Below are 109,035 nucleotides of genomic sequence, written 5' to 3' on the forward strand. Positions count from 1 at the left end.
TCACCAGCGGCAAGGGCGCCTTCGTCTGATGCTGGCTTGACCAGCGCCACGCCGGCAGGCAAGGGCGCGGGTCATGACCGCCCGTCCGGCCCAGATTCTGTTCATCACGGCCACCCGGATTGGCGACGTGGTCCTGAGCTCGGGCCTGATCGGTCATATGGCGAAGACTCACCCTGGCGCGCAGTTCACCATCGCGGGGGGGGGCTTACCCATCGGCCTGTTTGCTGACACGCCGGGGCTCGCGGCCCTGCTGCCCATGGTCAAGCAGCCCAATGGGGGGCATTGGCTCACCCTCTGGCGCCAGACCCGACAGACCCGTTGGGACCATGTCATCGACCTGCGCGGCTCGCTGACCGCCTACGGTCTCAGAGCCCGTGCGCGCCACATCCTGACCGGGCAGGGGCGTGACCTGCACCGGGTCATGGCCTATGCCCAGGTGCTGGGCCTTGAGGTGACCCCGCCGCCGCCGAGCTTCTTCGTTGCCAAGGAAACCCGGGCGCAGGCTGACCAGTGGCTGGGCGGGCCCGGAGAAATCCTGGCCATGGCACCGTCCGCCAACTGGATCGGCAAGACCTGGCCCGCGGAGCGTTTCGCCGCCCTGGCGGCTGGGCTGCTTGGCCCTGAGGGGCCCCTTCCCAAGGCGCGGCTCTTGCTGCTGGGGGGAAAAGAGGACATCCCTGCCGCCCAGATGGTGGCGGCTGGCCTGCCGCCAGAGCGGGTGATCTGGGCCATGGGAGAGCCCGACCTGCTCACCACCTATGCGATGCTCGGCCGGGCGCGGCTGTTTGTTGGCAATGACTCCGGCATGATGCACCTGGCGGCGGCAGCTCAGGCCCCGACCCTGGGGCTGTTTGGCCCCACCGATGACCGCCTCTATGCCCCGTGGGGTGACCATTGTGTGGTGGTGCGTGCAGGTGCTTTTGCCGCCTTCAAGGCCATTGATCCCCATCTCAACCGACCAGAGCCGCACATGGCCAGCCTGGACCTGGCAACCGTTCAGGCCGCGGCCCTGTCGCTTCTGGCCAAGACCCAAGGGACCGTCGCATGATGATCAGCATTCCGGTCTCGGCGGGTGAACTCATCGACAAGATCACCATCCTGGAGGTCAAGCAGCGGCGGATGTCCGATCCCGCCAAGCTGGCCAATGTGGGCCGGGAGTTGGCCGCCCTGGAGGCCGTCCGCGCCGAGGCCCTGGGCGAGGCTTCCGAGATCGACGCCCTGACGGCGGACCTGCGGCAGGTCAATGACCGGCTGTGGGACATCGAGGACAGCAAGCGGGCCTGCGAGGCCCGGCAGGAATTTGGCCCCGACTTCGTGGAGCTGGCCCGTCTGGTCTACAAGCTGAATGACCATCGGGCCGATCTGAAACGCCAGATCAACCTGGCCACCGGCTCTCAGATCATCGAGGAAAAGAGCCACCCGACCTATGACCGTGGAACGCCTTAGCCCGATCCCTTAGCCCGCCAAGGCCTGATCGGTCGCCCGGACCAGGGCGTCCACCACCCCAGGCTCGGTGGACGCATGGCCCGCATCCCAGACCATGTCGAGCCGGGCCTCAGGCCAGGCCCGGGTGAGCCGCCAGGCGGCGTCCATGGGGGTAACTACATCAAACCGGCCCTGGACGATCCAGCCCGGAATGCCGCGGATCTTGTCGATGTTTTTCAGGATCCAGCCGTCTTCGGGGAAGAAGCCGCGATTGACGAAGTAGTGGCACTCGATCCGCGCAAAGGCGATGGCGAAGTCCACCTCGTTGAACTTGGAGGGCCTAGCCTCCGGGCCGCGAATGGAGATGGTGTCGCCTTCCCACTGGCTCCAGGCGGTGGCGGCCTCGGCCTGGACTCGGCGGTCGGCATGGGTCAGCCGCTTGTGATAGGCGCCCATCAGGTCGTGCCGTTCGTCTTCCGGGATCGGGGCCAGGAAGCTTTCCCAGGCGTCTGGGAACAGCATGGAGGCCCCGTTCTGGTAGAACCAGGTCAACTCCCGCTCGGTCAGCAGGAACACCCCGCGCAACACCAGGCCCTCGACCCGGTCGGGGTGGGTGATGGCGTAGGCCAGCGCCAGGGTTGACCCCCAGGACCCGCCGAACACGGTCCATTTCTCGACGCCCAACTTGACCCGCAGCCGCTCGATGTCGGCGATCAGGGTCCAGGTAGTGTTGTGCTCGAGCCGCGCATTGGGGTGGGAGCGGCCACAGCCCCGCTGATCGAACAGGGCCATCCGCCACTTCGCCGGATCAAAGAACCGCCGCATGGTCGGATTGATCGCCCCGCCAGGCCCCCCGTGCAGGATGACGCAGGGCTTCCCGTCGGGGTTTCCGCACTCTTCGTAATAGACCTGATGCTCGCTCTCGGTGGGCAGCCAACCGTGGGCAAAGGGCTCGTTCTCGGGGAACAGGCCCCGGCGGTGGGCGGGCGAGGAGACGGTGGCGAAAGGCGAGGGGCGATCCATGGGGGTATTTACCCTGGGAAACGCCGCCGCATCCAGTCGAGGATGTAACGGTTTACGGCCTCTGGCTGTTCCTGCTGCGTCCAGTGGCCAGACTCGGTCACCATCACCTTCTCCAGGTCAGAAATATGCTCGCCCATCCTGTCGGCCATGGACGGGGGCAGTACGGCGTCCTTCTCGGCCATGATCATCAGGCAGGGCAGGTCATCGATGCGGGTGGGCAGGTCAGCGCCCCGCTCCCAGTTCCGGGTGAAGTTGCGATACCAGTTGATCGGCCCGGTGAAGCCGCTGGCCTCGAACAGGGCCACGTAGACCGCCATCTCGTCCTGGCTGAGGAACTGGCTCTGGTCGGTGGCGGGATCATAGGCTGCGAGGCCTGCGGCGAAGGCAAAGCTCGACCCACCGGTTTTCCGCTCGCTGGAGTCGCGCAGGGCGGCGGGCTTGCGCAGGAAAAAGCGCATGGTCTTGGCCACATCGGCCCCCAGGGCCTGGTCGGCCTCTCCCGGGGCCTGGAACCAAACGATATACATGTCCGGCCCATAGACCTCGCGGAACAGGCTGATGGGCTCGGCCCGGTAGCGAGGCTGATAGGGGGTGTTGAGCCCGATGATCCCGGCGCAGCGGGCCCGGTGCATCAGCGGCATCTGCCAGACAACGAACCCGCCCCAGTCGTGACCGACGAACACCGCCTTCTCGATCCCAAGGTGGTCCAGCAGGGCCACGAGGTCCCCGGTGAGATGCTCCATGTCATAGGCGCTTATCTCAGCCGGGCCGGGGGTGAGGCCATAGCCCCGCTGGTCGGGGGCGATGACCCGGTAGCCGGCGGCGGCCAGGACCGGGATCTGATGGCGCCAGGAAAAGGCGGTCTCGGGAAAGCCGTGACAGAGCACGATGGCCGGGCCGTCCTTTGGGCCCGCCTCATAGAAGGCCATCTCGATCCCGTTCACCAGGGCGGTCTGCATGGGCGGCATCATGGCGGTGAGGGCTTCGGGGAGGTGGGCCATGGGGGCTCCTGTCAGGTCAGCTGTCGGTATTGGTAGGAAATGACCATGGGAGGCAAGCGTGCGGGGTTTCCTCGCCGCCATGGCAGGTTAGATAGAGGCATGAGCAGACCCGCCGCCGCCGCTCCGGTCCCCTGGGGCCTTGTGATCCTGCTCGGCGCCCTGACGGCGTTTGCGCCCATGTCTATCGACATGTACCTGCCAAGCCTGCCGGCGATCGGCGAGGCCCTGGGGGCGAGCGCAGCCCAGACCCAGACCACGGTGGCGGCATTCTTTGCCGGTATGGCCATCGGCCAGTTCATCTATGGCCCGGCCTCGGACCGGTTTGGCCGGCGGGGCCCGATTCTGTTCGGGATCGCCGTCTATCTGGCCGCAACGGCGGTCTGCGCCCTGTCGACGACCCCTGAGATGCTGATCGCCGCCCGCTTCGTCCAGGCCCTGGGGGGCTGTGCGGGCGGGGTGGTGGCCCGGGCGATCGTCCGCGACCATTTCGACCACACCGAGACCGCGCGGATGCTCTCCCTGCTGATGCTGGTCATGGGCATCGCCCCCATCGTGGCCCCTCTGGTCGGGGGGCTGATTTTGCAGGTGGCCGGGTGGCGCGCCATCTTCTGGGTGCTCCTGGCGTTTGCCTTCGTGGTCGGCGCCTTCGCCCTGTTCCGCCTGGAGGAGAGCCGGTCGGCGGCCACCGCGATCCAGGCCCGGGGTGAGAACCCCTTTGCGGCCTTTGGTGCCTTGCTGAGGCAGCGCAGACTGGTGGGCTATGCCCTGGCCGGGGCCCTGAACGGCGCGACCCTGTTCACCTATATCGCCGCCTCGCCGGTGCTGCTGATCGAGGTCTATGGCATCTCGCCGTCTAACTTTGGCTGGGTGTTCGGGCTCAACGCCGCAGGGGTGATCGGGGCCAGCCAGGCCAATCGCTATCTGCTTCGGTACATGGGGCCAGACCAGGTGCTGGCCCGGGCCAGCCTGATCGCCGTGGGCTTTGGCCTGATGCTGGCGCTGGCGGCGGTCAGTGGGATTGGCGAGCGCTGGACCGTGCTGCCCCTGCTGTTTTTGATCCTGTCGACCTATGGCTTCATCCAGGGCAACACCATGGCCGGGGCGCTCAGCGTTGACGCCACCCGTTCGGGCTCGGTTTCGGCCCTAATGGGCGGGGCCTCCTTCGGGGTGGGCGCTGTGGCGGCGAGCCTGACGGGGCTGGCCTATGATGGCACCCCAGGGCCCATGGGCGTGGCCATGGCCCTGGCGTTGGCGGGGTCAGCCCTGGCCCTGCGGACCCTGGCCCTGCCCAGGCCTGTGGTACCCTAGGCGACGGGGCGCAGGCGGAAGGCGGCGATGGCCAGCAGCAGCCAGCCGACCAGGAACATCAGGCCGCCTATGGGGGTAACGGCACCCAGGATGCGCGGGGCACCCAGGGCCATGGCCAGCAGGGTGCCGCAGAAGATCACCCCACCGCCCAGGAAGAACATCGGGCAAAGCCGTGCCAGTCTGCCACCCTTGTCGGCCACGAAAGCTGCAGCAAACACAGCCAGGCTGTGAACCATCAGATAGGTGGCACCGGTATCCATCCAGGCCTTGGCCTGAGGGTCGGTGATCCCGTGGGCACCAAAGGCCCCGATCGCCACCGAGGCTAGCCCGCCCAAGGCGGCCAGTCCGAGCCAGAGGGGTGCGACGGCCATGGAGCCTCCTGCCTGACAAACCCCATCCACCAAAGGGGCGGCATGGCGGGTCAAGGCGCTGAGATAGGCCGGCCCGGCCCGCTTGGCCACTCCTGCGGCGGGCCTGCTACCCGAGAGCCCAGACTCGGACTAAACCTTGGTTTCGCCAACCGCCCACAGGCTTCTCCATGCCCTCGCTGCCCCTGCGTCTGGGCCTGTTCTACTCGGCCATCTTCGTGGGCACCGGGGCGAGCGCCCCCTACATCCCCATCTGGTTTGCCCAGCAGGGCCTCTCTGGCGCGGAGATCGGCCTGATCCTCTCGGCGCCGATGATGGCGCGGATGATCACCGCACCGGCGATGGGGGTCTGGGCCGACAGTTTCGCCCTGCGCCGCACGCCCCTGATCCTCATGGGGGCCCTGGCCACGGTGGCCTATGTGCTGATGGCCGCCCCGTTCGGGTTCTGGTGGTGGTTCGCCGTCTGGTTTGTGGCCGCCTCGGCGATCTCCACCATCTCTCCGCTCACCGATGTGATCGTCCTGGCGAGGGCCAGGCGGGACGGCTTCAACTATGGCTGGCCCCGGGGGATCGGCTCAGCAGCCTTCATTATCGCCAATGTGGGGATGGGGGTGCTGCTGGTGCAGGGGCCCGGCGATCTGGTGCTGATCTGGATCATCGTGGCGGCCCTGCTGACGGCGGTGGGCGCGCGGTTCCTGCTGCCGCCTGATCCTGTGCGGGAGGGGGGCGGAAGGGCCACCCTGTCCGACAGCCTGGCTGGCCTGGGTGCCCTGTTGAAGGACGGTGGCTTCATGCTGGCTGTGGTCTCGGTGGGACTGATCCAGTCGGCGCATGCCTTTTATTACGGTTTTTCAGCCCTGGTCTGGAAGGCGCAGGGCATCGCCGAGAGCCTGACCGGCGTCCTTTGGGGGTTCGGGGTGGCCATCGAGATCGCCTTTATGTGGTTCATGGAGCCCTGGCGTCGGGCCATCGGGCCGCGCCGGCTGCTGGTCATCGGCGCGGCGGCGGCCGTGGTGCGCTGGGGGGCGTTGGCCATGTCGCCGCCGCTCTGGGCGCTGTTTCCGATTCAGGCCCTGCACGCCCTGAGCTTTGCGGCCACCTTCATGGCGTCCCTGCAACTGGTGGAGCGGCTGTCGACGCCGGCCAATGCGTCCTCAGCCCAGATCATGAACTCGGTATTTTCCGGTGGGCTCTTGATTGGTCTGGCGACCATCGTCTCTGGGGCGCTGTATGACTCGGTGGGTGCCTACGGCTATTTCGCCATGGCCGCCATGTCGGCCCTGGGGCTGGCCGGCGCCCTGCGGCTCTATGGGGTCAAGCGGCTGGACGGCTGAGCTCGACGCAGAAGGCGGTGGCTGCGGCGCAGACCGCCTGGCGGATCTGGGCCAGATCGAAGGCCGCAGCGTCCGCACACTCCCGGGCCTGGGGCACATGCAGGAAGCCGACCCGGGCCGCCGCGCGGGTGTGGAGCAGTCGGTAGAGGGTGAAGTTGCAGAGATAGTCGCCGGCGTCTTCCGACAGGGTGACCGGAAGGCCCTCTGCCTCCAGCGCCAGGGCCATGGCCTGACAGGGGGCGGTGGCGGCGATTACCTCTTCACCCCCGCTTGCCACCAAGGCCGAACCCCACACCCGCCCCGCCTGATCGGGGCGCTCAGGGCTGGCGCAGTTGCGGCCCAGGGTCTCAACGCGGAAGGCCTCGGCCTCCACCGCCACGCCGACCACCAGAATGCCGTCCACCGGGCGGGCCTGAACCTCGCGCAGGACCGTCTCGGCCGAGCCCTGCCATTGGACGGGGAGGGTCAGATAATCGATGTGGGCGCCAGGCGGGGACCAGCCCTCCCGGGCCAGGGTGGCGATCACGGCGGCGGAGGGATTGAGCGGGGCGGCGGGAAAACTGCCGAAGCCGCCAAGGAGCAGGCGCGGGGTCATGGCGCCTATATAACCCAAGCGCCCTTGAATGCCCCTGGGGCGCCCGATGAAACTGACGAAAACACAAAAGAGGAAACACCATGCGCGCACTGCAAGCCGCCGAGCCCTGGGGCCTGGACAACCTGACCATCATCGAGGCCCCCGATCCGGTCCCTGGTCCAGGTGAAGTGCTGGTGCGGATGAAGGCCGTATCGCTGAACTACCGCGACTTCCTGATGATCAACGGCATCTATGGCCGGGGATCGGCCACCGGTGGCTCAGTGACCCCGTTCTCCGACGGTTGCGGGGTGATCGAGGCGGTGGGGGCCGGCGTCACCCGGGTCAAGGTCGGCGACCGGGTCTCGACCCTGTTCTTCCAGGGCTGGCTGTCGGGGCCGCCCACGGTGGAAAAGGCCATGACGGCCCTGGGCTCTCCCATTCCTGGGGCAGGCCGCGAACTGGCGGTGTTCAGCCAGGAGGGCGTCTCCAAGGTTCCCGACTTCCTCACCGACCATGAGGTGGCCACCCTGGCCTGTGCAGGCCTGACCGCCTGGCGGGCGCTGTTCGAGGACGCCGACCTGGCGCCTGGCGACACGGTGGTGCTGCAAGGCACCGGCGGGGTGTCGATCTTTGGTCTGCAGTTCGCCAAGGCCGCGGGCCTGCGGACCCTGATCACCTCGTCCTCGGACGAGAAGCTGGCCCGGGCCAAGGCGCTGGGCGCCGATCACCTGGTGAACTACCGCGAGGTTCCCGAATGGTCCAAGCCCGTGCGGGCGGCCACCGGCGGGGTCGGCGCGGACTTCATCATGGAGGTGGGCGGCCAGGGCACCATTGATCAGAGCCTGAAGGCCATCCGCATCGGCGGCCACATCGCCATCATCGGGGTGGTGGCCCAGGGTGGCGCGGGCATCAATCCGGCGGTGCTGATTGGCAATGCGGCCAAGATGCAAGGGGTGTTCGTGGGCTCGCGGGACATGTTCGAGGCCATGTGCAAGGCCATCGACCTGCACCAGATCCGCCCGGTGGTGGACAAGGTCTTCCCCTGGACCGAGGCGAAGTCGGCCTTCGCTGCCATGGCCGGCGGCGAGCACTTCGGCAAGATCGTCCTGGAGTTCTAGGGGCACAGGCGGCCGGCCTCGCACTGGCCGCCTGGTCTTCAGAAGATCAGCTTGCGCAGGGTCAGCCGGACCGTGCGGCCGACCGGGTCGAGGAGGTCGGGCTGGTAGGTGACAGGTGTTGCGCCATCGCCGGCGCGCACCTGCTGGCGGCTGTCAAACAGGTTGTCGATGGACAGGGTGGCCCGGGCGCCCCGCAGCCAGGGATAGGCCCGCGCCCACCGCTGGCGGCCGGGGTCGGCGAACAGACGCAGGTCAACCGTGGCGAAGTCGGAGAACTTCAGGTCCCCCTCCGTCCCGCCGCCACCATCGATGCGGGTGGCGCTCTGCCACTTTGCGCCCATGGATATCCCGAGGCCGGACCTGGAATAGTTGGTCTGCAGCTGCACCTGATGGCGCGACGACCCGCCGCCTGAACCCAGGGCCGCGCCGTCCAGCAGGTCGAGCCCGGGCAGGCCAGGGGCGATCTGCACCTCATCGCGGAAGGCCAGGGTGTGATAGAGGCCGACCTGGAACACGCCACTGCGCGGTCCGCCGCCAAACCCGCCGAGCCCGCCGCCAGGTCGCCCCCGCCCGCCGCCAAGGTTCATGGGCAGGGGGCCGCCCGGCATGACGGCCGGCGCGCCTGATCCTGGAGGGGCACCCGCAAGGCCTGCCGCCTCGGCGCGGCGGCGCATCTCGGCGCGTTGGGCTTCGGTCGGGACTGTACCCACGGGGCGGGAATAGGTGAGGCCCCAGCGGACCTCGTCCCGGGCCTGCAGGGCAAAGTTCACGGGCCGGGCGTCCAGTGCCACCAGGGTGCCTGCGGCGTTGCGCGTGAAGCGACCGGGAAAGGCCGCCTCGACCTGAGTGGAGGCCGAAGGAAAGGCGACCACGGCGTCATGGGTGCGGCTGGCGACGTAGTTGGCCTGGAGCCGCAGATTGATCTCATCGAAGGGCTGGTAGCTGACGCCCAGCTTGAAGACGTCACGGGTGGCTGCGGCCAGGTCGGCCTGACCACCGGTGATCCGGGCGACCTCGGCGGTTTCCCCGCGCGCCAGGTCAAAGACCCGCACGCCAGTTGTGACGGTGACCGGATTGCCCAGCTGGCCCATGGTCGGCGCCTGGCCGCTGCGGCTGAAGGACCCCAGGACCCGCAGGTCCGAGGTGGGACGCCAGTTCAGCCCGTAGCCATAGGTCTCCAGGGTGCCGAAGTCGGAGACCTGCTCCATGCCGACATTGAAGTTGGCCGACAGCCGACCGAGGCGCTCGCCGAGGCCTTCGCCGTCCCGGGTGAGGGGAATGTCGAAATTGCCGCGCAGCTCACCTAAGGTCCGCGACAGATAATTGGCCTGGAAGGTCCCTAGGCGGGTGGCCTCGCTCTCAAGCTCCGTGGCCGAGGCCCGGGCCGTCAGTGCGGTGCTGATCTGGCCGGCTGGCAGCTCACCGAAGGACCGGTTCAGCACCAGGTCGGCCTGGGCCGACGTGGTCACCGTGCGGGCGGTGTCCTGGAAGGCCTGTCCGCCGGAGGCCCGGTCGGTGTCGGTGTCGACCCCGGCGCGTTCAAGCTCGCCGGTGGTGGACCATTGCCAGCCGGCCAGGGCGCCGGTGGCTGAGGCCGCCAGGCGCGCGGTCTGGCGTTCGGTGTTGCGCAGCTGCGCCTCAGGCCCGAAAGGCGACAAGCCCTGGCGGGCCTGGCTGTCGCTGGCTTCGAACAGGCTGTTCACCGAGACGGCGACGCCGTTGTCCAGGGGGCGGGCATAGGCGGCGTTCAGGCTGACATCGTCGGACCTAGCCTGGAGGGAGCGGAAGGCGCCTTCGCCTCCGGTGATGTTCCGATCGCTCTCCTCGATGCCGCCGGTCCAGTTGGCCTTGCCGTCCACCGTCAGGCGACGGCCCTGGAGGATGTCGAGCCGGGCGCCGTGCGCGCCGAGTGTTTCGCCGCCGCCGGCCTGGGTCGGCGTCCTGACCGTGCTCTCCACCAGGGTGGCGCGGAACCTCGGCCGCAGCACCATGTTCACCACCTTCTGCGTCGCCGGATAGCCGTACTTCAGGGCCAGCTCCTCGGGCAGGATCTCGACCCGCACGATGGCCTCGGTGGGCAGGTCGCGGATCTCGGCAAACCCTGAAACCCGGCCGCCATTGATCAGGACGACGGGACGCCCGCTCCCCTGGCCGCTACCGATCTGGGGGGATAGCGCCTCCAGAAGTTCGCTGACGCTGGCCGCCCCATAGGCGCGGATTTCCTGGGGCGAGAGGGTCAGTTCCGGGGTGATGTCCCCGATCACCGAGCCTGCGGGCCGTGACCCGCTGACCACCAGTTCCTCGACCTCCACATCGGCAAAGTCATCGGTTGCCTGGGCCAGGGCTGCGGTGGAGAGACTGGCCAGGGCCACGCCGGCGAGCAGGCTCAGGCGCAGGCGTGCGAAACGACGAGGAGGCGGCAGACGCAAAACGCTTAAATCCTGATGCTGACCTGGGCGGCGGGGAGGCGGCCCATGGAGATGTCACGCACGAGCCTCCCCTATCCGTCGCGATCTGGGCGCAAGCGAGGCGGGCTTTCGCCTGGCTCTGCTGACACGGCGTTGACGCTCAAGGCCCTTGCGCCACAATCAAGATCCCAAACCCGCAAGGACGGAGGCAGCCTGATGAGCGTGACCGGTGGATGCCAGTGCGGGGCCGTGCGGTTCTGCCTCGAGGGTGAGCTCGGCGAGGCCTCCATCTGCCATTGCCGCATGTGTCAGAAGGCGACGGGCGGGCTGTTCGGGCCTTACATCGAGGCGCCCTTCGACGCCCTGATCTGGACGCGGGGGCAGCCCAAACGCTTTCAGAGCTCCAACAAGGTGCGCCGGGGCTTTTGTGGTGACTGTGGGACGCCGCTGACCTTCGAGTTTGGCGAGCGGCACGTCAGCCTGGCCATCGGCGCCCTCGACCGACCCGCCGCGGTGCGTCTGAAGGAGCAACTCGGCTCGCCGGCGCAACTGCCCTGTTTCGATGACCTGGCGAGCCTGCCGGTCCACGCAGCGGACGAGCCCCGGGCGGCCGCCCACCTGGCGAGCATCGTCTCCTACCAGCACCCCGACCACGATACGGAGGATTGGAGGGTTTAGGTGTTGGGCTGAATTTTCCGGGTGTCGACGGCGGGCGGAACGGCTTGCCCATGCGCGGCGGCGAGCCTATCTTACCTCCGTCTTACCAAGGGTCGTTTGATGGCGAAACCGTTGACCACCGTGCTGTCCACCAAGGGGCAGGTCATACTGCCGAAGGCCCTGCGAGATCGCCGCAACTGGACGCCGGGGGTCTGCCTGCAGGTCGAGGAGACGGAGGACGGATTGCTGCTCAAGCGGGCACCGCTGTTTGAGTCGACCAACCTGGATGACGTCTTTGCCGTCTTGAAACGGCCCGGCGTAGGGGTCTCGCTCGAGGAGATGGATGAGGCCTTGCTTGCGGAGGCCGCCCGACGTGCTGGCGATTGACACCAATGTCGTCGTGCGTCTGCTCGTTGGCGATCATCCTGACCAGTCGGCCCGGGCGCGGGAGCTGATCGAACGCCACCAGGTCCTTGCGCCGACGACCATCATTCTTGAGAGCGAATTGGTGCTGCGCGGCGCCTACGGTCTGGCGAAGGCCGATGTTCTGGCCGCTCTGCGGGCTTTCGCCGGCTTGCCAAATGTCACCCTCCAGGAGCCCGAACGGGTGGCTGCCGCGCTGAAATGGGCAGACGGTGGGATGGACTTCGCCGACGCCCTGCATCTGGCCGCCGCCGCCGACTGCGAAGCCTTTGTCACCTTCGAGCTGAAGATGGCCAAGGCCACCGAGGGTCTGAACACGCCCCCGGTCCGCGAGCCTTGATCGTGGCCTGAAACAAAAAAGGACCGGGCGCTTTGCAGCGTCCGGCCCCTTCGATGTCGACGCGTCGGTCTTGTCCTAGTTCTTGGCCAGCCAGGTGACGATTTCCTCGGCGGCCTGTTCGGGCGAGAGGGTGGTGGTGTCGACGGTGATTTCGGCGTGCTCCGGCTCCTCATAGGGGGAGTCGATGCCGGTGAAGTTCTTCAGCTGGCCAGCCCGGGCCTTGGCGTAGAGGCCTTTCACGTCGCGCTGCTCGGCCACGGCCAGGGGGGTGGCCACATAGACCTCGACGAACTCGCCGTCCTCCATCAGTTCGCGGGCCATCCGGCGCTCGGCCCGGAAGGGCGAGATGAAGGAGACCAGCACGATCAGGCCGGCATCGACCATCAGCTTGGCCACCTCAGCCACCCGGCGGATGTTCTCCACCCGGTCTTCCTCGGTAAAGCCCAGGTCCTTGTTCAGGCCGTGGCGGACATTGTCGCCGTCCAGCAGGTAGGTGTGGCGGCCATCGGCCTGCATGCGCTTTTCGACCAGGTTGGCGATGGTCGACTTGCCGGCGCCGGAGAGGCCGGTGAGCCAGACAATCCTGCCCTTCTGGCCCTTCTGGGCGGCACGGCTGGCCTTGGACACGTCCAGGGCCTGCCAGTGGATGTTCTGGCTGCGGCGGAGCGCGAAGTGCAGCATGCCAGCCCCCACCGTCCGGTTGGAGATCCGGTCGATGAGGATGAAGCCCCCCAGGGTGTGGTTGTCCTGATAGGCGTCAAAGGCGATGGGGGCGTCGAGGGACAGGTTGCAGACGCCGATCTCGTTCAGCTCCAGCCGCTTGGCGGCCAGGTGTTCGAGGGTGTTCACATTCACCTTGTACTTGGGCTCGGTGATGCTGGCACCGACAATGCGGGTCCCGATCTTCATCAGATAGGGGCGGCCGGGCAACATGGCCTCATCATCCATCCAGACGATGGTGCTCTCGAACTGGTCGGCCACCTCCGGCGGCTGGCTGGCGATGGAGAGTACGTCGCCGCGGCTGACATCGATCTCGTCGGTCAGGGTGAGGGTCACCGACTGGCCCGCCACGGCGCGGGGCAGGTCGCCGGCCATGGTGACGATGCGAGACACGGTGCTTTCGCGGCCAGAGGGCAGGGCCTTGACCCGGTCGCCGGGCTGGATGGCGCCGGTGGCGATCAGGCCGGAGAAGCCTCGGAAGTCCAGGTCCGGGCGGTTCACCCACTGGATTGGCATGCGGAAAGGCTTTTCCCGCAGGTCGTCCTCGACCTCGAGGGACTCCAGATGCGGCAGCAGGGCAGGGCCTGTGTACCAGGGCGCCTTGTCGCTGACCTCAGTGATGTTGTCGCCCTTGAGGGCCGACATGGGGATGGCGGTAAAACCCTTGATCCCGATCTGGGCGGCGAAGTCGTGATACTCGGCCAGGATGGTGTCGAACACCTCCTGGCTCCAACCCACCAGGTCCATCTTGTTGATGGCCAGGACCACATGGCGGATGCCCAGCAGGGAGACGAGGTAGGAGTGGCGCCGAGTCTGGGTCAGCACGCCCTTGCGCGCATCGATCAGGATGATGGCCGCGTCCGCCGTCGAGGCGCCGGTGACCATGTTGCGGGTGTACTGCTCATGGCCAGGGGTGTCGGCGACGATGAACTTGCGGGTCTCGGTGGAGAAGAAGCGGTAGGCCACATCGATGGTGATGCCCTGTTCGCGCTCAGCGGCCAGGCCGTCCACCAGCAGGGCGAAGTCGATATCGCCCCCTTGGGTCCCGACCTTCTTGGAGTCGGCCTCCAGGGCCGCCATCTGGTCTTCGAAGATCATCTTGGAGTCATAGAGCAGCCGGCCGATCAGGGTCGACTTGCCGTCGTCCACCGACCCGCAGGTCAGGAACCGCAGCAGGCTCTTGTGTTCGTGGGCCTTGAGATAGGCCTCAATGTCCTCGGCGATGAGGGCGGACTGGTGCGACATCAGAAATAGCCCTCTTGCTTCTTCTTCTCCATCGAGGCGGCTTGGTCGTGATCGATCACGCGGCCCTGGCGCTCGGACGTGGTGGTCAGCAGCATTTCCTGGATGATTTCGGGAAGGGTGGCCGCCGTGCTCTCCACAGCGCCGGTGAGCGGGTAGCAGCCGAGCGTGCGGAACCGCACCGACTTCATCACCGGGGTTTCGCCCGGACGCAGGGGCATGCGGTCGTCATCGACCATGATCAAGGCACCGTCGCGTTCCACCACCGGGCGCTCAGCCGCGTAGTAAAGCGGCACGATGGGGATGCTCTCCAGGTGGATGTATTGCCAGATGTCCAGCTCGGTCCAGTTGGAGATCGGGAACACCCGCATGCTCTCGCCCTGGGCCTTGCGGGCATTGTAGAGGTTCCAGAGCTCCGGGCGCTGGTTCTTGGGGTCCCAGCGGTGCTGGGCCGAGCGGAAGGAAAAGACCCGCTCCTTGGCGCGGGATTTTTCCTCGTCCCGGCGGGCCCCGCCGAAGGCTGCATCGAAGCCATGGGCGTCGAGGGCCTGCTTGAGGCCCTCGGTCTTCCACATGTCGGTGTGCAGGGCCGAGCCGTGGTCGAAGGGGTTGATGCCCCGGGCCAGGGCCTCGGGATTGCGGTGGACGATCAGATCAAAACCCAGGGTCTGCGCCATCTTCGCGCGCATCTCGTACATCGCCCGGAACTTCCAGGTGGTGTCCACATGCAGCAGCGGGAAGGGCGGCTTGGAGGGGTAGAAGGCCTTGGCCGCCAGGTGCAGCATCACTGCGGAGTCCTTGCCCACGGAATAGAGCATGACCGGGCGCTCGGCCTCCGCCACCACCTCGCGCATGATGTGGATGCTCTCGGCCTCCAGCCGCTGAAGGTGGGTCAGGGTGTCGGCGTCGAGGCCGGCCCGGGGGGGGCGGACGTCCATGACGTTAGAGCCTTGCATCAGGAATTCTGGGTCCAAGCCTATAAATTTTGTCGATCTTGAGCGCGCCACCTGAACTTGCAGATGAGTGCTACGATTAGCTGCAGTTAAGCGACAGCGCTCCAAGAGGCAACAGGCCCTCTAACCGCCGATCGGGAAAACGCTCAGAACTGCTTAAAGAAGTTCTATAGGCTGACTGAGGCCGGCTTATTGGCCTGAACTGTAGTCGACGGGTGTTCGCCAGGCGATGGCCCTGGCGCTGATCAAACGCGGTGTCCGAAAACCGCGAGACAGGACGGGCGGTCGGGACGATCCTTGCGGCCATGGATCTGGATGACGACGCCTGCTACCGCGCCCTGTCGATGCGCGACGCCCGCCTGGACGGAAAGATCTTCGTCGCCGTGCGGACCACGGGGGTCTATTGCCGGCCCATCTGTCCGGCGCGCACGCCGCTTCGGCGCAATGTCACCTTCTATCCATCGGCGGCGGCAGCCCAGAGCGCAGGCTTTCGGCCCTGCCTGCGCTGTCGGCCGGAAACCTCGCCGGACCTGGGGGCCTGGCGGGGCAGTTCCAATACGGTGGCCCGCGCCCTGTCGCTGATCGAGGACGGCGCGCTGGACGCTGGCGATGTGGAGGCCCTCGCCGACCGGGTGGGGGTTGGCGGCCGCCAGTTGCGTCGGCTGTTTCGCCAGCATCTGGGGGCCTCGCCGGTGGCGGTGGCTCAGACCCGGCGGGTGCTGCTGGCCAAGCAGCTGATCTGTGACACGGCCCTGCCCATGGGCGAGGTGGCCCTGGCCGCCGGCTTTGGCAGCATCCGGCGCTTCAATGAAACCTTTCACCAGCTCTATGGACGTCCGCCGGGCGACCTCAGGCGCGGTCGGCGCCCAGAGGTTAGCGCCGGTGACGGTGGGGGTATCGTCCTTCAGCTTTCCTATCGGCCGCCCTATGACTGGCCAGCCATCCTCGACTTTCTGGCGCTGCGGGCCATTCCGGGGGTGGAGGCTGTGGAGGCTGGAACCTATCGGCGGGCGCTGATCATCGAGGGCGTTCCGGGGCTGATCTCGGTCAGGCCCGGCGCTTTGGGGACCTTGGAGGTTACCGCCCGCTTTGCGCGGCTGCAGGTGCTGCCGCAGCTCATCGCGCGGGTGCGCAGGGTGTTCGACCTGGGGGCTGATCCGGCGCTGGTGAACGCCCACCTGGCCAAGGACCCTGATCTGGCCCCCCTGGTGGCCCAGCGGCCTGGGCTTCGGGTCCCCGGCGCCTGGGACGGGTTTGAGCTGGCGGTGCGCGCCGTGCTGGGTCAGCAGATCACCGTGGCCGGGGCCCGTGCCCTGGCCGGGCGGCTGACGGCCGAGCATGGGGCCCCCCTTCCCCCTGAGCTGGCGGGGGAGGGCCTCAGCCGGTTCTTCCCGACCCCTGCCGCCCTGGCGCAGATCGACCCGGCCAGCCTGCCCATGCCGGGTGCCCGGGCCAGGGCCCTGGTGGGTCTGGCGGCGGCAGCAGCGGCCGATCCGCAGCTCTTTGCGCCTCAGGGGTCTCTGGCGGCAGCGGTGTCCCGGCTCAAGGCCTTGCCGGGGATCGGCGACTGGACGGCCCAATACATCGCCCTGCGCCAGATGCGGGAGCCTGACGCCTTTCCCCCCGGCGACATTGGCCTGATGCGCGCCCTGGCTGGCCCGACGGGAACCCGTCCAACCCCAGCTCAGCTGCTGGCCCGGGCCGAGGCCTGGCGTCCCTGGCGGGCCTATGGTGCCCAGCATCTCTGGGCGTCAGAAGGTCTGGCGCCGCCCTGTTCGGCCCTGCCGCTCTCTTCACCCCCGCAGTCGAAGGCGACCCATGACAAACTTCCCGCCTGACCAGCTTTACATGTCGTCCCTGCCGAGCCCCTTGGGGGAGGCCAGGATCGTGTTCGACGGGGAGGGCCAGCTGCGGGCCTTCGACTGGACGACCCATCTGGAGCGAATGCAGCGCCTGTTGCAGCGCCATTATGGTCCTGCGGCGGACCCGGCGCGCTGCCAGGAAACGTCCGCGCCCACGGTCTTTGCTGACCGGTTCGCCGCCTATTTCGCGGGCGAGATCAATGCCCTTTCGACCCTGCCCTGGGCCACCGGCGGCACCGCCTTTCAACAGACGGTGTGGCGGGCTCTGCAGGATATCGCGCCGGGAGAAACCTGGTCCTATGGCCAGCTGGCGGCGCATATCGGCGCGCCCCGCGCCGTGCGGGCGGTGGGACTGGCCAATGGCGCCAATCCGGTGGCGCTGGTGGTTCCCTGTCACCGGGTGATCGGTGCCAATGGGACTCTGACCGGATATGGCGGCGGCCTGGAGCGCAAGCGCTGGCTGCTGGCCCACGAGGGGGCGAAGCCCCTGGCGAGGGTCTGAAAGCGCCACAGGCGACCAGACTTTGAGAACCCGACCGCGCCGTCTAGATTGATCCCTGAGGGACGACAGCGGAGTTATGAGTGATGAAGCGTGCAATCCTGACCGCGGTTCTGGCCATGGCCACCGCGACCGTCGGCCCTGCGGCGGCCCAATCCTTTGGCGGCGGGCGTCAGCCGTCCGCCATCCTGTTTGATCAACCCAATTTCCAGGGTCGCCAGACCACGATCTACGGCACGGCCACGAACCTGCCCCGGGACTGGAATGACAAGACCATGAGCGCCCGGTTCCAGGGTCGCTGGCGGATCTGTCAGGATTCCGACTTCCGCGGTCGCTGTCAGGATGTCAGCGGTGATGTGCCCAATATGAACACGCTTGGCATGGGGGAGGCGATCACGTCGCTGCAGGCCTATGCCGGCGGTGGTGGCGGCAGCGGTGGTGGCTTCCGTCCGCCGGCAGGGGATGGCTGGCGTCCAGGCGGTAGCGGTAGCAGCTGGAGTGGCGGCGGGGGTTGGAGCGGCCCTAGCCAGTTCCGGCCCGCCGAGGGGGTCCGGTCGGTGTTTTTCCCTTATCCGACCTATGACGGCCTCGACATCGCCGCGGGTTCCAGTGCCGCCAATGCATTCTGTCGGTCGCAGGGCCTCGGGTCATCGGCCTATTACGACTCCAGCCAGCGAGCCCAGCAGGCTGTGGATGGGGACGGGCGCTATACTGGCCCCACCAACGTCCTGAGGGATCTGGTCTGCCGTCGCTATTAGTGACTGGAGATCAACTTTAGAGGGTGTCTGGTGCCACATGAACGAAGTTTCATGTGGCGCCGTCTTGCCGCAGGGCGGGGACTAATCGATAAGGCCAAGGTGCACTCGTGTCGGTGACGGGAGAGAACCGATGCTATCCTGGGCTGAAATCGTCCTGGCCGTGGTGATCCACGCCTCGGCCCTGGCCTATGCGCATCTGGGTGTGACTCTCACGCCGCAGATCCCGGAGCCCGCAGCCTCGTCAGAGCGCCGGGTGGCGCGCAGTGACAATGGCGCAGTCCTGGTCAAGGCCTGCTCTGGCATGAGGCTCGGGTCGAGTTGCACGGCGGCCCCCGTTGGCCCCCAGCACGATTGATCTACGCTCATTGAGTGGGAAAAATTCCCACCAGCGCGCAAATCCGCCGCATGGCGCTTTGCCTGCGCAACGTTCAACGATAATCCTTTCAGATCAGGGCGTCCGCCAGACGACGTAACGTCGCGTTCCGGGCGTGTTGGCCGCTTGTAACGGGCCGCAGATGAAGATCAAAAACCGGCGCCAGCCGTTGGATTTCCGTAGTCTCACCGACGAGGAGGCCGCCTCCCGCCAGGAGATGCAGGTGCCTGAGGCGGGGCCCGATCACGACCTTGACCTGACCGACGCCCCCGTTGTGGCGGCCACAGCCGCCGCTGATCTTGAGACCATGCCCGAGGGGTCGGAGGATTTGTCCAGCGAGACCGAACAAGGCGGGACGGCCACCAAACGCAGCCGATCGTCGGACCAGGCTCAGGACGCGGCCTATGGCCTGGCTGATCCGGCTCCCATTGGCGATCTGGCGCGGGCTGCGACCCCGCCGGCCCCGACATCCCGCGCAGCCCTGGCTCCGACGGCAAACCCCTCCACCCCCGAGGGCGACAAGGCCGGGGGATGGCCAATCTATGCTGGTGCAGCAGCCCTGTCGGTCCTCTGCGCCCTGGCACCGATCGCCTATGCCTGGGGCTATCGCGGTGAGGTTGTGCCCTTCCAGGACGATGTCTTCGCCATGGGGGTTTTTGCGCTCTTGGCTGTGGCGCCTGCGGTGCTCGTCTGGGTGGCAGCCTACGCCCTTCGCCAGGGCCAGAAGCTGGCGGCCGAGACCCGCCGCACGCAGCGGCTGGCTGATGAACTCATCTCCCCGGCCCTGGTGGCCGCTGGCCGCGCAGGGGAGGTGGTGGCCCATGTCCGCGAGGAGATCATCCGCGCAGGCGAGGCTGCGCACGACGCCCGCGAAACACTGGCGGCCCTGCGCTCGGCCCTGGCGGCTGAGACGGAACAGCTGGTCAACGCCGCTGCGGCTTCGGCGCGTACGGCCGAGACCCTGACCCGCAGCCTTGCCCATGAGCGGGTCGAGATGACCGCCCTGGCCAGCGTTCTGGACGCCCAGTCCACGGCTGTGGTGGACGCCATCTCCAGCCAGGCGCGGATGGTCGCCGAGGCCTCTGACCTGGCCGAAACCCAATTGCGAGAGGCTGAAGCGTCCCTGGCTGCGCGCGCCGCTGACCTGGCCGCCGCGGCCGGAGAAACCAGCGATATTGCCCGGACGGTCGGAGAAGACCTGACCCGCCACATTGCCCGGCTGGAAAGCGCCGGGGCCGGCGTCGCCGACCAGGTGAGCGCCGCCGAAACGGGGCTTTCTGAGCAGCGCGCCGCCCTGGTGGGGATCGCCCATGGCCTGCGGGCTGACCAGGAATCTTTCGCCGCCGAGGCCGAGACCCATACCGCCAAGTTGGCAGAGTATCTCTCCGAGGCCAGGCTCTCGGCCGTGGAGGTCGGCGACCGGGCGATCAAGGGGGCCCAGATGCTCCGGGAGCTGGTGGCCCAGGCCACTGAGCAGTTTGGCGATATGGCTGACGCTGCCCAGGGCGAGCGCGATGCCTTCGTCGAGAGCCTCCGGCAGTCCTGGGGCCTGCTGGCCGATACCGCCGCAGGGGAGCGGACCCAGCTGCAGGTGGAAACCCAGTCGGCCATCGACGCCCTGACCCAGGCCGCCGAGCAGACCCGGCTGGCGGCCGCCCGTCACGCCGAGGCGGCCCGTCAGCAGGTGGACCAGCTGTCGGAGGCGGCGTTTGCCGCCGGCCAGAAGGCCGATCAGGTGTTCGAGGGCCGTCTGGAGGAGGCGCGCACCCTGATCGAACAATCCGCGGGCCTTGTGGAAGAAGCCGGGGCACAGACCGTCCGGAAGCTCGAGGCCAGCGCTGCCGCCGCCCGCGCGACCCTGCATGAACTTCAGCACTTGCTGGCCGACCTGGACGCCCGGGCGGCTGACCTGCCTGCGGCCGCGCGACGGCAGGCCGATGATGTGCGCACTGCCGTGGGCGAGAGCCTGGATGACCTGATGGCCCAGGCCCGGCGAACAGCCGACGAAACCCAGGCCATCGACGCGGCCTTCCAGGAACGGGTCAGCCGCAACTATGAGATGCTCAGCGAAGCGGTCCGGCTCATGGGGTCTGTGGCCACCACCGCCAGCGGTGGTTTTGGGCCAGGCCTGGGCGCGGGCTTTGGCGCGACGCCGCCGGTGCGCGAGCGCAGACCCTTGGCCCGAGAGGACCGGCCCCGGCCCCTGCCGGCGACCCCGGCTGCGGCACCGCGGGCTGAGCCGAGGGCCGAGCCTCCCAGGGCCGCACAGGTGCGTCCTCCGCCGGCGGCAGAGGACGAGGAGCCCCTGGAGCTGCGCCCGACGACCCCTTGGCCGGCCCGGGACGGGCGTCGTGGCGCGGCGGAAGAGGCGGGCCTTCGCCCCCGCCTGCGGTTGACGCCGACGGCCACCGACGAGGAGTTCTCCAGCCTGTTCGAGACGGCCGGTGGTCCGCCCCAGGCCACCGAAACCCCCGAGGACGGCGGGGATGGCCTGACCTGGAAGGACCTTCTGGCGGCCATCGATGAGCCGCCGCCGCGCCCTCTGGATGAGCGTCGAGAGGCGCAGCTTCTGTCCGATATCGTGGACCTGGGCATAGATCCCTCGGCGCTTTTGCCTCGCGGGCGGATTGAGGAGATCGGTGCGGTGGTGCAGACCGGGGACCTTGAGGGCGCCCGGCAGGTGGTCCGTCGCCTGGCCCCGGCAGCGACCCGGCGTCTGACCCGCCGACTGTTCACCGACGACGCCCTAAAGGCCGAGGCTGGGGACTATCTGCGCCGGTATCGGGGCATGCTGGACGAGGCCGTGGCCCGGGATCAGGAGGGCTTCATGGTCGCCACCCTGCTGGCCTCTGACGCCGGCCGGGTCTTCCTGCTGCTGGACGCCGCTGCCGGCGACATGATGTAGGGACAGGGCGGGGGCGCGCCTTCGCCACCCCCCGTGATCGGTCATTGGCCGATCAATGCGCCGATCTTGGCTTGGACATCAGCCAGAACACCCGGCGAGGCCTTTGCCTTGTGGGTGGCCTTTCGCGCCCGCCAGTCGAGGCTTTTGATCTGGTCAGCGAGGACCGCGCTCGGCGGTGACTCGCTGACCACCACCTCGAAGGGATAGCCCTTGATCCGTGAGGTGAGGGGGCAGCAGATCATCATGCCCCTGGCCTGATTGTAGCGGGCCGGGGACAGCACGAGCGCCGGACGATGACCGGCCTGCTCATGTCCAGCCTGCGGGTCGAATTGGAGCCAGACTATATCCCCGCGATCGGGAACATAGGGGTTCACCACGCCTCATCCCCAACGGGCCCGCCGAAGTCGACGTCCTCGGGAAAAGTGTCAGGGGTCATCTTCCCCAACAGATCGTCCAAGTCATAGTTGGGCGCGGGCACCGGCTCGATGATCACCCGGCCACCTTCCTCACGCACATCGACGGCCTGATCGATCCGCAGGGACGCGGCCGCCATGACCGACGCCGGTATGCGAACCGAGGCGCTATTGCCCCACTTCTTGACCTGAACACGCATGGCGCGCCTTTCGTATCTACATTCACGATACATAAGCGGGTCCCTTCGCCCTGTAAAGGACGCCGCTGCCGGCGACATGATGTAGGCGCCGGCGCGGTTCAGGGGCTTACCTGAGCCGCGGCTCTGCTGCGAACCTGCGCCAGATAGGCCCGGGACAGGCTGACCAGCTCGTCTTCGAAGGCCCTGTCGTGGAGGAAGTCGACCCCTTCGAGGACCGCAGAGCGCAGGGCGCCGTGCATGGCACGGGTCAGTACGAAGGCGCTGATCGGCTCTAGGGTCCCCTGGGTCTGGTTCAGGGTCTGGGTGACGGCGTCAAACCGGCTGGCCAGGGCCTCAGCGGGGGTCGTCTCGAACCAGATCCCCATGGCGATCCGACGGGCGCGGGCGCGGCCCTGGAAGGCACCGACAAAGGCCCGGACCAGGGCGCGGTCGGGCGCCAGGCCCGCGCCGCCTTCTCGAAGCAGCCGCTGCATTTCCGCCCCATGCAGGTCGCTTTCGCGCTCGGCCAGGGCGTGCATCAGGACCCGCTTATTGGGGAAGTAGCGATAGAGCGTGCCGATACTGATCCCAGCCCGTTCCGCCACGGCATTGGTCGTGAAGCCGTCCAGACCTGAGCGCTCCAGGAGCTGAGCGGCGGCTTCCAGAATGATCTCGACGGTCTCCGCCGCTCGCTTCTGGCGGGGAATTTTTCGCTCGCCGTCAGACACTTAGACCTCGCTCATCTGGGATCGACCGAAAGCTGGGAAGGTGAGTAGGGGGTAAGCCCGCCCCTGGTTAGCCTTGAGGCCAGCAAGGTTGAAAGGAATTCAGATGACTTGGGCCACGGAGCGACTGGACGCGATCGGCGCGGGGACGGGGGCGCTGCCGGCCATCGTCGAACAATTGCACCTGGGGCGGCTGGACAGTTGGGGGGACGGCTGGGTGCGTAAAACCTGGACCCCCCATCCGAGTCTTGCCACGGCCGATGGCTCCCTGTTCGGTGGCTATATCGCGGCCCTGGCCGATCAGGTGCTGGCCTTCGCCACCATGACGGTGATCCCCGATGATCGGCTCTATCGGACCACGCAGCTGCAGGTGAGTTTCCTGCGGGTTGGCCGAAATGCGCCCCTGGAGATCGAGGCCAGGGTCATTGCGGCGACCCGGCAGATGATTGCCGTCCGGGCCAGCTTCACTCAGGCTGGTGGACGACTGATCGCTGAGGCCAGCGCACAGCAGATCGTCCTGCCCTTGCCGTCGGTGTCAGAAACCTGAAGGCCGTTCTTTAGAGCACCACGGCCGAGCCGTTGACGGCGACCATCATCATGGAGCCGTTCTGGCCGATGGCGTGATAGTCCAGGTCGACGCCGACGACGGCGTTGGCCCCGACCTTCCGGGCCTCCTCGGCCAGGGCCTCCAGGGCGTCGGCCCGGGCGCGGGCCAGAACCCGCTCATAGCTCTTGGAACGTCCGCCAAAGAAGTCCCGCAGGGCAGCCATCAGGTCGAGGACCACATTGGCACCCAGGATCGCCTGGGCGGACACCATGCCCAGGTGTTGCTTGACGGGCCGGCCTTCAATGAAGTCGGTGGTGACGATGAGGATGTCGGGTTCGCGCGCCATGGTGAATCCATAGGATCAAATTGTGTCGGTTGCGATGCGGAATCGCGCCCTGGGCGAGCCTGGCAAGGCGATCTGCATAGCTTCACGGGAAAAGCCGCCGAATGTCTTCAAGGTTTAGCCTGCTTGGTCCACATTGCCCCGTCCCCGCCGGAGCCTGTCCATGATCTTCGCCCGATCGCACATCGAGCTGCACAATATCCGCGCCAGCATTGAGCGCACCAAGCGGTTGTCTGACAATGTCATCAAGATCGGCCCGGTCGGGGTGGGCCTGGACGGACTGCTGACCTGGATCCCCTGGGCTGGCGGGCTCTACAGCGCGGGCGCCGGTTCAGTGCTGCTGATTGACGGCATCCGGGCCCGGTGTTCACCCATGGTGCTGCTGGAGGCGACCATGGTGCTGTTGGCCGATCTGGCCATCGGGATCGCACCAGTGCCAGGGGGGCTCGGCAAGCTGGCGGACATGCTGTTTTCAGGCCACAAATGGGCAGCCGATCTCATCCTGAAGCACATGGAAGAGACCATCTATTTTGAGGGCGCTCGCAAGGATGTGGTCAACACCCCGGAGTACCGAGACATCCTGTCGCGCATCCGCGACGGCAAGGAACGCCGCCGGGTGGTGTTCCTCGGCTAGGGCCAGCGCCCGGGGAGCTTGCCTATGGCGGTGACCCAGGACAAGGCCCATCAGGCCTGGCGCGCGGCCGAGCGGATCAAGCGGCTGTCGGACCGGCTGGTGGGGGTAGGCCCTATCGGCCTCGGCCTGGATGGCGTTCTGGCCTGGGTGCCCGTGGCCGGTACGGTCTACAGTCTTGGGGCAGGGGCGCTGCTGATTGCAGCGGGATTTCGAGGGGGGGCATCGGTTCCCACCCTGGCCCGGATGGCGGCCTATCTTGTGGTCGACTCCGCCAGTTCCACCGTACCCGTGGCCGGCTGGGCGGTGGACACCCTTTTCCCCGGCCACCTGATGGCGGCCAAGGCCCTGCAGAAGGACATCGAGGCCCGCCATGGTCCCTCGGCCCTGCCCGACAGCTGGGACCGCAAGCGCAAAGCCAAGGGTGGCGGGCGGCGGGGGCCAAAGATCTGACCCTGCGCGGCCCTGAAATACTATCCCGTTTAAGGGATAATATTATCAATTGACCCATATTTGGGTTATTAGATGATTTTCGCCTCATGAGGGGCTAAACTCGAGGGTGTCATTGCGGCCCATGACCGACCTTGCGCCATCTGCGGCCCGCCCGTCGCTCAACCTGCAACGTCCAACTCACGTGGCCATCATGGGCGACCTGGTGTCCAGCCAGGACGCGGGCTCAGTGGCTGACCTGCATGCGGCCTTCAACCGGGCGATCGACGCCGCAAATCTCGACGCGGGGACGACAATGACCTCCCCGCTGACCATCACCCTCGGGGACGAATTCCAGGGGCTGACGCAGACCTTTGAGGATGGCCTGGCCATCCTGCGTGATGTGCAGGCGCGACTGCTGATCCAGGGCGTGGCCTGTCGCTTTGTCCTGGGCGTGTTGCGCCTGGAGACGCCGGTAAATTCTGAGCGGGCCTGGAACATGATGGGGCCCGGACTTGCCGCCAGCCGCGCGCGCCTGACCGACAAGCGAGACGCCAACGCCTACCGCTTCCACCTGCCAGGGCAGCCGGCCCTCGAGACATTGATGGAGGCGGTCGGGGCAAGCTTGAGTGAGATCGAGCAAGGCTGGACAGCGCGACAGCGAGAAGTGGCGCTCGCCTCACGTTGGGAGTCCGCGACGGGACTGGCGCAGCGCCTGAACATCTCGCTTCAGACGCTTTACAAGATCAGGCGAGCCGCCCGGTTTGAGTTCTATGGTCGACAGTGGCGGGCCCTGGAGACGGCGGTTGAGACCCTAGACGAGATTTATGGTTTGACCCGATGAACGCCTGGATCCACTTCGCTGGCTCGGTGGGGCTTGCCCTGTTCCTGCTGACGATTGTCGGCAACCTTGCCTGCAAGGTGGTACTGGACTGGAGCGGGCTCAGCCAGGCCATGACCTTGATTGAGGGCGACGAGGCAAAGCCACGGGCCAACACCCCGCGGGTGGGGAGACTGATCGGCCATTTAGAGCGGCTGTTGATTGCCAGCGGTCTTGTCTTCGGTGCCTGGGAGATCCTGGTGGTCGTGGTGGCGCTGAAGACTGTGGCCCGATTCAAGGACCTCGATGAGAAGCTGAACGCGGAGTACTTCCTGGTCGGATCCCTGTTCAGCGTCGCCTGGGCCATCCTCGTGACTCAGGCCTGGATGGTCTATGACGCCACATTTGGCCTCCAGATCCTGAGCCGAATGGCGGATTAGCCCCGGGGCGCGTCCAGCTGGGCGTAGCCCAACTGCTCATTGAGCCGGTCGAGCACCTCGACGGCGCACTCAGGCACCACCGTGCCGGGCGGGAAGATGGCGGCGACACCCATGTCGGTCAGGGCGGCGAAGTCCTCCGGCGGGATGACGCCGCCCACCACCACCAGGATATCTGGGCGGCCCAGGCGGGCGAGCTCGGCCTTGAGCTCCGGCACCAGGGTCAGGTGGCCGGCGGCCAGCGAGCTGGCCCCCACCACATGGACTTTTCGCTCCACCGCCAGGGCCGCAGCCTCGGCCGGGGTCTGGAACAGGTCGCCGATCTCCACCTCAAAGCCCAGGTCGGCGAAGCCTGAGGCGATGACTTTCTGGCCCCGGTCATGGCCGTCCTGGCCCATCTTGGCGATCAGCACCCGGGGCTTGCGGCCGTCGGCGGACGCAAAGGCGCCGACCATGGCCTTGGCCTTCAGGGCTGCTGGCGTCTCCCCGGCCTCGCGCAGATAGACCCCCTTGACCGCGTCGGCCTTGGCCTTGTGCCGGTCGAAGACCTTTTCCAGGGCGTAGCTGATCTCGCCCACGGTGGCCTTGGCCCGGGCGGCCTCCACGGAAAGCGCCAGGAGGTTGCCGGTCCCGGCGGCGCCGGCGGTGAGGGCCTCAAGGGCGCGTTCCACCGCAGCGGGGTCACGCTCAGCCTTCAGGCGGGCCAGCTTCTCCAGCTGACTTTGGCGGACGGCGGAATTGTCGACCTTGAGCACCGGGATCTCATCGGGGTCGGCAGAGCGGTAGCGGTTGACCCCCACCACCGTCTGTCGCCCGGAATCGATGCGCGCCTGGGTGCGGGCGCTGGCCTCTTCGATGCGGCGCTTGGGCAGGCCGTCCTCGATGGCCTTGGCCATGCCGCCCAAGGCCTCGACCTCGGCAATGTGCGCCCGGGCGCGGGCGGCGAGGTCGGCGGTGAGGCGTTCAATGTAATAGGACCCGCCCCAGGGATCGATGACCCGGGTCTGGCCGCTTTCCAGCTGCAGGAACAGCTGGGTGTTGCGCGCGATGCGGGCGGAGAAATCCGTCGGCAGGGCCAAAGCCTCGTCCAGGGAATTGGTGTGCAGGCTCTGGGTCTGGCCGCCGGTGGCCGCCATGGCCTCGACGCAGGTGCGGGCGACGTTGTTGTAGACATCCTGGGCCGCCAGGCTCCAGCCGCTGGTCTGGGTGTGAGCCCGCAGGGACAGGGATCGGGCGTCCTTGGGCGCAAACTCGGCCTGCATGAGCTCAGCCCAGAGCAGGCGACCAGCCCGCTGCTTGGCGATCTCCATGAAGGCGTTCATGCCCGCATTCCAGAAGAAGGAGAGGCGGGGGGCAAACTTGTCGACGCTCATACCTGCGGCCACGCCGGCGCGGACATATTCGATGCCGTCGGCCAGGGTATAGGCCAGCTCCAGGTCCAGCGTCGCCCCGGCTTCCTGGATGTGATAGCCGGAGATCGAGATCGAGTTGAACCTCGGCATCTCGGTGGAAGTATATGAAAAGATGTCGGAAATGATCCGCATCGAAGGGGCGGGCGGATAGATGTAGGTGTTCCGGACCAGGAACTCCTTGAGGATGTCGTTCTGGATGGTGCCCGACAGCTTGGCGGCGGGGACCCCCTGTTCCTCGGCCGCGACGATATAGAGCGCCAGGATCGGCAGGACCGCGCCGTTCATGGTCATGGACACGCTCATCTCATCGAGGGGAATCCCGTCGAACAGGGTGCGCATGTCGAGGATGGAATCGATGGCCACGCCGGCCATGCCCACATCGCCGGCCACCCGGGGATGGTCGGAATCATAGCCTCGATGGGTGGCGAGATCGAAGGCGACTGACAGGCCCTTCTGACCAGCCGCCAGGTTGCGGCGATAGAAGGCGTTGGAGTCCTCGGCCGTGGAGAAGCCTGCATACTGACGGATGGTCCACGGATTGGTGGCGTACATGGTCGGATAAGGCCCGCGCAGGAAGGGCGCGAGGCCGGGATAGCCGTCCAGGCCGCTCAAGCCTGCGATGTCGGCAGGCCCGTAGGCGGTTGCCACCGCAATGCCTTCCGGTGTGGCCCAGGGCTCGTGGGTGGGTGCGGGGCCTGCCGCTGAGCTGGGCTCGGCGTCGAAGGCGATCTCGGTGAAGTCGGGGAAGGCGCTCATTGGGCGGCCTCGGGCTCATAGGGCTGGGCGATGCGAATAGGCGCAAGCGGCGGGCAGCGGCCATCGGGGCCGGGCAGCCGGGGCGAGGGGGCTGTGACCGGGCGAGGCAGGGCAGAGTCGATCTCGACGGTGGATTCGGTGGTCGGGGGGAAGGCGGTGACCCCGACGATGGCGGGCTCACCGGCTTCATGGCGGGCCTGGACGGTGGTTTCCACCTCGGCGGCCACATGACCGCTGGTCAGGGCTGACACCAGCCCCCCCAGGCCCTCGGTGACCTGGAAGGCTGACCAGGCGGCGCGGGCGATCTGGTCGGTCAGCGCCTCAACATAGCCAGACCCGGCAGCGGGATCGGCGACGCGGCCGATATGGGCCTCTTCCATCAGCACCAGTTGGGTGTTGCGGCTCTGGCGCCTGGCCAGGGCCGAGGGCCGTCCCAGGGCATCGGTAAAGGTTCCCAGGACCACCGCGTCGGCCCCCCCCACTGCGGCACCAAAGCCAGCGGCGGTGAGCCGCAGCATATTGGTCCAGGGATCGCGGCGGGTGAGCATCCGGCGGGAGGACCTGACCTCGATCCGGGCTGGAACGTCTAGACCGCAGGCGCCGGTGAGCCTGGCCCACACCCGTCGGGCGGCGCGCAGCTTGGCGATGGTCAGGAAATAGTCGGCCTCGGCAGAAAGGCCCAGGGTGATGCGGGCAAACGCCTCATTCATCCCCATGCCAGCCCGGACCATGGCCCGGGCATAGGCCAGCGCACTGGCCGCGGCGAAGGCCACTTCGCAGGCCGCAGCCCCACCGGCCTCATGGATCACCTGGCCGGACGCCAGGAAAAGCTGCGCCTTGGGATAGGTCGTTGCATGGCGGGCGGCCGCCCCGGCGGCGGCGAAAATGTGCGCCTCGATGGGGCCAGGGCTTGCGCCCTCCCGGGCGAACACGCTCAAGGGGTCCAGGTGAAACTGCAACAGGGCGCCGGGCGAGGCCTTGGCCAGGCTGCTGAGCCAGTCGGCGGCGGCCACGCCCAGAAGGCCGGCGTCCAGGGCGACTGGGGCAAGTTCGAGGATCACCCCGTCCAGCGCCCTGGCCAGGTCGTCGGCCGAGCCCACGGCGGTCCCGGCCTTGCCGGTGGGGTCGAGGCTGAGCAGCACCGAGGCCGCGCCACCCTCCAGATCGGCCAGGATGTCGGCCCGGGCGCGGAGAGGATCGGGATGGGCTGTGGCACCGCGCAGATCCCAAGGACGATCCGGGTCATAGGGCCGGGTCGGTACCTGTGGCCCCGCGTCTGCCCCATAGAGGGGGGCGATAGTCAGGCCATCGGCCGTGGTGGTGGTGAGGCTCTCCGGGGGCTTGTCGCCCAGGGTTTTGAGCACGAGGGCGCGCCAGTCTTCGGCGCTGGCCGGCGGAAATTCCACGGCAGGGGGAGCGATCTGGACCATTGTTCCTGTGATGAGCCGGGGGCGCGGGGAGCGTCAAGGGCGCCGCAACGGCGCCCTGCCGCTGGGTCAAACCTGCGTGCGCCTTGTGAGCCTTGCCGCTGCTGTATTCTTGCCCGGGGAACCGGTTTGCGCTTACATCGTAAAAACACCCGTGAAGGACACCGCCCATGGCCCTGCCGCCGATTCTCCGTGACCGCCTGCGTCTGCCGGTCATCGCCTCGCCCCTGTTCATCATCTCGAACCCGGATCTGGTGATCGCGCAGTGCAAGGCCGGGATTGTCGGCTCCTTCCCGGCCCTGAACGCCCGCCCGGCCAGCCAGCTGGACGAGTGGCTGGCCCAGATCACCGAGGAGCTGGCGGACTGGGACGCCAAGAACCCGGACCTGCCCTCGGCACCGTTTGCGGTGAACCAGATCGTGCACAAGACCAATGACCGGCTGGAGCACGATGTGGAGATGGCGGCCAAGTACAAGGTGCCGATCATCATCACCTCCCTGGGCGCGCGGGAGGATGTGAACCAGGCCGTGCATGCCTATGGCGGCATTGTCATGCACGACATCATCAATGACCGCTTCGCCCGCAAGGCGGTGGAGAAGGGCGCTGATGGCCTGATCCCCGTGGCGGCTGGGGCAGGCGGTCACGCCGGCGCCCTGTCGCCCTTCGCCCTGATCCAGGAGCTGCGGAAGTGGTTCGACGGGCCGATCGCTCTGTCTGGGTCCATCGCCAATGGGGGGGCCATATTGGGCGCCCAGGCCATGGGGGCCGACCTCGCCTATATCGGCTCGGCCTTCATCGCCACCAAGGAGGCCAATGCGGTGCAGGGCTACAAGGAGATGATCGTCCAAAGCTCCGGCGAGGACATCGTCTATTCCAACCTGTTCAGCGGGGTGCATGGCAATTACCTGCGGCCCTCCATCGTCGCTGCGGGTCTCGACCCGGACAATCTGCCTGAGGCTGACCCCTCGAAGATGAACTTCGGCTCAGGCGGCAACACCAAGGCCCGGGCCTGGAAGGACATCTGGGGCTGCGGTCAGGGCATTGGCGCTGTGGAGGAAATTCTCGGCGCGGGGGACCTCGTGGCCAAGCTGGCGGCGGAGTACGAGGCGGCCAAGGCCAGCCTTGCGGAGAAGACCTCGTTCACCGCCGGCAAGGTGCTGATGGCGGCGGAATAGGTCTGCAGAATTCCTTTTCGTCATGCCCGCCCATGTGGCGGGCATCCCTCGCGGTGGCGGGCGCCAGCGTCGCGAGGGATTCCCGGTTCAGGGCCGGGAATGACGAAGGGGAGGGGCTGCTGACTCAGCTCCCGGTCGAGGTGTAGCGCCTGATGCCGGCGCGCCAGGCGAGGAAGGATGCGGCCAAAAAGACGAAGCCCATGGCCGGCGCTGTGGGCAGCCACCAGTCCGGGGCGCCTAAGGGGTCGGGCTGATCGAGGATGGCCAGGACGGGGTAATAGGCCACGCACCCCAGGGGCACGACGAAGATCAGAAAGTTCCGGAACCAGCCGGCATAGAGGCTCAAGGGAAATTGGGCCGCCTGGATGCCGCCATAGGTCAGGACGTTGAACACCTCCAGGCTTTCGGTGGTCCAGAAGGCGAAGCTGGCCTGCAGGACCAGGAGGCCGGTGAACAGGGCCACGCCGCCGGTGATGGTCCAGGCCAGCAGCAGGATCTTGTCCGGGGACCAGGTCACGCCGACCACAGCGGCGCCGACAAACAGAACCAGCAGGGCCTGGGCCAGGCGACCAAAGCGGCTGAGGCGGAACTCATAGCCGATCAATTGCAGGGCCGGAGAGCGTGGCCGCAGCAGGACGCGGTCAAAGGCGCCGGTCTTGACGAACTCCCCGCCAAAGACATCGAAGCCCCTGGTGAAGAAGTCGGTGAGGGCGAAACTGGTTGAGACCACCCCATAGAAGACGGCGATGTGCCCAAGCCCCCAGCCCTGCACCTGACCGAAGCGGTCAAAGAGTGCCCAGGCGGCCAGCATGTCGATGATGGTGGTCAAGAAGGCGCCGATCCCCAGCATGATGGCCGAGCCGGGATACTGTAGCTGGCTGCGCAGGGAGGCGCTGAAATAGCGAAGGAGGAGGGCCGCGCTATTCATCTGGCCTAACCCCCCTGTACGTCCAGCCGGCGCATGACGCGGGCCATGGCGACGCGACCGAGGAGGATGAGGGCCACGGTCCAAAAGACCTGCAGGCCCAGGCCTAGCAGGGCCTCTGACCCTTGCAGCTGGCCCACATAGAGGCGAAGCGGAATGTCCATCATGCCGGCGAAGGGCTGTATCAGCAGCGCGGTCTGCGCCCAGTCGGGATAGAGGGCCAGCGGCAGCAGGTTGCCGGAGAAGACAATGATCAGGCTGTTGAACAGCACATTGATCCCCCGGTCGGTGAGGGTGGCGGCGACGATGATGTTCACGATCATCAGAAAAGCGGTGGCCAGGGCCAGGGCCAGGGGCAGGGAGATGGCGAAGGCCGCGGCCGCCGCAAAGCTCGGCGGCGGCTTCCAAGCCCAGTCCGACAGGCCGATCAAGGGCAGGACAAGCCCCGCCCCCAGCAGCATCAGGGCTGCGCGGGGCAGGGCCCGGGAGGCCATCCAGGCACCGCCACGGACATACCAGAGACTGTAGGTATCCACCGGCCGCAGGCGGTCATAGGCCACCGCGCCTGTGCGCACGGCCAGGGCCACCTCTGGGTCGGCGTTCCAGGGGGTCAGGGCCAAGAGGGCCTGGGCAAGCCAGGTGTAGGTGATCACCTGAGCCAGGGTCATGGGCGAGGCCGCCGCCGCCGCCGGGGCTGCGGCGAAGAAGGCAGCATAGATCATCACCTTGATGCCCCCCCACCAGCACTGGGTGGCGAAGCCGGCGATGGCGGCGGCCCGATACTGCAGCATCAACAGGAAGCGGCTGGAGAAGGCGGCCAGATAGGGGCGGGCAGCGTCCATGGGGCTCAGGCCTCGCCTGCGCCGTGCAAGGCATAGAAGCGGGCGATAACCTCTTCGATGGCCGGCTCTCCCACATGGATGTCGACCACCTCGTGGGCCGCGGCGATGGCGGCGATCACGGTGGGCGTCGGCGTCCGCGCGGGATCGAAGGCCAGTTCCAGGGTCTGGCCCCTGCGGCTGCGGATCTCGACCCCGGGCAGGGTGACGTCCGGTGCCTCATGGGCGAAGTCGACAATCAGGCGCCGCTCGGCCAGGACATTGGCCCGCAGGGTCTCAAACGGGCTGTCGGCCAGGACCTGACCATGGCCGATGACGATCACCCGCTGGGCCAGGGCCTCGATGTCGTGCATGTCGTGGGTGGTGAGCAGGACGGTGACGCCGCGCTCGCGGTTCAGGCGGGCGACCACCTCGCGGACGGCAAGCTTGGAGGGGGCGTCCAGGCCGATGGTCGGCTCATCCAGGAACAGGATGTCGGGTTCGTGCAGCAGGGCCGCGGCGATCTCGGCGCGCATCCGTTGGCCCAGCGACAGCTGGCGCACCGGCTGGTCCAGGACAGGCGCCAGGCGGAGCAGATCGACCAGCTCGTCTCGGTTGGCCCGGTAGCGGGCGGAGTCCACCCGGTAGATGTCGGCCAACAGGTCGAAGCCTTCGATGACCGGCAGGTCCCACCACAGCTGGGTCCGCTGGCCGAACACCACGCCGATCCTGGAGACATGGGCGATGCGGTCGGTGAAGGGAACGCGGCCATTCACCAGCACTGTGCCGCTGTCTGGCCGCAGAATCCCGGAGAGGATCTTGATGGTGGTTGACTTGCCGGCTCCGTTGGGACCGATGAACCCCAGCAGTTCTCCCGCCTCCAGGGAAAAGGAGACGTTGCGCAGGGCCTCGACCGTGCGGTGGCGGCGATGGACCAGACCCTTGACCGCGCCCAGCAGGCCGGGATCGCGTTCGGCGACGCGATAGGTCTTGGCCAGGTCCTCCACGAGGATCTGTGGCATGGGTGCGGGCCAGTAATGAGACTGAGAAGGGGCCGAACCCTAGATCGCGTTCCATGAAAGGGAAACCCGGTTCGGCGGCGCTGCACGTCGCCAAACTGGGGACTTGGCGGCTGAAGCTGCCGTCATACCGACACGTAAGGGAACGCCGGTGGTCTTGAACGCGTTGTGCGCGGAACGCGGGAGAAAGTCTTGTCCCTCGCGCATCCGGGATGGGGGCCGGACTCGTACCCCTTCCAAGACGCCACGCGTATCGCCGCAGGCGCCCATCCGAGGGACTGTCCATGACTGAACCGAAATTCCGTATGCTCGCCGGCGCTTCCGCGCTCGTCCTGGCGCTGACCCTGTCGGCCTGCTCGCAGGCTGAAGACACCGCTGCGGCCCCTGAAGCCGAACCCGTCGCTGCCGAAGCTGCGGCACCCACCACCAACATCGTTGCTGGCGCTCAGGCCTCGCCCGACCACACCACCCTGGTGGCTGCTGTCGTCGCCGCCGAGCTGGTGGAAACCCTTTCTGGTCCGGGCCCGTTCACGGTCTTCGCCCCCACCAATGCGGCCTTTGAAAAGCTGCCGGCCGGCACGGTTGATGCCCTGCTGCTGCCTGAGGCCAAGGCTCAGCTGACCTCGGTCCTGACCTATCATGTGGTGGCCGGCAAGCTGATGGCCGCAGACGTTCTGGCCGCCATCGAAGCTGGCGGCGGCACGGCGACCCTGACCACCGTGCAGGGCGGCGAGCTGAAGGCCTCTGTGGTCAATGGCGGCGTGCAACTGACCGACGCCCAAGGCGGCACCGCCATGGTGAGCGCCACCGACCTTGACCAGTCCAACGGCGTGATCCACGTCATCGACACGGTGATCATGCCCGCCGCCTAAACAGCGGGTCTGATCCAAAAAGCGAGGGCCCCCGCAGTGATGCGGGGGCCCTTTTTGCGGGTGTCTATTGGGCGGGCCGGGGCGCGGTGGGCGGAACCATGGGTTCTGGCACGTCAATGGCGGCAGAGACGGCCACGGCCTGGGGGGCCAGGCCTTCGGCGCGCCGTGCGGCCAGGGCGGCCTTGGTTTCCTCATAGCTCGCCCGGGTGATCTTGTAGCGGGCGTAGAAGACCACCGCGATCAAGCCAGGGATGCCGGCCAGGATCCCGTCCCAGAGGGCCAGGTTCCAGATGACATCGGCTGGCACCTCGCCGATCTGGGCCCGGACCGGGAAGGAGATGAAGGTCAGGACGAAGCCCGCCAGGGCCGCGCCGATGGCCTGGTCGACCTTGGCGAACAGGGAGCGGGTGGAATAGAGCACCCCTTCCTGACGCAGGCCGAACTTCAGCTCGTTCTCGTCGGCGATGTCGGCCAGGGCCGACATGATGCTGATGGAGAGCACGCTGGCCGCCCCATAGCTCAACACCGAGAATGCAATGAGGATGGCCAGCAGGTTGGGCGTCTGCGGGGTCAGCGTGCCGGCAAAGCCCATCAGGATCGGGATGGTCGGCGCCAGGGCATAGACAATGGCCGAGACGATGATGGTGGCCTTCTTGTCGAACCGGCCGTGCAGGGTGGCAGCGAACAGGAAAGCCGACAGATAGCCGGCAAACGAGCCGATCACGAAGAAGCGGATCTGCTCTGAGCCCAGGCCCCAATAGTAGGTGTTGGTATAGAGGTGCAGGCCGCCCCGCAGGCCGATCATCATGCTGAGGAAGAAGTAGGCGATCAGCAGCCAGACATAGTTGATGTTGGCGAAGGCCTTGCCCATGTCCTTGAAGAACTCGAGCGGGCTGTATTTCGGCAGGTTTTCCGCGGGCTTGGGCAGGAGCGGAATCCGGTCGCGGGTGAACCAGGCCGAGGCCGCCAGCAGGGCCAGGGCAATGCCCCCCATGATCACCGAGAACGCCCCGTAAGGCTCAGGATTGAGCAGGCCACGGGGATATTCCGGGGTCGCCTTGAAGAAGTAGGACAGGGCAATCCAGGTGGTGGCGGCCGCGCCGGCCCAGGTGAAGAAGCTGTTATAGGCCATCACCTTGGAGCGTTCGGTGTAGTCGCGGCTGAGCTCGCTGCCCAAGGCCATGTGGGGGGTGTGATAGAAGGTCATGGACTGGCGCAGCATGACCACGGTCACCGCAAACCAGGAGAACAGGGCCCAGGTCCCCAGGCTGTCCGGCGGGTTGAACACCGCCCAGAGGGACAGGACGATCGGGATCGGGGCGAAGAACATATAGATGTGACGCCGGCCCCAGCGGGACTTGGTGCGGTCGGAGATCGAGCCCACCAGGGGGTCGGAAATCCCGTCCAGGAACAGGCTGACGGAGATGGCCAGCCCCGCCAGGTGGGCCTCAAGCCCGAGCACCTGGTTGTAATAGAGCATGGCGTAGGAGCCGACGGAGAAGAGGGCGATGGATTCTGCGCCACTGCCCACGCCAAAAGCGAGCTTGGTTTTGAACGGCAGCCGTTCGCTGTCGCCCGATGAATTCTGGGCCAATTTACTATCCTCCCGAGCGCGCTCTTAAAATGATCCGGCGCGTCGCGTGGGGTGGAACAAAGACCCGGTCGCCTTATGCGTCAACTGTTCGCAGGCAAACTAAGCCCTAGAAAATACGAGGATTTATGGCTGCGCTTTGGCGTGGCCGCCTTGATGTCGGGGCTCTGCCGCACCCTGCAGGCGAGCGGCGCAGGACGCCCATAGCGATAAGTATCTGGCATTATTCAATTTTGTTCGGAAATCAACAGGCGGTGCCCGGCACGGTCCGCCGGACACCCGGGGCCTCAGGCATCCCAAGGCGCATTCTTGCGAAAGATATTGACTCGCAACTGGGAGCGGCCATAAGGGCGATCGCTAACGCGAATTGATCGCAAACTTCGGGGTATGTCTTGCGCAAGTCTCTTTTGGCCACAGCCGCCCTTCTGCCGCTTCTGTCGCCCTGTGTGGCCCTGGCTGAGGAGGAGGCTGCGCCAGTTTCCGAGCTGATCGTCATTGGGCCGGAGGGCCCCGGCGAGTTCCCCGGCGCGGCCACCCGGATCGAGGCGGTGGAGTATGAGCGCTCCCAGCCCAGGGACATCAATGACGTGCTGCGTCGGGTGCCGGGCCTGTATGTCCGGACCGAGGAGGGGCTGGGCCTTCGACCCAATATCGGCGTCCGGGGTCTGAACCCCACCCGGTCCACCGAGGTGCTGCTGCTGGAGGATGGGGTCCCGCTGACCTATTCGCCCTATGGGGACAACGCATCCTACTACCATCCGCCTCTGGAGCGGTTCTCGGCGGTGGAGGTCCTGAAGGGTGCCGGTCAGATCGTCTATGGCCCGCACACGGTGGGCGGAGTGATCAACTACACCACCGCAGCGCCCCCCGCCGACGCCTCAGGCCGGTTGGTGCTGCGGGCCGGGGGTAACGAGACCCGCGAACTGGTGCTGCAGGGCGGCGACACCTTCGGCAGCCTGGGGCTGCTGGGCGGGTTCGCCACCGGTGCCAATTCCGGGGTGCGGGAGAACCAGGAGCTCTCCTATAGCGACGTCTTCATCAAGGCCGTCGCCACCCTGTCGGAACGGCAGGCCCTGACCTTCAAGGCCACGGCCTATCTGGAAGACAGCAATGTCGGCTATTCGGGGCTGACGGAGGCCGAGTACCGGGCCAACCCCCGCGGCTATCCCTTCACCAACGATTCGTTCGTCATCGAGCGCTATGGGGCGAGCCTGGCCCATGGCTGGACGGTCTCGGACGACCTGCAGCTGAACACGGTGCTTTATGCCAGCACCTTTGACCGCGACTGGTGGCGCCAATCCTCCAATTCCGGCCAGCGTCCCTCGGACTCCGCCGACCCGGCCTGCGGCGGCATGGCCAATCTGAACACCACCTGCGGCAATGAAGGCCGGCTGCGGCAGTACTACATGTATGGCCTTGAGCAGCGGCTGACCCTCAACTGGTCCGGCGGCGAGCTTCTGGCCGGGGCCCGCCTGCACGCCGAAAACCAGGAGCGGTTCCAGTTCAATGGCGACCGTCCCAACTCCCGGGCGCCGGGGGTAGGCTCGGGCGCAGGGGTGCGCGAGCACAATGTCCGCGAAGCCCGGGCGGCCTCGGCCTTCATCAAGAACACCTTCCAGATCGGTGATCTCGCCATCGCCCCGGGGGTCCGCTTCGAGACCATGACCTTCAACCGGTCAGACAAGCTGGCGGGCCGCAGCGGTTCGACCGAACTCAGTGAGTGGATCCCGGGTCTCGGGGTGTCCTGGAGCAAGGACCAGCGGCTGACGTTGTTTGCCGGTGTGCACCGGGGCTTTTCGCCCCCCCGGGTCGAGGACATCATCACCAATGCCGGCGGTTCGGTGGAGCTTGATCCCGAGCGCAGCCTGAACTGGGAAGCGGGCTTGCGGGGTTCGCCCATGGCGGGCCTGGAAGGCGAACTGGCGATCTTCCGCCTGGATTTCGACAACCAGATCGTGCCGGCCTCCGTGGCCGGGGGCGTGGGGGCCACGGCGACCAGCGCCGGCGAGACCCGCCACCTGGGTCTGGAAGGCGCGGCGAGCTTCTCCTCCAAGGCCGCCTTCGCCACCTCGGTGGACTGGTATGCTGATGTCGCCTTCACCTGGGTGGAGACGGCGGAGTACCGGGGTCGCCGGTTCTCATCCATCGCGGGCCTGGGTGCGGTCTCGGTGACCGGCAACCGGTTGCCCTACGCGCCCGAATGGATGAGCCGAGCGGCGGTGGGCTTCGACACCGGCGTGATCCAGGCTGAGCTTGAAGGGGTCTATACGGGCGAGATGTTCACTGACGATGTGAACTCGGTCACCCCCATCGCCAATGGACAGCGGGGCCTGATCGACGACGCCTGGCAGTTCAATCTGGCGGCGGCCTACAAGGTCCCCAACACCCAGGTGAAGCTGACCCTGGCGGTCCGCAATCTGGCCGACAAGACCTTCATCATCGACCGCTCCCGCGGGATCTTGGTGAACGAGCCGCGTGCCGCCATCGTGGGGGTCGACCTGGCCTTCTAGGGCGGGATCGAGGTGGAACTAGGCAGGGGGCGATGGGCGCACAATATGAGCCTCTACCCCCTGCGTCCTGGGGGGCGAGTCTGGACCCCCTATGCCCCCATCGGCACCCCTGATCATCACTGCGGCCCTGGATCAGGGGGCGTTCGACTGGTTCCAAGACCTGCGCGAGGCCCATTTCCCGGCCCATCGAAATGTGGTTCCAGCCCATCTGACCCTGTTCCATGCCCTGCCGGGCGACCAGGAGGCGTTCATCGCCGAGACGGTGAAGGCGGCCTGCGCCGCCCGGGCCCCCCTGACCCTGGCCGTGCGCGGCCCCTGGTTCATGGGGCGCGGGGTGGCCTATCGCATAGCCTCCGCAGACCTTGACGCCCTGCGCGCGGAGCTCGCCGCCCACTTCGCCCCCTTTCTGACGCCGCAGGACCGGGCAGCCTTCCGCCCGCACATCACCATCCAGAACAAGGCCGATCCTGAGGCCGCGCGGGAACTCTGTGCGCGTCTCCAGCAAGAGTTCGAGCCCTTCGACATCACCGCCGAGGGCCTGCTGGTCTGGCGCTATCTGGGCGGGCCGTGGGAGCCGGTGGCGAAGGTGGGGTTTGGGAGCAGAGACCTGATTACCCGAGGTCGTGTGGGGGGTTCTTGACGGCCCAAGGTTGTTGGTCTGATTATGCAAGCGATAGCCCTCACCCTTGGTGCGGGGCGATGAGACGCCGTGCGAAGCGGCGCAGATCAGGGGCGCTCAATGCAAGAAGATCAGGCCACCAGACCCTGCCGTGTCCGGCACTATGTGCTGGCGACGCCGGACCAGGACTTCGTCTGCCAACAGCTCTATGACTTCCTGGGGCTGAAGCCGACGCCCAAGCGGGACGGGCCCAGCCCGACCGAGGCCTTTGGATTCTCCACGGCCATGATGCGGGTCGGCACGACGCTGATCGAGGTGGTCCAGCCCCTGCGCAAGCCCCACCTGCTGCACAATTTCTTCGACAGCCGTGGCGGTCAGGATGGGGGCTTCATGGTGGTCATGCAGACCTATGACGCCGACGCCTTGCGCGCCCGGGCCGGGGCGGCGGGGTTGAAGTTCGCCATGGACATGGATTTCCGCGGCCAGAGGCTGATGCAGTTCGACCACAAGGACTTCGGCACGCGGTTCGAATTCTACAAGTATACCCCCGAGGAGAACTGGTGGGGCGACCCGCTCAATGGCCCCTACAGCGACTCGCCCCTGGCCGAGGAGATCGTCGGGGCCGAGGTGGCGGTCGAACGTCCAGCTGAGATGGCGGCGACGGCCGCAGCGGTGTTCATCGCCCGCCAGGAGGGCCAGGCGATCATCTGTGTAGATGACCGGCGCATCGACTTTGTGGCGCCCACCGAGACCCGGCTGCGGGGCCTGAACGCCATTTACCTCAAGGCCCGTGACCGGAGCCGGGTGGGGGACATGGCCCGCATCGCCAATGTCGATTTCAAGCTGGTCTGACGGGGCTCCCACATGACGCATGATCATTCCCGCCGGACCCTCATTCTGGGCGTGGGTGCCCTGGCGGTTGCCACGTCCACCGGCTCAGGGGCTCTGGCTAAGCCCAGCGCCGCTGGACCCTGGGTCGCCCGGATCGGGGTGGCCTCGCCGGAGGCCGTCGCTCAAGTGGGCGCGCAACTGGGCGCCCGTCCAAGGCCGGTGCCCACCCGGCACCTGTCCCCCGGCCACCGCGCCGCCAGCTTCGGCCTTGCGGGGGTGGATGTGGAGTTTGAGGATTCCGACCCCGCCAGCCATGCATTGGCGGGGCAGGGCGGACGGGTGGGACTTGTGGCCCAAGACCCCGACCGGATCGCCGCCCGCGCCCGTCAGGCGGGACTGCGGGTTTTCCGCGACTGGATGGTCGCCGGCCAAAGGGTCATCGAACTGGACCCGGGGCCACTAGGCGCGCGGTTCGAAATTGTCGGCATTCTGGCCCCAGAGGCGGTCTGCGCCCCGACCCGGGTGACGGGGGTGGTGGTGGCCTGTGCGGATCCCCAGAGAGCCGCAGCCCTGGCCGGGGCGATCTTCGAGGCCCCGGTGCAAGATGCCGTGGCCAATCTCGCGGGCTTCCCGGTTCGGTTCGTGCAGTCCGCGCCCGCGGACCGCAAAGGTGTCGTGGCACTGAACCTGGCCGACGCCCGGCGACGGGAGGTCAGGGTCTAGCGCGCACCCTAGACACTCTGGCCGGCGCTCCAGCCTGAGGCCCAGGCCCATTGGAAGTTGTAGCCGCCGAGCCAGCCGGTGACGTCGACCACCTCGCCGATGAAATAGAGGCCCGGCACGTCGCGGGCCTCCAGGGTGCGGGAGTCCAGTTGGGTGGTGTCGACCCCGCCCAGGGTGACCTCGGCGGTGCGATAGCCTTCGGAGCCCACCGGCTTGACCCGCCAGGCGTTCACCGCCTCGGCCAGGGGGCGCAGCACCTTGTCGGACTGGTCGGCCATATTGCCCTTGGGCGCATGGGTCTCGGTGAGGAACTGGGCCAGACGCTTGGGCAACAGCTCGGCCAGGATGGTGGCCGGGGCGGCCTTGGCCCGGGCCGTGCGGGCCGAGCGCAGATGGGCGTAGACATCCTGGCCTGGGGCGAGATCCACGGCGATCTCCTGGCCCTCGCGCCAGTAGGACGAGGCCTGGAGAATGGCTGGTCCGCTCAAGCCGCGATGGGTGAAGAGCAGGGCCTCGGAAAACCGGGTCTTTCCCGCCCCGACGGTGGCGTCCACGGCGACCCCGGCCAGGGGGGAGGTGCGCTCCAGGAGCGAGACATCGAAGGTGAGCGGCACCAGGGCCGGCCGGGTTTCGGTGACCCTAAGGCCAAACTGCCGGGCCACATCATAGCCGAAGCCCGAGGCCCCCATCTTGGGGATCGATTTGCCGCCGGTGGCGATCACCAGGCTTGTGCAGGCGACCGGCCCGGCGGAGGTCTGCAGGGCAAAGCCGGCCTCGGTGCGGGCGATGGTCTGGATGGAGGTCGCAAGGCGCAGCTCCGCGCCGCCCTTGGCCATCTCGGCCAGCAGCATGTCGATGATCTGGCGGGCCGAGCCGTCGCAGAACAGCTGGCCGAGGGTCTTTTCGTGGTGGGCGATGCCGTAACGGTCCACCAGGGCGATGAAATCCCTGGGCCGGTAGCGCCGCAGGGCCGAGATGCAGAAGCGCGGGTTCTCCGACAGGAAGTTGTTCGGGGTGGTGTTGATGTTGGTGAAGTTGCAGCGACCGCCGCCGGAGATGCGGATTTTCTCGCCCGGGGCCTTGGCGTGGTCGATGACCAGCACCTTGCGGCCCCGCTGGGCGGCCTGGGCGGCGCACATCATGCCAGCAGCGCCGGCGCCGGCCACCACCACGTCGTAAGTCTGATCCATGGGCCTCCTTAGCCGATAAAGCGCCCCATGGGGCCAGCTCCCGCCCTGTGGCTGGACATTTGGCGGTTCAGCCCCTACCTAGGCCCCTCGACATTTCGTCGCGCGACGCTCGACCTAAGTCCGTTTCAGCGCGGTTCGCTCAAAGCCCGCCTCTCAAGCCTCCTCGATGCGCCGGTTTTCTGGCGCAGAGCGGGGCCTTTGGCGCGTCTGAACCGGGTTGCCGCCGTCTGGCGGGGGACACCTCACCGCTCCGTCATCCAGGGGGAGCGCCGGCCAGATGGCCGGTTCGCCGGGCGTCGGCGGCCAGCAGGAGACGATTGGCATGTCCAAGGAAGAGTTCATCGAGTTTGAAGGTGTGATCACCGAACTGCTGCCCGAGGGCCGGTTCCGGGTTCAGCTGGACAATGAGCACACCATCTTGGCCTACACCGCCGGCCGCATGAAGCGGAACCGCATCCGCTCCCTGGTGGGTGACCGGGTGACCGTCGAGATGACCCCCTACGACCTGGACAAGGGGCGCATCACCTATCGCCACAAGACTGAAGGCCCCCGCATGGGCGGCGGCGCCCAGCGGCCCCAGCAGTTCCGCAAGCGCTAGGTCTCGTCAGCTCCCAAAGGGGTCTTCGGGCCCCGAGCTTGGCAATAACGGGAAATTCATTGGGGCTGCGATCCCCCGCCGCTATTGATGGGGCCGCACCCGTTTGACGTTATCGACTCGAGGGCCGAATTGACCCTGGCGTGGATCGCCTTATTGCCGTTTCTAGGCGCCCTGGCCCCGGCCCTCGCCATTCGACTTGGTCGCAACGCCTGCGCCCTGGCCACAGGGCTTGTGACGGCGACCGCCCTGGCCCTGCTGCTGAGCCTGGCCCCGCAGGTGATGGCCGGCCAGGTGGTCACCGCCCGGCTGGAGTGGTTCCCTGGCCTTGGTCTGAACCTCAACTTCTTCCTGGACGCGCTCGGGCTGATGTTTGCCGGGATGATCCTGGGCATCGGCCTCCTGGTCATCATCTATGCCCGGTTCTACCTGGCCAAGGCCGACCCCATGGGGCGGTTTTTCGCCTTCCTGCTGCTGTTTCAGGGGGCGATGGTCGGTATCGTCCTGTCGGACAATATCCTGCTGCTGCTGATCTTCTGGGAGCTGACCAGCCTCTCCTCGTTCCTGCTGATCGGCTACTGGCGTCACCTTCCTGAGGGCCGCCAAGGCGCGCGGATGGCGTTGACGGTCACAGGCCTTGGCGGGCTGTCGCTGATCGCGGGCCTGCTGATCCTGGGCCAGATCGCCGGGTCCTATGACCTGAGCGTGATCCTGCAGAGCGGGGAGGCGATCCAGGCCTCGCCCCTGTACCTGCCGGCCCTGATCCTGATCCTGGTGGGCTGTTTCGCCAAGTCGGCCCAGTTCCCGTTCCACTTCTGGCTGCCCCACGCCATGGCCGCCCCCACCCCGGTGAGCGCCTATCTGCATTCGGCGACCATGGTGAAGGCCGGCATCTTCCTGCTGGCCCGGCTGTGGCCGGCGCTGTCGGGGACGGAGGCCTGGTTCTACCTGGTGGGCGGGGTTGGGCTGTTCACCATGGTGTTCGCCGCCGTGGTGGCCCTGTTCAAGGACGACCTGAAGGGGTTGCTGGCCTATTCGACCATCAGCCATCTGGGGATGCTGACCTTCCTGTTTGGCCTGGGCACCCCTGCGGCTGCCGTGGCCGGCGTGTTCCACATCATCAATCACGCGACCTTCAAGGCCGCCCTGTTCATGAACGCCGGGATTGTCGACCACGAGGCCGGGACCCGGGACCTCCGCAAGCTCGGCGGGCTGTTCACCCTCATGCCCATTGCCGCCACCCTGGCGGTGCTGAGCGCGGCGGCCATGGCCGGCGTGCCGCCCATGAATGGTTTCATCTCCAAGGAGATGATGCTGATGGAGGCCGTCGACACCACGGCGTTTGGGCTGAACTGGCTGGTGCCGGCCCTGGTGATGATCGGGGTGCTGTTCTCGGCGGCCTACGCCTTCCGCTATGTGGTCGGGGTCTATTTCGGGCCCAAGCGCGAGTCCTATCCCGCCAAGCCCCATGATGCGCCGTTCGGCATGTGGGCGCCTCCGGCCCTGCTGGTGATCCTGGCCGTGGCCATTGGTCTGGCACCGGCCCTGGTGGCCGGGCCCCTGGTCAATGCCGTCGCCGCCGTGGTGACGGGGGGGGCTGCGAGCGAAAAGCACCTGTCGCTCTGGCACGGCTTCAACCTGCCCCTGGTCATGAGCTTGGCTGCCCTGGTCGGGGGGGGCATCCTGCTGGCCAGCCATCGCCAGCTGGAGCGGGTGTGGTTGGCGCTAGGGCTGCCGGACGCCAAGCGGATGTTCGACACCACCACGCTTGCCCTGGCCCGGGCCGCCCAGCGCTTTACCGAGGCGGTGCATAATGGTTCGCTGCAGCGCTACATGTTCGTGATCCTGGCCACGGCTGTGATCATCGCCCTGGCCGGCTTTGTGAGTGCCGACTATGTCCAGGGCGGTCGTCCGACCCTGCCGGCACCAGGGGCCGCGGTGGTGGCCTGGGTGCTGCTGGTGGGGGGAACCACCGCCGTGGTGCTCGGCCACCGGCATCGATACCTGTCGCTGATCTTCATCAGCGTCATTGGCCTCGTGGTCTCCCTGACCTTCGTCTTTCTGTCTGCCCCGGACCTGGCCCTGACCCAGATCTCGGTGGAGGTGGTGACCATCCTGCTGCTGCTGGTGGCGCTCAACCTGATGCCCAAGACCTCGCCCGTTGAGAGCGGCACTGGCCGTCGCCTGCGTGATGGCCTTTTGGCCACCTTGGGCGGCCTGGGGATGGCGGGGGCCACCTGGGCGCTGCTGCGCCGGGAGGGGCCGGCTTCAATCTCAGAGTTCCACTGGAACAACTCCTATTCCGGCGGCGGCGGCACCAATGTGGTCAATGTGATCCTGGTGGACTTCCGGGGCTTTGACACCTTTGGCGAGATCATCGTGCTGGGGATCGCGGCCCTGACCATCTTTGCCCTGCTGGATACGGCAGGCCGAGGCGCCTCGGGCCGACGCCTGGCCAAGTGGACCCCAGATCAGAACCGTTCGCCAGAGCGCCATCCCATGATGCTGGTGGTGGCCACCCGGTTGCTGCTGCCCTTGGCCCTGGTGGTCGGCTTCTACATCTTCCTGCGGGGCCATAATGAGCCCGGCGGCGGGTTCATCGCCGGGCTCGTGGTCTCGGTGGCGCTGCTGATGCAGTACATGGCGTCAGGCTATGCCTGGGCCAACCGGCGCCTGCCGGTGGATCACCACGGGCTGATTGGCTTTGGGGTGATGGCTGCGGCGGTGACCGGACTTGCCGCCATGGTGTTCGGCGTGCCGTTCCTGACCAGTGCCTATGAGTATGTGCCCATCCCGCTGATCGGAGATGTAGGCCTGTCCAGCGCCCTGGCCTTTGACATCGGCGTGGCCTGCACGGTGGTGGGGGTGGTGATGCTGGCCCTGCATCATCTGTCGAGCGTGGCCCAGCGGGCTGAGAAGACGCCTGCCAGTGACGAGCCGATGGATGTCGATCCCAGCCGACCTCGGGCGCCCGCGCCCGCCGGACCGGGAGGCGAGGGGGCATGAGTATCGAGTTTCTGGTGGCCTCAGGGGTCGGCGTGCTGTCGGCGGCGGGCATCTATCTGGTGCTGCGGGCCAGGACTTTTCCGGTGGTGCTGGGCCTGGCCTTCATGTCCTACGCCATCAATGTCTTCCTGTTCGCCTCAGGCCGGGTGGTGATCAATCAACCGCCGATCTGGGGCAAGGACGTGGCCGCCTATACCGACCCGCTGCCCCAGGCCCTGGTGCTGACGGCCATCGTCATCGCCTTTGGCATGACCGCCCTGGTGGTGGTCCTGGCCCTGCGGACCTATCTCGAGGTCGGCACCGACCATGTGGACGGTCTGATGGACGGTAAGGCGACCCCTGAGGCGCCCCCGGCCGAGGCACCGACCATCGACACCCCTGCGGCAATCTCTGGCGCGAGCTCCGGGGAGACGCGCCCATGAGCCACTGGGTGATTGCCCCTGTGCTGTTGCCGGCCCTGCTGGCACCGATCCTGTTGCTGTTCCTGCGCAAGCGGCTGATGGAGTCGCGGGTGGTGTCCATCGCCGCCTGTCTGAGCCTGCTGGGGCTGGCCATCCTGCTGATGGTGCAGGCCGACAGTGGGGTCACCGCGGCCTATGCCCTGGGCAATTGGCAGGCCCCCTTCGGCATCATCATGGTGCTGGACCGGTTGTCAGCCCTGATGCTGCTGATCACCGCGATCCTGGCGCTGGCGGTGATGATCTATGCCGTGGTGACCGGCCTTGACCGGAAAGGCTGGCATTTCCATCCGCTGTTCCAGTTTCAGTTGCTGGGCCTGAACGGCGCCTTCCTGACGGGCGACCTGTTCAATCTGTTCGTCTTCTTCGAGGTGCTGCTGATCGCCTCCTACGGTCTGATGCTGCACGGGGGCGGCGGCGCGCGGCTGAAGGCCGGCGTCCAGTATGTGGTCATCAATCTGGTGGGCTCGACCCTGTTCCTGGTGGCCGTGGGCCTGCTCTATGGGGCTACGGGAACGCTCAACATGGCTCACATGGCCCAGCGGGTGGCCGCTGCGCCCGTGGGCGACCATGGGCTGATCCTGGCCGGCGGGCTGTTGATGACGGCGGTGTTCGCCCTGAAGGCGGCGGTCTTCCCGCTGCACTTCTGGTTGCCGCGCACCTATGTCTCGACCTCCATCGCCATGGCGGCCCTGTTCGCCATCATGACCAAGGTGGGTGCCTACTGCATCCTGCGCTTTACCACAGTGGTGTTTGGCGACGGAGCCGGGCCCATGGCCTGGGCCCAGGCGGACTATCTGCTGCCTGCCGCCCTGGCCACCATGCTGGTGGGGTTCATCGGGGTGCTCGGAGCCCGCAACCTGCGCCATCTGGCGGCGTTTTCCGTGGTCGGCTCCATGGGTACGCTGGTGGCGACCATTGCGGTGTTCACGCCAGAGGCCACAGCCGCCGCGCTCTATTATCTGCCCCACTCGACCTTTGCGGCCGCGGCGCTGTTCCTGGTGGCCGACCAGATCGCACGCCGGCGGGGGGACTACGGGGATGCCCTGTCCCCCAGCCCGATCTTCACCCAGGCCGGCCCCCTCTCGGTGCTGTTCTTCCTCACCGCCATTGCCGTCGTCGGACTGCCGCCCCTGTCGGGCTTCCCGGGCAAGCTGCTGATCCTGGACGCCGTGCGCAGCGCGCCTGGGGGCTGGTGGATCTGGGGCTTCATTCTGGGGACCACGGTCATCGCCCTGCTGGGCTTTGCCCGGGCCGGGAGCACCCTGTTCTGGAAGAGCGCTGCAACCCCTGGCGTCATCAAGGCGGCAGCGCCTGTCGCGCCGGTCACGGCGGCCATGGTGGTGGTTGGGCTGCTGTCGGTGCTCGTCGCCCTGACGGTGGCCGGCGGTCAGATCAGCGTCTATCTGGAGGCCACAGCGGACCAGATCTACACGCCCGCCAGCTATATTGCCGGTGTGATGGGGCCAGGGTGAGGGGCGGGCAATGATCAAAAAGCTGCTGCCCCATCCGGCCCTGACGGTCACCCTGATCGTGGTCTGGATGCTGTTGGCCAACCAGATAACCCTGGGCGGGTTCGTCCTGGGCGTCATCATCGGCATTATTCTGCCGATCCTCACCAGCCCCTTCTGGCCCGACCGGCCCCGGGTGCGGTTTGGCCCGGCGACCTGGTTCTATCTGGCCCTGGTGCTGTGGGACATTGTCACGGCCAGCTTCCAGATCGCTCTCATCGTGCTGTTCCGCCGGTCAAAGGACCTGCGTCCGGCCTGGCTGGTGGTGCCCCTGGATGTCCGCTCCCCTGAAGCCATTACCATGCTGGCCGGAACGATCAGCATGACCCCGGGCACAGTGTCCTGTGATGTGTCGGCCTGCGGGCGGGCGCTGCTGGTACACGCCCTCGATACCCCCGACCCCGAGGCCGAGGTGGCCCGGATCAAGCGCCGCTATGAGGCCCGGCTGAAGAGGATCTTCGTATGATCGAGATCGCCGTCCTGTTCACCATTTCCTGCGTGGGCCTGGCCATGGCCCTCAATCTCTGGCGGCTGGCCAAGGGGCCGACCCAGGCCGACCGCATCCTGGCCCTGGACACCATGACCATCAACGCCATCGCCCTGATGGTGCTGATGCAGATCCAGCAGGGCTCGGCGGTGTATTTTGAGGCGGCGCTGCTGCTAGCGATGGTCGGCTTTGTGGGCACGGTGGCCTACTGCAAGTTCCTGTTGCGCGGCGATATCATAGAGTAGGGATGACGATGGACGCCGGACCCGTTGAAATCCTGATCTCGGCCATCCTGGTGGTTGGCGGCTTCTTTGCCCTGGTGGGCTCATGGGGCCTGGCGCGGATGCCGACCCTGATGACCCGGCTGCACGGCCCGACCAAGGTGACCACCCTGGGGGTGGGCTCCTGCCTGATCGCCTCAATGATCTATTTCCCGGCCATGCAAGGGACGTTCTCCGCCCATGAGCTGCTGATCACCCTGTTCCTGTTCCTGACCGCGCCGATCACCGCCAATATGATCGCCAAGGCCCATCTGCACCGGCAGAAGCGCGGACTGGACGCCGAGCCCATGGACGGGATCGCCGACAGCCTGCCCGAGAGCGGGGTCGGGACCGGCTGGGCCACGTTTGCTGGTCGCCTGACAGAACCCTCCGATCCGCCGCGCTGAGGCGCTTGCGGCGGACGCGGAATCCGGGATGGATCGCGCCGATGACAAACGAACCTTTCTTCAAGCAGCAGGATGACCAGTACCTGCCTACGCCGGCCTGCCGTGGCCCTTGGAACCCTCAGTCCCTGCACGGGCGGGTGATTGTAGGTCTGCTGGGCCATGTGCTGGAGGCCGAGCATGGGGAGCCAGATTTCATCCCCGCACGGCTGACAGTGGACATGTACCGGCTGCCGGACTTCTCCCCCATCGCGGTGACGACCAAGGTGGTGCGGGCCGGCAAGCGCATCAAGGTGGTGGACGCGGAGTTCATCAGCGGCGGGGTCAGCATGGGCCGGGCCAGCTGTCAGTTCCTGCGCCGCACGGCCAACCCTGAGGGCACGGTGTGGACGCCCCCCAACTGGGAGGCCCCCAAGCCTGGCGAGATCGAGCCGGTCAATGATCCGCGCATGGCCTTGGGGGGCATGTGGGCCATGCGGCGGATCACCGGCGACTTTGGCAAGCCGGGCGTCAAGCGGGCCTGGATGAGCGAGGTCCGCGACCTGGTGGAGGGTCAGCCGCTGACGCCATTTACCCGGGTGGCGGTGGCGGCGGATTTCGCTAGCCCCTTCGCCAATTCCGGGGACAAGGGGCTCGCCTATATCAACAGCGACGTGACGGTCTATCTGCACCGGCTGCCGGCCACCGAGTGGGTGGGCTTTGAAGTGGTCAACCATGGCGCCAGCGACGGCGTCGCGGTGGGGGAATGCTTCCTCTATGACGAGCAGGGCCCCATCGGCTCAGCCACCTGCACGGCCCTGGCCCAGGTGATGAAGCGTTAGAACCTCAGGAGACCGCGACCGCCCGGCGGCACTCGGCGGCGAAGGTTCCGGCCATGTCGGCGGGCGGGGGCATGTGGGGCCCCAGCTGCTGCGCACCGTAGACGGCGCCGATGGCACCGGCGCTCTGCAGGCGGTCGAGGAAATTGGTGTCGATCGGGGCCTCGGCGACGACGCCCTGACCGGCCGTGGCGCTCAAATCGGCGACGAATACGAACAGCTGGTCATCCAGGCCGACGGTAAGGCGGTCTTCGCTGGCGATGGGGGTGAACCCCTCAACCCTCAGGGTCATGGTGGCGGGGTTGCGGATGCAGCCCAGGCGCAACAGGGGGGCTCCGGCGGCGTCCAGCAGGGTCAGGGTGACGCCTTCGCCGGTGGCCGAGCGGGCCCAGGAGAGGCCCGGCTGCACGGCAGCGGCGGGCGGCGGCTCCACAGGGGCGGCCGGCGTCGGCGGGGCCTCTGCCGGGGAGCAGGCGCCGAGCGCCAGGGCCGTAAAGAGCGCGAGGCTGAGGGTCTGCTTCATGGAGGTCTCCTTCTGCGGACTCATAGGCGGCAGGGGCGGGGCGGCGTCAAGCGCCACCGCTGGCCGCCCCGCTGGCGGGACCGCGTCGGTTCATTTCATCGCCGGCGTCCTTGGGCAGCCGGAGGTAAAACACCAGGGAGACGAAGGTCAGGGCACCGATCACCAGGAAGGCGCGGGAGATGGCCTCAGTGGTCATTTCTGTGGCCCCGGCCATCTGGGTGAACTGGTGAATCAGGGTGGCGGCCAGACCGATGCCCACCGACTGCACCAGCTGCTGGGCCATGGCTGACATGGTCGAGGCGCGGCTCATGCGGTCCTGGCCGATATCGGCATAGGCCAGACCATTGAGGCTGGTGAACTGCAGCGAGCGGAAGAAGCCCCCGGCCAGGAGCACCAGCATGATCAGCCAGTGCGGGGTGTCGATCTGAAAGAAGCCGTAGGCCAGGAAGAACACGCCGGTGATCAGGGCATTGACCACCAGCACATTGCGGAAGCCGAACCGGCGCAGGATCGGCGGGGCGGTGGTCTTCATGACCAGGGCGCCGGCCGCGCCAATGAAGGTCAGCAGGCCGGCGGCCAGGGCGGTGAGGCCAAAGGCCACCTGCAGCAGCAGGGCCAGCATGAAGGGGGTGGCCCCCATGGCGATACGCATGAAGGCCCCGCCGACCACCGAGGCCTGGAAGGTCTGAACCCGGAACAGGGACAGGTCGAGGATGGCGTAGGGGGTGCGCCGGGCATGCCAGGCATAGGTCCACAGCATGGCCCCGCCTGCGGCAAACAGGCCGGCCACGGCCACGCCCGGGAGCACGTCGCGGCCCAGGGTTTCAAAGCCGAAGATCACGCTGGCCAGACCGATGCCGGTAAGCAGCATGCCTTTCCAGTCCAGGCGCTGGGGGTCCTGCAGGGGAACGATGGGGACAAAGCGCAGCACCAGCAGGACGCCGGCGGCGGCGATGGGCAGGTTCATGAAGAAGATCCACGGCCAGTCCCAGAAGGTGACGATGAATCCGCCCACCGGGGGGCCAAGCACGGGGCCGAGGAGGGCGGGCATGGTCAGCACCGACATGGCGCCCACGAGCTCGTTCTTTGGGGTGGTGCGCAGGAGCACGAGACGGCCCACGGGCGCCATCATGGCCCCTGCCGCGCCTTGCAGGAGACGGCCCCCCACCAGCTCCAGCAGGGTGTCGGCCAGGCCGCAGAGGGCCGAGGAGACCGCATAGAGCACCATGGCCAGGAGGAAGATCCGCTTGGCCCCAAACATGTCGGCGGCCCAGCCGCTGATGGGCAGGAAGACGGCTGCGGCCAGCAGGTACATGCTGATGGCCAGGTTCAGGCGCAGGGGATCCTCGCCCATGTCCTGGGCCATCACCGGCAGGGCGTTGGACAGCACGGTGGCGTTGAGGGTCTGCATCATCAGGGCCGAGCCGATGACGGCGGGCACAATCCAGCCGCGGCTGATCGCGGCGGCCCGTTCCTCGGCGGTCTGGGCTGGCGTGGATGATTTTGGAGTCGGGTCGGCGATGTCTTCGCTCATGACTGGGCCTCCACCAGGGCCAGGAGCGGGGCTGTGGCAGCGGCCAGGGCCTGACGCTCGGCCGGCTCAAGGCGGCTGAGGCGGGCGGCGAGCCAGTCGTTGCGGAGGCGGCGGGTCTCGGCCAGGGCCGCCTGGCCGGCCGGGGTGATGGTGAAGCCAGACCGGCGACCGTCGGAGGCGTGGCTGAGGCGGTTGATCCAGCCGGCGGCCTCCAGGCGCTTGATGTGGGTGCTCATGGCTGGGCGCGACATCTGCTCGGCCTCGGCGAGATCAGAGACGCCGATGCCGGGCTGGCGCTTGATCTCCACCAACAACAGCACATCGAGGGCAGAGAGGCCGGCCTTGGCCGCCTCCTGGCGCAGGCGCCGGGCGACCCGCAGCAGGGCCGGACGCAGCGCCTCGGCCAGGGCGGCGGGATCGTCGGGGAGGTCGGCGGGCATGGGGGCTATCTAGTTAAGTAAGCGAACTATCTATCGGGCTTGATAGACCTCTCAGGCCCGGGGTCAAGGGCGGCTGTCCTGGCTATGCTCGTCTACGGGACGTCAGCCAGCCTCTGGGCTGCGAAGGACAGGCGCGATCCAGCCGTCCTCCAGGGTCTTTAGCGGATGGGAGGCGGTGACGTGGCCCATGAACGGGGGCCAGATGTCATAGCCCAGCAGGGCCTGGAGGCGGGGTGTCATGGCCTTCACCCGGTCGCGGGGCACGCTGAGGAAGTAGTTCTCCTGGGTGCGGCCCCAGGGCTGGCAATACTGGTTTGTGAGGGCCAGGCGCGGGGCATCTGAGCGGTTGGCGCCACCCCGGTGCAGCATATGGCCCTGGAAGACGATGGCCGAGCCGGCGGGCATGACGGCCGGGATCAGACGGCGGGCACCCTTTGGGTCCCTATGGAAGGCCTCGACCTCGGCCTCGGTCCAGAGGTGGCTGCCGGGTAGGAGATCGGTGGCGCCGTTTTCGGCGGTGAAGGGGTCGATGGCGATGATGACGCTGAGGCTGGCGGCCGGCCGTGGTCGAGCTAGGCGATAGAAGCCGTCGTCATAGTGGACGCTCTGGGCGGCCTCGCCGGGCTGGATGGCGATGGCCTGGCTGGCGGTGAGCAGATAGCCGGGCAGCAGGAACCGGTCGAGGAGGGCCAGGATGTGCGGGTGCTCGGTCAGGTCCTCGAACACCTGGCCTCGGGCCACCAGGGTATAGATCCGCTCGGTGGCGAAGCCCTCAAAGGCGTTGCGGCCCCGGTGGCCGCCCAGGTGGGGGGCCAGGGCCGTGCGGACAGCGGCGAGGCCGTCGGCGTCCAGGAGACCCGGCAGGACGGTGTAGCCGTCCTTGGCCATGCGGGCGGCGTGAGCCTCGATATCGAAAGGGACGCGTGCTGCGGCAGGCAGGTCCATGGGGCGCTCCTCGGCCAGCGCCTCTGGCGGGCGCCTGGATGGAGCATAGACCCGGCTCAGACCAGGAGGCTACGGACCTTGCGCAGGGCGGCGAGGACGGCGCGGGCATTCTGCGACAGCCCGGTGAGGCGGCGGGCGTCCTGAGGGCCTAGGCCCCGGGAGGCGGCTTCGCGCAGGGCCTCGGCCTGGTGGTCCAGGGCGCGGGCCGCGGTCTGGAGGTCGATGAGGGCGGTCTTCAGCTGACCCTCCGGTGACTGGGTCCAAGCCCGGGCAGAGGTAAGGCGGTCCCTGGCCAGGGCGTGCAGCTGGTCAGGGGTGCGGCGGCGGGGGGGCTCAGGGCCCAGGCCAGACCAGGCGACGCCCCAGGGGCGGTTGTCCTGACCGTGGCGCCAGACCTGCGCATCAGCGCGGTCCAGGGCGGCGTAGGCGGCGGAGAGTTCCGGGTCGGCGACGGGTTGGGGCATGCAAAAAGTGTATAATATATACAGCATTCTGCAATCAGAAGCGGTGTTTAGAGCGCGCTCTGGATGATCCGCCGAGCCTGGAAGGGGGGGATGATGGCGGTGATGTGGGCGGCCCAGCGCAGGCGGGCGTCCTGGCGGGTGGGGCCCGCGACGCTTTCCAGGTCGAACAGACCTGAGCGGGAGCCCCGCAGCAGGCGCTTGACCAGCACCTCGTCGGTGTCGATCTCCACCACCACCACATGGCCGAGCATGTCGGGAGTGGGCGGGGTGCGCTGGTCCTCGAAATAGATCAGGGCGCCATCGTCGGCCAGGCCGCGCATGGAATGGCCCACCACCCGCAGGGCGGCAGCCTTGTCCGTGCCGCCGGGGGGAATAGGTGCCAGATCGCCAGCCTCCTGGCCGGTGGCGAACAGAACCACGCCCTCAGGGTTGGCCCCGACCCGGCCGAGGATCGGGACATAGCCGGCCTGTGGGCTGGCCCGGACAGGACCGGCGGCGTCATAGAGCCACTCGGCGCTGACCCCGAAGGCGGCGGCATAGTCCTTGGCCTTGCGGTAGGAGAACGGCGCATTGCCGTTCTCGTTGGAGGCATAGGTGTTGCGGTTCCAGCCAAAGGCCTCGGCCGCAGCGGCGGCGGAGTCGTGGCCGGCGTCGAGGCGGGCCTGGCGGAGGCGGTCGGAGCGGGCGTTCATGGGACCTGTCTAGCGCAACTCTGGATAACTGTACATAGAATACAGTTTCCGCTTGCAGGTTGTATGTATGAAAAATACAGTCTGGCCATGCAACCGACATCAATCCGGGCCAGCGCCCGAAGCCCGGCCAGTCTGGGGGACTATGCAAACCTGCGCCGGGGCGGAGCTGCGCCGCCGCGGATTGGCGCGCTCTTGAACCTGGAGGCTGGGGACCTGACCCGGCTGGAGCGGGCCTTTCGCGGCCAGGTGGCGCGGGGGGTCGGCGAGGCCCAGCCGCGCTTTGCGCACCATGAGCGCCATGTGACTGCCGTGCTGGCGCAGGGGGGCTTTCCGGCCCTGACCGAGACGCGGGTCGGCCGGCACGGGGTGCATGTGGGCCTGCCGCTCACCTGGCCGAAGGGCCGGCCATGAGTGCGGCCTTGGGGGAGCCGCCCCGGGATGCAGGCGCCCTGGTGGCCCAGGCCCTGGGCCATCGCACGCCCGGCGACCGGGTCCAGTTCCTGAAGGAGCTGCTGGCCCATACGGCGGCGGGTCTGGTGATCCTGGAAGGGGAGCGGGCCGCTAGCGAGGCGGTCTACCGGTTGGCCGACGCGGTGGTGTCGCGGGGGCGGCCTTGAGGGGGGCGGTGTTTGATCCCGCCGCCCGGACGCGGGCGCGGCTGCTGGACCTGGAGACCCGCAGCCGTGACCGGGCCGAGGCCGGGGCGGTGGCTGAGGGCGTGGCCGAGACTATCGGCCTGTCAGAAGCGCGTGGCGCGGTGTTCGAGGGACCGCCTAGCCCTGGGCGGCCCTATCGCCGGCAGACCGGGCTGGATTGGCTAGCGCGGAAGGGGCGGATCAGCCCGGTTCAGAAGTCGGCCGGGGAGCGCTATGGCGCGCTCTATCGCCGGACTGCGCGGGAAGGGGCCATCCGCTCGACCCTGGACGTGCGCCCCGGCGGCGGCGGTCCCAGCGGACCGGGCGCGCGGGAAGAGGTGCTGCTGACGGCGGCCGAGGGCTCAGCCCAGGCGGCCGCCCGGCTGGCGGCCCTGCGGGCCAGACTCTGGGACCAGGCCGACCTGATCAGCGCCTGCGACCTGATCTGCGGCCGGGAGCTCACGCCCCGCGAGGCCGTGGCCAGCGAGCGCGAAGTGGGCCGGATCGAGGCCCTGGTGGCGGTGGCGCTGGATGTGCTGGCGGGGGACCGGGGGTGATGGCTCAAAAAGGTACGGCAATCTCGCCTGGGTGATGACAAGCGCGCCCCAATCGGCAGGGTTGTGTCATCCAAGGTGAAGCTTGTCCGAGGCACAGGAATGCCCAACGCGATTATTCAAGGCTTCCAGAGTGTCGCCAAGTTCGAGGGACGCGATCGGCGGGCGAGGTTCTGGCCCTATGCCGCCGTGGTCGTGGCGCTTCATTTCGTCATTCAGATGCTGGGTGTCGCCGCTATCGCCGTTCCAATCATGGCTGAACTGCAAACCTCGGTCGAAAACGAAATCGAGCCACAGTGGGATCGGCTTGAAGCGGCTGGGACATTCATGCTGGTCTTCATGGGGGCATTGGGGGTTAGCTACCTGGCCCTTATGGCCGCAGCGGTGACGCGGAGGCTCCATGACACCGGGCGCACGGCGCTCTGGGGTCTGCTGCCCTTTCCATTCTTCGCCTACTACACCGTCATGTTCTGGCTCTCTTGGACTGATCGGATCTGGCCAAATGAGTGGCTTTTCCTGTCCCTAAGTCTGAGCAACGGACTTTATGTTCTGGGCACGATCATCCTGATCATCCTGCTGGCTTTGCCAGGGGCGCCGGAACCCAACCGGTTTGGCGCCCGGCCGTGAGGCGGGCTCCACTGAGCCCCTCCAACTACGCCGCGGGCCGAAGTCAGGGGCATGGCTAGGGCATGGAGCATGTTCGCGGCCTGACAGTCTGGCTGGGCGCACCAATCCTGGCGAGTGTCATATGTACCTATGGATGGGGTCTGGCTCTCGGGGGCAATCCGAGCGATTGGGGTGCCCCGATCGCATTCAGTCCTTTCACCATGATCTTTACGATCGGCGGGTCAACGGTCCTGGCTTATCTGCACGACGCTCTATGGGCGGCTCGCAGGATTGAGCGCAATCTTGTCCTGATAACGGTCGGGCTAGGTCTCGGAGGCGCGTTTCTGGCCTTCGTCACGTCGTCCTGGGAGTTTTTTCCGGTGGGCAGCTCTTATGGAGCGGTGACAGCCTTCCTCTGGATCGCACTACACCGCCTAGTCTACGATGCTTGAGCGTAGCTATGCGCCGGCCACCTTGGGGGCGAAAAGAAATGTATGGCCTTGATCGTCTCTCATTTGAGATACAAAGTGAGGACGCTATAAGGAGGACCAGCGATGGCCGCGCAAACCTCAATGCTCCATGTGCGCGTGGACGAGCAGCTTAAGGCCGACGCCACGGAGAAGCTCGCCCGCGTCGGTCTTACGGTCTCCGACGCCGTACGCATTCTGTTGACCCGCATCGCCAGGGAAGGGGGATTGCCGGCCGGGCTCACCTCCGATCCGGAAGCCCACGACGCCTGGTTCCGCGCCAAGGTGCAAGAGGCCCTGGCGGACACAGCGCCCGCCGCGCCCCATCGGCAGGTGATGGACGAAGCCCAGGCGCGGATCGACCGGAAGCGGCGTGACCGTCCGGTTGATTGAATGGCGCGCGGCGGCGCGCGGCGATTTGTTCGCGATCCTGGACTATATCTCCGACGACAATCCCGACGCCGCGCAGCGGTTGAAGGACGAGATTGAGGTCAAGGTTTCCAGGCTGGCCACGCGGCCTAAGCTCTATCGGCCGGGAAGAGTCGCCGGGACCCGCGAGATGATTGTTCGGCCAAACTACATCGTGATCTATGCGGAAGTAGGTCGCGCTGTGGTCATCCTGCGGGTGCTGCACGCCACCCAGCAATGGCCGTCCGGCGGATAGGTCGGCGGCTTTCTGTTGGCCTGCTGGGTCGCATTGCGCTGCTTGGTCCATGGCGCATGACTGGTGGGGATACGACGATGACCAGAGAAGGCGGTTGCCGGTGTGGGCAGGTGCGGTTTCGGGTCTCCGACGCGCCGAAGGTGACCATGGCCTGTCACTGTCGGGGGTGTCAGCAGATGACCGGCAGCGCCTTTTCGCTAAGTGCTTTGTTTGCCGGGAACGACTTCGAGGTCACGGCGGGGGAGCCGGTGATCGGGGGCTTGCATGGGGCGCTGCGGCACTATTTCTGTCCCCACTGCATGAGCTGGATGTTCACGCGGCCCGACAGCGCGGACGCTTTCGTCAATGTGCGCGCCCCGTTGTTTGATGACCCTGAGGGACTTGAGCCCTTTATGGAGGCCATGACCGCTGCACGGCTGTCCTGGGTGAGCCCGCTGGCCGCAGAGCAGTTTGAAGGGTTTCCGAAGCCGGCGGATTACCAACGGCTGATGGCGGCCTATTCGTCGCGCCAAGTGGGGTGAGGCGGCCAGAGACGGCGAGGCGTAGGGGGGCCCGCCGTCTTGAGGTCAGGCCTTGTCGATGGCCGCAGCGATCTGGTCGGAGGTGTGGCCGGTGAGGTCCTTGGCGATCTCGCCGACCAGGCGGGCCTCGGTTTCCTTGTGCCAGCCCTTGCGCAGCTGACCGAGCGTCTTGGGGGCGGCGATGACCAGCAGGGCCTCGGTCTTGTGGGTCAGAACCATGTGGTTCAGCGCGTCAGCCACGCCCATGGCAAAGCCATCCTCGGCCTGGGTGTCATCGTCGGGATTGGCCCCGCTGGAGTGACGGCCCGGTGCCCCTGAGGCCCGTTCGGGCATGTCGGGATTGGTCTTGGGCCTGAGGTCAATCTCCTGGGCCCCGACGTTCTCGAAGAGGACCAGCTTCTCGCCGTCGACGACGGCCACGAGGGCACCTTTGGGTAATTGCATTGGGGGGGCTCCGTATACTGCGGGAGACCCTCAACGTGTGGCGCGGGGCGCGGTTGCCCAAAAAGGTCCCGCCACCGCTCCTGATCTGGGGCGGTGGCGGGGGTCGTGCTTAGGGGACGTCAGACGGACGCGTCTACCTCTGGAGGTCGAAGCGGTCGGCGTTCATCACCTTGGTCCAGGCGTTGATGAAGTCGGTCACGAACTTCTGGCCAGCGTCTGCGGAGGCGTAGACCTCCGACAGGGCGCGCAGCTGGGAGTTGGAGCCGAACACCAGGTCGGTGCGGGTGGCGGTCCACTTCTTCTGGCCGGTCTTGCGGCAGGTTCCGACGAAGTGCTCATCGGCGCTGCCGTCCACCGCCGTCCACGCCGTGCTCATGTCGAGCAGGTTGACGAAGAAGTCGTTGGTCAGCTGGCCGGGGCGATCGGTGAAGACCCCGTCCATGGACCCGCCGTGATTGGCACCGATGACCCGCAGGCCGCCGACCAGGACGGCCATTTCCGGCCCCGTCAGCCGCAGCAGCTGGGCGCGGTCGACCAGCATCTCCTCGGTGGGGACGCTGAACTTGACCTTCAGATAGTTGCGGAAGCCATCGGCCTTGGGCTCGAGCACATCGAAGCTCTCCGCATCGGTCTGCTCAGCCGAGGCGTCGGTCCGGCCGGGGGTGAAGGGCACGTTGACCTGATGGCCCGCGGCCTTGGCGGCCTGTTCGATCCCGGCCACACCGCCGAGGACGATGAGGTCGGCCAGGGAGATCTTCTTGCCGCCGGCGGCGCCGGCGTCGAAGCTGGCCTTGATCCCTTCCAGGACCTGCAGCACCCGGGCCAGCTGGGCCGGCTGGTTGACCTCCCAGTCCTTCTGCGGGGCCAGACGGATGCGGGCACCATTGGCACCGCCCCGGTGGTCGGAGCCGCGATAGGTGGAGGCCGAGGCCCAGGCGGTCTGGACCAGTTCGGCCACGGTGAGGCCAGAGGCAAGCAGCTTACCCTTGAGGGCGGCGATATCGGCGGCGTCCACCAGGGGGTGGTCGACCGGCGGGATCGGGTCCTGCCAGATCAGGTCTTCCTTCGGCACTTCTGGGCCGTAGTAACGGGCCTTGGGGCCCATATCCCGATGGCAGAGCTTGAACCAGGCCCGGGCAAAGGCGTCGGCGAACTGGTCAGGATTGGCCGCAAACCGCTCAGAGATGGCCCGGTAGGCGGGGTCCATCTTCATGGCCAAGTCGGCGGTGGTCATCATGGTCGGCAGGCGCTTGGAGGGATCATCGGCGGCCGGCGCCATGTCTTCCGGCTTCTGGTTGACGGGCTGCCACTGCTGGGCACCGGCGGGGCTGCGCACCAGCTCGTAGTCATAGTTCAGCAGCATGTGGAAGTAGTTCATGGTCCACTGGATGGGGGTCGGGGTCCAGGCGCCCTCGATCCCGCTGGTGATGGTGTCACCGCCCTTGCCGCTGGCATGGGTGCTGATCCAGCCGAAGCCCTGCAGGGAGATGTCGGCACCTTCCGGCTCGGCACCCACCTTGCTGGCGTCGCCGGCCCCGTGGGCCTTGCCGAAGGTGTGGCCGCCGGCGGTCAGCGCGACGGTTTCCTCGTCATTCATGCCCATGCGGGCGAAGGTCTCGCGAATGTCGCGGCCCGACTGGATGGGGTCGGGATTGCCGCCGGGGCCTTCGGGATTGACGTAGATCAGACCCATCTGGATGGCCGCCAGGGGGTTTTCCAGATCCATTTTCTTGTCGGGCTGAATGCGGGTCTCGGCACCTTGGCTGACCCACTTTTCCTCAGTGCCCCAATAGACGTCCTTTTCCGGCTCCCAGACATCGGCCCGGCCACCGCCGAAGCCGAACACCGGCCCGCCCATGGACTCGATACCCACATTGGCGGCCAGGATCATCAGGTCAGCCCAGGAAATCGCAGCACCGTACTTCTGCTTGATCGGCCACAGGAGGCGGCGGGCCTTATCCAGGTTGCCGTTGTCTGGCCAGCTGTTGAGGGGGGCGAAGCGCTGTTGACCCGCGCCGGCACCGCCACGGCCGTCGCCGGTGCGGTAGGTGCCTGCACTGTGCCAGGCCATGCGGATGAAGAACGGGCCATAGTGACCATAGTCGGCCGGCCACCAGGGCTGGCTGTCGGTCATCAGGGCGGTGAGGTCGCGCTTGAGCGCGGCATAGTCGATGCCCTGGAAGGCCTTGGGGTAGTCGAAATCGCTCCCCATCGGATCGCCGTTGGCGCCGTGCTGGTGGAGGATGTCAACCGACAGCTGGTTGGGCCACCAATCGCGGTTGGTGCGGCCCAGCAGGGAGCGCAGGGCCCCGGGGTTGTTGATCGGGCAGCCCTGCGGGTCGCTGGTGTTGGATCCGTCGTCCATAGTCGTCTTCCTTCGCCAAAACGCGTTTGGAATCATCCTAGGCCAAGGTTGCGACATTTGGATAATTGATAGAAGTGATCGCCCAGTACGGGAAAGTCTATGGCGGTCCCTATCGGATCGCACTGGGACGATGTTCTGCTTTTGTTCTTGCGCAATCGCGGGAATGTGGTAGGGTTTGGCTATGGGTCGTTCTTGCGTCTGAGGCGCGGGGGACACCGCGGCGGGCCTGTCCTGCCCCTGCAGATTTTCAACAGATGACGTGTGTGCGCGGCGGCTGAGCCTGTCCGCGGGTGCCGGCGACTGGACGGCGTTCGTCCCCTTGTCCCTCCCCGGGGTGACGAGGCCTTGGAGATTTGCGGGTTTTGCGGTGTCGCCCTCAGCGTCGCAGGAGCCCCGCGCCGGCTGATCTGGTCCCAGGGCGAGGCGCCCTGCGGGCGCGCCTCTCGGGAGGCTCACGGCCGGCGCGGGGCGGAACGACTCAGACGGTTCCTGTGACGTGTTGAGACGGAGGCGGCGCCAATGGCGGGGCGACCGAAGGATCCTGGGCGGGCGGTCAAGGCCCTGGCCCCCCTGGCGGTGGAGACGCTGGAGGCCCTGATGCGGGGGGACAAGACCAGCGACACCGCCCGGATCGCCGCCATCCGCGAAGTGCTCGACCGGGTGCAGGGCAAGGCCAAGGCTCCGGAGGCCGAAGGGCGGCTGACGGTGACCATTCGCCGGCTCGGCTTTGACGACGCCGCTGATCCCCCGGGCCGATAGCATGGAGATCGAGCTTCCGGCCGGCTGGCGGCCGAGGCCCTATCAGGCGGGGCTGTGGCGGTATCTCGAAGATGGCGGCCTGCGGGCCGATGTGGCCGCCCATCGGCGGTGGGGCAAGGACGATGTGGCCCTGAACTGGGCCGCCGTTAGCGCCATTCAGAAGCCCGGCGTCTACTGGCACCTGCTGCCGGAGGCTGCCCAGGCGCGAAAGGCGATCTGGGAAGCGGTGAACCCGCACACCGGACGTCGGCGGATCGACGAGGCGTTTCCGGCGGAAATCCGGTCCAGTGTGCGCGATGGGGACATGAGCCTCCGGCTGGCCAATGGGTCTGTCTGGCAGGTCTTGGGCTCTGACAATTATGACAGCCTGGTGGGGGCGCCGCCGGTGGGGGTGGTGTTCTCGGAATGGGCCCTCGCCAAGCCAGACGCCTGGACCTACATCCGGCCGATCCTGGCGGAGAATGGCGGCTGGGCCCTGTTTCTGTGGACGCCCCGGGGACGCAATCACGCAGTGCGGGCCTTTGAGGCCCGGACTCGGGACCCGGCCTGGTTCACCTTACGCTCGCCGGCCACCGAAACCGGGGTGTTCACCCAAGCCCAGCTGGCCCGGGAGCGGGCCGAGCTGGTGGCCGAAACCGGCTCCAAGGAGGAAGGGGAGGCGCGGTTTGCCTCGGAGTATCTGGTGGATTTCGACGCCGCCGCGCCGGGCGCCTACTATGCCGGGCTGCTGGGGCAGGCGCAGAGTGCCGGGCGGATCGGGCGGGTCCCGCATGATCCGGCGCTTGCGGTGCATACGGCCTGGGACCTGGGCATCGACGACTATACGGCGATCTGGTTTTTCCAGCAGGTGGGGCCCGAGGTGCGGGCCATCGACTATTTTGAGGCCAGCGGCGAGGGGCTGCAGGCCATTGTCCGCGAGGCGATCGCGGCGAAACCTTACGTCTATGGGACCCACCACCTGCCGCACGATGTGATGGTGCGCGAGCTGGGGGCGAATGGACGCTCCCGGTTCGAAACCCTGGGGGGCCTGGGGCTTTCGCCCATCGAGGTGGGGCAGGCGACTGCGCCAGAAGACCGGATCAATGCCGGGCGGCTGATGATCCCCATGACCTGGTTTGATGGCGACGCCTGCGCGCTGGGGCTCGACCGGCTTCGGGCCTATCGCAAGCGCTGGAACGCGGCCACCCGGGCCTATGGCGGACCGCTGCATGACGCCGCCAGCCATGGGGCTGACGCCTTTGGTGAGTTTGCCCTGAACCGTCGCGGGGGGACCGTGCGCCGGTCAGGGCGACAGGGGACCGGCGGCCGAGCGGGGGGCTGGATGGGATAAGGCCGCGGCCCATTCTGTAGCCTCGGAATGCTCTGAGGGGGACGGGCTAAGGCCCTGCCGCACTTCAGGAAACCTGGATTTCTCTGACACAGCGTCCCCGGCTTGGGACGCCAAAGGGCGTTTGCATGACCGATGACGATATCCTGCGCGACGCCCGGGCGGCGTTTGAGCGCGCCTGCGCCCATGAGGCGGAGATCCGCGCCGAAGCCCGCGACGACCTGCGGTTTGCACGGCTGGGGGAACAGTGGCCGGAGAAGGTGCGCCGGGACCGGGAGCTGGACGGTCGGCCCTGCCTGACCATCAACCGTCTGCCGGCCTTCATTCGCCAGGTGGTCAATGACGGGCGGCTGAACAAGCCGGCCATTGTCTGTCATCCGGTGGACAGCGGTGCCGACCCGCAGACGGCCGAAATCTTCAATGGCCTGATCCGGCACATCGAGCAGTCCAGCGACGCCGAGGTGGCCTATGACACGGCGCTGGATTTCGCCGTGACCTGCGGCTTTGGCTATTTCCGCATCAACACTCGCTATGCCCGGGACGACAGTTTCGAGCAGGACATCGTCATCGAGCGGGTGGCTGATCCGTTCAGCGTCTATGGCGATCCGGACTCGACTGCCGCCGACTCCTCGGACTGGAACACAGCCTTCGTGGTGGAGAGCCTGCCCCGGGCGGCCTTCGAGGCGCGCTGGAAGGGCGCAGAGGCGGCCGACTGGTCCGGAGCGGCCTATGGCGGCCTCGGGGAGACCTGGGGCGATGGGGACCAGGTGAGCGTCGCCGAGTTCTGGCGGCGCGAGGCGGTGGTGCGCAAGATCGTGGCCTTGAGCGACGGACAGGTGATCGACCTGGCCGCCTATGAGGCGCAGCGGGCGCTGTTCGAGGGGCTGGGCGTCAAGGTTGTCGGTGCGCCGCGGGAGGTGGCCAGCCACAGGGTCCTGCAGCATGTGGTCACCGGAGCGCAGGTGCTGGAGACCGTGGAATGGGCCGGGCGCTTCATCCCCATCGTGCCGGTCTATGGGGAGGAACTGCGGATCGACGGGCGGCGGCGGCTGCGCAGCCTGGTGCGGGACGCCAAGGACCCGCAGCGCATGTTCAACTACTGGCGGACCACGACCACCGAACTGGTGGCCCTGGCGCCCAAGGCACCCTTCATCGGCCGCAAGGGGGCCTTCGAGACCGATGCCGAGAAGTGGGCCAGCGCCAATGTGCAGACCCACGCCTACCTCGAATATGATGGGCCTGAGCCCCCCATGCGCCAGCCCTTTGCCGGCGTGCCGGCCGGGGCGCTGCAGGAGGCGCTGAACGCCAGCGATGACATGAAGGCGATCATGGGGCTGCATGATGCGAGCCTGGGGGCGCGGTCCAACGAGACCAGCGGCCGGGCGATCATGGCCCGCCAGCGGGAGGGGGATGTGTCCACCTTCCACTACATCGACAATCTGAGCCGGGGGATCCGGCACGCCGGGCGCATCCTGATCGACCTGATCCCCAAGGTCTATTCCGCGCCCCGGGTGGTGCGGGTGCTGGGACCAAGCGGCGAGGCGCGGCTGGCCAAGGTAAACCAGCCGGTGGCGGTGCAGGAGGCCGGTGCCGACGGCCAGCTTCGGCAGGTGCAGCGGATCTATGATCTGAGCGTCGGCAAGTATGACCTGACGGTGCGGGCGGGACCGAGTTTCACCAGCCGCCGGGAGGAGGCGGCGACCCAGATGATCGAGCTGATCCGCGCCTATCCGGCGGCAGCCCCGGTGATCGGAGACCTGCTGGCGCGGAATCTGGACTGGCCGGGTGCCGACGAGATTGCCGAGCGGCTGTCGAGCCTGCTGCCGGGCGAGCTGCGCGGGGAGGCACCGGAGATTGGCGAGGCGCGGGAGGTGATCACGCGGCTGTCCCAGGCCCTGGCTGGGACCCAGGCCAAGCTGGAGGCCATGACGCAGGATCAGGCGCTGGAGACCCGCAAGCTGGAGATCGCCGCCTTTGAGGCCGAGACCCAGCGGATGAAGGTGACGGGCCTTGCCCCGTCGGCCGGCTGAGCCGGCGGCGACTGACCCAATCCCGTTCTGACGGGGCCAATCCAAGGACAAGACCATGATGCAAGACCCGACCCTTTCGGGCGGCGCCGATCCGCGTCTGCTCGTCGCCGATGAGCTCGAGGAGATCGAACATGGGGGGCAGATCTTTCGGCTGCCCTCGGCCCTGAAGGCGCAGCTGATGGCCAATATCGACCATGAGCAGGCCAGCCAGGCCATGGCGGCCGAGCGCCGGTCCCTGGCGCAACGGGCGCAGATGATGGACCTGGAGGCCGAGCTGGCCAGCGCAAATGCTGAGGACCGGGCGGTGCTGATGGCCCTGGATCAGCAGCTGACCCAGTTGGCGAACCTCGACTGGGAAGGGCTGGGGGCGCAGGACCCGCCGTTGGCGGAGGCCCTGTGGGCCCAGGCCAACGACATCGCCCAGGCCCGGGAGGCCTATGCCCAGACCCTGGCGCAACAGGATGAGATGGCCCGGGCTGCGGCGGCCGAGCGGGCGCGGGTCGAGCTGGAGGAAACCGGTCGGGTGCTGGCCGGCCAGATCGAAGGCTGGTCGCCGGAGGTGGCGGCTAAGCTGGTGGAATACGCCCAGGCCTTTGGGGTCACCCTGGAGGAACTGCGCGAGGTGGCCGATCCGCGGCTCTGGATGATCCTGCACCGGGCCCAGCAGGGGGAGGCGGCGCTCACGGCCCAGAAGGCCGCTGCCCAGGCACCGATGCCGGCGGTCCAGGTGCGGCCGGCGGTGCAGGTGGGCGGCACCTCAGCCCCGGCCAGCGCGGTGCGCGACGACATGGCCGCCGCCGAATGGATGCGCCGCCGCAATGCCCAGGCGATGGCCGGTCGCTGAGCGTTCTCCATCCTGGCCTGACCTTCGCGGCGCCTGAGCGCGCCTGAACCTTCCCAAATCCTGACCGGCGCAGCTGCGCCGCCCCCCATTCCAGTCTGAGGAAGACGAGACCCCATGCCCAATTCGCTGCTTTCCCCGACCGCCGTCACCCGAGAAGCCCTGCGGGTGCTGCACCAGAAGCTGAACTTCGTGGGCTCCATCACCCGGGAATATGACGACAGCTTCGCCCGCCAGGGGGCCAAGGTGGGCGACACCCTGAAGGTGCGTCTGCCCAACCAGTATGTGGTGCGCACCGGGGCGACCCTGGATGCCCAGGACACCCAGGAGACCAGCGTCGAGCTGAAGGTCCAGACCCAGAAGGGGGTGGATCTGAACTTCACCTCCGTGGACCTGACCCTGTCCCTGGACGACTTCTCCGAGCGGATCATCGAACCGGCCATGAGCGTGCTGGCAGCCCATATCGAGGCCGATGCCATGGGCATGTACCGGACGGTCCATAACCAGGTGAACAACCAGGGGGCGGCGGCGAGCTTCGCCCGTATCCTGCAGGGCCGAAAGCTGCTGGTGGACAATCTGGCGCCCCTGGCCGGGCGGACCTGCAATCTCAACACCCAGGACAATGTGGACCTGGTGGATGCCCTGAAGGGGCTGTTCAACGACAAGGCCAGTATCTCCAAGCAATACCGCGAGGGCTTCATGGGGCGCAGCGCCGGGTTTGATTTCATGGAGAACACGCTCTGGCCCTCGCACACGGTGGGGACCAAGGCCGGTTCGCCCCTGGTGAACGGGGCCGGTCAGACCGGCGCGACACTCGCCACTGACGGCTGGACCAACAGCTCCCCGGTGCTGAAGGCCGGGGATGTGTTCACCATCACCGGGGTCTTCCGAGTGCATCCGGAGACCAAGCAGTCCACGGGCGTGCAGCAGCAGTTCGTGGTCCGGGCCGACGCCACGTCCAACGGGTCGGGGGTGGCCAGCCTGCAGATCAGCCCGGCGATCGTCACCAGCGGCGCAGGACAAAATGTGTCGGGTTCGCCCGGGGACAATGCGCCGATCCAGGTGGCCGGGACCGGGGGGGCTGCCCACGGGATTTCCATGGCCTATCACAAGGGCGCGTTCGCCTTCGCCACCGCCGACATGGTGATGCCGCGGGGGGTGGATTTCGCCGCCCGCGAGGTCTTTGACGGGATCTCCATGCGGATCGTGCGGCAGTACGACATCAACAACGACAAGTTCCCCTGCCGGCTGGACGTGCTCTACGGCTACCAGACCCTGCGCCCGCAGCTGGCCTGCCGACTGGCCAATAACTAGGCCCCCTCAGGCTTGATCTTAACCGGGGCGGCGCGGGGCTGACCCGTCGCCGCCCCCTGGTCAAGGGGAGGAGGGCGCATGGCGCTTTCGACCTATGACGACCTGAAGGCCGCCGTGGCCGACTGGCTGGAGCGGAGCGATCTGGCCGGACGGGCAGGCGACTTTATCACCCTGGCCGAGGCGCGGTTGAACCGGGAGCTGCGGCTGGCGGTGATGGAGGGGGAGGTGGGGCTGATCGCGGCCCCTGGCGCCCGCACTGTGGACCTGCCGGCCGACTGTCGCGAGGCGCTCGGGCTGTGGCGGGAAGACGGGGGCGTTCGAACCCCGATGCGCTACCGGCCTGCGGGCCTGCTGGCGCGCCGCGAACAGGCGGGTCGACCCAGCTATTGGAGCCTTGAGGGCACCGCGATCGGGCTCGACCGCCCCTGTGACGGGGAGATCAGCTTTGTCCTGCAGCAGGTGGGGCGGCTGGCCCTGAGCGCCACATCGCCGACCAATGCGGTGCTGGCCGAGCACCCCGATCTCTACCTGTTCGCTGCCCTGGCTGAAGCCTGCCCCTACCTGCGGGACGGGGAGATGGCCGGGCATTTCGGGGTCCGGTTTGAGATGGCCCTGGCCCAGGCGCGGGCCAGGGATGCCCGGCGGCACGGGATGGCCAGGCTGGTCACCGACCTGCCGGCTCAGGGCGCGCTGACATGCTGAGCCTGGTCCCCGATGTGCCGCCGGGCTTACGGCCTTTGCTGACCCATCTGTTGGAGGCGGTTCGCAGCCTGAAAGCGCCTGGCGCACCAGGGCCGGTCTTCGCCTGCACGGTGGGCGAGCTGCCCCCCGCTGCGGCCTGGCCCCACGGCCTGGTGTTCCTGCGGGACCTCTCGGTCCTGGCGGTCTCCGACGGAACCGTCTGGCTGCGACAAGACACAGGAGCGAGCCTCTGATGCCTTCGACCTATACCCCGTCCCTGCGCCTGGAAATGCAGGCCGCAGGGGAGAACCTGAACACCTGGGGGGCGCCGCGGCTGAACGCGGTGATCGACCGGCTGGACCAGGCCATCGCCGGGCGCAGCGCGATCGTACTGGCCGGCGATCATGTGCTGACCAGCGCCAACCTGGCCGATGATGAGGCCCGCCGCGCCATGCTGGACTTTACCGGCGCAGGCCCAGCCACCGTCACTCTGCCGGCCGCCAGCAAGATCTATCTGGTGCGCAACAGTGCGAGCGGCCCTGTGACCCTGACCACAGGGGCCGGTGCCGTTGCGGTGGTGGACAGCCAGGACGTGACCCTGGTGGGGTGCGACGGCGGCGATGTCTTCCTGCTGGGGGTCGGCGGCCTGGGCCTCAAGGCCTATGTGGAGGCCGTGGCCTGGAGCTACAACTCAGGCGCTCTGCCGGGCCAGACCGGCAATGCCGGCAAGGTGGTCGCCACCGATGGCACCGACGCGGGCTGGCGTCTGGTCACCGCCCTTCCCGACTATATCGCAGACCAGGCCCAGCAGGCCGCCGCCGCCGACCGGCGCGCCGCGGCCCTGGCCTTTTTCGGCTGAGGAGCCCCTATGAGCGCTATCGCCACCAATCAGTTCATCGCCGTGCAGCGGCCCATCGCCTATGCGGCGGTGGCCACAACGGCGGAGACCGCCTTCCACGCCCCGACCCAGGCCGTCGAGGTGGTGCCCCCCGCGGACAATGTGCAGGGGATGCGGATCACCAAGGCCTATGCCATCAGCCGGGCCGCGCCAGGGGCGGTGATCCACTGCCAGCTCTATGGGCGGGTGGGAACCACCCACACGCTGATCGACTCTGCGACTCTGGCCAATACGTCGCCCTCGGCCACGGCGGCGAGCCCGCGGGCGGTGTTCGAGGCCAGCGAAGAGGACCCCCTGTTCCTGCCGCCAGGGGTGGGCCTGTCCTTCGCCATCGGTGGTTCAGTGGCCAATGGCGTTGTCTGCCGGGTGTCCGGCGGCGCCTATGATCCGTTGCCGTGATGGGGGGGAGTGGTCCCCGGGGGGAGCAACCCCAGAGGCGGGGTTCGGCCCGCCCCGGACGCCTCCTGGCGATCCATGAGTTTCACGCCGGTTCCGGCGCCTTCGGCGTGCCGCAGAACTGCCACGCCCTGATCTATGTCTGGGGCGGCGGCGGGTCTGGGGGCGGCATGGGCGGTGGCGGCACAACGGCAGGGGGTGGGGGCGGCGGCGGGGCTGCGTTCGGAACCTTCCGGCTGCGCCGCAATGAGGTGATCAGCTACAGCATCGGCCCCGGCGGGGCTGGCGCGTCGGCCAATGGTCAGTCCGGGGGGACTACCACGGTGACTTTGCGAGGCACCCAGATGGGAGCCACCGGCGGCCAGGGCGGCCTCGCCGATGGCGCGCCCGGCGAAGGCGGCCTGGGCTTTGGCGGAGCCATCAACCGCAAGGGCGGGGCTGGCGGGGCTGGGGGCGCGGGCGCTGCCGGGACCGCCGGAGAGGCCGGCGCCCTCGGCGGCGCGCCAGAAGCCGGGCGGGGCGGCGGCGGCGGGGCAGCGGGCTTCACCGAAGTCTCGGCCGCGATCCTGACCGCTGGTGCGGGGTCTAGTGCCACCGCGCCTGGCAACAGTGCGGTGGGATTTTCGCCAGGCGGCGGCTCTGGTGGAGCCGAAGTGTTTTCAGGTGTCGGCGGCAATGGCCGAGCGGTTTTTGTTCTCCTGGCTAGCTAGTCGACGTTGTCGCTCCGGAGAGCCCCCTCACGGTTCAATGCAATTGGCGCTGCTCACGAGGCTTCTCGGTGAAGACGAGGGATACCTCTCCGTGGGGTGTGGGAACGAAATAGCGCTTGGCGTCCATGGCACAATTTAAACGGGGCAAGGGTGATGAGGATTCCCCTGGATATACTACCTGGACTTGTTGGGGACGAGACCTCGTTTTCAGCCGCCGGGCGTTGGGCGGATGGGTCCAATGTGCGGTTCTGGCGGGGGCAGCCGCAGGTCATTGGCGGCTGGGAGTCGCTGAGCCCTGAGGCCGTGACCGGGGTGTGCCGCAAGGTGTTTGCCTGGACGGACAAGGCCGCGACCCTGAACGTGGCCTTCGGGACCCATAACGCCTTGCAGGTCTGGGTCGGTGGGAGCCTTTCGGACATCACGCCGGTCCTGGCCAGGCCAGGGCGGACTCTCGGGGCCTCAGCCCTGTCGGTCAGTGCCGGGTCGCCAGTGGTGACAGTGTCCATGGCCGGGCACGGCCTGGAGACAGGGGCGCGGGTGGCGGTCAGCGGGGCGGAGGCCCTGGGGGGCATTGCACCCAATCTGGCCGATGTTGCGATCGCCGTGATCGATGCTGACCAGTTCAGCTTTGTCTTCACAGAGCCGGCCACGTCTGCCGCCGTCGGGGGTGGGGCCGGGGTGGTGATCGCTCCACTGGCGGCCCTGGCACCGGGGGCGGTGGATGGAAGCGGCGGGCAGGGCTATGGCACCGGCAGCTATTCCACTGGACACTATTCTGCGCCCTCGGCGGCGGACTTCTTCCCGCGGACCTGGAGCCTTGCGGCCTTCGGGGAGAGGCTGGTGGCCAACCCGCGGGGCGGGACAATCCATATATGGGCGAACGCGGCGGAGACCGTCGCCGCCCCCCTTCGGGATGCGCCAGCCCGGGTGAGCGTGTGCCTGGTGTCGCACACCGATCAGATCTTTGCCCTGGGCTGTGACGAGGAGGTTTCCGGTGACTTCAATCCGCTTTGCATCCGGCACAGCGGTGTCCGTGATCCCAACAGCTGGATCACAGCCCCAGAGACCACGGCGCGGGAATATGTGCTGGCCGGCGGCGGGCGGATCGTGGGGGCCTGTGCGGCGGGTCAGTTCCTGCTGGTGTGGACCTCAGATCGGCTGTTCGTCGGGAGCTTTGTGGGGGCGCTGAACCAGCCCTGGCGCTTTGATCCGGTGGGGGAGCATTGCGGGCTGATCGGTCCCAACGCCTTTGCGTTGGCGGGGTCGCGGGCCTTGTGGCTGGCGCCGGACCTGCAGTTTCGCAGTTACAGCCTGGGTGGGGCGGTGGAGATCGTCCCCTGTCCGATCCGGGATGAGATGGCCCGGAACCTGGCCGGTGCCCAGGGTGACAAGATTACGGCAGCGACCATAGGCCTCTACAATGAGGTCCGCTTTGACTATCCCGACGCCCGGGATGGGGATGAAAACAGTCGATACCTGACCGTCGGGCTGGAGGACGGGGCCTGGTCCCGGGGGATCATGGCCCGGAGCGCCTTTGTGGACGCCGGACCTCAGGGAGACCCGATCGGGGTGACGCCGGAGGGGCGGGCCTATTGGCACGAACGGGGACAGTCGGCCGATGGGAGCGGGTTTTCCTGGTTCATCGAGAGCGGCGATCAGCTGCTGGACCCTGATCAGACCCTGATGGTTCGCGGGCTTTGGCCGGATATGGCACTGCAGGCTGGCGCTGCGGCGCTGCGCCTGAATACGCGCCTGAAGCCGCAGGGGCCAAGCCGGAGTCATGGACCCTTCGGCCTGGCACCAGGCGCCAGCCGCGTCGATCTGCGCGCCACGGGGCGCTTCTTCAAGGTGCGGTTCAGCGGCCAGGGGTCGCCGACCGGCGGGCGGATCGGCCGGCCGGTGTTCGACGTGGTGGCGGCCGGAACCCGGTGAGGGCGGCAGTCTGGGCGGCCTGCCGGGCTTGGCTTCTGCCAGCCCTGCGGCCGCAGGACGGTGATGAGGCCGCGCTACGCGCCGACCTGATCGCAGGCCGCGCGCAGCTGTGGGCCGGTGAGGCCGGGGCGGTGGTCACGCAATGCATTGAGAATGCCGAGGGCCGGAGCCTGCACATCTGGCTGGCTGGTGGGCAGCTGGAGACGATCCTGGCCCTGCGCCCGGGGGTCGAGGCCTGGGCTCGAGGCCTGGGCTGCACGGCGATCACCATCGAGGGGCGGCCGGGCTGGACGCGGGTACTGCGGGCGCACGGCTACCAACGACATGGCGAGATTTTGAGAAGGAGCCTGTGATGGGCAAGAAGAAGACCACCACCTCGTCCAGCACCACTGAGCGGGCGACCGTGACGCCGAGCAATCCCCAGTGGGTGAGCGATCAGGTGCAGGGATTGGGCGACCGGCTGGGTGAGCTGGGGCGGTTCGATCCCTACAGCCTGGTCTCGCCCCTGTCGGCGGCGGAGCAGCAGGCAGCGCAAGGGGCGGCAGGGCTTGGGCGCTACGGGTTTGCCTATGACGAGGCCGCCGACTGGAGCCGGGGTGTGGCCGCGGAGGCGGCACCCGTGGTCCAGGCCGCGAGCCTGCTGGACGGGATCGCGGCCTATCAGAATCCCTATCGGCGCCAGGTAGTGGACGCGGCCATGGCGGACTTTGACGCCGAGGCCGGCCGGACCCGGGCGAGCCAGAGCCTGGCCTTGGCCGGGCAGGGGGCATTTGGCGGCTCCGGCGGCGCCCTGACCCGGTCCTTCACCGAAGGTGAGCTGGCCCGGGCCCGTAACACCCAGATCTCTGGCCTGCTGGCGGGGATGTTCAACACCAGCGCAGGTCTGGCCAATCAGGACGCTGATCGACGCCAGCAGGCCGCGTCCCAGACCGCCCAGCTGGCGTCCCAGGCCGCCGCCCTGCGCCTGCAGGCGGCCAATGCTCTGGGGTCGCTGGCCCAGGCGCGGTCGGCCAGCGACCGGGAGGATGTGGCGGCCCAGGCCGCGATCGGTGCCCAGGTGCGCGGGGTGGATCAGGCCCACCGTATGGCCCCCTATACGGCCCTGACCCACCAGGCCGATATCCTGTCCAAGCTGCCCCTGGAACTGTTCAGAGGCACGACCACGGAGGGCAACTCCAGCACCCAGGGGGCGACGACCCAGACCCCGAGTTTCCTGGATGCCCTCACCCAGGCCTCCGGCCTGGCGTCGGTGGGACAGGGGCTCTGGAAGCAGAGATCATGAGCCCGGCCGACAGCGCCTTGACCGGGGCGCAGGGGAGGGCTGAGGCCCAGGTTCTGGCCCTGCGGCAGATCGGGGAAAATGTGGCGGCCCAGACTGCCCGGCTGGAGGGCCTGGCGGCGAAGATGGATGATGTCCGCGAGCGGCTGGCAAGGCTGGAGGCCCTGGAGGCCGGCAAGCTTGTGGAGGGTCTGCGGGGGGAGCTGAAGGGCGCGCTTGGGCGGATTGATCACCTGGAGAGCCAGCGGGACCGGGTGGCCGGCGCCGCCGATTTCTGGACCTGGCTGGCGCGCAGCATGCCTTGGCTGGCCACGGGTCTTTTGGCCTTCCTGGCCGGCCTCGGCCTCAAGCCTGCCCATCCCCCATGAGTGAGCTTCGGCCCCCTGTGGAGGCCCGCTGGCTCTACAGACGTATTTTCACCTATGGCGCCTGCGGGGCCAATTCGATCGCCGTGGCGGCGATCATCCTACGGCTGGATGATCCAGGCGCCCTGAAGTGGCTGGGGCTGGCCCTGATTGGGGCCAATGTGGTCCTGGGCACGCTCTACATGGCTGGGGCGACTGTCACCGACTGGGCCAAGCTGGTGGGCGCGGCGCGGCGCGAGATGCCCTGAACCCCTGGCCGCATTCATGCTTTCAGACTTTGGAGGTCGGCCATGACCACATGGCTTTCGCCACACTTCTCCCTGGAGGAAATGACCGCCACACAGCAGCGAGGCCTGGACAATCGCCCGCCCGCCTCTGTGCTCAAGCGGCTGAAAGCCACCGTGCTGGTGCTTGAGGATGTGCGCACTCTGCTGGGGAACGCGCCCATGGTGATCACCAGCGGCTATCGCTCACCAGCGGTGAATCGGGCGGTCGGAGGGTCGCCGACCAGCGCACACATGCGCGGTGAGGCCGCCGACTTCATTTGCCCGCGCTTTGGCTCGCCCCTGGCGGTTTGCCGGGCCATCGCCGCCTCGGATCTGAGATTTGACCAGCTAATCGAGGAGGCGGGGGCATGGGTTCATCTGGGCCTTGGGGGGCGCTGGCGGCGGGAGGTGCTCAGCTGGCGACCCGGAGCCGGGTATCAGCGGGGACTGCGGACATGACCATGCGGGTGATCGTGACGGCGGTGGCGGCCGGGGCGCTCGCCGCCTCAGCCCTGTCGCTCTATGTGGCGGGACGACGGGATGGCTCACGGACTCATCAGATGGAAATTGCCGATCTCACCCGGGCCAAGGACGCCGCCCAGCTTGCCGTGGCGGGTGAACGGGCGGCCGGAGCGCGCCTTTCCGCAGCCCTGACCCAGCGTCATCAAGCTCAGGTGGCGGTGGCCGCATTTATCCCACAGGCCCTGAATTCGGAGGATGGCCATGAACGTCTGGCCCCTGATCGCCTCGCTCGGCTGCGCCATGCTGATGACCAGCTGTGCCAAGCCGCCCCCGAGCTGGACGGCTGCGCCGCAGCTGAGCCTGCCGGCTGAGGCGAGGGCACCGTGCGCCCTCTACGTCCTGCCTGACCGCGCGACCCTGGCGGACCTGGAGATCGGCTACGTCACCCGGGGCGCACAGATCGTGGCCTGTGACGCGGCCAGGCGGCTGGCGGTTGAGACCTATGAGGCGCAGGGGGCCCTGATCGCCGGGGCACCGACCCGCTGACCCGACCGGGTCTAGTGGACGACCCCGCCCACCGGACCGAGGGAATCGTAGGCCTCGATACAGGCGATGATGTCGTCCCAGGCGGCCAGGCCATCCACATCCCCCATGGCCGCAAATTCCGCCGCCCGCAGCATGGCAATGACCTGGGCATCAGGGCCGTACTGGCGGATGAGGGCCAGGGCCGCATTGCGGGTGTCGATGGGGAAGTTCTCTGGATTGTCGATCATGTGGCGCTGCCCCTCCCCATGGGGCGACCACCGGATCAGGGATCGCCTCTGGGCCGCAAGGTGGGGACGGGCCGCCCGGCATGTAAGGGGCGCCTCCGTTCAGGGTGGCCAGTCAGAGGAAATACGGGGCCCAAAATGAGGTCGGCCCCAAACCCGGTGAGGGCTTGGGGCCGATGGTGCCGCCGGGCAGGATTGAACTGCCGACCTCAGCCTTACCAAGGATGCGCTCTACCACTGAGCTACGGCGGCGAAAGGCGAGGCGGGGGCTATAGCCAACCATGCGCCGTCCGTGAAGCCCCAAATCCGAATTTCTCCGACTTGACCCCGGCAGGATCCAGCCGCAACCAGGGGGCATGACGCCCCCCAATCCCCCCAAGCCTCCGCCCAAGGCCGCCTCAGACTCAAGGTTGGCCCAGGACCGTGAGGCCAAGCTCGCCCAGGCGCTGAGGGCCAATCTGCGCCGGCGCAAGGCGCCAGGCCGGGCCGCTGCAAAGGGTGTGGCCGATGAGGGTGACAAGTGTTCGTGAGCAGTCAGCGCCTTTGCGCCAGCCGTGACGCGGGCTAGAAGCGCGGCTGGGATTTCCGCACCGCAGAAATAGCGGCGCATGAAGGGGCTGGGATTGGACCGAATCGCCATCGAGGGCGGCGCGCGTCTGGAGGGCGAGATCGCCATCAGCGGCGCCAAGAATTCGGCCATCAAGCTGATGGCCGCCAGCCTGCTGACCTCAGAACCTCTGCGCCTGACCAATATGCCCCGGCTGGCGGACACTCGGTTCCTGGGGCAGCTGCTCGGACGGCTAGGCACTGAGGTTCAGGAGCAAGATGGGGCGCACGGGGCTGAGACCCTGTTGCACACCCCGGAAATCCTCAGCGCCATCGCCCCCTATGATCTGGTGCGGCAGATGCGCGCCTCGTTCAATGTGCTGGGCCCGCTGCTGGCGCGGACCGGCCAGGCCAAGGTTTCCCTGCCGGGGGGATGCACCATTGGCGCACGACCGGTGGACCTGCATCTGGACGCGCTGCGGGCGCTGGGCGCGCAGATCGATCTGCATGAAGGCTATGTCTATGCCCAGGCACCCCGGGGCCTAAGTGGGGCGGAGATCACCTTTCCCTTCGTATCGGTCGGCGCCACGGAGCACGCCATGCTGGCGGCGGTTCTGGCGGAGGGTGAGACGATCCTGCGCAATGCGGCGTGCGAACCCGAGATCGTCGACCTGGCCGACTGCCTCAACAAGATGGGCGCCCGGATTGTCGGGGCGGGTCTTGATGTCGTCCGGATCCACGGGGTCAGCCGCCTGGGGGGAACGACCCATGCGGTGGTCCCCGACCGGATCGAGACCGGAACCTTCGCCCTGGCCGCCGCCATGGCCGGCGGGGAAGTTCGCCTGACCCACACCCGCAATGACTTCATCGGCTGTCTGCTGGACAAGATGGAGGAGGCCGGGGTCGAAGTGATCCGGCACGATGATGGGGTGACGATCAAGCGGAACAGTGGTCGGCTCAGGGCCGTGGCGGTGGAGACGGACCCCTATCCAGGGTTCGCCACCGATCTCCAGGCGCAGTTTATGGCCCTGATGACCCTGGCCAAGGGGGAGTCGGTCATTCGAGAAACGATCTTCGAAAACCGCTTCATGCACGCCCCGGAGCTGGCCAGGCTGGGCGCCGACATCAGCATTCAGGGCGGCGAGGCGCGCGTGCGAGGGGTTTCGACCCTGACCGGCGCTGAAGTTATGGCCACCGACCTCAGGGCCTCAGTCGGTCTTGTCATCGCGGGCCTGGCGGCGCGGGGCCAAACGGTGGTCGGGCGCGTTTATCACCTGGACCGTGGGTTTGAGCGCCTTGAGGCCAAGCTCTCGGCCTGCGGGGCCAAGATACAGCGGTTGCGTGGGGAATCCACGCCCGACGAGGTGGAGTTCGATGCCTGAGCGTAAGAAGCCTTTGAAGCTGCGCGCGGAGAGCGCCGAGGACCTGACGGTCCTGTCTGCGGCTTTGCAGGACGCGGTCGGCAAGATCGGCGATATCCGGTTTGAAGCCAAGGCGCGACGCTTGACCCTGACCCTGAACCGCTATCGCTGGGAGGCGGGAGGGCGCTCGCGGGTAAGGGCGGCGTTGCAGGTGGGCTCCGTCGAGGCGGTGGAGGCCAAGCGGCTGAGACGGGATACCCCCGACGCGGTGGTGGAGTTGCTGGCCGTGCGCTTCGAGCCCGACGCCGAGCCTCCAGGGGGCAGCCTGATCCTGAGTTTCGCTGGCGGCGGGGATCTGAAGGTGAAGGTCGAGTGTGTCGACGCGGTTCTGGCGGATGTATCGGCACCCTGGCCAACCTCGCGGACGCCCAGGCACGAAACTTGAGGCGCGGCCGCTCTGGCTGCAGCGGTGTGGCCGTCGGACCATGGCGCTGGCGGCAAGCCATCGCTACATAGCGCCATCATGCGCCGATTTGATTTTACCGATCTCGATTTTGAAGCCCGGTTCGCCGCCCTGGTGAGCGAGCGGCGCGACACCCCTGAAGATGTTGAGGCCAGTGTCCGCGATGTCCTGGCCGCCGTGCGGGCGGAGGGCCTGGCCGCCGTCCTTCGCTTTGGTGCCCAGTTCGACGGCGTCAGCCTTGATGAGGCCAGCTTGCGGGTGAGCCCCGAGGAGATCGCCGCCGGCGCAGAGGCCTGTCCGCCAGAGGTGCGTGAGGCGATCGCCTTTGCGGCGGAACGGATCCGCAGCTACCACGAACGGCAGCGACCGGCGGATGCCCGGTTCACCGACGCGGCGGGCGTCGAGATGGGGTGGCGCTGGGGCGCCATCGAGGCGGTGGGCATCTATGTGCCTGGCGGTCGCGCCGCTTACCCGTCGACCGTGCTGATGAATGCTGTTCCGGCCAAGGTGGCAGGGGTCGAGCGGATCGCCATGGTCACGCCACCTGGAAAGCTGCAGCCGGCGGTGTTGGCCGCGGCCCAGGCCGCCGGGGTGACAGAGATCTGGCGGGTCGGCGGTGCTCAGGCCGTCGGTGCCCTGGCGTTCGGTGCCGGCCCGATCCGGCCGGTGGACAAGATCGTCGGCCCCGGCAACGCCTATGTGACCGCCGCCAAGCGCCGGGTCTATGGGGTGGTGGGCATCGACGCCCTGGCTGGCCCCTCAGAAATCGTCGTTGTGGCCGATGGTCTCAACCGTGCCGACTGGATCGCTGCGGATCTCCTGTCCCAGGCCGAACATGATCCGGCCGCTCAATCCATCCTGATCACCGATGATGCGGCGTTCGCGGCCCGGGTAGAGGCCGAGATCAAGGTGCAACTGGCCACCCTGGAGACCGAGGCGGTGGCTGCGGCGTCCTGGCGCGATCACGGGGCGGTCATCATTGCCCCCATGGATCAGGCCCCCAGACTGGTTGACGCCCTGGCGCCTGAGCATGTGGAGTTCGCCGTGGCCGATCCCGACGCCCTGGCCGCCAAGGTCCGCCACGCCGGCGCCATGTTCCTGGGCCGGCACGCCCCAGAAGCGATTGGCGATTATGTGGCCGGCTCCAACCATGTGCTGCCGACGAGCCGCGCGGCGCGGTTCTCATCGGGCTTGTCGATCTATGACTTCATCAAGCGGACCTCGTTCGTGAAGTGCGACCCGGCGGCCTTTGAGGCCCTCGGTCCAGCGACGGTGGCCCTGGCCGAGGCCGAGGGACTGCCGGCCCATGCAAGATCGGCTGCCCTGCGTCTGGGGCAGGGCCGGGGAGAAAGCTGAACGAAACCTGTCGATCGTCTTCCAGGGGCCGTTCAGGCTGAGCCCCCTAGGGTCGCAATCACAGGGCCACACCGGGCCCGGCGAATGCGATCTGACGGAGACACATCATGCGGAAGACCACGGTTTCGAAACTGACCACCGGCGCCATGATGAGCGCCCTGTTCCTGGCCGCGGCGGTGCCCGCCGCCCAGGCCCAGAATTTCGGCGGCGTCCTGGGCTGTAACGCCCCCGGCGGCAAGCAGGAGGGCGGCGCTCTGCTCGGCGCCCTGGTGGGGGCTGCGGCGGGCTCCAACCTGGCCAAGAATGACCGCACCACCGGGACGGCCGTCGGCGCGGTGGTCGGTGCCGCAGCGGGCTCAGCCATCGGGTGCCGTTTGCAGCATAGCGACCAGGACCGTCGCCACGGTCAGGGCCAGGGCTATGTCCACAACCAGCCGGCGACCTTCGTGCACGGCGGCTACCGCCTCGACCGGAACCTGGCACCGGCCCACTTCGCCGGCGGCGGCGGGGCCATGGTGGCCCGCTCAACGGTCAACCTCCGTGCGTCCCCCAGCACGCGGGGGAGCCGGGTTGGCCAGATCCGGGCGGGCCAGCAGTTTGAGGCCCTGTCCTATGTCCGGGGCAGCGACTGGATCCTGGTGGGCCAGAACGGTGTCGGCGTCGGCTATGTCCATGGCGCCTATGTTCAGCCTGTGAGCTACCAGTACGCCACCTATCGGCGCTGATTGCGTCGCCTCCCCAGCGCCTCTTGCCCCCGTCGCTCCCCGCGGCGGGGGCACTTTTCGTTTCCCATAGGACTGATGGGCATCGAAGCGGGATGACGCCGGGGGGCAGATTGCACTAAAGCTGGCGCCCAAGACCTTCCCCAGGGCGTCATGACTGACGACGACCAGAAGAACCATCGGCTGCAGAGCGTTGAGATCGACCAGCAATCCCTGGGCGCGATTTCGCGCGACCAGGAGCAGGAACGGCAGATCGCCATCTTCGATCTGCTGGAAGCCAATCGCTTTGTGCCTGACGGGGCTGAGCAGGGCCCCTATGACCTGCACATGGGCCTGATGGAAAATCGACTGGTCCTGGATGTCACCGGCCCGGGCTATGAGAAGCGGCACATTCTCTCGCTCTCGCCGTTCCGGATGCTGATCAAAGACTACTTCATGATCTGCGAGAGCTACTATCAGGCGATCCGCAACGCGACGCCGGCTCAGATCGAAGCCTTGGATATGGGCCGCCGTGGGCTGCACAATGAGGGCTCGGAGCTGTTGCGGGCCCGATTGGCCGGCAAGATCGAAACGGATCTGGACACCGCGCGCAGGCTATTCACCCTGATCTGCGCCCTGCATTACAAGAGCTGAAGCGGAGATGGCGTCAGGCTCTTCGCCGCGCCTGCCAGGCGCCATCCTGTTTGCCTGCAACTTCAATCGCGTGCGCTCCCCCATGGCCGAGGGCCTGGCCAGGCGGTTGCTGGGGGACAGGGTCTTTGTCGACTCCTGCGGTCTCAAGGCCGAGCGCGAGGCTGGGGTTGAGGGGGCCGATCCCTTTGTCTGCGCGGTCATGGCCGAACTTGGCCTGGACCTGGAGGGTCACCAGCCCAAGACCTTTGACGAGTTGCATGATGATTCCTTCGATCTGATCATCTCACTGACCCCAGAGGCCCAGCATCGGGCTGTCGAGCTGACACGCCACCGGGCGGCCGAGATCGAGTACTGGCCCACCCATGATCCAACCCTGGCTGATGGGGCCCGGGAAAACCGGCTGGCCGCCTACCGCGATGTCCGTGACACTTTGGCGCGGCGACTGGTGGAACGGTTCGGAAGGGGCTGAAAGAGAGGCCTCTACCGGGCCGGCCAAGCTGAGTTATACTTGGCTGCTGTCCGTCAGGCCGATTCCAGTGCCGGCTGGCCGCATCAGGTGAGCGCCCCATGGAGCCTGCATGGCCAAGGAAGAGCTGTTGGAGTTTCCCGGCGTGGTAAGCGAAGTGCTACCCAACGCCATGTTTCGCGTGAAGCTCGAGAACGACCACGAGATTATCGCCCACACCGCCGGAAAGATGCGCAAGAATCGTATCCGGGTGGCCGTGGGCGACAAGGTGCTGATCGAGATGACGCCCTATGACCTGTCCAAGGGCCGCATCACGTTCCGCGTCCGCTAGCGGGTGAAGCTCTCCCCAGGCACGCCTCCCGCCCAGCTCGTCCTCGCCTCAGCCAGTCCGCGACGTTTGGAGCTGCTGGCGCAGATCGGGCTGATTCCCCATGAGGTCAGCGCCCCTGAGATCGATGAGACCCCGCTGAGGGGCGAGACGCCACGCCGTTGCGCCCTGCGGTTGGCCGGGGCCAAGGCTGTGGCCGTCGCCCAGATCTACCCGACGGCCTTTGTTCTGGCCGCCGATACGGTGGTGGCTGCCGGGCGCCGGATTCTTCCCAAGGCTGAAAGCCGAGATGAGGTCCGCGATTGCTTGGCCCTGCTCTCGGGGCGCAGCCATCGGGTCTATACCGCTGTCGCGGTCGTCGGGCCTGGGGGGCGGTCGGCCGAGCGGCTGGTGGAGACCCGAGTGACCTTTAAGCGTCTCGCCGCGGATGAGCTGGACGCTTATCTGGCCAGCGGCGAGGGGCTGGGGAAGGCCGGGGGCTACGCCATTCAGGGGCTGGCTGGGGGCTTTGTCCTTGGCCTGCAGGGGTCTTATCCCGCCGTGGTCGGCCTGCCGCTCTATGAAAGCCTTTGTCTGCTGCGAGGCCTGGGCTATCCCGCAGCATGAGCCGGCGTACATTTTTCATCGATGAGGGCCTTGGGGAGACCCGAGGCGGCGTTCTGCTGGACGGACGCCCTGAGCGTCTGCTGATCCAGCGAGATGACGATTCGTCCCGCCTGGCCCTGGGGGCCCGGCTCCGGGCCCGGGTGCGGCATGTGGAGCCGGCTCTGGCCATGGCGTTTCTGGACCTGGGAGAGGGGGCTGAGGCGACGCTCTCCTTCAAGCCCGAGTTGCGCCCCCGGCAGGGAGAGGCGGTGGAGGTTGAGATCCGGACCGAGCCCCGGCTCGGCAAGCTCGCCTCGGTCAGGCTGATCGGACCTGCTCAAGGCGCGCCAGCCCTTCTGGCTCCACCGCCGGCCCTCTATGACCAGCTGCTGCATCTGGCGGGGGAGGGGGAGGCCATCACCGGTCGAATCGCCCGCCAGCTGGCCGATGAAGCTGAGGCCGAGGCGCTGGAGGTGATCCACCCATTGCCTGGGGGGGGAACCATCGCCATTGAGCCCACCCGCGCCTTGACGGCCATTGATGTCGATGTGGGTGAGCGCAAAGGTAATGAGGCCAAGCGGGTGACGCGGCAGGCCAACCTGGCTGCCCTGTCGGTCGCTGCCCGAGTGCTGAGGCTGAAAGGGCTCGGGGGGCTCGTGGTATTTGACATGGCCGGTCGCGGGCATGACGGCGCAGCCTTGATGGCCGCTGCCCGGGCGGCCTTCAACCCGGATAATCCAGGGGTCTCCATCGGTCCGATCAGTCGCTTTGGCACCATCGAGCTGACCGTCCCGCGACGGGGGCGGCCCGTGACGGAGAGCCTAACCGACGCTTCCGGGCGGGTCTCGGCCGGTACATTGGCGCAGCGACTGGTCCGTCGCCTGGAAGCGGAGGCCTTGGCGGCCCCTGGTGGGCGGTTGAGCGGCAGCTGCGCCCCGGCTGTTGCCGAGGCGGCCAAGCCCTGCCTTGCCCTTCTGGCGGCCAAGATCGGATCTCGCTTCGAGGTCAAGGCAGACCCGACCCTGGCGTGGGACAAGATCGAGGTGCATGGTCGATGAGCCCGACCCGTGGTGCCGGCGGCTGCCCGATCTGCCGCAAGCCTGTTTCAGCCGAGTATCGTCCCTTCTGCTCCAAACGCTGCGCCGACGTTGATCTGCAGCGCTGGTTCACCGGCGCCTATGCTGTCCCGGCCGTGGAGCAGGAAGAGGTGTCCGACGGTGAGGATGAGCTCTGAATTTATCCCCGCTCGCCGCCCTGGACTTCCCTGGACGGCTCTTTTATAGACGCGGCTCCCGCGCGGCGGGACCAGTGCCTGGGTAGCTCAGTTGGTAGAGCAGCGGATTGAAAATCCGCGTGTCGGTGGTTCGAATCCGCCCCCAGGCACCATTTCTTCCCCTCATCATCGCGGCAGGCACAGGGTCCGGAGTCCTGACGCCTATGGACGCAGCCCGGGCTTTGCGGAGGCGAAACGGGCGGGCTCTGGCAGGCTTGCGCGCTGCGGGGGCCAACAAGGATTAAGCCGGCCATAGCCCCAGGGTGGGGGGGCTGGCCACGGGGCTGCAACCGCGACTTTCAGGTGACAGGGCAGGTGGGACGCCGCGACTCGGCGTGCCGCCATATTGACTTCAACGCCTCTGACGCTCATTTGCCGGCCTATCGCCTTGGGGCTGTGCAAAAGCTGAGCGCTCGCCTCCCGATTCCCGACAGATTTCCGTCATCTTGGGCAACCGCTGTTCGTTACGCGTTGTTGCGTTGCAGCAATATCTTTCACGCTGCCGGCGAGTTTTCCCAATTATTGCATAGAATTCATATTGTGCGGCGCAGCAATACCGGAATTTCTGATTATCTTATCGGTGTTTAGCTGTAGCCAGTGGCACTTGACGCTCCGTTTGGGGGTTGCCAAAGGTCCCTCGCCGCACGTCTAACTTTGCGGTGAGGGTCCGCAGTCCAATCTCGGTTTGCGGTCTCGCCTTGCCCAATCGCAACGCCCAGCTTCACATAAGTGTGGATGTTGGGGGTTACGGGTCGGGAGCAGCGATAGCGGTTTGGGCTTCGGACAGCGAAAGCAGGTTCGGAGCCAAGCTTATTCAACTAGGGTAGGAAACGCTCTCGCGCGACGACCCTCGGTCCAAACGTGCTAGACCATTAGGAACTGGCGACAGATGCTCGACAAAAAACGGAACACCCCCCTCATCGCTCTCATTGGCGCGGCTGCGTTGATGATGAGCGCCCCGGCGTTCGCGCAGGATGCCGCCCCAGCGGATCCCGCCGCCGCCGCCGCTCCGGCCGATGCTACGGCTTCGGCTGAACCGGCTGCCGAAGCGACCCCCGCCGAGCCCGCGCCTGCGGCTCCTGCGGAAGAAGCTGCCCCCGAAGCTGGTGGTCACGGCGAACTGACCATTATGGCCATGTTCATGTACGCTCAGCCGGTCGGTAAGGCCGTTCTGATTGGTCTTGTTCTGGCGTCGATCCTCTCCTGGACCCTGCTGATCACCAAGCTCCTCGAGTTTGGGAAGCTGGAGCGTCAAACCAACCAGTTCCTGGAAGCCTTCCGCGGCGCCAAGAACATCAATGACATCGGCCGCATTTCCATGTCGGACGATTTCGAAGGCAACCCGCTGGCCGATATGGCTGCCGCCGCCGTCCAAGAAGTTGAGGTCTCCCGTCAGGCGGGCCTGAGCGTCTCGGGTGAACATCGCGACAGCACCATCGCCCGCGCCACGGCTGCTGTGACCGGCGTTCAGGCCTCTCTGGCCAAGCGTCTGTCGGGCGGCATGCAGTTCCTGGCCTCGCTCGGCTCCAACGCGCCGTTCATCGGCCTGTTCGGTACCGTGTACGGGATCATGTACTCGTTCATCGGCATTGCGAACACCAACACGACCAACCTGGCCGTCGTCGCGCCCGGCATCGCCGAAGCCCTCCTGGCCACTGGCCTGGGTCTCGCCGCCGCCATTCCGTCGGTTATCTTCTACAACTACTTCCAGACCCGCATCTCGGCTTTCGGCGCGCGGTCGGAAGGGTATGTCGCTGAACTTCTGAACGCGATCTCCCGGCAGCTCGACAAGGGGGCCTAAACCCAATGGCCGCTAAACTCTCAGGGTCTGGGGGTGGCAGGTACGAAACGAAGCAGAACAGCGAAATCAATGTGACGCCCTTCGTGGACGTCATGTTGGTTCTCCTGATCATCTTCATGGTGGCGGCACCGCTGGCCAGTGTGACGGTCCAGGTTGCTCTTCCGCCAGCGGTCGCCGAGCCATCCGCTAACCCGCCTAAACCGGTCTACATTTCGATCCAGTCAGACGGGTCCATCTATGTCGGTGACTTTCCTACCGACCTGGCGGCCTTGGGTGACGATCTTCGGGCGAATATTGGTCAGCGGCGGAATCCAGAACGGGAGCGGATCTTCATCCGCGCCGATAAGGACACCATGTATGGTGACTTCATGGGCGTGATGAATATGCTCCAGGACAATGGGTTCTACAGCGTGGCGCTCATCGGCGAAGAAGATTGAGGGAGGTGAGACATGTCTGAAACCAGTGACACGACTCACATTCATCACAATCCCTTCGACGTCCCGAAACCGAAGCGGAACAATGGCATTATCGTCGCCATTGGTATCTCGTTCGCGGTTCACGTGGTGCTTGGCTTCTACCTCTACAAAGCCAAGTTCGAACCGGTGTACGTGGAGTACTCGGAAGACGTGACGGAGGTGTCGCTGATCAAGCCAGCGCCGCCGCCGCCTCCGCCTCCGCCTCCGCCGCCGCCGAGCGATGCGCCGCCGCCGCCGCCGCCGAAGCTACAGCCTCGGCCGCCGGTGACTCCGCCGGTCGGTGCCATGTCGACGATCCCCCCGCTTCCGGTTCCGCCGGTGCAGGAGCGGATTGAACAGCCGAAGCCGCCGGCTCCGCCGCCGCCGACTCCGCCGCGTCCGTCGGTCATCACCAACCCCGACTGGGCGCGTATTCCCAGCGGTGAGGACGTGGCCCGCTACTATCCCGACCGCGCTCAGCGGATGGGAGCAGAAGGTCGGGTGGTGCTGAGCTGCTCGGTGACCGCCCGTGGTACGCTGGAAAACTGTTCCGTCGTGGAAGAGAGCCCGGCGGACCAGGACTTCGGTAGCGCCGCGATGCGGATGACCAGACTGTTCCGGATGCGTCCGCGCACCGCCGACGGTGCTCCCGTCGAAGGTGGCACGGTCCGGATCCCGATTTCCTTCCGTCTGCCCCAGTAGGGCGAACGAAAGACACGGGAAGCAGGCCCCGGAGACCCAGGTCTCCGGGGCCTTTTCTTTGGCTCAGGTTTGCGTGGGATGCAGCGCCCTTGGCCCTTGATCCTGAAGGCCCGCCCCACTAGAACCCTATCCCTCGCGACGCGCCGCCTTAGCTCAGTTGGTTAGAGCGCCAGATTGTGGCTCTGGAGGTCCTCGGTTCGAGCCCGAGAGGTGGTACCATCGCGGAGAGGGGAAACGGTTCGGCTTGGCCGCTTCGTTGCCCCGTCACAAACCCCAGTCATAACGGCGGCGCACCAGGGTTGCCCTGGGTGTTCCTGCGAGGTCCCATGATCCTTACCCCGTCTTCCCGGATCGCGGGGGCGTTCGGCGCGACCTTGGTCGGTGCGCTTGCCCTGATGTCCGGTCCAGTGATGGCGAGCCCGCAAGCGGCCCTGGAAGCCGCCCTGGCGCGTAGCCCCAATACCGCGCCGGCGCGGAACGTGATCCTGTTCATTGGCGACGGGATGGGGGCGTCCACGGTCACCGCCACGCGGATCCTTGCTGGCCAGCGGGCCGGGGTGGATGGGGCCTCTTACAATCTGGCTTTTGACACCATGCCCTATGGCGGCCTGGTTCGAACCTATTCCACCGATGCCCTGGTGACCGATTCGGCCAATGGGGCCTCGGCGATCACCACCGGCTATCGCACCATCAATGGCGGTATCGGGGTGGATGGCGGAGCCCGCCGTGGGGTCTGCGACCCCAGCCGAAATGTGCCCACATTGGCCCAGCGGGCCAAGCGCGAGCTGGGGAAGGCCGTCGGTGTGGTGGCGACCTCAACCCTCACAGACGCCTCGCCGGCCGCGTTCTTCGCCCATGTGCCCGACCGCAACTGGCAGAGTGACGCCGACATGTCCGAGGCCGCCAAGGCTGCCGGCTGCCGGGACATTGCCGCCCAGCTGGTGGCCGCGCCTGACGATCTGCGCCCTGACATCGCCCTGGGCGGGGGCCTGTCCTATTTCCGCCCTGAGGCGGCCGGCGGTCGCCGCAAGGATGGCCAGGACCTGACCGCAGCCTGGGCGGCGCGACCTTCGTCGGTGGTGGTCACTGATCGGGAGGGGCTGAACGCCGCCGTGGCGTCGGGGCAGGATATCCTGGGCCTGTTTGCCGAGGTGCATATTCCCCATGAGGTCAATCGCCCAACGGTCGCACCGCAGACGCCGACCCTGGAGGAGATGACCCGGGCGGCGATCACTCGCCTGTCGGCCGAGCCCAAGGGCTATGTGCTGCTGGTCGAGGCTGCCCACATCGACAAGGCCCATCATGGCGGCCTGATCAACGCGTCCCTGACCGAGGGGATCGAGTTTTCCAAGGCCGTCGCCGCGGCGCGGGAGATGACCGATTCGGCGGACACCCTGATCATCGTCACCGCCGACCACAGCCATGGTCTGGCGATCAATGGCGGCGGCCGTGGGGATGATGTGCTGGGCCTGATCACCGGCCCCACCGGTGCCCCCCGTCTGGCACCGGACGGCAGACCCTTGCCGATCCTCACCTATGCCACCGGCCCGGGTGGCCCCACCGATGGGGAGGGTCGCCCAATGCTGGAGGGCGTCGATGTGTCGGCGATCGATCACGTGCGTCAGTCTGGCGTATGGCTGCCGAGCGCCGCGCACGCCGGGGAAGACGTGCCCGCCTATGCCGACGGTCCCTCGGCCCATCTGGTCACCGGCTCCATGGATCAGCCCTATCTGTTCCAGGTGATGCGTCACGCCCTGCGCCTGCCCGTCGAGGCCCCCTGATCGCCCCGGTTCGGCTGAGCGCGATGAAGCCTCAGCGTTGACGTGAGGGGCGAGCCCGCCTATGGGCACAACCGTGACAGGTTCCCCGCGAGGGGATCAAAAGGGAACTCAGGTGTAAGACCTGGGCTGCCCCCGCAACTGTAAGCGGCGAGTCCGCATGCCATTACGCCACTGGGTCCTCGGACCTGGGAAGGCGGCATGCAATGGGCGTCGACCCGCGAGCCAGGAGACCTGCCTGTCGCGGTCGTCCTTCGTCCGGCCGGGGTGCGCCGAGCGAACGGGTCTACCCGGGTGGCGACAACCGTCCAGGGCCGCGCGAGGGCGCGGGTCCCGGCGGGGTCGTGCGCGCGCGCCTGGCTCCCCGTGGTCCGCCTCCTCGACGGCTCGTTGTCGTCCATTCGAGGGGAAGACCCGATGAAGTCCATCTTACTGTCCACCGCCGCCCTGCTGGCGGTTCTGTCGGCTACGGCCGTGGCAGCCCAGCCGGCGACCGCCCCGGATGTGGCTGGTGGTGAAGCCTCCAACGCTGTGCGTGGGGTGATCGTCACGGCCAACCGGTCTCCGACGGCGGCGGCCCAGGTGGCCCAAGCCGTCACCGTCATCGACAGAGCCGAGATCGAGGCCAGCCAGGCCATCGTACTGCCCGACCTTCTGGCTCGCACCGCCGGGGTCACCCTGTCGCGCAATGGGGGGCCGGGCGGGGTGACCGCCCTGCGTATTCGCGGAGCTGAGAACGATCAGACTCTGGTGGTGATCGATGGCGTCCGGTTGAACGATGTGGCCCAGCCGGGCGCGGGCTATAATTTCGCCAATCTCCTGACCGGGGACGTGGCCCGGGTTGAGGTTCTGCGCGGCGCTCAGTCGACCCTCTGGGGCAGCCAGGCCATCGGCGGGGTGATCAATGTGGTGACCACGGTCCCCACCGAACCCTTCCAGGCCAACCTGGATGCCGAGGTCGGTGACGCCGCCACCGCCTATGTCCGTGGCGGGGTCGGCGGGGCTCAGGAAAAGATCGTCTGGCGCCTGGGTGCGGGCTACTACACCACAGACGGCGTGTCCGCCTTCGGCTCCGGCCGCGAGGATGATGGCTTCCAACACACCAGCGCCAATGGCCGGGTGGGGGTTACGATCACCGATCAGCTCTCTGTCGACCTGCGAGGGACCTATGCCTATGGGCGGGTCCAGGTGGACGGCTTCCCGGCCCCGGCGTTCAGCTTTGCCGATACCGCCGAGGTCGGGGTCACCGAAGAACTGGCCGGCTATGCGGGAGTCAATCTGGATCTGCTGGACGCGCGCCTGCGCAACCGCCTGGCCTTCTCTGGCACCCGCACCGATCGTCAGAGCCTCAATCCCCGGCAGGCGGTGACCCCAGTGACCTTCGACGCCCGCTCCGAGGTCGATCGTTGGGAGTACCAGGGCAGCTTTGCGGTGACAGAGGCCTGGCAGGCGGTGTTTGGTCTGGAACGGGAGGCGGCGTCCATGCGGACCCAGGCGCCCAGCGCCTTCGCCCCCAATCCCCCGGCCTTGAGCGCCTCAGCCACCTTGGACAGCGCCTATGCCCAGGTGCAGGGCCCGCTGGCGGCCGGCCTGACCCTGAGTGTCGGTGTGCGTCGGGACGATCATGAGACCTTTGGCGGACAGACCCTGGGGCAGGGGGCCCTGGCCTGGTCGATCAATGACGGCGCGACGCTCCTGCGGGCCAGTTTCGGTCAAGGCTTCAAGGCACCCAGCCTCTTTCAGCTCTATAGCGAGTTTGGCAATCTGGCCCTCTCCCCGGAGGAGGCCGACGGCTGGGACCTGGGGATCGAACAGCGCCTCGCCGACGGTTTGGCGGTGGTCTCGGCCACCTGGTTCCAGCGGGAGACCGAGAACCAGATCGACTATGTGTCGTGCTTCAGCCTCCCGACGAGCGCACTCTGCCGGGTCAACGGGTTCAGCCGGTTTGGCTATTACAGCAACACCGCCAGGACGGAGGCTCAAGGGATCGAGCTGACCGGCCAGGCCAAGGTCGGTCCCTTCGACCTTGGCGCCAACTATACCTGGACGGACGCTACCAATGCGGCGGACGGTTCGGTCAACCGGGGTAAGCAGCTGGCCCGGCGTCCGGAGCATCAAGGCTACATGTCGCTGACCCATGTGTTCGCCAGCGGTCCTTCGGCGACCCTGGCCGTTCGACACATCGGTGAGGCCTTTGATGACGCGGCCAACCGCAACCGCCTGCAGGCCAGGACCCTTGTGGACCTCCGGGCGTCCTGGGCTGTGACGGAGCAGATCGAACTTTATGGACGGGTGGAAAATCTGTTTGACGGTCGGGAGCCCTCCACCCGCGGCTATGGCGAACTGGGTCGCTTCGGTGCCCTGGGCGTCCGGGCGCGGTTCTGATGTCGGGGTCGACGGGGTCAGGTTCGGGCGTCCTCACCCGCCGGACGGCGGTGGGGGGGCTTGCGCTTGGCCTCGTCGGCGCCGCGCCAGCCCAAAGGCCTATGCGGGTGGTGTCGCTGAACCCCTGCCTGGATGTGATCCTGTTCCATGTGGCCGAGCGCCGGCAGATCGCGGCCCTGACCCACTACGCCCGTGATCCGGAGGCCTCCACCCTGGCGCACCTGGCCCGGGACATCCCCATCACCCATGAGACCGCCGAGGAGGTGGTGGCCCTGGCGCCGGATCTGGTGCTGCTCAGCCATCACTCGGCCCTGGCCACCCGCCAGGCTCTGACCCGGTTGAGGGTGCCGCAAGCCATGTTTGATGTGCCCCATACGGTCGCAGACAGCCTGGCGCAAATCCGCAAGGTGGCGCGGCTGATCGGCCAGCCGGCCCGGGGTGCGGCGGTGGTGGCGCGCATCGAGGCGGCCATTGCTGCAGTCACGCCGCCGCCCGGGGCACCCCGGCTGAGCGCCATCGTCTATCAACCCAACGGATTTGCCGCCGGGGCGGGCACCCTGACCGACGAGATGCTGCGCCGGGCCGGTTTTGACAATGTGGCCGCCCGCTACGGGCTCGGACGATGGGGCAATATCAGCCTGGAGCGGCTGGTGGCCGATCCCCCTCAGGTTCTGCTGGCCGGCGAGGCCGCGCCGGGGGCACCCACCTGGGCTGACCGGGTGCTGAGCCATCCGGCCCTGGCCAGACTATCCCCAGCCATGCGTCGGGAGGTGTTCCCCCAGCGCCTGCTCTATTGCGGCGGGCCGGTGCTGATCGAGACCGCAGCGGCCCTGGGCCGGGCGCGGCGCAATGTGCTGGGGGCATCATGAGGCGGCTGTCGCCCTTGACGGTGATCACTGGCCTGGTCTTCGCCCTGGGGATCCTGGCCGCCCTGAGCCTGATGGCAGGCCGGGTCTGGGTCCCCCTCGAAGCGTGGGGGCGGGAAGATCCCCGCTGGATCATCATTCTGGAGCTGCGCATTCCCCGCACCCTGCTGGCGATCGTGGTCGGTGCGGCCCTGGGCATGTCCGGCGCAGCCCTGCAGGGCTACACCCGAAATCCCTTGGCAGATCCGGGGGTTCTGGGGGTTTCCTCCATGGCAGCCTTAGGGGCTGTGGTCTCGCTCTATGTGGGCTTCTACCTGCCGGCCCTGGCGGGGATTGCCTGGCTTATGCCGCTGTGCGCCATGGCCGGTGCCTTGGTGGGTGTGCTGGTGCTGATCGGACTCACAGGGCAGGCCTCGGGGACAGTGACCTTTGTCCTGGCCGGCGTGGTGCTCAACATTGTCGCCGGCGCGGGGGTGGCCCTGGCGCTCAACCTGGCCCCCAATCCCTGGGCGGTGAATGAGATCGTCAACTGGCTCATGGGCTCGCTCACGGACCGCAGCATGGCTGACCTGCAGATGTCAGCCCCCTTCGTGGCGGTCGGCCTCGTTCTTCTGATCCTCACCCGCCGGGCTCTGGACGCCCTGACCCTGGGCGAGATCGGCGCTCGGTCCCTGGGGATTGACCTGTCACGCACCCGTCTGCTGCTGGCGCTGGGGGTCGGCCTCGCGGCCGGCGCCAGCGTCGCGGTGACCGGGGTCATTGGCTTTGTTGGTCTGGTGACCCCCCACCTCCTGCGGCCTTTCCTGGGACCAAGGCCTGCGGGTCTGCTGCTGCCCAGCGCCCTGGGGGGAGCGGTGATTGTCCTGGCCGGCGACATCCTGGTGCGGCTGATCCCTTCGGCGGCGGAGGTCCGACTGGGAGTGGCCATGGCGGCCCTGGGCGGTCCCTTCTTCTTGGCTCTGCTGCTGATCCAGCGCCGGAGGCTGGCATGACCTCGCTTGAGGGGCGGAACCTGCATCTGCAGGCAGGCGGCAAGACGATCCTTGAGGGGGTCAGCGCGGGCTTCACCACCGGCCAGGTGACCGCCATCCTCGGGGCCAATGGCGCGGGCAAGTCGACTCTGCTGACGGCCCTGGCAGGCCTCTCGGTCCCAAAGGGCGGCGAGGTCCGTCTGGGGGAGACCGCCCTGCTCGATCTTGATCCTCGCACCCGGGCCCAGCGCCTGGGGTTCATTCCCCAGAGCCCGGAGATCGCCTGGGGCCTGGAGGTTCGCACCGTCGTGGGTCTGGGCCGGTTGCCCTGGAGCGGAGGACGGGGCCTGTCGCAGGCCGATGGCGAGGCGGTGGACCGTGCGATGGATGCGGCCCAGGTGCAGCATCTGGCGGAGCGGGACATCACCACCCTGTCAGGGGGCGAGCGGGCCCGGGCCCTGATCGCCAGGGCTCTGGCCGGCGAACCGGAGTGGCTGCTGGCCGATGAACCCTATGCCGGCCTTGATCCCCGGCATGCCCTGGAGGCCGCTGCGCTGTTTCGCAGTCTGGCCGAACAGGGGGCGGGTGTCCTGCTGACACTGCATGACCTGACCCTGGCCGCCCGTCTGGCTGACCGGGTCCTGGTGCTGGGGGACGGCGGGGTGCTGGCTGATGGTCCGCCGGCCTCGGCCCTGACCCCGGACGTCCTCGCCAAGGCCTATGGCATCGATGCGCGCCTGCGCGAGACCGACCAGGGCCTGGCCGTGGATATCCTCGGCCGCTGGGGCTAGGGCCCCGCCCTCAGGCTCCCTCTGACGGGGTCATGGTTCAGGGGGCCAGGCTCTCGATGTAGTCGGCCACCAGGGCGACGCCTTCGGCATGGACCAAGGCGCGGCCAAGCTCCGGCATCATGACGCCGGGATCGTTGGAGGCCATGCGATAGACCATGATCGAGCGCGCCGGATGGCCAGGATCAATGGAGACCGCCAGCCCGCCTGAGCCCCGACCGGCCGCCACCGGCGCCTTGCCGATCCCGAGGGGGGCGGGCCGGGTCTCCTCTACCCCTAGAAAGAGGCCGCTTGTGGAGGCCATGCCCGCCGGGCTGTGGCAATGGGCGCAGTTGGCGTCGAGATAAGCGCGCGCGCGGGCCTCCAGCGGCTCGCCGGGATCATCCCAGACGGCGGTCCTTGGGGCGGCTGCGGCGTCCGGCCCGCCGCTCAGATGGCCCAGCCGCCGCCAGGCGGTCAGCTGGTTTTCTGTCCGGTGGCCATAGTCCAGGGTCCGATTGAGGTTGCGCGCCTTGGGGCCGATGGGGACCAGCTCGCCGTCCACCGAGTGGCACGTCTTGCACTGGTTCTGATTGGGCACGTGATAGCTGATCGCCTGGGGGCGGCCTTGCGGATCGATGAAGGCCACGTCGAGCCGCGCGCCCGTCCGCTTGAGCACGGCCTCGGTCTGCGCGGCGTTCCAGACATAGGCCAGCGCTGTCCACCCGTCGGTCTTACGGATCAACAGGCGCGTTTCGACAAAGCGATCGCCTGCGGTGGGCGCCCGCATGTCCGGGGCGAAGGCAAAGGTTTTGACCAGGACTGTGCCCACCGGAAAATCCAGAGCGCCGTCAGGGTGGTAGGCCGCACTCTGCCCAGGGGGTGTGAAGATAAACCGGTGCTTGTCGGCATAGTCGCTGAACAGGGGCGTGTTGAGATCGTAGGGCGTGACTCCTGGGCTCGGCCTGCGCGCCGCCACATCCTGGAACAGGCCGTAGTCGGCCAGTCGGGGCGCGGGCGTCTCGGCCAGCACCACGTCGAGGGTCACCCGGGATGGGGGGCTGTCGGCGCCGCTCAGGACCAGGGCGGCGAGGCCAAGCAGGGCTGTCAGCGCCCATCTCATAGCATGAGCGCGGCTTGGGCTTCCGGCAGGACCACGGGCGGCGGCTCGCTGATGTCCCCGCGCTCAAGGGTTGGGGTCACCGAGGGATTGGCCTGGTCCAGGGCACCGGCCTTGGGCAGGTTGAGGTTCAGCACGGGGCCGTCGGTCAGGCGCATGGCCTGGGGGCCCGAGGCCGGCGCGACCCCGTCCCACAGCACCGGCGGCAAGTTTCCCCCGACGGCAGCGGCCAATTGGGCACCCCCTGGGAAGGCCGGGGCCCAGCCATTGCGGCCGATCCGATTGTCACGCACCACCACCTCGCGGGGGATCGGATTATAGGTCGGATCATCAAAGGCCTGGGTATAGCCCACCAGCAGGACGGCGGCGGTCTGGTTGCCATCGATGTCGTTGCCAAAGACGTGGACATTGCGGTTGGCCATGATCATCACGCCGGCGCCCACGGGCACGCTGGCGACGATATTGCCGGCCGGGGCGAAGTTCGGCGTGTCGTTATTGATGATCTTGTTGTTGAACACCCGGGTGGAGTGGCCGTCCATCACCGGCAGGTTGGGCAGGTCAAAGACCAGAATCCCCCCGGTGTTGCGGGTGACTGTGTTGCCATAGACATCGGCATTGCTGGAGTTCTCGATCTCGATGCCGGCCACGTTGAACTCCGCCCGGCTGTTGCGAACGATGATGTTCTTGGACTGGCCCACATAGACCCCGGCGTCGGAGGCGCCGCGCACGGTGACCCCGTCGATCAGCACGTTGGTCGAGCCCACCGGATAGACCCCATAGGCGCCGTTGGTGGTCTTGGGCCCGCCGGTCCACTCCACCCGCAGATTGATCATGCTGATCTGGTCGGCGTCCTTGGACTTGACCCCGTCACCCTTGGAGTTCTCCACCGCGAAGTCGCGCACCGTCACCCGGTCAGAGGTGATCAGCAGACCCTCCGCACCCCCCTGCTGGCCATCGAAGGACAGGATGGTGGCGTCTGGCCCGGCGCCTTGGATGGTCACGTCGTCCACGTCGAGAGACAGGCCATCGGTAAGCTCAAACCGGCCGGCGGCCAGCTCCACCACATCGCCGGGCTTGGCGTCCAGCAGGGCCAGCTGCAGGGCCTCCTGGGCATCGGGACCAGGAGCCACGGCCAGGGTCTTGGCATAGGCGGGCGCGGCGAGCGCAAAGGCGCATAGGGCAAGCGCGAGGCTTCGCATGGTCATCCTCCCAATAGGCCCAGCTCTGACTGGCGGGCTTTGACGGCCAGCTTGGCGGGGGCCGGGCAGGGGCGCAACGGCAAAGAGAACGCTGATCAGGAAACGGGGCTGCTCGTTTCAATCGGCCCCTTGATCCGCTGGCCAAGGCGCGTCGTAACTGTCGCCCAAACCAAACACCGGGACAGGAGACGAACATGGATCTGCAGCTGAAGGGCAAGAAGGCCGTAGTCACCGGCGGGTCGCGGGGGATCGGCCTGGCGATCGCAGAGTTGCTGGCCGACGAAGGCTGCGATGTGGCCATCTGCGCTCGAGGTCAGGACGGCGTAGATGCCGCGCTCAAGGTCCTGGAGGCCAAGGGCGTCAAGGCCTGGGGCCGGGCGGTGGACATCGCCGATGGTCCGGCGATCACCGGCTTTGTCGAGGATGCGGCTAAGGAATTGGGGGGCCTCGATATCCTGGTCTCCAATGCCAGCGCGCTGGTCAATGGTGGGTCTGAGGCCGACTGGCGGTCCATGTTCGAGGTCGACATGCTGGGGGCGGTCCGCACCTATCAGGCCGCCAAGCTGCACCTGGAAAAGGCCGCAGCGGCCAGCGGCGATGCGGCCTTCATCATCACGTCCTCGGTCTCGGCGGCCGAGGCCAGCGGACCCTCGGCCTATGGCGCCATGAAGGCTGCCCTGATCCACTACGCCAAGGGCGTGGCCAAGGAGGGGGCAGCCAAGGGCGTGCGCTGCAACGTCGTCTCGCCGGGCACCGTCTTCTTCGAGGGTGGTGTCTGGGGCAATGTGAAGGCCAATGCCCCGGGCTTCTTCGAGGGCATGATCAAGCGCAACCCCACCGGTCGCATGGCCACCCCGCAAGAGGTCGCCGCCGCCACCGTTTTCCTGGCCAGCCCGAGGTCGGCCTTCACCACCGGCATCAACATGCTGGTGGACGGGGCCATCTCAAGCCGGGTCAATTTCTGATCTTTGGCTGGGCCAGCCTGGACTTGCGGCCTCGTGCCGCACCCGGGCTGGCACCATCGTGTATGGCGGCTTAACCTAACCTCGGTACGTAACCGCTTCGTTTTGCCGTCTGAGTGCTAAATCTTGGTCCATCCTTTGATTCCGTTGGACGCCGTTCGCGCCACAGCTGAGCGTGTCGTCCGCCTCGCCCATGCTGTCTATGGCGGCTACGGCGCTGACGTGGTCTGGCGGGAGGGGCGGCGGCACTCGCGGACACGACCGTTCAGGGGCGACGCCAACCGGAGTTTTCCCAGTCGGCATGTGATGGCCACCGGCGAGCCGCTGTGGATCGAGAACTTTGACCTAGATCCCGTGGTCAAGACCCAGGGGCTGGAGGTCGGCAGCGGGCAGGTGAAAGCCTTTCTGGGGGTTCCCATCGTCACAGACGGCAAGGTGCTCGGGGCGCTGATCGCCATCGATCTCGAGGCTCGGCCACAGAGCGACAAGGTCCTGCGGCATTTTCAGTCCCTGGCTTCCTTGCTCGGTGATGACTGCGCCCGGGTGAAAATGGCCAGTGAGGTCAAGGCGGCCCTGGAGGACTCGGCCAGGTCGGAACGACGGCTGCGCGCGGCACTACGCATCGCCAAGATCCGGGTGTGGGAGCTCGATCACGCCCGGCGCGAGGCCTTCAGCGAACAGCAGCAGCGTGATGTGGTCGACTACGACCAGGCGATGGCAAAGCTCTGGGCGCCGGTTCATCCGGATGATCTTCCCGAGGCCCTTGCGGCCTGGGACGCCCATGTGGCCGGCGGCCCGCCGATCCATGTGGTGCATCGCCACATGCGGTCCGATGGCGCTACCCACTGGATGGAGAGTGTCGCCGAGGCGGTCCGTGACGAGGAGGACCGCGTGGTCGGCGCTGTGGGCGCGGTCCGCAACATCGACCAGGAAAAGCGCAACGAACTCGACCTGATCGAGGCGCGAAAGGCGGCGGAATCGGCCAGTGAGGCCAAGAGCGTCTTCCTCGCCACCGTCAGCCATGAGATTCGCACGCCGTTGAACGGCATCTACGGCATGGCCCAGGCCATGACCCGTGACCACTTGCCGGCCGGTCAGCGGGATCGGTTGGACGTGATCTGCAAGTCCAGCGAGAGCCTGCTCTCCATCGTCAATGACGTGCTGGATCTCTCGAAAATCAGTGCGGGCAAGCTCGAGCTGGAGGAGATCGACTTCGATCTGGTGGAACTGGCCACGGGGGTTTTGGCGACCTTTGCCGCCCTGGCCGCCGCCAAAGGTCTGGAGCTTCGCCTTCAGGCAAGCCCGGTCTTGGCCTCACGATACCGGGGAGACCCCGGACGACTGCGGCAGGTGCTCTCGAATCTGGTGTCCAACGCTCTGAAGTTCACCACCACCGGCGAGGTGGTCATTGCCCTCGACCATAGGGCGGAGGGCCTCAGCGTCTCCGTTACCGACACAGGGACAGGGATCCCCCTGAACCGTCAGGCCCAGATCTTCGACTCCTTCGTCCAGGCGGAGACCTCCACCACCCGAAACTTCGGCGGCACGGGCCTGGGCCTCTCCATCTGCCGCGATCTGGTTCGTCTGATGGGCGGCGAAATCGAGCTCGCCAGTCAGGTGGGCGTAGGGTCCACGTTCATCGTGCGACTGCCCCTCCCAGAGGGCGCAAAACCTGTGCTGTCGGACGTCTCAACCGGGACATCGCACGCGTCTGAAACCCTTGAGGGCGGCTTGCGGGTGCTGGCGGCGGAGGACAATCAGGTCAATCAGCTGGTTCTGGGCGCCTTGCTGGGCCAGATGGGGGTCGAGCCCTGTTTCGTCTGGGATGGGGCCGAGGCGGTGGAGGCCTGGCGGCGGGAGCCCTGGGACCTGATCCTGATGGACGCCCAGATGCCGGTGATGGACGGGCGCGAAGCCACCCGCCTGATCCGGGCTGAGGAAGCCCAGTCCGCCCGGGCCCGCACCCCGATCATCGCCTTGACCGCCAACGCCTTGACCCATCAGGCCGCCGAGTACCTGGCCTGTGGCATGGATCAGGTGGTGGCCAAGCCCATTGAGGTTCACCGGCTGGTGGAGGCCATCAACCAGGTCCTGGATCCGTTCTTCAACAGCCCGGACAACGCCGTAGGCGCGGCCTAGGGCGGGGTGAATCATGCTCTAGCTTGCACAAGTCTGAGCCCGAGGCCTGCCGATGACCAACCTGACCCGCCTGAAAGGCCCCATGGCCGCCCCGGCCAGCGGCCGTGATCCCCAGTCGATGGTGATCCTGCTGCACGGCTATGGCTCGAACGGCGATGACCTGATGGGCCTCGTGCCCTATTGGCGCGACAGCCTGCCCGATACGGTCTTCCTGTCCCCCAATGCGCCAGAGGCCTGTCCCGGCGCGCCAGGGGGCTATCAGTGGTGGGGGCTCACGGACCTGAGGCGGGAGAGCCGCGCGGCCGGCGTGCGTCAGGCTGCTCCCTTGGTGAACGCCTTCATCGACATGCACCGGGCGGCCTACGATCTGCCCAACCGCAGGGTGGCCCTGGTGGGCTTCAGTCAGGGGACCATGATGGCCCTGCATGTGGCGCCGCGCAGGCCCGAGGTCCTGGCCGGGGTGGTGGGCTATTCCGGCATGTTGGCTGACGCCGAGGCCCTGGAAACCGAGGTCACCACCAGACCCCCCATCCTGCTGGCCCACGGGGACGCCGACCCGGTGGTGCCCTATGCCTCCCTGGGGGATGCCAACGCCACCCTGCAACGCCTGGGCTTCGACACCACCACCCACACTTCGCCAGGCCTGACCCACAGCATCGACGAGCCCGGCCTGCGGCTGGGGGGTGCGTTTTTGGCGAAGGTGTTGGGTGCGGCGGGGTAGGGGGGGCTCTGGTAAGCGCCACTTCCCGACTTTACCGGGCGACAGAAAAGCAGGCGTATTCAGAGGTCGACTAACGGGAGAGCGTTCCGTGTCACTCAGCCTTGGGGGGCACCAGAGCTTTGTTCGCCTTCGGAGCTGGGCGGCCGGCGCGATGCACGTTGATTTCCTCTGCGGTGAGGGTGGAAAGCAGGGCATCGTTGATCCGGGTTTGCCAGCCTGGCCCGCGGCACTTGAACGCCTCAAGGATAGCAGCGTCGAGCCGCAGCTTTACCGCCACCTTGGGGTTCTGGGACTTCGGCCGCCCCCGCTGACGTTTTACCAGGGCGTCAACGGTCGCATTGCCCAACACGGCGCGCGCAGGCCGGGCCTTGGCGAACATTTCCAGCGTCCATTCGGGGTTCTCGTCGTCGACCTTAAAGGGGTCAGGCTTCGTCATAATGGGCGACCTCTCTGTCGTTTGCGCGGCGAAGGCTGATCACTCGGCAGGCGTCTCCGCGCATCGTAAAGACCAGAGCGTGCAGCCGGTCGCCGATGAAGCGGAGCGCAAACATACGGGTCTCCCCGTAGTCTGCCCGGTCATCCTCGACCACTATCGCGGTGGTCCAATCGAACTCCTCCACCACAGAGAACGCGAGGCCGCGCTCTTGAGCGTTCCTCTCGCTCTTGCTGGGGTCGAACTCGACTTCCACGATTTATTGTACCCCCATAATATCGCCCAGACAAGCTAGGTTTCGGGGGTGCAAAAAAGGCGGCTTCAGCGCGTCGTAGGCGGCCGCTCGTCGGCCAAGTTGGACGCGCCCTGCGTGAATGGCCGGTGGGCGCCGCCCGACCCGGTCCTTCTGCCTTGACCGATCCAACCCGCCCGAAAGCGGACGTGCGGGAGGACTGCCAAGCGCCCAAACCAGACGCTCGCCCCTAACCCCGCACCCCCAACCAGATCACGTGCCGGGCGCCTCGGCCGCCTTTTCGGGCGGGGACGCGGACCACCTCGGTGGTCAGGCCGCTGCGGCGCAGGCGCCGCGTGAACCCTTCGTCGGGGGCAGAGGACCAGACGGCCAGGACGCCGCCGGGGGTCAGGGATGTGCGGGCCCGCGCCAGGCCGGTCAGGTCGTAAAGCGCGTCATTGGCCCTGCGGGTCAGGCCTTCGGGGCCGTTGTCCACGTCCAGCAGGATGGCGTCCCAGGCGGCCGGCGTCTGGGCGATCAGGGGGCCCACATCGCCGGTGTGGAGGCTGACGCGGGGATCGTCCAGGCAGCCTTTGAACACCTCAGCCAGGGGACCACGGGCCCAGGCGATGACCTCTGGCACCAGTTCGGCCACAGTGACCCTCGCATCCGCCGGCAGAACGGCGAGCGCGGCGCGCAGAGTGAACCCCATGCCGAGGCCGCCGATCAGGACGCGGGGCGCGGCGCGGCCAGCCAGACGGTCCCAGGCGAGCGTCGCCAGGGCCTCCTCCGAGCCGCTGAGGCGGCTGTTCATCAGCTCGATGGCGCCGGCCATGATGGAGAACTCGGTGTCGCGGCGCATCAGGCGCAGCTCACCGCCCCCGTCGGGCATCTGGGCGGAATCGAGGTGAATCCAGGGTTTCATGGGCCTGCCTTAACCGTCGACAGGGCTGGGGCCAAAGCAAAAGCCCCGCCGCCTGGAGGGGCGACGGGGCTTTATTTCGCCAACTGGAGACTGGCGGACGTTCAGGCGTAGACCCTAGAGGCGCGAGGGGATGATCACCTTCATGGACTCATAGCCCTTCACGAAGGTCGAGAAGACGCGCTTGGGCTCTTCAACCACCTTGATGTCGGGGAAGCGCTTCATGATCTCTTCCCAGATGATCTTCAGCTGCAGCTCGGCCAGGCGGTTGCCCACGCAGCGATGGATGCCGAAGCCGAAGGAGATATGCTGGCGGGGACGCTCGCGGTCGATGATGTAGCTGTCCGGGTCATGGATGACCTCGTCGTCGCGGTTGCCCGAGACGTACCACATGACGACCTTGTCGCCCTTCTTGATGGTCTTGCCGCCCATTTCGAAGTCCTGGGTGGCGATCCGGCGCATGTGGGCCAGGGGGGTCTGCCAGCGGATGGTCTCAGACACCATGGACGGGATCAGCGAGGGATTGGCCCGCAGCTTGGCGTACTGGTCGGGGTTCTGGTTCAGGGCCAGGACCGAGCCGGTGATGGTGTTGCGGGTGGTGTCGTTGCCGCCGACGGTGAGCAGCACGATGTTGCCGAAGTACTCCCGGGGCGACATGTCCCGGGTCTCAGGTCCATGGGCCAGCATGGAGATCAGGTCGCCGGCCGGCTCGGCATTGACGCGCTGGTTCCACAGCTCGGTGAAATAGCCATGGTACTCGATGAAGATCTGCATCTTCTGCTCGAGGGTGTCGATGAGGCCATGGCCCGGAACCGCGGTGACCACGTCGGACCAGTAGGTCAGCTTGCGGCGGTCTTCCTGGGGCATGTCGAACAGGGTGGCCAGCGTCATGGCCGTCAATTCCATGGACACCTTGTCGACCCAGTCGAACTCCTCGCCGATGGGCAGGCTGTCGAGGATCTTGGCGGCCCGCTCGCGGATCAGCGGCTCCAGGATCGCCAGGTTCATCGGCGAGACCGCCGGGCTGACGGTCTTGCGCTGCACGTCGTGCTTGGGCGGGTCCATGGCGATGAACATGGGCAGGGGGCCTTCATCGCCGTCCTGGGTGGCGATGGTGATGCCGCCCTCGGAGGAGAAGACCTGGTGGTTGGTGTCCACCGCCATGATGTCGTTGTACTTGGTGATCGACCAGTAGGGGCCGTACTCGCTTTCGGCGGTAAAGTGGACCGGGGCCTCTTTGCGCAGGCGTTCGAAGATCGGCCACATGGCGTTGGCCTGGAACAGCTCCGGCTGGGCGGGGTTGAGCTGATCAAGGGGTGTAGCGTAGGCCTTGGCCCGCGCGTCCTTCAGAATGTCGACCGTACCGTCCGCCATGGGGAATCCTCCAGATTTTCGACGACGATACGCGAAAGATGACGCCGGCGTCAACTTTTCCTGTTCGCTCAGAACGTGAAACTTCAGCCCAGATGATGGAGGCGTTCCTGCCGGCCCAACTGATCTTCATCACCGACCCCTCCGATCCCCGGGTTGAGCCGTTTCTGGCCGTAAGCGAGCGTGACCTCGTGGGGCGGCATGGGCTGTTCATTGCCGAAGGCGAAGTGGTGTTGCGCCACCTCCTGACCTCGTCCCTGTGCGAGCCCGTGGCCTTGCTGGCGGCCGCTGACCGGGTGGAGCGTCTAAAAAGCCTCATGGGGGATCAGGTCCCGGATGTGCCGGTCTATGTTGCCGAGCAGAGGGTGATGGACGCCATCGTCGGCTTTCCCATCCATCGCGGCCTGCTGGGGCTGGGTCGCCGCCGGACGCCGCCAACGGGGCAGGCCCTGCTGGCCGGGCTCGGGGACAGGGCCCTGGTCATGGCGGTTCACGGGATCGGCAATCACGACAATATGGGCGGGCTGTTTCGCAATGCGGCAGCCTTTGGGGTCGACGCCGTCCTGCTGGATGCCAGCTGCTGTGATCCCCTCTATCGCAAGGCGATCCGGGTGTCGGTGGGGGCAACCCTGATCACCCCCTTTGCCCGGTTGGCGCCGGAGGAGGATCTGATCGCCCTGTTGCAGGGGGCGGGGTTTGACGCTGTCGCCCTGAGCCCCTCAGGGGCGGTGGATCTCAAGGCCTTTGCCCCGGGCGCTCGAACCGCCGTTATCTTCGGTGCCGAGGGGCCGGGCCTGCCGGCCGATTTGCTGGGCCGATGCCGCACGGTGCAGATCCCCATGGCCAGCGGCTTTGACAGTCTCAACGTGGCCACTACCAGCGGCATCGTCCTGCACCACCTGGCCAATGCCCGGGCCGACTGACTACGGGCTCTGGCTGGCGCAACCGACTGTGGCAACGCCGCCCTGGACTCCTTGAGCGATGTTCGGCTCAATTGACTGAAAGAAACCGGGGTTGGGAGCTTGATGACCTGGTCCGACGCTTCGGCGCGCCGACGTTACCATGTGGGCAATCTGCGGGCGCAACTGCTTGAAGAGGCCCGAGCCATCGTGGGGGAGGGGGGCGTGGCCCACCTCAATCTGCGCACCCTGGCGGCCCGGGCCGGTATCGCGGCAGGTTCGGTCTATCACCACTATTCGGGCAAGACCGAGCTGATGGCTGAGCTGGCGGCCGCCGGGTTCCAAGAACTGGAGCATCGGCTCAAGGACGCACAGGACTCCGCCCAGGCCGGGACCAAGATTCGCACCCTGGCCCGGGCCTATTTCGCCTATTCCAAGACCGATGCGGCCATCTTCGGCCTGATGTTTGACCCCGCCGTGGCCACCCAGCCGGTGGTTGAACAGGCCAGGGTCAGGTGTTTTGCTGTTCTGCAGGCGGCGGTCGCCCTGGCCCTGCCGGCGCGCAAGGACGCCACGGAGATCGATAAGATCGCCTGGGCGGTGTGGGCCTGCGGGCATGGGGCGGCGTCCCTGCGGGCCTCGGACGCAGAGCGCGCTGATGAGCTCATGGAAGATGTCATCCAGGGGCTGGAGCTGCTGTTCGGTCGCCGCTGAGGGGCGATCCCCATGGCGGCAGCGCTACAGACTTGCGGGTTTGGCTTGATTTTCCCCGGCCGGGTGGCTCGTTAGCCCGATGAGTGCCCCCTTAAGAGTCGCCGTGGCCGGTGCTGGCGTGTTCGGTCTGGCCAGCGCCCTGGCCCTGGTCCGCGCCGGTGCCCAGGTGACCCTGCATGATCCCGGCCCCTTGGCAGGGAACGCCTCGGCGGTGGCGGCCGGAATGCTGGCCCCGATGAGTGAGGCCCTGACGGATCCCGCCGCAGCAGGCCATCTCGACCTCTTACAGGCTGCCCTGGCCCTCTGGCCTAGCTTTGCAGAGCGCTATGGGCTTGATCTCGACCGCACCGGCGCGCGCCTGCTGGGGGACGAGGCGCGGCTCTCCGCATTGAGCGCCAGTGCCCAGGCGCTGGGCATCACCGCGCCCTATCAGGAGATCGGGTCGCTGCCGAGTCTGGCCGGCGGTTATGGGTCCGCAATTGCGGGGGGCCTCGATATCGCCGGAGATTGGCGGATCGATGCGGCGGCCCTGTTGCGCCTGGGGGCTGTGGCGGAGGGTCTGGGCGTGACGCGTCGACCAGGGCCCCCAAGTCCTGCCGACCATGATGTGCTGGTGGTGGCGACCGGGCCGTCCCTGGACTTCCTCAACGCCGCGCCGGAGTTGGCGCGCCTGACGCCGATCCGGGGGCACATCCTGCGCTATCCCAGCATGAACTATGAAGGGCCAGTACTACGCGGTCCTGGTGCCTACGCCGTGCCATCTGCCCAAGGCCTGCTGGTCGGGGCCACGATGGAGCCCGGCCAGGGGCAGGCGGTCGTTGATCCTGAGATCGCCGCGGGCCTCGCCGCCCAGGCGCAGGACGTGTTTCCGGGCCTTGCCCAGCAGTCCTGGAGCGCTGCGGTCGGGGTCCGCGCCGCGACCCCTGATGGCCTGCCGCTTGTGGGCGTCTCAGCCAGGCCCGGGGTGATCTTGGCCAGTGGCGCCCGGCGCAATGGCTGGCTGCTGGCCCCCCTGGTGGGCGAGGTGGTTGCCGCCTGCGCTTTCGACCGGGATCCAGGCCCGTGGGGCGCGCGACTGGCACCTACCCGAGATCTTGGTTAGCGCGGCATTAACCATGTCTGCGCCATTGAAAGTCCATGTCCGTCCAGGGTCTCAGAGGCGCGGTTGAAACCGCCATCCAGCGCGCGTCCAACGCGACGGGGGTGGATTTCACCTTCCTGATGCGCACAGCCCACCGGGAGAGCGGCTATAATCCTACCGCCAAGGCCAAGACCTCCTCGGCGGCGGGGCTCTTCCAGTTCATCGAGCAGACCTGGCTTGCGACCCTCAAGGATCACGGGGCGAAGTACGGGTACGCCCGCTATGCCGATCTGATCCAGAAAGGTGCCGATGGTCGCTACCGGGTGCCAGGGGCTGAAGCGCGCAAGACCGTCATGGACCTGCGCTTTGATCCCCACGCCGCCTCGCTGATGGCCGGCGAGCTGGCGTCCGACCATGCGGCCTATCTGAAGGGTCGGGTCGGGCGGACCCCCACCGCCGGCGAACTCTATGCCGCTCACTTCCTGGGTCCTCAGGGGTCGGCGCGACTGATTGAAGCGACCCGCACCCAGCCTGGAGCCAGCGCCGCAGCGCTGTTTCCAGACGCCGCCCGGGCCAACCGATCCATCTTTTACAGGGATGGCCGCGCAGCGACGGTGGCCGAGGTCTATGCCAATCTGACCCGCACCGGCGGCTCTGGCCAGGCTGTGGGCCCGCGAAATGGCGCGCCGGCCGAGGGGGGCTTCATTCAATACGCCTCTGCCCGCCGGGCCGAGGCCATGCGCGAGCAGGAAGCCCTGGTGGACTTCATCCTGCGGGGATCTCAAGCACCCGAAGGTGCTGGCGAGGGCCAGCGACTGGGCGGCACCCTGTTCTCCACCGAAATGCTGCGGATGCTGTCCGAAGCCCGGGATGAAGGCTGAGGCAAGGCTGGTGTCTGGCCAGAGGCGCTCAACGCTCCTGACCGATCCGTCAGACCCGGTCCGCTCCTAGGCGTCAGCGACGCCAGCCGCGCCGGCGGCGATCATCGCCTCCACGGCCTCTGGGCCATAGCCAAGCTCCGTCAGGATGGCGCGGGTGTGCTGACCCAGGCCAGGCGCTGGGGGTCTGCGGCTGAGATCGACGCCCGGAAACTGGGCCGGGGCGGCGGGTGAATCGCCAAGCCCGCCCTGGCCATTCTCCACCTGAACCAAAGCGCCAGAGGCCCGGACCTGGGGGTCGACGGCCACTTCGGCCGGGGTCTGGACTGGTGCCCAGACCAGGTCAGCGGCGTCCAGCCGGGCCGTGATCTCCGCCCAGGCCAGGGCACCGAAAGCCAGATCGAATTCCGCCGTCAGGGCCGCACTGTTGTCCTTGCGCAGCCGCCCAGAGGAAAAGCGCGGGTCTTCCAGCAGGTCTGGCCGACCCGCCGCTGTGGCCATGGCCACCCAGTCCACCGAACCCCCCCGGGGATTGGTAACGAACCATCGGCCCTCGGCGCTCTGGAAGAAGTTGGCCATAGGGTTGAGCGGCTCGCGCCGGGAGCGGTTGGAGGACAGGCGGCCAAACCGCAGCTGAACAGCCAGATCCGACCCTACGGTATAGGTCCCGGTGGCCAGCAGAGACGTCTGCACCATCCGGCCGACCCCAGTCTGTTCCCGCTCATACAGGGCCGCCAGGATGGCCGAGGTGGTGGCGAGCGAGGTGATGTGGTCGCCAAACCCTGTGCGCAGCAGGAAGGGATCTTCCCCCTTGGGCGTGGTCATCCGTGCAACCCCGGCCCTGGACCAGAAGGCGGTGACATCAAAGCCGGGCTTATGGGCGTCTGGGCCTTCCAGGCCATAGCCGGTGACCAGGGCGTAAATCAGGCGGGGATTGGCCGGACGCAGGCTGGCCTCATCCAGGCCAGCGCGCTTGAGGGAGGCGGGTCGCACATTGGTGATGAACACATCGGCGCTGGCCGCCAGCTTGGCCACGGCGTCCCGGCCTTCGGGTTTGGTGATGTCCAGGACCACCGAGCGCTTGCCTCGGTTGTCCATCTCGAAGGTTGGATTGGCGCTCAGGGCCGACTTGGCGTCGGCGAACACATGGCGCATGTCGTCGCCGCCCGGCCGCTCGATCTTGATGACCTCAGCGCCCCAATCCCCCAGAACCCCGGCAGCCCCGGGGGCTGCGATATAGGTGGCAAACTCCACCACCTTCAAACCCTTGAGTATCATGAGCCCCTGGTACTCCCCCGACGGCGTCGCCTTGATCGGCATCGCCGTTGTTTTGCCCATACTGACGCCCTGGGCTCAGAGGGGAAAGACGTTGTCGGATGTGACGTTGCGTCAGGCGGTCCGGTAGGCCGCGGTTCGCCGGGCGGCGGCTGTGGCGTCGGCGACCGCCCGGGCCACGGCGGTGACACTGACCGGTTTACGCAGCACCGTATCGGCGCCGGCCCGGGTGCACTCCAGGGCTTCGCCGGCATCTCCACCGATCACGGCAATGATCGGCAGCTCACCGGCGGGTCCATCCAGGGCCCGGATGGCGGCGGTCGCTTCTGGCCCGTCCAGTCCAGGCATGCGGCCGTCAATCATCGCCAGGTCGAACTCACAGACCCGGGCCAGGTCCACCGCCCGGCGGCCATCCTGGGCGTGAACCACCTGATGACCCAACTGCTCCAGAACTGCGCGCATCATGGCGGCGTTCAGGCCGTCATCCTCGGCCATCAGGATCCTGAGGGCGCGCCCTTCTGTGGGAATCTCCCCCGGCTGTTCGGTGACGGCCTCTTCGGTCATCACGGCATGGGGATCGAAGGGCAGGATGAGGCTGAAGCAACTGCCCACCCCTGGCGCGCTGGTGGCGTTCAACTCGCCGTTCATCAGCCGGGCCAGCTGGCGCGACAGGGTCAGGCCAAGCCCGGCACCGGGGATGCCGGCGCTGGTGCGCGGCACCCGGTGGAACGCCTCGAAAGCTTCGTCCAATTCGATGGCCGACAGACCTGGGCCGGTGTCGGCGATTTCGATGCAGATTCGGCCCTGAGGCGTCAGCCCTAGCCTGGCCTCCACCCGACCGCGCACCGTGAACTTGATGGCGTTACCCATGAGATTGGCCAGGATCTGGCGCAGTCTGGAGGGGTCCCCCAGGGCAGCCCCCCTGTCGGCTTCCAGTTCGGGCGCCACATGGATGTGCAGTTCCAGCCCCTTGGCGGCGGCCTGCGGTCGATGCAGCAACAGAACATCGCGGGCAAGCCCAGGCGCGTCCACCGGGCGGATGTCCACAGCCAGTCGGCCGGCCTCGGCGGTCTCGGCGTCCAGGGTGGTGTTCAACACGGCGATCAGGTCGCTGACGGCGTCCAGGGCGGCTGACAGCTGGTCCCGGGACGGAGCCGCGCGGCCGTTGCGTCCGGCAGCGGCGGCCAGGACGTGGGAAACGCCTGTCAGGCCATTGCGAATTTCGTGGCTCAGGGTGGCCACCAGGTCCGATTTTGACTGCGCCAGCCGACTGGCCTCGTCGGCCTTGCCCGCCCGGTCCGCAATCAGCACTTCGCGCTCGATGGCCATGGCGAACTGACGGCGAAGCACCCGGTTGAGCATCAGGGCCAGGGCGAAGGCGAGTGCCACGCCGCCCCAGGCCAGGGTTGCAGCCCCCTGGCTGTTGGGACTTGCGAACAAGGCGATCAGGGGGCCTGAGGCGGCGGTTGTGCCGACCACCAGCAGGCTGGGGAGCCAGGGTGCCGTAAAGAAAATGCAGATCACCGCCGCGGCCGTGGCCAACATCAGCAGCACCTCGCGCATCGGGCCTGCCCCGTCGGCAAAGGCGGCCGCCTGGCCAATGCAGCCTGCCCAGACCAGCCCGGTCAGGATGTGTACGCGCCCCCTGGCCCGCAGGTCTGCGGCCGAAGGGCTCTTCAGCCAATTCACCGCCGCATAGGTCGCCCCGCAGGCCATGGCAAACAGGGCAAAGCTGGCCGTCATCCAGGCGGCGTTATCGGCATAGGAGCCGGCCCAGACGAACACCGGCATGCTCAGGAGAAAGGCCATCAGGGCGTAGGGCAGCAAGGCCGCCTGTGCATCGAGGGCCTGTTGCGCCAGGGAGGCGCCGCCGCGTGGGGCAAACCGGGCAGAATCGTTGGATGACACGGTTAGGTCCTTTGCGGTGACGCCCGCGAAGGTAGTGGCTCAGGGTTCGCGTGAGGTTACGCAACAGCGTTAATCCACAGCGTGAATCGGCAATGGCGGAGGCAACGCTCCGTTAAGCCTAATGGACCATTGTGATGACATGGGGCGGGAGTCCCAGCGAAGGGGAGGGGCACATGACCACGACGCGGGCAGCGCTCACCGGCGATGACATACGCACCCTCGTCAAAGGGGCGACTCCGGACGAGCGCGCTCTGGTGGCGCACAAGCTCTGCCGCCGCATCGACACCGAGCCCCTGACCCCCGAAGAGCAGGTCCTGGCACAGGATATCCTGCGGGTCATGGCGGCCGATGCCGCCGAGTTGGTCCGCCGCGCCCTGGCGGTCACCCTGAAGAGTTCCCCCCTCATCCCCCACGACGTGGCCATGAAGCTGGCCCGGGATGTGGAGAGCGTCTGCCAGCCGATTCTCAGCTTCTCCCCCGTGTTCACCGATGAGGAGCTGGTGGAGATTGTCCGCTTGGGCGGGCCCGTCCGGCAGGTGGCCATCGCCAAGCGTCCGCGACTGTCCCGCCGTCTGACCGATGTGATCGTGGAGACTGGCGTCGAGCGCGCCGTCGAGGTGGCCTGCTCCAACGACAATGCTGATTTTGCAGAGTCGACCCTGTCCAATGTCCTGGCCCGTTTCGAGCGGTCAGAGCGTGTGCTGGCGGCGGTGGCCTATCGCCAGACCTTGCCCCTGTCGGTGACTGAGAAACTCATCGACCTGGTGGGCGATCAGGTGCGCGATCACCTGCTGACCCATCATCCGGTCTCGCCGGAACTGGCCCTACAGATCGCCACCGGTGCGAAGGAGCGCGCCACCCTCGACCTGGTGGATCAGGCCGGCCGCGCCGCTGACCTCAAGGCTTTTGTCGCGCATCTTCACCGCAATGAGCGCCTGACCGCATCACTCCTCCTGCGGGCTCTGGCCCACGGACATATGGCGTTCTTTGAGTGGGGTCTGGCAGAACTTGCGGGTGTCCCGCACCATCGAACCTGGTTGATGATCCATGATGCGGGTCCCCTCGGCCTGAAGGCGATCTATGAGCGCGCAGGCCTGCCAGCGCGCCTGCTACCGGCCTTCCGCGCGGGGGTGGACACTTTCCACGCCATGGAATTCGAAGGCGGGGCCCGAGACCGGGACAAGTTCCAGAAGAAGATGCTCGAGCGGTTTCTGACCCAGCCCCATGTGGGCGCGCGGGAGGATTCCGACTATCTGCTCGAGCGGATGGACAAGCTCGCCGAGCCTCCGACCCAGGCCTTGCAGAGCGCCTGACGCAGCTTTCCCTTGGCGAATGGGTTGGGTGAGCCCAGATAGCGGGCCATGACCCAAGACCTTTTGGACGGCCCCGTCCGCCCGGCCTCGACCCTGCTGCTGCTCCGAGATGACCCGGCCTTCGAAGTGCTGATGGTCGAACGCCACCACGCCATCGACTTTGCCGGGGGGGCGTTGGTGTTTCCGGGCGGCAAGACCCACGCTGGTGATCATCATGAGTCCTGGGGCGAGCACGCCCTGGGCTGGGGTGCCCATGGCATTGTCCAGGCGGGGTTGCGCATCGCGGCGATCCGGGAGCTGTTCG

General features: G+C 67.3%; 119 protein-coding genes, 3 tRNA genes, 2 pseudogenes and 1 riboswitch (2 of these 125 running past the window's edge). Of the genes and pseudogenes, 87 read left to right on the forward strand and 37 right to left on the reverse strand.

Features of this window, described 5'->3' with window-relative positions; all coding sequences use genetic code 11:
- The 3 genes in view from rodA to MH112_RS06275 are tightly spaced (at most 44 nt apart) and all read left to right on the forward strand, a layout consistent with a single transcriptional unit that may run on beyond the window.
- Positions 1–29, forward strand: the 3' end of a protein-coding gene (rodA, locus tag MH112_RS06265; protein ID WP_296565354.1) for a rod shape-determining protein RodA. It extends 1,126 nt beyond the left edge of the window; the window shows 29 of its 1,155 coding nt (coding positions 1,127–1,155); its start codon lies off the left edge, out of view; it ends in the stop codon at positions 27–29.
- A gap of 44 nt (positions 30–73) precedes the next feature.
- On the forward strand, positions 74–1,048 hold the full coding sequence (locus tag MH112_RS06270) for a glycosyltransferase family 9 protein (RefSeq protein ID WP_296565356.1): 975 nt from the start codon (positions 74–76) through the stop codon (positions 1,046–1,048).
- Positions 1,045–1,446, forward strand: a complete 402-nt coding sequence (locus MH112_RS06275; RefSeq protein WP_296565360.1) for a DUF6165 family protein — start codon at positions 1,045–1,047, stop codon at positions 1,444–1,446. The genes MH112_RS06270 and MH112_RS06275 overlap by 4 nt, the downstream gene beginning before the upstream one ends.
- A gap of 9 nt (positions 1,447–1,455) precedes the next feature.
- Here the strand turns inward: MH112_RS06275 and pip are convergent, their stop codons facing one another.
- Both pip and MH112_RS06285 read right to left on the reverse strand, forming a co-directional pair.
- Positions 1,456–2,448, reverse strand: a complete 993-nt coding sequence (gene pip, locus MH112_RS06280; RefSeq protein ID WP_296565361.1) for a prolyl aminopeptidase — start codon at positions 2,446–2,448, stop codon at positions 1,456–1,458.
- A gap of 8 nt (positions 2,449–2,456) precedes the next feature.
- A complete protein-coding gene (locus MH112_RS06285; protein ID WP_296565364.1) occupies positions 2,457–3,449 on the reverse strand; it encodes an alpha/beta hydrolase in 993 nt (330 codons plus the stop codon).
- Positions 3,450–3,548: 99 nt separating this feature from the next.
- Between MH112_RS06285 and MH112_RS06290 the strand changes: the two genes are divergently transcribed.
- The gene (locus MH112_RS06290; protein WP_296565367.1) at positions 3,549–4,757 is read left to right on the forward strand and encodes a multidrug effflux MFS transporter; all 1,209 of its coding nucleotides are present in this window, start codon (positions 3,549–3,551) and stop codon (positions 4,755–4,757) included.
- Here MH112_RS06290 and MH112_RS06295 read toward each other — a convergent pair.
- On the reverse strand, positions 4,754–5,128 hold the full coding sequence (locus MH112_RS06295) for a DUF423 domain-containing protein (protein WP_296565369.1): 375 nt from the start codon (positions 5,126–5,128) through the stop codon (positions 4,754–4,756). The two genes, MH112_RS06290 and MH112_RS06295, sit on opposite strands and share 4 nt — an antisense overlap.
- Positions 5,129–5,295: 167 nt before the next feature.
- On the opposite strand from MH112_RS06295, the gene MH112_RS06300 reads away from it, so the two are divergent.
- Entirely contained in the window at positions 5,296–6,459 is a 1,164-nt protein-coding gene (locus MH112_RS06300) for an MFS transporter (RefSeq protein WP_296565372.1), read from the forward strand.
- Here MH112_RS06300 and MH112_RS06305 read toward each other — a convergent pair.
- On the reverse strand, positions 6,440–7,054 hold the full coding sequence (locus MH112_RS06305) for a hypothetical protein (protein WP_296565375.1): 615 nt from the start codon (positions 7,052–7,054) through the stop codon (positions 6,440–6,442). The genes MH112_RS06300 and MH112_RS06305 overlap by 20 nt on opposite strands.
- A gap of 80 nt (positions 7,055–7,134) precedes the next feature.
- Here MH112_RS06305 and MH112_RS06310 point away from each other — a divergent pair, with 80 nt between their 5' ends.
- Positions 7,135–8,151, forward strand: coding sequence for an NAD(P)-dependent alcohol dehydrogenase (locus MH112_RS06310; protein ID WP_296565376.1), 1,017 nt, complete (start codon positions 7,135–7,137; stop codon positions 8,149–8,151).
- Positions 8,152–8,189: 38 nt separating this feature from the next.
- Here the strand turns inward: MH112_RS06310 and MH112_RS06315 are convergent, their stop codons facing one another.
- Entirely contained in the window at positions 8,190–10,580 is a 2,391-nt protein-coding gene (locus tag MH112_RS06315) for a TonB-dependent receptor (RefSeq protein ID WP_296565379.1), read from the reverse strand.
- A gap of 195 nt (positions 10,581–10,775) precedes the next feature.
- On the opposite strand from MH112_RS06315, the gene MH112_RS06320 reads away from it, so the two are divergent.
- From MH112_RS06320 to MH112_RS06330, 3 genes are all read left to right on the forward strand, one after another.
- Positions 10,776–11,237 carry a GFA family protein gene (locus MH112_RS06320; protein WP_296565382.1) on the forward strand — a complete coding sequence of 154 codons (462 nt, stop codon included), beginning with the start codon at positions 10,776–10,778 and terminating at the stop codon, positions 11,235–11,237.
- Between the two features lie 99 nt (positions 11,238–11,336).
- Complete coding sequence (locus MH112_RS06325) at positions 11,337–11,603, forward strand: AbrB/MazE/SpoVT family DNA-binding domain-containing protein (RefSeq protein ID WP_296565385.1); 267 nt, start codon at positions 11,337–11,339, stop codon at positions 11,601–11,603.
- Positions 11,590–11,979 (forward strand): type II toxin-antitoxin system VapC family toxin, encoded by a 390-nt coding sequence (locus MH112_RS06330; RefSeq protein WP_296565388.1) that lies wholly within the window; start codon positions 11,590–11,592, stop codon positions 11,977–11,979. Before MH112_RS06325 ends, MH112_RS06330 begins: the two co-directional genes overlap by 14 nt.
- A gap of 75 nt (positions 11,980–12,054) precedes the next feature.
- Here MH112_RS06330 and cysN read toward each other — a convergent pair whose 3' ends face one another.
- Both cysN and cysD read right to left on the reverse strand, forming a co-directional pair.
- The gene (gene cysN, locus MH112_RS06335) at positions 12,055–13,944 is read right to left on the reverse strand and encodes a sulfate adenylyltransferase subunit CysN (RefSeq protein WP_296565391.1); all 1,890 of its coding nucleotides are present in this window, start codon (positions 13,942–13,944) and stop codon (positions 12,055–12,057) included.
- Entirely contained in the window at positions 13,944–14,879 is a 936-nt protein-coding gene (gene cysD, locus MH112_RS06340) for a sulfate adenylyltransferase subunit CysD (RefSeq protein WP_296565396.1), read from the reverse strand. Before cysD ends, cysN begins: the two co-directional genes overlap by 1 nt.
- A 269-nt stretch (positions 14,880–15,148) precedes the next feature.
- On the opposite strand from cysD, the gene MH112_RS06345 reads away from it, so the two are divergent.
- The 5 genes from MH112_RS06345 (at position 15,149) to MH112_RS06365 (ending at position 21,291) form a co-directional block, all read left to right on the forward strand.
- Positions 15,149–16,732 (forward strand): DNA-3-methyladenine glycosylase 2 family protein, encoded by a 1,584-nt coding sequence (locus MH112_RS06345; RefSeq protein WP_296565398.1) that lies wholly within the window; start codon positions 15,149–15,151, stop codon positions 16,730–16,732.
- Entirely contained in the window at positions 16,713–17,258 is a 546-nt protein-coding gene (locus MH112_RS06350; RefSeq protein ID WP_296565401.1) for a methylated-DNA--[protein]-cysteine S-methyltransferase, read from the forward strand. The genes MH112_RS06345 and MH112_RS06350 overlap by 20 nt, the downstream gene beginning before the upstream one ends.
- Positions 17,259–17,341: 83 nt before the next feature.
- A complete protein-coding gene (locus MH112_RS06355; RefSeq protein ID WP_296565406.1) occupies positions 17,342–18,013 on the forward strand; it encodes a beta/gamma crystallin-related protein in 672 nt (223 codons plus the stop codon).
- Between the two features lie 130 nt (positions 18,014–18,143).
- Complete coding sequence (locus MH112_RS06360) at positions 18,144–18,368, forward strand: hypothetical protein (RefSeq protein ID WP_296565409.1); 225 nt, start codon at positions 18,144–18,146, stop codon at positions 18,366–18,368.
- 160 nt (positions 18,369–18,528) lie between these two features.
- Entirely contained in the window at positions 18,529–21,291 is a 2,763-nt protein-coding gene (locus MH112_RS06365; protein ID WP_296565412.1) for a polar localization protein TipN, read from the forward strand.
- Between the two features lie 41 nt (positions 21,292–21,332).
- Here MH112_RS06365 and mazF read toward each other — a convergent pair whose 3' ends face one another.
- The 3 genes from mazF to MH112_RS06380 form a co-directional block, all read right to left on the reverse strand.
- A complete protein-coding gene (gene mazF / locus MH112_RS06370; RefSeq protein WP_296565414.1) occupies positions 21,333–21,665 on the reverse strand; it encodes an endoribonuclease MazF in 333 nt (110 codons plus the stop codon).
- Positions 21,662–21,904: an AbrB/MazE/SpoVT family DNA-binding domain-containing protein gene (locus MH112_RS06375; RefSeq protein ID WP_296565416.1), complete on the reverse strand. Its 243-nt coding sequence runs from the start codon at positions 21,902–21,904 to the stop codon at positions 21,662–21,664. The genes mazF and MH112_RS06375 overlap by 4 nt, the downstream gene beginning before the upstream one ends.
- Before the next feature lie 98 nt (positions 21,905–22,002).
- Complete coding sequence (locus MH112_RS06380) at positions 22,003–22,611, reverse strand: TetR/AcrR family transcriptional regulator (RefSeq protein ID WP_296565419.1); 609 nt, start codon at positions 22,609–22,611, stop codon at positions 22,003–22,005.
- Positions 22,612–22,714: 103 nt separating this feature from the next.
- Between MH112_RS06380 and MH112_RS06385 the strand changes: the two genes are divergently transcribed.
- Entirely contained in the window at positions 22,715–23,155 is a 441-nt protein-coding gene (locus MH112_RS06385; RefSeq protein WP_296565422.1) for a PaaI family thioesterase, read from the forward strand.
- 10 nt (positions 23,156–23,165) lie between these two features.
- Here the strand turns inward: MH112_RS06385 and MH112_RS06390 are convergent, their stop codons facing one another.
- Positions 23,166–23,501, reverse strand: coding sequence for a YbjQ family protein (locus tag MH112_RS06390; protein ID WP_365786426.1), 336 nt, complete (start codon positions 23,499–23,501; stop codon positions 23,166–23,168).
- 160 nt (positions 23,502–23,661) lie between these two features.
- Here MH112_RS06390 and MH112_RS06395 point away from each other — a divergent pair, with 160 nt between their 5' ends.
- From MH112_RS06395 to MH112_RS06410, 4 genes are all read left to right on the forward strand, one after another.
- Positions 23,662–24,132, forward strand: a complete 471-nt coding sequence (locus MH112_RS06395; protein WP_296565425.1) for a DUF4112 domain-containing protein — start codon at positions 23,662–23,664, stop codon at positions 24,130–24,132.
- A 24-nt stretch (positions 24,133–24,156) separates the two neighbouring features.
- Entirely contained in the window at positions 24,157–24,582 is a 426-nt protein-coding gene (locus tag MH112_RS06400) for a DUF4112 domain-containing protein (protein ID WP_296565427.1), read from the forward strand.
- Positions 24,583–24,703: 121 nt separating this feature from the next.
- On the forward strand, positions 24,704–25,402 hold the full coding sequence (locus tag MH112_RS06405; RefSeq protein WP_296565430.1) for a SatD family protein: 699 nt from the start codon (positions 24,704–24,706) through the stop codon (positions 25,400–25,402).
- Entirely contained in the window at positions 25,399–25,818 is a 420-nt protein-coding gene (locus tag MH112_RS06410; protein WP_296565433.1) for a hypothetical protein, read from the forward strand. The genes MH112_RS06405 and MH112_RS06410 overlap by 4 nt, the downstream gene beginning before the upstream one ends.
- Here MH112_RS06410 and scpA read toward each other — a convergent pair.
- Together scpA and MH112_RS06420 are read right to left on the reverse strand one after the other, a co-directional pair.
- Positions 25,815–27,983, reverse strand: coding sequence for a methylmalonyl-CoA mutase (gene scpA / locus MH112_RS06415; protein ID WP_296565436.1), 2,169 nt, complete (start codon positions 27,981–27,983; stop codon positions 25,815–25,817). The two genes, MH112_RS06410 and scpA, sit on opposite strands and share 4 nt — an antisense overlap.
- Positions 27,980–29,413, reverse strand: coding sequence for a methylmalonyl-CoA mutase family protein (locus MH112_RS06420; protein ID WP_296565439.1), 1,434 nt, complete (start codon positions 29,411–29,413; stop codon positions 27,980–27,982). Before MH112_RS06420 ends, scpA begins: the two co-directional genes overlap by 4 nt.
- A 167-nt stretch (positions 29,414–29,580) precedes the next feature.
- On the opposite strand from MH112_RS06420, the gene MH112_RS06425 reads away from it, so the two are divergent.
- Positions 29,581–30,585 (forward strand): nitronate monooxygenase family protein, encoded by a 1,005-nt coding sequence (locus tag MH112_RS06425; protein ID WP_296565443.1) that lies wholly within the window; start codon positions 29,581–29,583, stop codon positions 30,583–30,585.
- Positions 30,586–30,709: 124 nt separating this feature from the next.
- Here the strand turns inward: MH112_RS06425 and MH112_RS06430 are convergent, their stop codons facing one another.
- From MH112_RS06430 to MH112_RS06440, 3 genes are read right to left on the reverse strand one after another with little or no spacing between them, the layout of a single operon-like run.
- Entirely contained in the window at positions 30,710–31,513 is an 804-nt protein-coding gene (locus tag MH112_RS06430; RefSeq protein ID WP_296565446.1) for an ABC-2 family transporter protein, read from the reverse strand.
- 5 nt (positions 31,514–31,518) lie between these two features.
- Entirely contained in the window at positions 31,519–32,352 is an 834-nt protein-coding gene (locus tag MH112_RS06435) for a hypothetical protein (RefSeq protein ID WP_296565449.1), read from the reverse strand.
- Positions 32,353–32,357: 5 nt separating this feature from the next.
- Positions 32,358–33,350 (reverse strand): ABC transporter ATP-binding protein, encoded by a 993-nt coding sequence (locus tag MH112_RS06440; protein WP_296565450.1) that lies wholly within the window; start codon positions 33,348–33,350, stop codon positions 32,358–32,360.
- 281 nt (positions 33,351–33,631) lie between these two features.
- Between MH112_RS06440 and MH112_RS06445 the strand changes: the two genes are divergently transcribed.
- Positions 33,632–34,219, forward strand: coding sequence for a fasciclin domain-containing protein (locus tag MH112_RS06445; RefSeq protein ID WP_296565454.1), 588 nt, complete (start codon positions 33,632–33,634; stop codon positions 34,217–34,219).
- Positions 34,220–34,283: 64 nt separating this feature from the next.
- On the opposite strand, the gene MH112_RS06450 is transcribed toward MH112_RS06445, so the two are convergent.
- Positions 34,284–35,813, reverse strand: coding sequence for an MFS transporter (locus tag MH112_RS06450; RefSeq protein WP_296565456.1), 1,530 nt, complete (start codon positions 35,811–35,813; stop codon positions 34,284–34,286).
- 389 nt (positions 35,814–36,202) lie between these two features.
- Between MH112_RS06450 and MH112_RS06455 the strand changes: the two genes are divergently transcribed.
- The 4 genes from MH112_RS06455 to MH112_RS06470 all read left to right on the forward strand — a co-directional run bounded on the left by MH112_RS06455 (position 36,203) and on the right by MH112_RS06470 (position 40,493).
- Positions 36,203–38,320, forward strand: coding sequence for a TonB-dependent receptor (locus MH112_RS06455; RefSeq protein WP_296565459.1), 2,118 nt, complete (start codon positions 36,203–36,205; stop codon positions 38,318–38,320).
- Positions 38,321–38,411: 91 nt separating this feature from the next.
- Positions 38,412–38,960: a 2'-5' RNA ligase family protein gene (locus tag MH112_RS06460; RefSeq protein ID WP_296565462.1), complete on the forward strand. Its 549-nt coding sequence runs from the start codon at positions 38,412–38,414 to the stop codon at positions 38,958–38,960.
- A 99-nt stretch (positions 38,961–39,059) separates the two neighbouring features.
- Positions 39,060–39,791, forward strand: coding sequence for a hypothetical protein (locus tag MH112_RS06465; RefSeq protein ID WP_296565464.1), 732 nt, complete (start codon positions 39,060–39,062; stop codon positions 39,789–39,791).
- 12 nt (positions 39,792–39,803) lie between these two features.
- Positions 39,804–40,493 carry a hypothetical protein gene (locus MH112_RS06470; RefSeq protein WP_296565466.1) on the forward strand — a complete coding sequence of 230 codons (690 nt, stop codon included), beginning with the start codon at positions 39,804–39,806 and terminating at the stop codon, positions 40,491–40,493.
- Between the two features lie 8 nt (positions 40,494–40,501).
- Here the strand turns inward: MH112_RS06470 and MH112_RS06475 are convergent, their stop codons facing one another.
- Positions 40,502–41,683 (reverse strand): NAD(P)/FAD-dependent oxidoreductase, encoded by a 1,182-nt coding sequence (locus MH112_RS06475; protein ID WP_296565469.1) that lies wholly within the window; start codon positions 41,681–41,683, stop codon positions 40,502–40,504.
- A 322-nt stretch (positions 41,684–42,005) separates the two neighbouring features.
- Between MH112_RS06475 and infA (MH112_RS06480) the strand changes: the two are divergent.
- From infA (MH112_RS06480) to MH112_RS06515, 8 genes and pseudogenes are all read left to right on the forward strand, one after another.
- A pseudogene (infA, locus tag MH112_RS06480) lies at positions 42,006–42,221 on the forward strand (translation initiation factor IF-1); the annotation flags it as partial.
- Positions 42,222–42,368: 147 nt separating this feature from the next.
- The gene (locus tag MH112_RS06485; RefSeq protein WP_296565470.1) at positions 42,369–45,284 is read left to right on the forward strand and encodes a monovalent cation/H+ antiporter subunit A; all 2,916 of its coding nucleotides are present in this window, start codon (positions 42,369–42,371) and stop codon (positions 45,282–45,284) included.
- A 2-nt stretch (positions 45,285–45,286) separates the two neighbouring features.
- Positions 45,287–45,601: pseudogene (locus MH112_RS06490) on the forward strand (Na+/H+ antiporter subunit C); the annotation flags it as partial.
- 101 nt (positions 45,602–45,702) lie between these two features.
- Entirely contained in the window at positions 45,703–47,217 is a 1,515-nt protein-coding gene (locus MH112_RS06495) for a monovalent cation/H+ antiporter subunit D (protein WP_296565475.1), read from the forward strand.
- Between the two features lie 10 nt (positions 47,218–47,227).
- Positions 47,228–47,719, forward strand: coding sequence for a Na+/H+ antiporter subunit E (locus tag MH112_RS06500; RefSeq protein ID WP_296565477.1), 492 nt, complete (start codon positions 47,228–47,230; stop codon positions 47,717–47,719).
- Positions 47,716–47,985: a K+/H+ antiporter subunit F gene (locus MH112_RS06505; protein WP_296565480.1), complete on the forward strand. Its 270-nt coding sequence runs from the start codon at positions 47,716–47,718 to the stop codon at positions 47,983–47,985. The genes MH112_RS06500 and MH112_RS06505 overlap by 4 nt, the downstream gene beginning before the upstream one ends.
- Before the next feature lie 8 nt (positions 47,986–47,993).
- Entirely contained in the window at positions 47,994–48,407 is a 414-nt protein-coding gene (locus MH112_RS06510) for a Na+/H+ antiporter subunit G (protein WP_296565482.1), read from the forward strand.
- Between the two features lie 41 nt (positions 48,408–48,448).
- Positions 48,449–49,225 carry a thioesterase family protein gene (locus MH112_RS06515; protein ID WP_296565485.1) on the forward strand — a complete coding sequence of 259 codons (777 nt, stop codon included), beginning with the start codon at positions 48,449–48,451 and terminating at the stop codon, positions 49,223–49,225.
- A 4-nt stretch (positions 49,226–49,229) separates the two neighbouring features.
- Here MH112_RS06515 and MH112_RS06520 read toward each other — a convergent pair whose 3' ends face one another.
- The 6 genes from MH112_RS06520 to MH112_RS06545 form a co-directional block, all read right to left on the reverse strand.
- A complete protein-coding gene (locus MH112_RS06520; protein WP_296565488.1) occupies positions 49,230–49,745 on the reverse strand; it encodes a hypothetical protein in 516 nt (171 codons plus the stop codon).
- Between the two features lie 46 nt (positions 49,746–49,791).
- Positions 49,792–51,279: an MFS transporter gene (locus tag MH112_RS06525; RefSeq protein WP_296565491.1), complete on the reverse strand. Its 1,488-nt coding sequence runs from the start codon at positions 51,277–51,279 to the stop codon at positions 49,792–49,794.
- A complete protein-coding gene (locus MH112_RS06530; protein WP_296565493.1) occupies positions 51,276–51,719 on the reverse strand; it encodes a MarR family transcriptional regulator in 444 nt (147 codons plus the stop codon). The genes MH112_RS06525 and MH112_RS06530 overlap by 4 nt, the downstream gene beginning before the upstream one ends.
- A 102-nt stretch (positions 51,720–51,821) precedes the next feature.
- Positions 51,822–52,664, reverse strand: coding sequence for a phytanoyl-CoA dioxygenase family protein (locus MH112_RS06535; protein WP_296565495.1), 843 nt, complete (start codon positions 52,662–52,664; stop codon positions 51,822–51,824).
- A 56-nt stretch (positions 52,665–52,720) separates the two neighbouring features.
- Positions 52,721–53,128, reverse strand: a complete 408-nt coding sequence (locus tag MH112_RS06540) for a hypothetical protein (RefSeq protein ID WP_296565499.1) — start codon at positions 53,126–53,128, stop codon at positions 52,721–52,723.
- A 47-nt stretch (positions 53,129–53,175) separates the two neighbouring features.
- A complete protein-coding gene (locus MH112_RS06545) occupies positions 53,176–53,820 on the reverse strand; it encodes a S24 family peptidase (protein ID WP_296565502.1) in 645 nt (214 codons plus the stop codon).
- Between the two features lie 87 nt (positions 53,821–53,907).
- Here MH112_RS06545 and MH112_RS06550 point away from each other — a divergent pair, with 87 nt between their 5' ends.
- The 7 genes from MH112_RS06550 to MH112_RS06580 all read left to right on the forward strand — a co-directional run bounded on the left by MH112_RS06550 (position 53,908) and on the right by MH112_RS06580 (position 57,267).
- Positions 53,908–54,231 (forward strand): hypothetical protein, encoded by a 324-nt coding sequence (locus tag MH112_RS06550; protein ID WP_296565505.1) that lies wholly within the window; start codon positions 53,908–53,910, stop codon positions 54,229–54,231.
- Positions 54,228–54,437: a hypothetical protein gene (locus MH112_RS06555; RefSeq protein ID WP_296565507.1), complete on the forward strand. Its 210-nt coding sequence runs from the start codon at positions 54,228–54,230 to the stop codon at positions 54,435–54,437. Before MH112_RS06550 ends, MH112_RS06555 begins: the two co-directional genes overlap by 4 nt.
- Positions 54,438–54,445: 8 nt before the next feature.
- A complete protein-coding gene (locus MH112_RS06560) occupies positions 54,446–55,012 on the forward strand; it encodes a hypothetical protein (RefSeq protein ID WP_296565510.1) in 567 nt (188 codons plus the stop codon).
- Positions 55,013–55,111: 99 nt separating this feature from the next.
- Positions 55,112–55,636 (forward strand): DUF805 domain-containing protein, encoded by a 525-nt coding sequence (locus tag MH112_RS06565; protein ID WP_296565513.1) that lies wholly within the window; start codon positions 55,112–55,114, stop codon positions 55,634–55,636.
- A gap of 533 nt (positions 55,637–56,169) precedes the next feature.
- On the forward strand, positions 56,170–56,475 hold the full coding sequence (locus MH112_RS06570) for a type II toxin-antitoxin system RelB/DinJ family antitoxin (protein WP_296565516.1): 306 nt from the start codon (positions 56,170–56,172) through the stop codon (positions 56,473–56,475).
- On the forward strand, positions 56,456–56,746 hold the full coding sequence (locus MH112_RS06575; RefSeq protein ID WP_296565519.1) for a type II toxin-antitoxin system RelE/ParE family toxin: 291 nt from the start codon (positions 56,456–56,458) through the stop codon (positions 56,744–56,746). Before MH112_RS06570 ends, MH112_RS06575 begins: the two co-directional genes overlap by 20 nt.
- Positions 56,747–56,892: 146 nt before the next feature.
- Positions 56,893–57,267, forward strand: a complete 375-nt coding sequence (locus MH112_RS06580) for a GFA family protein (protein ID WP_296565752.1) — start codon at positions 56,893–56,895, stop codon at positions 57,265–57,267.
- 45 nt (positions 57,268–57,312) lie between these two features.
- On the opposite strand, the gene MH112_RS06585 is transcribed toward MH112_RS06580, so the two are convergent.
- Together MH112_RS06585 and katG are read right to left on the reverse strand one after the other, a co-directional pair.
- Positions 57,313–57,711, reverse strand: coding sequence for a host attachment protein (locus MH112_RS06585; protein WP_296565521.1), 399 nt, complete (start codon positions 57,709–57,711; stop codon positions 57,313–57,315).
- Between the two features lie 133 nt (positions 57,712–57,844).
- Positions 57,845–60,076, reverse strand: a complete 2,232-nt coding sequence (gene katG, locus MH112_RS06590; RefSeq protein ID WP_296565522.1) for a catalase/peroxidase HPI — start codon at positions 60,074–60,076, stop codon at positions 57,845–57,847.
- Positions 60,077–60,595: 519 nt separating this feature from the next.
- Between katG and MH112_RS06595 the strand changes: the two genes are divergently transcribed.
- The 16 genes from MH112_RS06595 (at position 60,596) to MH112_RS06670 (ending at position 73,333) form a co-directional block, all read left to right on the forward strand.
- Positions 60,596–60,835: a hypothetical protein gene (locus MH112_RS06595; RefSeq protein ID WP_296565524.1), complete on the forward strand. Its 240-nt coding sequence runs from the start codon at positions 60,596–60,598 to the stop codon at positions 60,833–60,835.
- Position 60,836: 1 nt separating this feature from the next.
- Positions 60,837–62,165, forward strand: a complete 1,329-nt coding sequence (locus MH112_RS06600) for a hypothetical protein (RefSeq protein WP_296565525.1) — start codon at positions 60,837–60,839, stop codon at positions 62,163–62,165.
- 125 nt (positions 62,166–62,290) lie between these two features.
- Complete coding sequence (locus MH112_RS06605) at positions 62,291–64,192, forward strand: portal protein (RefSeq protein WP_296565528.1); 1,902 nt, start codon at positions 62,291–62,293, stop codon at positions 64,190–64,192.
- 55 nt (positions 64,193–64,247) lie between these two features.
- On the forward strand, positions 64,248–65,036 hold the full coding sequence (locus MH112_RS06610; RefSeq protein WP_296565531.1) for a hypothetical protein: 789 nt from the start codon (positions 64,248–64,250) through the stop codon (positions 65,034–65,036).
- A 114-nt stretch (positions 65,037–65,150) separates the two neighbouring features.
- The gene (locus MH112_RS06615) at positions 65,151–66,347 is read left to right on the forward strand and encodes a P22 phage major capsid protein family protein (protein WP_296565534.1); all 1,197 of its coding nucleotides are present in this window, start codon (positions 65,151–65,153) and stop codon (positions 66,345–66,347) included.
- Positions 66,348–66,425: 78 nt separating this feature from the next.
- Entirely contained in the window at positions 66,426–67,049 is a 624-nt protein-coding gene (locus tag MH112_RS06620) for a hypothetical protein (protein ID WP_296565536.1), read from the forward strand.
- Positions 67,043–67,282 carry a hypothetical protein gene (locus MH112_RS06625; protein ID WP_296565539.1) on the forward strand — a complete coding sequence of 80 codons (240 nt, stop codon included), beginning with the start codon at positions 67,043–67,045 and terminating at the stop codon, positions 67,280–67,282. The genes MH112_RS06620 and MH112_RS06625 overlap by 7 nt, the downstream gene beginning before the upstream one ends.
- The gene (locus tag MH112_RS06630; RefSeq protein ID WP_296565541.1) at positions 67,282–67,887 is read left to right on the forward strand and encodes a hypothetical protein; all 606 of its coding nucleotides are present in this window, start codon (positions 67,282–67,284) and stop codon (positions 67,885–67,887) included. The genes MH112_RS06625 and MH112_RS06630 overlap by 1 nt, the downstream gene beginning before the upstream one ends.
- Before the next feature lie 9 nt (positions 67,888–67,896).
- Positions 67,897–68,325: a hypothetical protein gene (locus tag MH112_RS06635; RefSeq protein WP_296565544.1), complete on the forward strand. Its 429-nt coding sequence runs from the start codon at positions 67,897–67,899 to the stop codon at positions 68,323–68,325.
- Between the two features lie 107 nt (positions 68,326–68,432).
- The gene (locus MH112_RS06640) at positions 68,433–69,032 is read left to right on the forward strand and encodes a hypothetical protein (RefSeq protein ID WP_296565547.1); all 600 of its coding nucleotides are present in this window, start codon (positions 68,433–68,435) and stop codon (positions 69,030–69,032) included.
- 153 nt (positions 69,033–69,185) lie between these two features.
- A complete protein-coding gene (locus MH112_RS06645; protein WP_296565550.1) occupies positions 69,186–70,964 on the forward strand; it encodes a hypothetical protein in 1,779 nt (592 codons plus the stop codon).
- Positions 70,961–71,317 carry a hypothetical protein gene (locus MH112_RS06650; protein ID WP_296565553.1) on the forward strand — a complete coding sequence of 119 codons (357 nt, stop codon included), beginning with the start codon at positions 70,961–70,963 and terminating at the stop codon, positions 71,315–71,317. The genes MH112_RS06645 and MH112_RS06650 overlap by 4 nt, the downstream gene beginning before the upstream one ends.
- Positions 71,317–72,246, forward strand: coding sequence for a hypothetical protein (locus MH112_RS06655; protein WP_296565555.1), 930 nt, complete (start codon positions 71,317–71,319; stop codon positions 72,244–72,246). Before MH112_RS06650 ends, MH112_RS06655 begins: the two co-directional genes overlap by 1 nt.
- Positions 72,243–72,611 carry a hypothetical protein gene (locus MH112_RS06660; protein WP_296565557.1) on the forward strand — a complete coding sequence of 123 codons (369 nt, stop codon included), beginning with the start codon at positions 72,243–72,245 and terminating at the stop codon, positions 72,609–72,611. The genes MH112_RS06655 and MH112_RS06660 overlap by 4 nt, the downstream gene beginning before the upstream one ends.
- Positions 72,608–72,856, forward strand: coding sequence for a hypothetical protein (locus MH112_RS06665; RefSeq protein WP_296565560.1), 249 nt, complete (start codon positions 72,608–72,610; stop codon positions 72,854–72,856). Before MH112_RS06660 ends, MH112_RS06665 begins: the two co-directional genes overlap by 4 nt.
- Positions 72,857–72,898: 42 nt before the next feature.
- Positions 72,899–73,333 carry a D-Ala-D-Ala carboxypeptidase family metallohydrolase gene (locus MH112_RS06670; RefSeq protein ID WP_296565563.1) on the forward strand — a complete coding sequence of 145 codons (435 nt, stop codon included), beginning with the start codon at positions 72,899–72,901 and terminating at the stop codon, positions 73,331–73,333.
- Positions 73,334–73,419: 86 nt separating this feature from the next.
- On the opposite strand, the gene MH112_RS06675 is transcribed toward MH112_RS06670, so the two are convergent.
- Positions 73,420–73,599, reverse strand: coding sequence for a hypothetical protein (locus MH112_RS06675; protein ID WP_296565565.1), 180 nt, complete (start codon positions 73,597–73,599; stop codon positions 73,420–73,422).
- On the opposite strand from MH112_RS06675, the gene MH112_RS06680 reads away from it, so the two are divergent.
- Positions 73,598–73,882, forward strand: coding sequence for a hypothetical protein (locus tag MH112_RS06680; protein ID WP_296565568.1), 285 nt, complete (start codon positions 73,598–73,600; stop codon positions 73,880–73,882). The two genes, MH112_RS06675 and MH112_RS06680, sit on opposite strands and share 2 nt — an antisense overlap.
- Positions 73,883–73,893: 11 nt before the next feature.
- Here the strand turns inward: MH112_RS06680 and MH112_RS06685 are convergent, their stop codons facing one another.
- Positions 73,894–74,109, reverse strand: a complete 216-nt coding sequence (locus MH112_RS06685) for a hypothetical protein (RefSeq protein WP_296565571.1) — start codon at positions 74,107–74,109, stop codon at positions 73,894–73,896.
- A gap of 174 nt (positions 74,110–74,283) precedes the next feature.
- Positions 74,284–74,358 (reverse strand) — tRNA-Thr (locus MH112_RS06690).
- A gap of 104 nt (positions 74,359–74,462) precedes the next feature.
- Between MH112_RS06690 and MH112_RS06695 the strand changes: the two genes are divergently transcribed.
- The 21 genes from MH112_RS06695 to MH112_RS06795 all read left to right on the forward strand — a co-directional run bounded on the left by MH112_RS06695 (position 74,463) and on the right by MH112_RS06795 (position 91,588).
- Positions 74,463–74,636, forward strand: coding sequence for a hypothetical protein (locus MH112_RS06695; RefSeq protein ID WP_296565573.1), 174 nt, complete (start codon positions 74,463–74,465; stop codon positions 74,634–74,636).
- Positions 74,637–74,729: 93 nt separating this feature from the next.
- The gene (gene murA, locus MH112_RS06700) at positions 74,730–76,034 is read left to right on the forward strand and encodes a UDP-N-acetylglucosamine 1-carboxyvinyltransferase (RefSeq protein WP_296565576.1); all 1,305 of its coding nucleotides are present in this window, start codon (positions 74,730–74,732) and stop codon (positions 76,032–76,034) included.
- The gene (locus MH112_RS06705) at positions 76,027–76,458 is read left to right on the forward strand and encodes a DUF2948 family protein (protein ID WP_296565580.1); all 432 of its coding nucleotides are present in this window, start codon (positions 76,027–76,029) and stop codon (positions 76,456–76,458) included. Before murA ends, MH112_RS06705 begins: the two co-directional genes overlap by 8 nt.
- Before the next feature lie 78 nt (positions 76,459–76,536).
- Positions 76,537–77,832, forward strand: coding sequence for a histidinol dehydrogenase (gene hisD / locus MH112_RS06710; RefSeq protein ID WP_296565583.1), 1,296 nt, complete (start codon positions 76,537–76,539; stop codon positions 77,830–77,832).
- A 107-nt stretch (positions 77,833–77,939) separates the two neighbouring features.
- Entirely contained in the window at positions 77,940–78,557 is a 618-nt protein-coding gene (locus MH112_RS06715; protein WP_296565586.1) for an SH3 domain-containing protein, read from the forward strand.
- Positions 78,558–78,707: 150 nt separating this feature from the next.
- Entirely contained in the window at positions 78,708–79,187 is a 480-nt protein-coding gene (locus tag MH112_RS06720) for a UPF0262 family protein (RefSeq protein WP_296565589.1), read from the forward strand.
- 7 nt (positions 79,188–79,194) lie between these two features.
- The gene (locus MH112_RS06725) at positions 79,195–79,656 is read left to right on the forward strand and encodes a low molecular weight phosphatase family protein (RefSeq protein ID WP_296565592.1); all 462 of its coding nucleotides are present in this window, start codon (positions 79,195–79,197) and stop codon (positions 79,654–79,656) included.
- A gap of 109 nt (positions 79,657–79,765) precedes the next feature.
- Positions 79,766–79,984 (forward strand): translation initiation factor IF-1, encoded by a 219-nt coding sequence (gene infA / locus MH112_RS06730; protein WP_293319256.1) that lies wholly within the window; start codon positions 79,766–79,768, stop codon positions 79,982–79,984.
- Positions 79,985–79,987: 3 nt separating this feature from the next.
- Positions 79,988–80,587, forward strand: a complete 600-nt coding sequence (locus tag MH112_RS06735) for a Maf family nucleotide pyrophosphatase (protein ID WP_296565598.1) — start codon at positions 79,988–79,990, stop codon at positions 80,585–80,587.
- Entirely contained in the window at positions 80,584–81,624 is a 1,041-nt protein-coding gene (locus MH112_RS06740; protein WP_296565600.1) for a ribonuclease E/G, read from the forward strand. Before MH112_RS06735 ends, MH112_RS06740 begins: the two co-directional genes overlap by 4 nt.
- Positions 81,621–81,800 carry a DNA gyrase inhibitor YacG gene (yacG, locus tag MH112_RS06745; RefSeq protein ID WP_296565602.1) on the forward strand — a complete coding sequence of 60 codons (180 nt, stop codon included), beginning with the start codon at positions 81,621–81,623 and terminating at the stop codon, positions 81,798–81,800. The genes MH112_RS06740 and yacG overlap by 4 nt, the downstream gene beginning before the upstream one ends.
- 76 nt (positions 81,801–81,876) lie before the next feature.
- Positions 81,877–81,952, forward strand: a tRNA-Phe gene (locus tag MH112_RS06750).
- A gap of 776 nt (positions 81,953–82,728) precedes the next feature.
- Positions 82,729–83,640, forward strand: coding sequence for a MotA/TolQ/ExbB proton channel family protein (locus MH112_RS06755; RefSeq protein ID WP_296565604.1), 912 nt, complete (start codon positions 82,729–82,731; stop codon positions 83,638–83,640).
- Between the two features lie 5 nt (positions 83,641–83,645).
- On the forward strand, positions 83,646–84,077 hold the full coding sequence (locus tag MH112_RS06760) for a biopolymer transporter ExbD (RefSeq protein WP_296565606.1): 432 nt from the start codon (positions 83,646–83,648) through the stop codon (positions 84,075–84,077).
- Between the two features lie 12 nt (positions 84,078–84,089).
- Positions 84,090–84,797 (forward strand): energy transducer TonB, encoded by a 708-nt coding sequence (locus MH112_RS06765; protein WP_296565608.1) that lies wholly within the window; start codon positions 84,090–84,092, stop codon positions 84,795–84,797.
- Positions 84,798–84,939: 142 nt separating this feature from the next.
- Positions 84,940–85,016, forward strand: a tRNA-His gene (locus MH112_RS06770).
- Positions 85,017–85,123: 107 nt separating this feature from the next.
- Entirely contained in the window at positions 85,124–86,578 is a 1,455-nt protein-coding gene (locus MH112_RS06775) for an alkaline phosphatase (protein ID WP_296565611.1), read from the forward strand.
- 61 nt (positions 86,579–86,639) lie between these two features.
- Positions 86,640–86,832, forward strand: a riboswitch (cobalamin riboswitch).
- A 160-nt stretch (positions 86,833–86,992) separates the two neighbouring features.
- Complete coding sequence (locus MH112_RS06780) at positions 86,993–88,960, forward strand: TonB-dependent receptor (RefSeq protein WP_296565613.1); 1,968 nt, start codon at positions 86,993–86,995, stop codon at positions 88,958–88,960.
- Complete coding sequence (locus tag MH112_RS06785) at positions 88,960–89,829, forward strand: ABC transporter substrate-binding protein (protein WP_296565616.1); 870 nt, start codon at positions 88,960–88,962, stop codon at positions 89,827–89,829. Before MH112_RS06780 ends, MH112_RS06785 begins: the two co-directional genes overlap by 1 nt.
- On the forward strand, positions 89,826–90,818 hold the full coding sequence (locus MH112_RS06790) for an iron ABC transporter permease (RefSeq protein ID WP_296565618.1): 993 nt from the start codon (positions 89,826–89,828) through the stop codon (positions 90,816–90,818). The genes MH112_RS06785 and MH112_RS06790 overlap by 4 nt, the downstream gene beginning before the upstream one ends.
- Positions 90,815–91,588: an ABC transporter ATP-binding protein gene (locus tag MH112_RS06795; protein ID WP_296565620.1), complete on the forward strand. Its 774-nt coding sequence runs from the start codon at positions 90,815–90,817 to the stop codon at positions 91,586–91,588. Before MH112_RS06790 ends, MH112_RS06795 begins: the two co-directional genes overlap by 4 nt.
- Before the next feature lie 37 nt (positions 91,589–91,625).
- On the opposite strand, the gene MH112_RS06800 is transcribed toward MH112_RS06795, so the two are convergent.
- Together MH112_RS06800 and MH112_RS06805 are read right to left on the reverse strand one after the other, a co-directional pair.
- Positions 91,626–92,687, reverse strand: coding sequence for an SO2930 family diheme c-type cytochrome (locus MH112_RS06800; protein WP_296565622.1), 1,062 nt, complete (start codon positions 92,685–92,687; stop codon positions 91,626–91,628).
- Positions 92,684–93,883, reverse strand: coding sequence for a parallel beta-helix domain-containing protein (locus tag MH112_RS06805; protein ID WP_296565623.1), 1,200 nt, complete (start codon positions 93,881–93,883; stop codon positions 92,684–92,686). Before MH112_RS06805 ends, MH112_RS06800 begins: the two co-directional genes overlap by 4 nt.
- 194 nt (positions 93,884–94,077) lie before the next feature.
- Here MH112_RS06805 and MH112_RS06810 point away from each other — a divergent pair, with 194 nt between their 5' ends.
- The 3 genes from MH112_RS06810 to MH112_RS06820 all read left to right on the forward strand — a co-directional run bounded on the left by MH112_RS06810 (position 94,078) and on the right by MH112_RS06820 (position 97,705).
- Positions 94,078–94,848, forward strand: a complete 771-nt coding sequence (locus MH112_RS06810; RefSeq protein ID WP_296565626.1) for an SDR family oxidoreductase — start codon at positions 94,078–94,080, stop codon at positions 94,846–94,848.
- Positions 94,849–94,971: 123 nt separating this feature from the next.
- Positions 94,972–96,984: an ATP-binding protein gene (locus MH112_RS06815; protein WP_296565628.1), complete on the forward strand. Its 2,013-nt coding sequence runs from the start codon at positions 94,972–94,974 to the stop codon at positions 96,982–96,984.
- Between the two features lie 52 nt (positions 96,985–97,036).
- The gene (locus MH112_RS06820) at positions 97,037–97,705 is read left to right on the forward strand and encodes a dienelactone hydrolase family protein (protein ID WP_296565630.1); all 669 of its coding nucleotides are present in this window, start codon (positions 97,037–97,039) and stop codon (positions 97,703–97,705) included.
- A 91-nt stretch (positions 97,706–97,796) separates the two neighbouring features.
- On the opposite strand, the gene MH112_RS06825 is transcribed toward MH112_RS06820, so the two are convergent.
- From MH112_RS06825 to MH112_RS06840, 4 genes are all read right to left on the reverse strand, one after another.
- Positions 97,797–98,141: a BrnA antitoxin family protein gene (locus MH112_RS06825; protein ID WP_296565632.1), complete on the reverse strand. Its 345-nt coding sequence runs from the start codon at positions 98,139–98,141 to the stop codon at positions 97,797–97,799.
- Entirely contained in the window at positions 98,128–98,394 is a 267-nt protein-coding gene (locus MH112_RS06830) for a BrnT family toxin (protein WP_296565634.1), read from the reverse strand. Before MH112_RS06830 ends, MH112_RS06825 begins: the two co-directional genes overlap by 14 nt.
- A 226-nt stretch (positions 98,395–98,620) precedes the next feature.
- Entirely contained in the window at positions 98,621–99,295 is a 675-nt protein-coding gene (locus tag MH112_RS06835; RefSeq protein ID WP_296565637.1) for a spermidine synthase, read from the reverse strand.
- A 114-nt stretch (positions 99,296–99,409) separates the two neighbouring features.
- A complete protein-coding gene (locus MH112_RS06840; protein WP_296565642.1) occupies positions 99,410–100,666 on the reverse strand; it encodes a cytochrome P450 in 1,257 nt (418 codons plus the stop codon).
- Positions 100,667–100,758: 92 nt separating this feature from the next.
- Between MH112_RS06840 and MH112_RS06845 the strand changes: the two genes are divergently transcribed.
- From MH112_RS06845 to MH112_RS06860, 4 genes are all read left to right on the forward strand, one after another.
- Entirely contained in the window at positions 100,759–101,586 is an 828-nt protein-coding gene (locus MH112_RS06845) for an RNA methyltransferase (RefSeq protein ID WP_296565644.1), read from the forward strand.
- Between the two features lie 102 nt (positions 101,587–101,688).
- Positions 101,689–102,276 (forward strand): TetR/AcrR family transcriptional regulator, encoded by a 588-nt coding sequence (locus MH112_RS06850; protein ID WP_296565646.1) that lies wholly within the window; start codon positions 101,689–101,691, stop codon positions 102,274–102,276.
- A 79-nt stretch (positions 102,277–102,355) separates the two neighbouring features.
- Positions 102,356–103,378: an FAD-dependent oxidoreductase gene (locus tag MH112_RS06855; protein WP_296565648.1), complete on the forward strand. Its 1,023-nt coding sequence runs from the start codon at positions 102,356–102,358 to the stop codon at positions 103,376–103,378.
- Positions 103,379–103,413: 35 nt separating this feature from the next.
- Positions 103,414–104,238 carry a transglycosylase SLT domain-containing protein gene (locus tag MH112_RS06860; RefSeq protein WP_296565651.1) on the forward strand — a complete coding sequence of 275 codons (825 nt, stop codon included), beginning with the start codon at positions 103,414–103,416 and terminating at the stop codon, positions 104,236–104,238.
- A gap of 66 nt (positions 104,239–104,304) precedes the next feature.
- Here the strand turns inward: MH112_RS06860 and MH112_RS06865 are convergent, their stop codons facing one another.
- Both MH112_RS06865 and MH112_RS06870 read right to left on the reverse strand, forming a co-directional pair.
- On the reverse strand, positions 104,305–105,573 hold the full coding sequence (locus MH112_RS06865; RefSeq protein ID WP_296565654.1) for a CoA transferase: 1,269 nt from the start codon (positions 105,571–105,573) through the stop codon (positions 104,305–104,307).
- A 51-nt stretch (positions 105,574–105,624) separates the two neighbouring features.
- On the reverse strand, positions 105,625–107,418 hold the full coding sequence (locus tag MH112_RS06870; protein ID WP_296565656.1) for an ATP-binding protein: 1,794 nt from the start codon (positions 107,416–107,418) through the stop codon (positions 105,625–105,627).
- A 173-nt stretch (positions 107,419–107,591) separates the two neighbouring features.
- Between MH112_RS06870 and MH112_RS06875 the strand changes: the two genes are divergently transcribed.
- Positions 107,592–108,731 (forward strand): DUF2336 domain-containing protein, encoded by a 1,140-nt coding sequence (locus tag MH112_RS06875; RefSeq protein WP_296565659.1) that lies wholly within the window; start codon positions 107,592–107,594, stop codon positions 108,729–108,731.
- Between the two features lie 48 nt (positions 108,732–108,779).
- A protein-coding gene (locus MH112_RS06880) for an NUDIX domain-containing protein (protein WP_296565660.1) crosses the window boundary here: on the forward strand, positions 108,780–109,035 show its beginning. 530 nt of this gene lie beyond the right edge of the window; only the first 256 of its 786 coding nucleotides appear in the window; the start codon lies at positions 108,780–108,782; the stop codon falls past the right edge of the window.

Origin of the sequence: Phenylobacterium sp., assembly GCF_022402485.1 — a bacterium.
Classification (GTDB): Bacteria; Pseudomonadota; Alphaproteobacteria; order Caulobacterales; family Caulobacteraceae; genus Phenylobacterium.

Coding starts and splice junctions, on each gene's coding strand:
- MH112_RS06270 (WP_296565356.1), top strand. CDS start 74: ATGACCGCCCGTCCGGCCCAGATTCTGTTCATCACGGCCACCCGGATT.
- MH112_RS06275 (WP_296565360.1), top strand. CDS start 1,045: ATGATGATCAGCATTCCGGTCTCGGCGGGTGAACTCATCGACAAGATC.
- pip (WP_296565361.1), bottom strand. CDS start 2,448: ATGGATCGCCCCTCGCCTTTCGCCACCGTCTCCTCGCCCGCCCACCGC.
- MH112_RS06285 (WP_296565364.1), bottom strand. CDS start 3,449: ATGGCCCACCTCCCCGAAGCCCTCACCGCCATGATGCCGCCCATGCAG.
- MH112_RS06290 (WP_296565367.1), top strand. CDS start 3,549: ATGAGCAGACCCGCCGCCGCCGCTCCGGTCCCCTGGGGCCTTGTGATC.
- MH112_RS06295 (WP_296565369.1), bottom strand. CDS start 5,128: ATGGCCGTCGCACCCCTCTGGCTCGGACTGGCCGCCTTGGGCGGGCTA.
- MH112_RS06300 (WP_296565372.1), top strand. CDS start 5,296: ATGCCCTCGCTGCCCCTGCGTCTGGGCCTGTTCTACTCGGCCATCTTC.
- MH112_RS06305 (WP_296565375.1), bottom strand. CDS start 7,054: ATGACCCCGCGCCTGCTCCTTGGCGGCTTCGGCAGTTTTCCCGCCGCC.
- MH112_RS06310 (WP_296565376.1), top strand. CDS start 7,135: ATGCGCGCACTGCAAGCCGCCGAGCCCTGGGGCCTGGACAACCTGACC.
- MH112_RS06320 (WP_296565382.1), top strand. CDS start 10,776: ATGAGCGTGACCGGTGGATGCCAGTGCGGGGCCGTGCGGTTCTGCCTC.
- MH112_RS06325 (WP_296565385.1), top strand. CDS start 11,337: ATGGCGAAACCGTTGACCACCGTGCTGTCCACCAAGGGGCAGGTCATA.
- cysN (WP_296565391.1), bottom strand. CDS start 13,944: ATGTCGCACCAGTCCGCCCTCATCGCCGAGGACATTGAGGCCTATCTC.
- cysD (WP_296565396.1), bottom strand. CDS start 14,879: ATGGACGTCCGCCCCCCCCGGGCCGGCCTCGACGCCGACACCCTGACC.
- MH112_RS06350 (WP_296565401.1), top strand. CDS start 16,713: ATGACAAACTTCCCGCCTGACCAGCTTTACATGTCGTCCCTGCCGAGC.
- MH112_RS06355 (WP_296565406.1), top strand. CDS start 17,342: ATGAAGCGTGCAATCCTGACCGCGGTTCTGGCCATGGCCACCGCGACC.
- MH112_RS06360 (WP_296565409.1), top strand. CDS start 18,144: ATGCTATCCTGGGCTGAAATCGTCCTGGCCGTGGTGATCCACGCCTCG.
- MH112_RS06365 (WP_296565412.1), top strand. CDS start 18,529: ATGAAGATCAAAAACCGGCGCCAGCCGTTGGATTTCCGTAGTCTCACC.
- MH112_RS06375 (WP_296565416.1), bottom strand. CDS start 21,904: ATGCGTGTTCAGGTCAAGAAGTGGGGCAATAGCGCCTCGGTTCGCATA.
- MH112_RS06385 (WP_296565422.1), top strand. CDS start 22,715: ATGACTTGGGCCACGGAGCGACTGGACGCGATCGGCGCGGGGACGGGG.
- MH112_RS06390 (WP_365786426.1), bottom strand. CDS start 23,501: ATGGCGCGCGAACCCGACATCCTCATCGTCACCACCGACTTCATTGAA.
- MH112_RS06395 (WP_296565425.1), top strand. CDS start 23,662: ATGATCTTCGCCCGATCGCACATCGAGCTGCACAATATCCGCGCCAGC.
- MH112_RS06400 (WP_296565427.1), top strand. CDS start 24,157: ATGGCGGTGACCCAGGACAAGGCCCATCAGGCCTGGCGCGCGGCCGAG.
- MH112_RS06405 (WP_296565430.1), top strand. CDS start 24,704: ATGACCGACCTTGCGCCATCTGCGGCCCGCCCGTCGCTCAACCTGCAA.
- MH112_RS06410 (WP_296565433.1), top strand. CDS start 25,399: ATGAACGCCTGGATCCACTTCGCTGGCTCGGTGGGGCTTGCCCTGTTC.
- scpA (WP_296565436.1), bottom strand. CDS start 27,983: ATGAGCGCCTTCCCCGACTTCACCGAGATCGCCTTCGACGCCGAGCCC.
- MH112_RS06420 (WP_296565439.1), bottom strand. CDS start 29,413: ATGGTCCAGATCGCTCCCCCTGCCGTGGAATTTCCGCCGGCCAGCGCC.
- MH112_RS06425 (WP_296565443.1), top strand. CDS start 29,581: ATGGCCCTGCCGCCGATTCTCCGTGACCGCCTGCGTCTGCCGGTCATC.
- MH112_RS06430 (WP_296565446.1), bottom strand. CDS start 31,513: ATGAATAGCGCGGCCCTCCTCCTTCGCTATTTCAGCGCCTCCCTGCGC.
- MH112_RS06435 (WP_296565449.1), bottom strand. CDS start 32,352: ATGGACGCTGCCCGCCCCTATCTGGCCGCCTTCTCCAGCCGCTTCCTG.
- MH112_RS06440 (WP_296565450.1), bottom strand. CDS start 33,350: ATGCCACAGATCCTCGTGGAGGACCTGGCCAAGACCTATCGCGTCGCC.
- MH112_RS06445 (WP_296565454.1), top strand. CDS start 33,632: ATGACTGAACCGAAATTCCGTATGCTCGCCGGCGCTTCCGCGCTCGTC.
- MH112_RS06460 (WP_296565462.1), top strand. CDS start 38,412: ATGCCCCCATCGGCACCCCTGATCATCACTGCGGCCCTGGATCAGGGG.
- MH112_RS06465 (WP_296565464.1), top strand. CDS start 39,060: ATGCAAGAAGATCAGGCCACCAGACCCTGCCGTGTCCGGCACTATGTG.
- MH112_RS06470 (WP_296565466.1), top strand. CDS start 39,804: ATGACGCATGATCATTCCCGCCGGACCCTCATTCTGGGCGTGGGTGCC.
- MH112_RS06475 (WP_296565469.1), bottom strand. CDS start 41,683: ATGGATCAGACTTACGACGTGGTGGTGGCCGGCGCCGGCGCTGCTGGC.
- MH112_RS06485 (WP_296565470.1), top strand. CDS start 42,369: ATGGGGCCGCACCCGTTTGACGTTATCGACTCGAGGGCCGAATTGACC.
- MH112_RS06495 (WP_296565475.1), top strand. CDS start 45,703: ATGAGCCACTGGGTGATTGCCCCTGTGCTGTTGCCGGCCCTGCTGGCA.
- MH112_RS06500 (WP_296565477.1), top strand. CDS start 47,228: ATGATCAAAAAGCTGCTGCCCCATCCGGCCCTGACGGTCACCCTGATC.
- MH112_RS06505 (WP_296565480.1), top strand. CDS start 47,716: ATGATCGAGATCGCCGTCCTGTTCACCATTTCCTGCGTGGGCCTGGCC.
- MH112_RS06510 (WP_296565482.1), top strand. CDS start 47,994: ATGGACGCCGGACCCGTTGAAATCCTGATCTCGGCCATCCTGGTGGTT.
- MH112_RS06515 (WP_296565485.1), top strand. CDS start 48,449: ATGACAAACGAACCTTTCTTCAAGCAGCAGGATGACCAGTACCTGCCT.
- MH112_RS06520 (WP_296565488.1), bottom strand. CDS start 49,745: ATGAAGCAGACCCTCAGCCTCGCGCTCTTTACGGCCCTGGCGCTCGGC.
- MH112_RS06525 (WP_296565491.1), bottom strand. CDS start 51,279: ATGAGCGAAGACATCGCCGACCCGACTCCAAAATCATCCACGCCAGCC.
- MH112_RS06530 (WP_296565493.1), bottom strand. CDS start 51,719: ATGCCCGCCGACCTCCCCGACGATCCCGCCGCCCTGGCCGAGGCGCTG.
- MH112_RS06535 (WP_296565495.1), bottom strand. CDS start 52,664: ATGGACCTGCCTGCCGCAGCACGCGTCCCTTTCGATATCGAGGCTCAC.
- MH112_RS06540 (WP_296565499.1), bottom strand. CDS start 53,128: ATGCCCCAACCCGTCGCCGACCCGGAACTCTCCGCCGCCTACGCCGCC.
- MH112_RS06545 (WP_296565502.1), bottom strand. CDS start 53,820: ATGAACGCCCGCTCCGACCGCCTCCGCCAGGCCCGCCTCGACGCCGGC.
- MH112_RS06550 (WP_296565505.1), top strand. CDS start 53,908: ATGCAACCGACATCAATCCGGGCCAGCGCCCGAAGCCCGGCCAGTCTG.
- MH112_RS06555 (WP_296565507.1), top strand. CDS start 54,228: ATGAGTGCGGCCTTGGGGGAGCCGCCCCGGGATGCAGGCGCCCTGGTG.
- MH112_RS06565 (WP_296565513.1), top strand. CDS start 55,112: ATGCCCAACGCGATTATTCAAGGCTTCCAGAGTGTCGCCAAGTTCGAG.
- MH112_RS06570 (WP_296565516.1), top strand. CDS start 56,170: ATGGCCGCGCAAACCTCAATGCTCCATGTGCGCGTGGACGAGCAGCTT.
- MH112_RS06580 (WP_296565752.1), top strand. CDS start 56,893: ATGGCCTGTCACTGTCGGGGGTGTCAGCAGATGACCGGCAGCGCCTTT.
- MH112_RS06585 (WP_296565521.1), bottom strand. CDS start 57,711: ATGCAATTACCCAAAGGTGCCCTCGTGGCCGTCGTCGACGGCGAGAAG.
- katG (WP_296565522.1), bottom strand. CDS start 60,076: ATGGACGACGGATCCAACACCAGCGACCCGCAGGGCTGCCCGATCAAC.
- MH112_RS06595 (WP_296565524.1), top strand. CDS start 60,596: ATGGCGGGGCGACCGAAGGATCCTGGGCGGGCGGTCAAGGCCCTGGCC.
- MH112_RS06600 (WP_296565525.1), top strand. CDS start 60,837: ATGGAGATCGAGCTTCCGGCCGGCTGGCGGCCGAGGCCCTATCAGGCG.
- MH112_RS06605 (WP_296565528.1), top strand. CDS start 62,291: ATGACCGATGACGATATCCTGCGCGACGCCCGGGCGGCGTTTGAGCGC.
- MH112_RS06610 (WP_296565531.1), top strand. CDS start 64,248: ATGATGCAAGACCCGACCCTTTCGGGCGGCGCCGATCCGCGTCTGCTC.
- MH112_RS06615 (WP_296565534.1), top strand. CDS start 65,151: ATGCCCAATTCGCTGCTTTCCCCGACCGCCGTCACCCGAGAAGCCCTG.
- MH112_RS06620 (WP_296565536.1), top strand. CDS start 66,426: ATGGCGCTTTCGACCTATGACGACCTGAAGGCCGCCGTGGCCGACTGG.
- MH112_RS06625 (WP_296565539.1), top strand. CDS start 67,043: ATGCTGAGCCTGGTCCCCGATGTGCCGCCGGGCTTACGGCCTTTGCTG.
- MH112_RS06630 (WP_296565541.1), top strand. CDS start 67,282: ATGCCTTCGACCTATACCCCGTCCCTGCGCCTGGAAATGCAGGCCGCA.
- MH112_RS06635 (WP_296565544.1), top strand. CDS start 67,897: ATGAGCGCTATCGCCACCAATCAGTTCATCGCCGTGCAGCGGCCCATC.
- MH112_RS06645 (WP_296565550.1), top strand. CDS start 69,186: ATGAGGATTCCCCTGGATATACTACCTGGACTTGTTGGGGACGAGACC.
- MH112_RS06655 (WP_296565555.1), top strand. CDS start 71,317: ATGGGCAAGAAGAAGACCACCACCTCGTCCAGCACCACTGAGCGGGCG.
- MH112_RS06660 (WP_296565557.1), top strand. CDS start 72,243: ATGAGCCCGGCCGACAGCGCCTTGACCGGGGCGCAGGGGAGGGCTGAG.
- MH112_RS06665 (WP_296565560.1), top strand. CDS start 72,608: ATGAGTGAGCTTCGGCCCCCTGTGGAGGCCCGCTGGCTCTACAGACGT.
- MH112_RS06670 (WP_296565563.1), top strand. CDS start 72,899: ATGACCACATGGCTTTCGCCACACTTCTCCCTGGAGGAAATGACCGCC.
- MH112_RS06680 (WP_296565568.1), top strand. CDS start 73,598: ATGAACGTCTGGCCCCTGATCGCCTCGCTCGGCTGCGCCATGCTGATG.
- MH112_RS06675 (WP_296565565.1), bottom strand. CDS start 73,599: ATGGCCATCCTCCGAATTCAGGGCCTGTGGGATAAATGCGGCCACCGC.
- MH112_RS06685 (WP_296565571.1), bottom strand. CDS start 74,109: ATGATCGACAATCCAGAGAACTTCCCCATCGACACCCGCAATGCGGCC.
- MH112_RS06695 (WP_296565573.1), top strand. CDS start 74,463: ATGACGCCCCCCAATCCCCCCAAGCCTCCGCCCAAGGCCGCCTCAGAC.
- MH112_RS06705 (WP_296565580.1), top strand. CDS start 76,027: ATGCCTGAGCGTAAGAAGCCTTTGAAGCTGCGCGCGGAGAGCGCCGAG.
- hisD (WP_296565583.1), top strand. CDS start 76,537: ATGCGCCGATTTGATTTTACCGATCTCGATTTTGAAGCCCGGTTCGCC.
- MH112_RS06715 (WP_296565586.1), top strand. CDS start 77,940: ATGCGGAAGACCACGGTTTCGAAACTGACCACCGGCGCCATGATGAGC.
- MH112_RS06720 (WP_296565589.1), top strand. CDS start 78,708: ATGACTGACGACGACCAGAAGAACCATCGGCTGCAGAGCGTTGAGATC.
- MH112_RS06725 (WP_296565592.1), top strand. CDS start 79,195: ATGGCGTCAGGCTCTTCGCCGCGCCTGCCAGGCGCCATCCTGTTTGCC.
- infA (WP_293319256.1), top strand. CDS start 79,766: ATGGCCAAGGAAGAGCTGTTGGAGTTTCCCGGCGTGGTAAGCGAAGTG.
- MH112_RS06740 (WP_296565600.1), top strand. CDS start 80,584: ATGAGCCGGCGTACATTTTTCATCGATGAGGGCCTTGGGGAGACCCGA.
- yacG (WP_296565602.1), top strand. CDS start 81,621: ATGAGCCCGACCCGTGGTGCCGGCGGCTGCCCGATCTGCCGCAAGCCT.
- MH112_RS06755 (WP_296565604.1), top strand. CDS start 82,729: ATGCTCGACAAAAAACGGAACACCCCCCTCATCGCTCTCATTGGCGCG.
- MH112_RS06760 (WP_296565606.1), top strand. CDS start 83,646: ATGGCCGCTAAACTCTCAGGGTCTGGGGGTGGCAGGTACGAAACGAAG.
- MH112_RS06765 (WP_296565608.1), top strand. CDS start 84,090: ATGTCTGAAACCAGTGACACGACTCACATTCATCACAATCCCTTCGAC.
- MH112_RS06775 (WP_296565611.1), top strand. CDS start 85,124: ATGATCCTTACCCCGTCTTCCCGGATCGCGGGGGCGTTCGGCGCGACC.
- MH112_RS06780 (WP_296565613.1), top strand. CDS start 86,993: ATGAAGTCCATCTTACTGTCCACCGCCGCCCTGCTGGCGGTTCTGTCG.
- MH112_RS06785 (WP_296565616.1), top strand. CDS start 88,960: ATGTCGGGGTCGACGGGGTCAGGTTCGGGCGTCCTCACCCGCCGGACG.
- MH112_RS06790 (WP_296565618.1), top strand. CDS start 89,826: ATGAGGCGGCTGTCGCCCTTGACGGTGATCACTGGCCTGGTCTTCGCC.
- MH112_RS06795 (WP_296565620.1), top strand. CDS start 90,815: ATGACCTCGCTTGAGGGGCGGAACCTGCATCTGCAGGCAGGCGGCAAG.
- MH112_RS06800 (WP_296565622.1), bottom strand. CDS start 92,687: ATGAGATGGGCGCTGACAGCCCTGCTTGGCCTCGCCGCCCTGGTCCTG.
- MH112_RS06805 (WP_296565623.1), bottom strand. CDS start 93,883: ATGCGAAGCCTCGCGCTTGCCCTATGCGCCTTTGCGCTCGCCGCGCCC.
- MH112_RS06810 (WP_296565626.1), top strand. CDS start 94,078: ATGGATCTGCAGCTGAAGGGCAAGAAGGCCGTAGTCACCGGCGGGTCG.
- MH112_RS06820 (WP_296565630.1), top strand. CDS start 97,037: ATGACCAACCTGACCCGCCTGAAAGGCCCCATGGCCGCCCCGGCCAGC.
- MH112_RS06825 (WP_296565632.1), bottom strand. CDS start 98,141: ATGACGAAGCCTGACCCCTTTAAGGTCGACGACGAGAACCCCGAATGG.
- MH112_RS06835 (WP_296565637.1), bottom strand. CDS start 99,295: ATGAAACCCTGGATTCACCTCGATTCCGCCCAGATGCCCGACGGGGGC.
- MH112_RS06840 (WP_296565642.1), bottom strand. CDS start 100,666: ATGGCGGACGGTACGGTCGACATTCTGAAGGACGCGCGGGCCAAGGCC.
- MH112_RS06845 (WP_296565644.1), top strand. CDS start 100,759: ATGATGGAGGCGTTCCTGCCGGCCCAACTGATCTTCATCACCGACCCC.
- MH112_RS06850 (WP_296565646.1), top strand. CDS start 101,689: ATGACCTGGTCCGACGCTTCGGCGCGCCGACGTTACCATGTGGGCAAT.
- MH112_RS06855 (WP_296565648.1), top strand. CDS start 102,356: ATGAGTGCCCCCTTAAGAGTCGCCGTGGCCGGTGCTGGCGTGTTCGGT.
- MH112_RS06860 (WP_296565651.1), top strand. CDS start 103,414: ATGTCCGTCCAGGGTCTCAGAGGCGCGGTTGAAACCGCCATCCAGCGC.
- MH112_RS06865 (WP_296565654.1), bottom strand. CDS start 105,573: ATGGGCAAAACAACGGCGATGCCGATCAAGGCGACGCCGTCGGGGGAG.
- MH112_RS06875 (WP_296565659.1), top strand. CDS start 107,592: ATGACCACGACGCGGGCAGCGCTCACCGGCGATGACATACGCACCCTC.